The organism is Pedobacter rhodius, from assembly GCF_027213645.1.
GTDB lineage: Bacteria > Bacteroidota > Bacteroidia > Sphingobacteriales > Sphingobacteriaceae > Pedobacter > Pedobacter rhodius.
Genome location: NZ_JAPWGL010000002.1, coordinates 1 through 115,343, shown reverse-complemented (window position 1 = coordinate 115,343; position 115,343 = coordinate 1). Strand labels below are relative to the sequence as shown.

The following is a 115,343-nucleotide window of genomic DNA, read 5'->3' as shown; positions in this document are numbered from 1 at the left end:
AATTGTTTTTCTGTCGATTTCATATGCTTAAGTTTATTTAAATTAAAAATTTTTAAGGTTATTTTCAAAAATCAACAGCTATTCATTAAGTTATGGTGGTTTTAACTCCTGTGAATATACCGTAGCAAAATAGTGGTAAATCGACTATTTTAGATTAACGCGATTCATTTTATCCGCTTTTAATTTAAAATTTCCAATCCGGTATCAGGTAACACTTGCAGGCGTTCAGTTAATATCCGTAATTTGGTTTTTCAATTGCAAAAGTTAAAATCCTAATTCCGATGAAAACTAAATTATTCTCTTTTATTTTTGCCCTCGTATTTATTATTCAACTTTATGCAGCATCAGACGGCAACGTTCAACTGCGTAATTTTTCAAAGCCACTAATTGTATTAACACTTTTGGTCTGGCTTTATTTGAGCACAAACCTCAAAGGCCGGTTTCACAAACGCATGTTTACAGGTTTAATTTTTGCATTGGCGGGTGATGTTTTATTAATGTTGCAATCCGACCATCCGAGTTTTTTTATCTTCGGATTAATTGCTTTCCTGCTGTGCCATATATTTTACATTAGAGCATTTATCCTGGACCATAAATCGAATCCAGACCTTAAAAATCCTTTCTTTTTATGGGCCGTCGGCGGCTTGATGATCTTTTGTACAGGCTTATTTTTCTATCTTCAGCCATTCCTCGGCGCCATGCAGTTTGTGGTATTAATGTATGCCATTGTTATAACGTTTATGGCAATCATGGCCGTAAACCGATATGGAAAAGTAAATATTTTCAGTTACAAACTCATTTTATACGGCGCATTATTTTTTCTGTTATCTGATAGTGCTTTAGCTGTAAATAAATTTGCCCAACCATTTCAGCAAGCAGACGTATTGATTATGGCAACTTATATGGTGGCACAGTACTTAATTGTTTACGGAACGGTAGAAAGGAAGCTAGTGGTTACGAGAACGGAGATTTAGTTTTACCACTTAAGCGCCTAAGAACATGAATGATTTTTTTGGAAACAATGTTAGTGGTAATTGGTTATAGTTCCCGTAAGATAATAACTTCGCTTTAGTCTTTAAGCGCTAGTCTTTTTGCTTTTTCTCTTTATCCAAAACCGTAAAAACCTGTACCAGTCTTTCTCCATTTTCATCAACCAATGTTAATGTATGTTTTCCCGGCGCAGGACTAACAGCCAATTGATGATAGTTAGTAGTCGTAGCAACGTATTCATTATCAATATGCCAGTAAATTTTTGAGCTTTGATTTCGATGTGCCGCATTTAAAACAATTTTTCCCCTGGTTCCATCTAACTCTAAGGGAATATAAACAACAGCGCCATTTTTTGGATAGATCAATTCCATTACATTATTTCCTCCGGAATTATCACAGCCAGCCATAAAAGGAGGCAAGCTTTTGTAGTCGCTGTTTTTGATTTTGTAATAATATTCCATCGCTGGGGGCAATATGAACCAGGTTTTGTGCTGCATGTTGTTTACACTTTCGCATTGATCAGTTACCCGGTAATTACCGGTTCTATCCAAATGAATCAATTTATGGAAAGGGCAAACTACTGTTTTTTCACCCATAGCGGGAACCAGTTCATCCACAACATCCGGACAATTTTCGCCGGCTTTATAACCACTTTGTTTACAAACTTTAATCCTTTTAAGCTTTGTTGTTGGCGTTTCAAACCATTTCCCATTGGGCAGAAGTTTGAAAATGTCAAACAAAACAGGTGCAGCAGCTTCAATGCCAACCAATCCCGGCCGACCTTCACCATCAGCATTGCCAACCCAAACGCAAACCACATAATTAGCCGTTAAGCCAACAGCCCATGCATCGCGAAAACCAAAGCTTGTGCCGGTTTTCCAAGCCACGCGCTGCGATGATGAAAATTGTTCCCACAAGCCTTCATCACCCGGTCGCATCACTTCTTCCATTGCATTAAAAGTTGCCCAGATGGCGCCATGATCTAAAAATGAATTACGCTGATAATCTTTATTTTCTTTTTTTTCACCGGCATAATAAACTGCTTGTTTGTAATCGTCAGGATTGTATAAACCTTTATAGGTATTAAAGTGTTTTAGCGTTCTAACCATTCCCATATAGGTGTTGGCTAAATCCCACATGGTTACTTCGCTTCCGCCCAAAATAAGCGACAAACCATAGTGGTCGGCAGGTTGGTTTAAAGTTCCTATTCCTAGTTTTTTTAGTTTATCGTAAAAGCGTTCGTACTTGTATTGCTGCAGCATTTTCACTGCAGGTATGTTCAGCGAACGACTCAAAGCTTTATCAGCAGAAATTGCACCATCATAGCCTAAATCATAGTTTTGTGGCGAATAACCTGCAATCTGTGTCGGAATATCCGGAATCAAAGTATGTGGTAAAATAAAACCATCGTTCAGCATACTTGCATAAAGTAGTGGCTTTAGCGTACTTCCGGGACTTCGGGGTGCTTTAATCATATCAACATGGCTCTGTATATCTGCATTTTCCGGTTGGTAAATATTACCGACATAACTTACCACTTGTCCGGTTTCAGCATTCAAAACCAAAGCGGAGATGTTGTTAATATCGTTTGCCCTATACCGGTTATTGTACCGCCTTAAAATTGAATTGATTTTCAACTGGATATCTTCATTCAATGTAGACTTAATTCTGGTGGAATTAATTTGGAGATTTGTTCTTTCGGCTTTAAAACGATTCAACAAATGAGGCGCATTTTGTGGCAAGGGGAGTGGTTTTCCGGGAACCGGCTCTAGCTTTGATAAATTCGCTGTCGATTGGTTAATATATTGGAGCCTTACTAATTTATCCAACAAATCATTTCGCTTTTTAATTAACCGGCTTGAATTTTTTCCCGGACGAACTAATGACGGACTATTCGGAAGAACTGCCAAAGTTGCCATTTCACCCCACGATAATGTTTTTGCATCGCGCCCATAATAGCGCCAGCTTGCCGCCTCCAGGCCTACAACATTACTTCCGAAAGGTGCATTGGCAGCATACAAGCCAATAATTTCTTCTTTTGAGTACTTAAGTTCCAATCGCAAAGCCAAAATCACTTCCAGTAATTTTTGCCAGATGGTTCTGTCTTGTTTTCTTGATAGCCGAATAACCTGCATGGTTAAGGTACTCCCTCCGCTGACAATACTTTTAGCTTTAAAATTTTGCCGCATGGCCCGGCTCATGGCCAAAAGATCAATCCCGAAATGATTGTAAAACCGTTTATCTTCAAAAGCGATAATGCAATTTTTAAATTTTACGGGAACGGAATCTGCAACCGGAAATCGCCATTGTCCGTCGCTAGCAATGGCGGCGCTTAATAAATTTCCATTATTGGCCTCAATTACGTAGGAGGTGGGGGATTTGAAAAGTTTTGAAGGCAATGAAAAAAGAAAAGCCAAAAGCAAGACAATGCAAATGATGTCGGTAATTGGAAATGCTTTTGGTGTTTTGTTCATTGGTTTTATAACTATAAAACTCATAGGTTCTATTTTCTAATTCTAGTTTTTGCATTTCTCCGTACACGCCATGGTTCGTGTCTTCACGAACCATGGAGTTTACTCTTTGTATATTTCGTTTCGTGGGGACACGAACCGAGGCGATGAGCGCTTAATAAATTTCCATTATTGGCCTCAATTACGTAGGAGGTAGGGGATTTGAAAAGTTTTGAAGGCAATGAAAAAAGACAAGCCAAAAGCAAGACAATCCAAATGATGTCGGTAATTAGAAATGCTTTTGGTGTTTTGTTCATTGGTTTTATAACTGTAAACCTCATAGGTTTTTAAAGCCTATGAGGTTTGAAATTCTAAGTTTGGTTTAGTATTTCTCTAAGATGATTCAGCATTCTACTTCACCACCTGAACCCATTTGCCAGCTTGCGTTGCAGAAATATCATTGTTATACATCGCCTCGCATTGTACGGCCGATAGATAATATTTTCCAACATAAGATGCATTCAGCAATACCTTGTAAACCAAACTTTCATTCTCTCTGATGTTGAAATAAGTAAATACCCTGTCGTCTCTGATATCCTGATAAGTAAATGGTGATGATGCTAAAATACTTTGATTATCATTAACACGGGTATTGATAATTTCCCAGCCCGACGGGAAGATTTGTGTTAGTGCCATTTGTTCGTAATAACCCATTCTACCAGGGTTTTTAACGGTGACTTCAGCATAAAAATCAGTTCCTTGTTTGATTGTAGTTGGATCTAATGGCTTTCCATTCAAACGTTTATATGCGACATTCATATCTAAAACTTCAGGCCTATTCGGTAAGAAATTGTTCTGACCAGCAATTGGTTGCCCCTCCAAAACCAGGCGAACAAACAATGCATTATTACCATTATTGGTAACCGAAGCAGTACCACCTTTAAAGTTGACCGGAATGCTATTCAGATATTGATTTGAATTAACCGGAGCCGATTTTCCATCTAAAACATATTGGTATTGCAGCTTATTCGATGATTGATTAGAACCGCAGAATTTAGCAATTGCCAATAAACTGTAAGCCGTTGTTTGAGTGCTATACCAGGTATTTTCACCAAGTTTTGCAGCTAAAGGTTGCAATAAACTTGCGGCCTTCGCTTTCTGACCAAGTAGGGTAAGCGTTTCCAAAATCATAGCCTCATCGCGAACATCAGAACCGTAGGTGCCGCCTAATTGTTTGTAAGGTTGAATCGAAGTATCCAATCCCCTAATCATATTTTGTGCAACATTATTTTGTCCGGCAAGTTTGTATGCCGCTGCCAATCGCCATTTTGCCGCTACAGAAAGGTATTCAAAAGCTTTCAAACGATTCATGGCAGCCATTTCTGGTTTTTTGGCTAATGCAAGCATGTATAACCGGTAAGCTTGAGATAAATCGCCACCGTAGAAATTATTGCTATTTGGCGCCCAGTTAATTGCTTTTGTTTTTTGATACCGCAACAATTCATCCAGCAAGCCAACCGGTAGCGTATAGCCGGCGTTTTGTGCTTCAACTAAGAAATGGCCGGCATAATTACTTCCCCATTCATCAGAATTTGCTTCTCCGGGCCAATAGGATAGGCCTCCATCTGTCGTTTGGAAACCTTTCAGTCGGTTAATTCCGGCTTTAATGTTCGATTCAGTTTTCGCTTTCTGCTGTTCACTTAAAGGACTCAATCTATCCAGGTATAATTGAGGGAAAATGCCTGAAGTAGTTTGCTCAATACATCCGTGCGGATATTGAATTAAGTAGCTCAAACGTTTACCTAAATTAATTGCAGGTATTGAAGAAACTTCCAGGGCTCCGGAGTTTGTTCCCGTCATCCCGATAGGTTGATAATTTACAACCCATTTGGTATGTGGTTGAACGATAGCCGAAACGACATTGGTTACATAAGGATTCGGATTTCTGATGTCCATTTCCACATCATAAACTGTTTTTTCAGCACCGCTTTGCGCAATCACTTTTACTTTGGCAATGCCAACGGTATTTGGTGCCTTAACCTCAAAGTAAGCCATTTGCTCGCCCGTGTGCTTGTAGTAAAGTTGCTGTTTGTTTGTTCCCTGAACGATTAAATTACTGGCTTGAAGCTGGACAGAAACGTTTTTCAAATTGTTTTCTGTTGCAAAAACGGTAACCGGTAAAGTAAAGCTTTCGCCCGGACCAATAACCCTCGGCAGGGTTGCTAAAACCATCAAGGGTTTTTTAACCTGCACAGACTTTTCTGCAAACCCATAAGCAGCATCCTGCCCGGCAACAACCATCGCCCGGACAGCACCAATATATTGTGGTAATTTGAATTTATGGGTTTTGTTTTCGCCTTTGCCAATTGTATACGGACCCATAAATTTAACAACGGCCTGAAAACGATTTGCTTTTGCAGGATTTAAGTTTTTATTGATACTACCATCGCCACCAATACTTAGGATACGCTCTAAATTGCCACCCCAGGCACCTAAAACATAATCGAATAAATCCCAGGTTTTAACACCCAATCCCTCGCGGGCGTAAAACGCACTGTGTGGATCAGGGGTTTTGAAACGGGTTAAATCCAATAATCCCTCATCAACTAACGCGATGGTATAAGTCATGGCTTTGCCGTTTTGTTCGCCAACAGTAATGGTATTATCAGTTTCAGGCTTGATTTTATCCAACATTTTGATGGTTGGTTTCAAAATCGTTTGCGGGTCTTCAACCGAAATCGGAATTGCACCATACATTCTGATTGGTAAATCGTTAACGGTTTGTGCATGAGGCTGCAATAACGTAATGTTGGCGAAAACATTTGGCGCCATTTCTTTTTCAGCTTTGAATTTGTACTGCGTTTGTCCGGCTTTGGTATCGATCCAGAAAGTTTTTAAAACGTGACTTCCATTTTCAATTGAAATTAACGCCCGTCCGTCTTTTGCGGTTGGAATGGTTAAAGTAATATCTTCGCCAACGGTAAATTTTTCTTTGTTAGCTGTAAACGATAACATTGATGCCTCAGTAGGGTTAGTACTTTGCTCACGTTGCGCCCAACCCGGCCAATCTACATAAACGGATTTACCGGTGACATGACCGCCATTTAAGTCGCGAACCAGAATTAAATAGCGCCCCCATTCAGGTTCATTGATACGTAAATTCCAACTTCCTCTTCCGTTTGATAAATTAACCTGGTGCGTTTCGACCAATTTATTGTACTGGTTCTGTGTAAAGTTTGCATAAGTATATTGGTTATCCTGTTCCCACCACCAACGCCATTGCGTTTTGTAAACCTCAACCTGAACGGTTTTATTTCCGGCGATTAACTTTCCATCTGTATTTACATTTACAATCTCAATTTTATGGTCTTTTCCGGTAACGAGCATGCCGCTAAGTTTATCGCCTTTTTCCGGACGGATACCTAAATAACTTTTGTAAACGTGGTACGGGATACTTAAATTATCGATGCTGAAATTACCTCCCGGTTCGAAAACTTTTGTAGTAAAGTTTGCTCTTAAAACACCAGGAGCAGTATTGTTTTCATTTAATTTGGTGTTAATTTGAGCTGTTCCGGCTGCGTTTAATGTACCTTCAAAAATGGTTTTTACCTGCGATTCGAAATTCACAGTGGGGTTATCAAAACTGAAACCCTCAAAACCTTTAAACTTGGTTTCTGTAGTGTTGAGGTTTACATCAACCTTGGCTTTTAAATTCTGGGCCGGGGTACCGAAAAGCCATTTAGCCGTTAAAGTTGCGGCAGATGTACCTGTGCTTAAATAGGTTCTGCTGCCTACGTTGAAATCGATTTTCAATCGGTTTGGCATTACCGTTTCAATTTTCAAGGTTTTGGTAAAGGTTGCACCGCCGGCTTTTACTTTTGCCATCCAGTTTCCTGTAGGAGCAGTGCTTTCTGTCGCCGTTTTAAAAGTATAAAAACCATTTACAGGTTTGCCGTTAATCAATCTTTTATACAGCTGGCCTTTTGGATTATAGAATTCCATTGTAACAGGGTAATTAGCGGGCAGTTTTTTTAGCTTATCCTCTAAAATGAAAGAAACAAATAAGCTATCGCCTGGTCGCCAAACGCCACGCTCACCATAAATAAAGCCTTTTAAGCCACTTTGAACTACGTCGCCACCAACGTCGAAACGACTCAATGGTAACGAACTCCCATCATCTAATTTTAAATAACCACGTTCCGAACCATTCTTGGCAATCAGTAAAAACGGTTGACGCTTCAAATCGAACCTGGCAAATCCATCACCATCAGTTTTAGTCGTAAAAATGATTTGCTTCTGGTAATCCATCAGCTCCAGATTTACACCACCTAAAGGTTTTGCAGTCAATAAATCCGTAGCAATGATAAGCATACTATTGTCGTTACCGCGTTTTGCAACCAAACCGATATTCGAGGCGATTAAGTTTCTGCTTGCCCAGCGTTCGTTTGTATAAAACGATGGGGTACAAGGATTGTCTTTATCATTCCAACGGTAATTTTTTGGATAGAAATTGTTATAACGTTGCCAGAAATCGTCGTCTTCATCAATATTTTCGCCATACCCATCATACGCTCCATATTCCTCTGACTCTTCATCTTCATCAACACTTTCTTCGCCTGCTTTACAATTGTAAACGTTATATTCTTGCCTGAAAGCTATGGTTACCCGATACATTGCACCGGGTTCGGTACGAATCATTTTATCCAAATCTAAAGTGAAACGATTTTTTTTATGTAGATTTAATGTCTTATCCTCATCCAAACGTATTGTTTTTTGAAGAATAGGTTTGGCTACACGACGTAATTCTTTACCATCTTTATAACTGTTGGTTTGGAAAAACTGAGGGATATTATTTTCGTAAATTTTAATTACCGTAACATCAACAGCTTTTAAATTGATGGCCTCGAACGGTAAAACCAGCTTACCCGAGTTTGGTAAAATGGTTCCACCACCTGCAATTGTAACCGACGGAATTTTATCTTCAAAAACCAGATTAGCTGTTTTTCCTCCGTATAAGGTTTTGCCATTGATATTTTCGACGCCATTGTTTACGTTTAGAGCATAATTACCTTTCAATTCTTCAGCAGCATAAACTTTAACCTGACTAGCATCTATGGTGTAACGTAAATCGTTCAGGTTGCCAAGCGAAATCATTCCGGTTAAGTCCTGCCCAACGCCAATCGGTTCCGAAAACTGTACCAAAGCGTAATCTTCTTCGCCTTGAATGGCTTTCATATCCAGAATTTCGAACTTATTTAAAGCCGGAATCCGGATTTTTTCTTCACCCTTTTGGTTGGCATCAATTGCATCGCCATCCCAATCAATTTTTAAAGATTGGTCGGCACTTTTCTTTTTAATACTATCAATGGTGAATTTAGAACTGTTTTTGGCAGGGTCGTGCTGCCATTTTATTTTCAATTTCTGGTCGAAATCCAGTTCTATAATTTTCTCGATCTTAGAAATTTCTTCGGCGTCAGCGGTCGCAACTTCTCCGGTCAGCTTCATATAATCTAATGAAGTATTGTTTTGAGAAACCAAGCCGTTTTGCGAAAACATCACACCTGGCGTAATAACTTTAAATTCGAAATCAAAATCTTCCAACCCTTTCTCCGTAGCCGAAACTTCCGATAGTTTGAAAGTTGCCTCGTATGCTGCGCCTGGTTTCAGGTTTTCATCCGGACGAAATTCGACGGTTTGAGGATCTATCCAATAGGTTTTTCCGGAAACTGAAGGCGAAAAATCGAATAATTCGCGAGAATCTGCCTTGCCTAAATCCTGCATTCCGCTGGCAGCATTTGCTAAATGAATGCGGATAAAACTCTTTTTTGAGATGGTTCCGGAGGTATACGCTTCGATATATTTTGCATAGGCCTGATTATCCTCATTCGTTTTTTTCTTCCGGTTAAAATAAATAAAAACGATTGCTGCAATTGAAACCGCTAATAAGCCGATAAAAATAAATTTCTTTTTGGAGGATGACTGGTAGGTAGATGGTTGTTCCATTGTTGAAATTTTAATAGATATGTTTTCAAATTAGCTAAAATTCCTTTTAAAAGAAATTATGTTGAAAAATTAGAAATTGTGAAGATGATTTGAAATCGCTTAAGTTTGTTGAATACATTCGCCATTAGCAATAGTCATCATTTCGAACAAAGTTGAAAACACGATGCTCTGTAAAGTAAAATCTTTGAACCTATCTGATCATTAATGAGTTCGCCATTCCGCTACACTTCATATGATAGCTATCGGATCGAATTATAGTGCTTTCTGGAAATGAGTTTGTTCCTTTGCTTTGATTTAGATAAGTTTACAAACTCAACTCAATTTTCGACCAGATATGATTAAGAAACTAATAATTTTTTCGAGTCTGATTTTAATGACAAATATCTCTTTTGCACAAAAAACTGAAGTAGAAGATGCAGTAACTAAACTAACCAAACTGATGGTTTCGCCTGATAGTTCAGCTTTAGATAAAATTATCCTGAACAATTTAAGTTATGGACATTCGAGTGGGAAGATTCAAAACAAGCAGGAATTTATGCATTCATTATTATCGGGAGAATCTGATTTTGTAGATGTTAATCTAACAGACCAAACCGTGATCGTTCAGGGCAAAACAGCCTTAGTTCGTCATACTTTAAATGCCAAAACAAACGATAAAAATGTCCCTGGAAATGTAAAATTGTATATTCTACTCATCTGGAGTAAGGAAAAAGCGGGGTGGAAGTTACTTGGTAGACAGGCGGTTAAGGTGTTATAGAAATTTTTTTTACAATTTCGGAATTTGATTCCCAAATTGTAAATTTGTTTATGGTTGAAAGAATTGCAAAAAAAGAACTATTAGAATTAAAGCTGTTGCTGTAATTGGTCCTCGTCAATCCGGTAAAACAACACTAACAAAAAATGTTTTTCCAAATAAGCCATACGTTTCATTAGAAAATCCTGATACTCGTTTGTTTGCCAACGATGACCCTCGTGGATTTTTGAGTCAGTTTCCTAATGGGGCAATTTTAGATGAAGCGCAAAGAACCCCAAATCTTTTTTCCTATCTTCAACAAGCTCTTGATGAATCATCAACACCAGGAAAGTTTATTATAACTGGTTCGAATAATTTCTTGCTACAGGAAAGCATAGTTCAGAGCCTGGCAGGTAGAATAGGCTATATAAAACTTTTACCTTTTTCTGTTTCCGAATTAAAATCAGTTAATATCATTTCTAATGATATAAATGTGTTTCTAGTGAAAGGAGGGTATCCACCAATTTACGATCAAAATATTCCTCCATTTAAATGGCATCAAAATTACATCAATACATATTTAGAAAAAGATGTTAGGCAAATTAAAAATATTACCAATTTATCCTTATTTGAGCGATTTTTGAGATTATGTGCTGGCAGGGTTGGTCAGTTACTAAATATGAATAGCTTGGGAATTGAGGTGGGAGTAGACGGTAAAACTATTGCCTCCTGGATTGGTATTTTGGAAAGTAGTTTTGTTATTTACCTTTTAAAACCTCACCATCAAAATTTTAATAAGCGAATAGTTAAAATGCCTAAGCTATATTTTTATGATACTGGTTTGGTTGCTGCACTTTTAGGGATACAAAGTGAAATTCAGCTAGATACTCACCCGGTTAAAGGCAGTCTGTTTGAGAACATGATTGTTGTAGAAATGCTTAAAAGTAGATTTAATCTAGGTTTAAGTGATAATATTTTCTTTTGGCGAGATAATGTAGGCAATGAAATCGATATTTTGATTGATGATGCAGGACAACTTACACCAATTGAAATAAAAGCAGGTAAAACAATTAATAATGATTATTTTAAAGGAATAACTTTTTGGAATAAATTAACAAATAGTACTGGTGGCCAGATAATTTACGCAGGAAGTGAAAAACAATTAAGAAGTAATAATATTACTATATCTTCTTGGAATAATACAGATTTTTAACTTGATAAATCTTCAAAGACTTTATTTAATCATCACTCCAGGTCTGTTCACTAATGGTATTTTAATTAGGTTCGAATCGATAATGCTTTCCGGGAGGAAAATAAATTTCTTATCGTAAATGGTAGAACCAATGTAATAACTTAACCAATATTCGTTAGTTAAACCAAAAACTTCGGGGTCAATGGCTTCAACGCCTTTAAAATCATTCGCATTCATATCACCAATAAAATGCCTTAAGACAGAAGTTTTAACTTGCTTTCCATCTTTCTCGCCATAACCTTTCGAACTGATTAAAACATTGGTAAGCGGCTCGTTTTTTAAGTTAACAATGTAAACAGTCCAGTTTTTTACCTCCGGCGTTTCGCCCATTAGCACAACGGCCATGGCGATATCTTCAACTGTATTTTCTGGTAAATCTGCTTTCATTTGGACGATTAAGGATAAAGGAACAAAGATTAAAGACAATCAATCATTAGAGTTTAAACACTTAATCTTTGTTCAAAATTACTTCTTCTTCGCTATAGCCTTTTTAGCCGGCGCTTTTTTCTTCGCAGGTGCCTTTTTCTTTGTTTCAAAAGCGTTTGGTACTTGCTCTACGATCATTTTTTTAATCACGTCCAAATCAACCTCAGCCAATTCTTCAGCGGTATATTTTTGTTTTGTCGCTTCGTTATTTCTCAGTTTCAGCATCAATTTACCGAAACGGATGAACGGTCCCCAACGGCCATTTTCAATAGAAATTTTTTCTGCATCCCAGGTTTTAATGTATCGGTTAGCCTCTTTTTCAACTTTCTTACTAATTAAGGTTTCGATATCAGCCTGCGATAAATTATCAAAATCGTAGCCTTTAGCCGGGATATTGATAAACAAATCGTTCCATTTTATGAAGGGACCAAAACGACCTTTGCCTTTTGTTACACCTAAACCTTCGTAATAGGCGATAGGCGCATCAGCATCCATTTTTTCCTGTATAATTTGAACAGCTCTTTCATAAGTAACAGAAAGTGGTTCCTCGTTTTTAGGTAACGAAATAAAAGCCTCACCCCATTTCACATAAGGACCAAAACGGCCAACGCCAACCATCACCTCCTTGCCTTCAAAATCTGGCAGCTGCATGGGCAGCTTAAACAATTCCAGAGCTTCATCTAAGCTAATGGTGGCAACTGACTGATTACGCATCAAACTTGCATAACGCGGTTTTTCTTCCTCATCAAGCTCGCCGATTTGAACCAGCGGACCAAACTTTCCAACCTTGGTATAAACATTTTTCCCACTTACGGGGTCTAAGCCCAGTAAACGTTCGCCTGTTGCACGTTCGGCAGTTTCCAACGTGGTTTCAACTTCTGTATGGAAAGGGCTGTAAAAAGAGTGCAGCATTTTAGTCCACTCTTGTAAACCTTGCGCAATTTCATCAAATTCTTTCTCCACTTTGGCCGTGAAGTTAAAATCTACAATTCCTTTGAAGTGTTCAACTAAAAAATCATTTACAACCTCACCAATATCGGTAGGGAAGAGTTTTTGCTTTTCGGCACCTGTAATTTCAGATTTTGTATCTTTAGTTACTTTACCATCGGCTAAAGTGATGGCTGTAAATTTACGCGGTTTACCATCTCTATCTTCTTTAACAACATATCCACGATTTTGAACCGTAGAAATGGTTGGTGCATAAGTAGATGGACGACCAATGCCCAGTTCCTCTAATTTTTTAACTAAACTGGCTTCTGTATATCTTGCCGGCGGACGGGAATAACGTTCCGTTGCCTGCATTTCTTTTAAAAATAATTCCTGTCCTTTAGCTAAGGGAGGTAAAATTGAACCGCCTTCTTTTTCTTCGCTTTCTTCATCATCCGTAGATTCTAAATAAACTTTTAAGAAACCATCGAATTTTAAAACTTCGCCTTCAGCAACTAAATGTTCTTTTCTGGTTGATGCCGTAATATGAGCAGTTGTTTTCTCGAATAGGGCTTCGCTCATTTGCGAGGCAATGGATCGTTTCCAGATTAAATCATACAAACGTTTTTCTGAAATATCGCCATCAACAGTATGCCGGTCGAAATAAGTAGGGCGAATGGCCTCGTGCGCTTCCTGTGCACCTGCCGATTTCGTTTTATAAACCCTTGGTTGATGGTATTTATCGCCATAAGCCGATTTTATTTCAGCAGCAGCAGCATTAACAGCCGTTTCAGATAAATTTACGGAGTCTGTTCTCATGTAGGTAATCTTACCTGCCTCGTACAACCTTTGCGCCACCTGCATGGTTCTTGCCACCGAGAAGCCTAATTTTCTTGACGCTTCCTGTTGTAAAGTTGAAGTGGTGAAAGGTGCTGCCGGATTACGCTTTGCCGGTTTGGTTTCTAAACTTGAAATATCAAATTTAGCTGTAGCACAGTCCTGTAAATATTTTTCAGCATCTGCTTCGCTTTCGAAACGTTGTGGTAACTCGGCTTTAACAATTTCTTTTCCCTTACCGGTAGAAAACTGGGCAGTAATTTTATAAGCAGCAGCAGCATTAAAGTTTTGAACTTCTCTCTCTCTGTCGACAATTAAACGTACCGCAACGGATTGTACCCGGCCAGCAGAAAGCGATGGTTTTACTTTCTTCCATAATACAGGAGAAAGTTCAAAGCCCACTAATCTATCTAAAACACGACGAGCCTGTTGTGCATTAACCAAATTGTAATCAATACTCCTCGGACTATCAATTGCTTTTAATATTGCCGGTTTGGTGATTTCATGAAAAACGATACGCTTGGTTTTCTCCACTTTCAAGCCTAAAGTTTCGAATAAATGCCACGAAATGGCTTCTCCCTCACGGTCTTCATCGGACGCCAGCCATACCATTTCGGCTTCTTTAGCAAGTTTTTTCAATTCAGCTACAAGGGCTTTCTTATCTGCAGGAACTTCGTATGTCTGTGCAAAATCATTTGCGATATCAATCGCCATATCACCTTTAGCTAAATCCCGGATATGGCCGTAGCTCGATTTCACCAGGAAATCTTTACCTAAATAGCCTTCGATAGTTTTAGCTTTTGCGGGTGACTCGACGATTAATAAATTTTTGGCCATGAAATACGTTTTTGTGCAAATAAAGCTATAATTAAAGTATAAATCCAAACCCGGATAGAATTTTATAAGTTTTTTTATTAACTTTTCTGGAAGTTTGAATTTACAAAAGCCAATTATACGACTGAATTATAGTTAATTTATCACCGCATTTATTTTTTGCCAAAGCGCATTGTCGAAACCAGAAACCGCAAAGGATGGGTTTGCCGGATCAGATGCATTGCCCATTCTAACGACAACCATTTTTTTACTTGGTATGATGTATATCCGTTGATCTGATGCACCCATGGCCGCATACATATCAACTGGTGCATTTGGCACCAGGCTGCCTTGAAAGACAGTTTGACTCCCGGGTATCATATAAGTATTTTTACCATTTAACCACCATAAATAGCCATAAGAAGGATTAATGCTTTGTGAAGATTTTATACTTTCGGAAAAATAAGATTCGTTAATTATTTGCTCATTATTCCATTTTCCATTATTTAATGCGAGCAAACCAAATCTGGCCATACTACGTGTATTACTATTATAAATTTTGAATATGACGCCGTTATCCCAAAAACCATCCATACCTATTTTGTTTTTCAATTTGCTGTTAAAATAAGTTTCATAGTTTTGGTTACCGGCTGAAGCAACAACATCCATCAATTTTTGAAAAACATTGGCATAGGCCCATCGGGTTCCGGCATCAGCCACATAAGTTAATTTTGATTTCACCACCAAATCGCTGCTTTCATCCAGTCCTGATGTCATTGTCAGTAAATGTTTTACCGTGATTAAATTTTCTTTAGCTGCAGGTTCGCTGGTCCATCCTGAACCTAAATATTGAGATGCCGTATTGTTTATGTTCAGTAATCCCTCTTGTTGTGCTATGCCTGTTACTACAGAAGTTAATGTTTTGCCGGCACTATTCCATTGCCATGTTGTTGTGGGTGTATGTCCATCAAAATACTCTTCTAAAACAATTCTTCCATTTACAAGAATCATAAATGATTTGGAGTTTTTTTCTGTAAGAAATTTTTTTAAGTCTGTTACGGCATTCTGATTCCAGCCCAGAGCAGATATTGATTTCGTTTCCCATTCTCCGGAAGTGTTAGATGGAAAATACATCGTTTCGGCGGGAGCAGGATTCCATTTTTTACAGCCAATAACAGATAGCAATATAAATACCGGCAAAAGTTTTAGTTGTTTCATAATGTGTGAGTTTGGTTTTTTAATACGACAATGACTATTGTAGAAGGTTTAATGGCTAAACTTAATATATGGGTATTGCAGACGAAAGCCGGAAATAGCTAAAAAAACCAAAAGAATATCAAATTTGGAGTTACAACAGAAGAAGTTCAGAATCCGGTTTTAATATTAAACTATAAGTCTTAAAATTCCCTTACTTTTGTAGAAAAACAATTTCCTTTGAAAACCGAAATTTTTGCCGTTACACCGCCATTTACCCAGCTGAATACGCCATATCCGGCAACGGCATATATAAAAGGTTTTCTGAATACCAAAAATATATCGTCAATTCAGGCTGATTTAGGTATTGAAGTGATTTTAGAACTGTTTTCAAAAACGGGATTAAGAGATCTATTTCAAGTTGATAACCAAAAATCCAAAAGCGATAATGCCAAAAGAATTCTGGCTTTAAAAGATGAATATTTAAAAACAATTGATGCGGTAATTGCTTTTCTTCAAGGCAAAAACCCAACACTGGCTTTACAGATTTGTAGTGATGATTTTTTACCTCAGGCATCCCGTTTTGTGCAATTGGAGGAACTTGACTGGGCTTTCGGTGCAATGGGAACGCAGGATAAAGCTAAACATTTAGCCACACTTTACCTGGAAGATATTTCGGATTACATTGTAGAATGTATTGATGAAAACTTTGGCTTTAGCCGATATGCCGAACGTTTAGGCAGAAGTGCAAATTCTTTTGATGAATTGTACGGTGCCCTGCAAAAAGAACCTACCTATATTGATAATATCCTGATTTCAGTTTTAAAAGATAAGATAGAAACGATTCAACCCAAACTGTTTTTAATTTCAGTTCCTTTTCCGGGTAATTTATACAGTGCTTTTCGTTGTGCGCAATGGGTAAAAGCCAATTATCCTGGAATAAAAATTTCGATGGGTGGCGGCTTCCCGAATACTGAATTACGCTCGCTTTCTGATAAACGTGTTTTTGAGTTTTTCGATTTTATTACGTTGGATGACGGCGAATTACCAATTGAATTGCTGATTCAAAACATCAACGGAACTATTCCAGCAGAACTGCAAATGTATAAACGCACGTTTCTTTTAGAAAATGACGAAGTTGTTTATAAAAATGATTCATTCCGGAAAGATTATAAACAAGCTGATGTGGGTACGCCTGATTATGAAGGTTTACTGTTGGATAAATACATTTCGGTTATTGAAATTGTAAATCCGATGCACCGCATGTGGAGCGATGGCCGCTGGAACAAACTGACGATGGCGCATGGCTGTTACTGGGGTAAATGCACTTTCTGCGATATTTCTTTAGATTACATTAAGATTTACGAACCTGTTCAGGCAAAACAAATTGTAGATAGGATTGAGGATTTATATGCGAAAACCGGGCAAAATGGTTTTCACTTCGTAGATGAAGCCGCGCCGCCTGCATTGATGCGGGAAGTGGCTTTGGAAATCATCCGCAGAAAGTTAGCGGTAACCTGGTGGACAAATATTCGTTTCGAAAAAAGCTTTACTGCCGATTTGTGTTTGTTGCTGAAAGCATCCGGCTGCATTGCGGTTTCAGGTGGATTAGAAGTGGCATCCGATAGGTTATTAAAACTGATTGATAAGGGTGTCACGGTGGAGCAGGTGGCAAAAGTAACGCGAAATTTTACGGCTGCAGGAATCATGGTCCATGCGTATCTGATGTATGGTTATCCTACGCAAACAGTGCAGGAAACGGTTGATAGTTTGGAAATGGTTCGTCAATTATTCGAAGCTGGTGTCTTGCAATCCGGTTTCTGGCACCAGTTTGCCATGACGGCTCATAGTCCGGTCGGTATGTATCCTGAAAGATTTGGTGTCGTTAAAGAAACAGAAATCATCGGTACTTTCGCTAATAACGACATTAACTACATCGATAAAACGGGCATCGACCATAATAAATTCAGTTACGGATTAAAAAAATCGTTATTCAATTTCATGCATGGTATCTGTTTTGATTATGAATTGCAGGATTGGTTTGATTTTAAAATCCCAAAAACAAAAATTCCAACTGATTTTATTGAACGGGCTTTAAATGATGATGATAATTTTAATACTAAACCAACCGCAAAAGTGGTATGGATAGGCGGAAAGCCATCAGCTGAATATTTTACGAAGTCGAAAAAAGGAAATACCTGGGAAATGGCCTCACTAACCTTTAACGATAAACGGGAAAGTTTTACCATTCAAACCAATAAAAACGAAGGCGAGTGGTTGGTTTCCATTTTAGAGAAGATTCATATTTCGAATGATAAAGTTTACACTTTTGCGGAAGTTAAAGCAGATTTTGAAGCCAAAATGGAAAATTTCGAATTGTTCTGGTATTCAAAACCCATAAACACTTTAAGAGAATTTGGATTGTTGGTTTTGTAAAAATTACCATATAAGAAATATAAGGTTCATATAAGCTCAAAGTCTTATATTTTTTTAAATCCCTTATATGGTAAAAAATTAATTAGTCACAATGAGGAACCGTATAAGTCCAGGTTTCTGATTCGCCGTTTGGAACGATATAACCATTTCCCTTTGCATTTTCAAACCATAATTTACCTCGAAGTTTTTCTCTGGTTCCAACTTCATTCATTGTTGCGCTGTCATACAAACGGCCATTAATCATCACGTATTTAATCTTTTCCGAATTACGGATATCATCCAAAGGATTGGCATCCATAATTACTAAATCCGCTAATTTTCCAACTTCTAATGAACCAATTTCTTTATCCATTCCTAAATAATATGCACCATTTAAAGTGGCATTTCTGATGGCTTGCAATGGGGAAAAACCACCCTGAACAAACATCCAAAGCTCCCAATGTGCACCCAATCCCTGAATTTGGCCGTGAGCACCAAGATTTACTTTTGTACCACCATTGGCAATTTGTTTAGCTGCTTTTGCAATATCGATGTGGTTATAGTCGCTATATTCAGAAGTTGTTCTGCGTCGCGCCCTGGCATCTATTATTGAACGCGGCGTGTAGGTCATTAACTTTTCATTTTCCCAAACATTCGTTCTGTCGTACCAGTAATTTTCACCCCACTGACCGCCGTAAGCCACAATTAGGGTAGGCGTATAACCAACTGAAGTATTGTTCCACAGTGTGGTTACATCCTTATAAACCGGTAAAACGGGAATGCTATGCTCGATACCGGTATGGCCATCAATAACCATATTCATATTATGGAAAAATGTTGAACCACCCTCGGGCACAACTTCCATTTTTAATTGACGGGCAGCCTCTAAAATTTGCTGGCGTTGCTCTCTGCGTGGTTGATTGTAAGATTTAACAGAAAATGCACCAACGGCTTTTAACCTTTTCAAATTTGCCATTGCATCATCCAAACTATTGATAACGACTTTAAAATCGCCATCTGCGCCATATAAAATCGATCCTGTAGAATAAACCCTCGGACCAATCATTCGGCCCGCCTTAAGCATTTCACTCTGACTGAAAACCATTTCTGTATTGCTAGATGGGTCGTGAGCAGTAGTTACTCCGAAAGCCAGATTCGCCATATAACTCCAATCGCTTTGAGGGGAAATTCCATCAGGGCTGGTACGCAAATGTGCATGAACATCAACGATGCCCGGCATAATCGTTTTGCCGTTTACATCAATTACTTTTGCGTTTGCAGGTATGGTTACCGCATCAGCCTTTCCAATCGCTGTGATTTTATTTCCATCGGTTAAAATGGTACCGTTTTCGATCACTTCATCACCCTTCATTGAAATAATTCTTGCACCTTTCAAAGCCATGAGTCCGCTTGGTGCATCACTTTTTAAGGTCAGGTTAATGTCGATTGAGCCGGCTTGAGTTTTAGGTGTTGAACCATCGAAATTGAAAGCATTGTTCACATCGATAGTAAAATATTTTGGACCTAATGTCCAATGCAGGTTTTTACTGTCGGCGCTCCATTGCATATATGTTCCGCCCTCGGTGGTCACTTTTGCCACAGGAATTGCTTTATTTACCGCCGATGCATCCTGAGCGGTTCCAACATTTATCATCGGTGTGATGTACACATTAAAAAGTTCATTAAAGGCCAGCCATTTATTATCAGGACTAACCACAAACTGGTTCGCATATTGGGAAGTAAAGTGTGTTCTTTCGTTTGCGCCGTTTAAATCAATGCTTTTTAATGCTTTTTTGCCGTCGGCATAACTTTGGAAATAAATCCGGGTATCATTATTATTGAAAGATGGCTTTATTCCATTTTCAGAAACCAAAGTTTTTGAGCCTCCATTCGCCGGCATGATAAAAATTCCTGTTCCGCGACCATAATTGTAGCCTAAAACATCATTCCCGCTACCTTTTCTAAAAACAATTTTATCACCTTTAGTTGAATATTGTGGCGAATAATAAAAACCTTTTTCATCACTTAAAGTAATCGTTTTACCTGATTTTAAATCCGTTCTTTTTATCGCTCCGCGAAGTTCATCGCTCCAGGTTGTGTAAATCACAAACTTTCCATCGGGGCTGAAAGCCGGTTCGAATTCAAAATCCAATCCGCTCGTTAATCTTTCAGGTTTGCCATTTGGCAAGTCTTGTTTGTAAAGAAAACCTGCAGCATTGAAAACAATAGTTTTTTCATCAGGCGAGGTCGTTAATTGCCTTACCATTTTAGCTGAAAAATCATTGCTGAAAACCTGTTGTTCGAAATGTAAGGCTTGCTGAACCGTTTGAATGGTATTTGCCTGAAACGGAATGGTTGAAGTGATTAAATTTCCAATTTCTGTTTTTCTGATTTTTCCTTTGGCGTAAAACACCAAACTTTTACTGTCCGGCATCCATGCAAAATTTGGATAAACACCAAAAATTGCCCAGGTTTCCTGCTGGTCGTGCGACAAATCTTCGTTTACCGGCCATTCTTCGCCCGTTTTGATATTCTGGACGTACAGTGTCGACTTTAAACGAACGCGCTTCACAAAAGCGATTAAATTTCCATCAGGCGAAACCTGCGGACGACAAGCTCCGCCTTGTTCATTAATTAAGGTATTCAGTTTTCCTGTTGTTAAATCCAGCTGACGAATGGCATAAATTGTTCCATTCGGGTCTTTACTGTATTCAAAATTAGGCCCCGGACTAACATCTTCACTAAAGTAAAGATATCTTCCATCCGGCGAAACATTTGGTTCACCGGCATCTTGCTGGTCGTTTTTACGCTTGGTGAGCTGAACACCATCGCCACCATTTATATTATATAGCCACATTTCGCCCGCACCCAAAGAGCGCCCCGCTGTGAAGTGTTTACGTGCCACTATATATTCGCTGTTCGGCATCCAGGTTGCATTATTCAGTAACCTGAACGTTTCTTTCGTAATTTGTTTTTTACCCGATCCATCGCGATTCATTAGCCAGATGTTATCGCCGCCGCTTTTATCGCTGGTGTAAGAAATGTATTTTCCATTCGGGCTAAACCTGGGTTGAACATCGTAAGCAATACCTCCACTAATTAATTTTGCCTGACCACCCGAAATCGGCATCGTATAAATATCGCCGAGCAAATCGAAAACTATTTCCTGTCCATCAGGACTCACATCGAGGTTCATCCAGGTGCCTTCATCGGTATTTAACGTAAAATTTTTAATGGTACCCTGAAATTTTTCGACATCCCATTTCTTTTCCTGGGCATTTGAAGTAAAAAATAAAAGAGAAAGCGCTGAAAGAAAATAGAGTTGTTTCATCTAAATGTTGATTAATTGTGGCGCAATTTAGCAATATCAACAGCTTTTTTATAGTTTTGATACTGCCGATTTATGACAGCAATAGAGATTTTACAAAAATATTGGAGACACCAGGCTTTCCGTCCGCTACAGCAGGATATTATTGCTTCGGTTTTAGAGGGAAAAGATAGTCTGGCGCTTTTGCCAACAGGCGGCGGTAAATCAATTTGTTTTCAGGTCCCGGCCTTGGTTAAAGCGGGGATTTGCATCGTGGTTTCACCTTTAATTGCGCTGATGAAAGATCAGGTAGAAAACCTGAAATCGAAAGGTATTGAAGCGATAGCGATTTTCGCAGGCATGGGTAAACGTGAAATCGATATCCTGTTGGATAATTGCATTTACGGTAAAATCAAATTTCTTTATCTTTCTCCTGAACGTTTATTGTCTGATTTGGTTCGTGTTAGAATTTCTTATATGAACGTAAACCTAATCGCAGTTGATGAGGCGCATTGCATCTCGCAATGGGGTTACGATTTTCGTCCACCGTATTTACAGATTTCAAAACTCAGGGAAATTCTTCCTGATGTGCCGGTTTTAGCCTTAACGGCAACGGCGACAGAATTTGTTCGAAAGGATATTGTAGAGAAACTGGAACTGAAAGACCCGCAGGTTTTTGTTAAAAGTTTTGCCAGAGATAATTTAAGTTATGTCGTTTTCGGACAGGAAGATAAATATAAAAAGCTGATTGAGATTTGCAGAAATGTAAAAGGAACCGGTTTGGTTTATGTTCGCAATCGGAGGGAAACCGCTGAAGTTTCCAACTTCATCAATCGCAATCAAATAAAAGCAGACTTTTACCATGCAGGTTTAGAACGCGATGTTCGTTTTCAAAAGCAGGAAGACTGGAAATTGAATAAAACCCAAATTATGGTGGCCACAAATGCTTTTGGGATGGGGATAGATAAATCAGATGTACGCTTTGTCGTGCATTTAGATTTACCCGAAAGTTTAGAAGCTTATTACCAGGAAGCGGGCAGAGCGGGTCGTGATGAAAAGCGAAGTTATGCGGTTCTACTGGCCAATCAGTCTGATGTGCTGAATCTGGAATCCCGTTACATAGATACTTTTCCTTCGCCCGATGAAATCAGAAAAGTATATCATTATTTAGGCAATTACTTTCAGCTGGCTTTTGGAGCAGGAGAAGGTCTTACTTTTACTTTTGATATAGCTGATTTTTGTAAACGTTTTAATATTAGTGTTTTAAAAACCATTTCTGCTTTAAAGTTTTTAGAACACGATGGCTACATCACGTTATCTGAAAGCGTTTTTTTACCGTCGAGGTTGATGTTTATCGTGGGTCATGAAGATGTTTATCGTTTCCAGATTGAGAACAAAGCTTACGACGGTGTTATCAAAACCATTCTACGCTCCTACGGTGGTGCTTTTGATGGTTTCGTCAGGATTAATGAGTCTGATTTGGCAAAGAAACTAGGTTTGTCCTATAAAGACGTCGTTGCTTTGTTGAACAAATTGCAGTCGATAGAAATGCTTACTTACATTCAACAAACCGACCAGCCACAGTTACAATATACTCGACCGAGGGTGGATATGGATCACTTCGATTTAGATGTGAAATACCTGGAACTGAGAAAAGAAATTTTGATTAAGCAGGTTAATGCTGTTGTTGCTTATACGACCTCAAATAAATGCCGTAGCATTCAGTTACTGAATTATTTTGATGAGCACACAGCAACGAAATGTGGCGTTTGCGATGTTTGCCTGGCCGAAAAACGAGCCGAAAATGAAGTGCAGATGAACGATGAAATTGAATTTGAAATTCTTTCTTTACTTCAGCAACAGCCTCTAAGTTTAGATGATTTAGTAACCAACATCAAAATTGCTGCTGAAAATGAACGAATAGATGCTATTCGAGAATTATTAGATGCCGGTAAGATAAAAACTGACGGGAAGAAATACTACTTGTAGTTGGATGATGGAAGATGGTGTAAAGACCGTCTTAAATTATCAATAAAATGTTATTTTTGTAACAGTCACTATTGGCGAAGTTTAAAAAAATATAATCGCTTTGCACGCCCTCCCTTCCGGGGAGGGTTAGGGTGGAGCTAATCAGTGTAATCATCCGCGAAGCGAAAAAACCAAATGATAGAAAAAAATAACAAGAAGACCATTCGTTCCTGGGCTTTCTTCGATTGGGCAAATTCGGCCTATAACTTAGTCATTACATCAACTATTTTTCCGGTTTACTATGTTGCCATTACTACGACAAAGGAACATGGAGATGAAGTAACGTTTTTCGGTAAAACATTTATAAATACCGTTCTTTCTAATTATGCACTGGCATTTGCTTATTTGATAATGGTTGTGTTATTGCCAATATTATCGTCTTATGCCGATGCTAAAGGCAAAAAGAAGTTCTTTATGAAACTATTTACCTATATTGGTTCTTTCGCATGTATGGGCTTATTCTTTTTTAAGTTAGAAACTTTGGAAGCCGGAATTATTTGCTTTGTGTTAGCGGCAATGGGCTATGTAGGCGGCGTAATGTTTAACAATGCTTACCTGCCAATCATTGCTTCAACCGATAACCAGGATAGGGTAAGCGCTCAGGGTTTTTCTTACGGTTATGTTGGAAGTGTTATTTTACAGTTGATCTGTTTTGTATTTGTTTTAAAACCGGATCTTTTTGGCATTAAAGACCCATCGCTCCCTGCTCAAATATCATTTCTATTAGTTGGTCTCTGGTGGTTTTTATTCGCACAAATTCCTTTTAAGGTGTTACCAAAAGATGTTCCAAATGCAGCTGCTGTAGGTAAAGGTATTATCAAAAGCAGTTTCGGCGAATTTGTAAAAGTGTGGAACCAGTTAAAGCAAATGAAGTTTTTAAAAACCTATTTAATTGCGTTCTTTTTCTATTCGATGGGTGTACAAACCATTATGCTTGCAGCAGCGGGTTTTGGTGCGAAAGTTTTAAAATTAGAATCAGGCAGTTTAATTGCAGTTATCCTGATCATTCAGCTGGTTGCAATTTTAGGTGCATGGATGATGTCGCTTTTAGCCAAAAAAATGGGCAATATAAACGTTTTGATAATCGTTGTGTTGGTTTGGATAGCTTGTTGTATTTATGGCTATTCCATTGTTAATGCCTATCAATTTTATGCTTTAGCTGCAATTGTTGGTTTAATTATGGGCGGAATACAGTCGTTATCCCGCTCAACTTATTCCAAGCATATCCCTGAAAATACAATGGAGACCGCTTCCTTTTTTAGTTTTTACGATGCCACAGAGAAATTGGCAATCGTAATCGGTTTATTTAGCTTCGCATTCATAGAAGGACTGACACATAGCATGCGTCAATCCATTATTGCGCTGGCATCATTTTTTATAATCGGATTGGTGTTTTTAGTACTCTTGAAAAAAATCGAGCGTAAAGAAACCGTAAAATTGTAAGTTTGCACGCTAAAGAATATTTGTTGATGAAAGTAGAATTGTTTGTGCCCTGTTTTGTAGATCAATTATATCCCGAAACCGCTTTTAATACCTTAAGATTACTGGAAAAATCGGGATGCAAAGTAGAATACAACTCAAAACAAACTTGTTGTGGTCAGCCTGCATATAATGCGGGTTATTGGGATGAAGCGAAAGAAGTCGGCACGAAATTCCTAAATGATTTTACCGAGAATACTTATGTTGTTGCCCCATCGGCATCTTGTGTAGGCATGGTAAAAGGTGGTTTTAACGATTTATTTACCAATACTATTGTACATAATAAATGCCGCAGTTTGCAATCCAACATCTGGGAATTATCTGATTTTTTGGTTAACGTAGCAAAGAAAGATTACTTCGGAGCCGAGTTGGAGGGAAAAGCTGTTTATCACGACTCTTGCAGTGCACTGCGTGAATGTAAAATCAAAGACGAACCTCGTCAACTGCTATCAAAAGTTCATGGTTTAGAAATGCTCGAAATGCAAGATACCGACATGTGTTGCGGTTTTGGAGGAACCTTCGCTGTGAAATTCGATGCCATTTCATCAGCTATGGCCGAACAAAAAGTAAATAATGCTTTAGCTCAAAATGCAGATTATATCATTTCAACAGATTTATCCTGCCTTTTACATCTTCAAGGTTATATTGATAAAAATAAACTTCCGATTAAAACCATGCACATTGCAGATGTTTTATGCAATGGCTGGTTGGAAAGTACAGAATATTAACAAGATTATTACTTCTGATTTACAACTCTTTAACACTATTTAACAAGTTTATTGTTCTATGTGCAATACCTTTGTTAAACCTTTTTCAAGCTTTCGTATCTAAACAACAAAACACAGGACAATGAAACCATCATGGTTTACCAGATACTAATTTTAAAACAAAACCATGAGCGCTTCATCACCATTAAAAATCAAAATATAAACAGAATGAAAAAAATACTTTTCGCTTTACTGGGCGTTTTATCATTTGCATCAATGGCAAATGCACAAAAGAAAACTTCAGGAGCAATACAGTTTGAAACCACAATCGACCCAGCTGCAATGATGGCGGCGAGCGGTGTTAAAATTCCGGAACAAATGGCTGCAAGAATGCCATCGAGCAGTAAATCGAACTTTGAATTACTTTTTAACGCAACAAATGCGAGTTATATGCCTGTAGAAGATACAGAAGACAGTAATGGAGCTGGCGGTGGTGGCGGCGGAATGGGACGCATGATGAGGGGCTTTGGTGGTGCAGGTGGTAACAGAGAATATTATTACACATTTGCCGATAAAAAATTAGTAGAAGTTTTCGACTTAAGCGACACAACTTATATTATGCAAAGTGGCTTAAAATTAAATGCAACTGCAGGATTAGGTTTCGGCGGTGGTATGGGTAGAAATCAAAATCCAAATGATACGACTAAAGCAAAACCAGTTGCTCCGCCTAAAATTGAAGTTGTGAAGACAAATGCAACTAAACAAATTGCAGGTTTCACCTGCCATGAGGCCATTGTAAAATCAACCAGGTCTATGAAAATTTTAGATATGGACAGAGACGTTACTGAAGAAACGCACATTTGGTACACTACAGATTTAGGTTTCGATTTTTCACCTAACCCTAACATGTGGACAGAAGGTGCAGTTTTAGCCATTGAAGGAAGAGGTACCAATACTATTGCAAAAAGTATCGAATACAGAGGGGTTAGCACTAAAGATGTTACTGCACCTAAAAAAGCAACTCCAATTACTGAAGCGGAGTATAAATTAAAAATGGAAAATATGATGAAACGCTTCAGGGGTAACGGCAGACCAGGCGGTGCAGGTGGCGTTGTTGTAAGAGGCTTTGGGGGATAATTTAATTCCGATAGAAATATTTAAAGGCCTGCTCAGTAATGAGCGGGCTTTTTTGTGCTTTTAAATTTAGAACTAAATTGTGCTTATATTTTCCTAACAATCTCGAGACATAATTAATGCATATAGTTTAATTTATTTATTATTGGATAATCTAACAAAAAAGTATTGGCTAATTCAATGAATAAAGAAGAAGTTTTAAAAACTAAAGAACACTTTGCAATTTTAGATGGATTGCGTGGACTGGCAGCTGTAGCTGTTGTAATTTTTCATTTTATGGAAATTGCCATAACCGATTACAGCAAGAATTTCATCGCGCACGGGTATTTGGCGGTAGATTTTTTCTTCTGTCTTTCCGGTTTTGTAATTGCTTATGCCTATGACAGCCGGATTGAAAAAGTAGGTTTTTTGCAATTTATAAAACTCAGGCTTATACGATTGCATCCGTTAGTTATAATTGGATCTGTTTTGGGCTTGCTCACTTTTCTTTTCGATCCTTACAGCGATTTTTATTCAACCTATGGCTTTGGAAAAACGGCTTTGCTGTTTCTAACTTCTGCTTTCTTAATCCCTTATCCCATAATGCCGGAACGATTTTTCAATTTATTTAACTTAAATGCACCTGCATGGTCGCTATTCTGGGAATACATCGCAAATTTATTTTATGTTTTAGTGTTGTGTAAACTGGGCAGGAAGACTTTGCAAGGAATAACCCTGCTTGCTGTTATATTCATCTGTTACGTTGCGTTTAAATCGACTAATCTGAGTGGCGGATGGGGCGGGCCAAATTTCTGGGATGGTAGCGCAAGGGTTTTATATTCCTTTTTAGCAGGGATGCTTATTTATCGCTCTAACTGGATAATTAAAAACAGATTGGGTTTTATCGGGGTATCTGTTTTGTTGCTTTTAGCATTTTTAATTCCATTCAATGATAAGTATAACTGGTTAACAGAGCCGTTAATCGTATTGATCTATTTTCCTGTTCTGGTTGCTTTGGGTGCAGGCGCGACGCTTAAATCAGGCTTAGAGAAAATATGTAAATTTTCGGGTGAAATATCTTATCCGTTGTACATGACACACTATCCGTTTGTGTGGGTTTTTCTGACCTATGTTGCAGTAGTTAAACCGGAAATGTCGTTACTTAAAATCATTATACCCATTTCAGTTTGCCTTTTAATCGCATTCGCTTACCTGGTAATGGTTTTTGTGGATATTCCATTACGTAAATATTTGAAAGATAGATTTATAGCGAAGTCAACTGGATTTTAAATAAAAAAGAAATATTATTTAGTAGATAAATATAATTTACAAATCAGCTGAAACTTGCTTTACAGCTGAAAAAACAACATCTTTGCACAAAATAAAATCACTTTGTATGTGATTTGGAATTAACTTTTTTTTATAAACTACTTTAAAGTCCTCTATAGGGGGTTTAGGGTTAAAATCATAGTTGTAGATGATTAATATTACTTTACCTGACGGCTCCGTTCGTCAGTATGAAAAGGGCACTTCTGCCCATCAAATTGCATTGTCAATTTCTGAAGGTTTAGCAAGAAACGTATTAGCCGCCGAAGTAAATGGCCAGGTTTGGGATTCAACACGTCCAATCGAGGCTGATTCATCGGTTAAACTGTTAACCTGGAATGATGCTGAAGGTAAATCTACTTTCTGGCATTCATCCGCCCACTTAATGGCTGAAGCTTTGGAAGCACTTTATCCAGGTACAAAATTCGGCATTGGTCCGGCAATTGAAACCGGTTTTTATTATGATGTAGACTTTGGCGACAAAGAATTTTCATCTGATGACTTCAAAGCCATCGAAACTAAAATGATTGAGTTGGCTAAGCAGAAAGAAACTTTCACCCGTGAAAGTGTAAGCAAAGCTGATGCAATAAAATATTTTACTGAAAAAGGCGATGAGTACAAACTTGACTTAATTGATGGTTTGGAAGATGGAAAAATTACTTTCTACACGCAGGGCGCTTTTACTGATTTATGCCGTGGTCCGCACATCCCGAATACTGGTTTTGTTAAAGCCGTAAAATTGATGAATGTGGCTGGTGCGTACTGGCGTGGTGATGAAAGTAAAAAACAGTTAACGCGTATATATGGCGTAACTTTTCCAAAAGCAAGCGAGCTTACCGAGTATCTGGCGATGATTGAGGAAGCAAAAAAACGCGATCACAGAAAGTTAGGCAAAGAACTTGAATTATTCATGTTCTCAGAAAAAGTGGGCGCCGGCTTACCAATGTGGTTACCAAAAGGAACGGCGCTGCGTGAACGTTTGGTTAATTTTTTAACTAAAGCACAATCAAAATCGGGTTACGAGCAGGTGGTTACCCCTCATATCGGAAATAAGAATCTGTATGTTACTTCCGGTCACTGGGATAAATATGGTAAAGATTCATTTCAGCCGATAAAAACACCGCAGGAAGGAGAGGAGTTCTTTTTAAAACCAATGAACTGCCCGCATCACTGTGAAATGTACAAGTTCAAACCGCGCTCATACAAAGATTTACCTGTTCGTTTTGCCGAGTTTGGTACTGTATATCGTTATGAGCAAAGCGGTGAATTGCACGGTTTAACCCGTGTACGTGGTTTTACTCAGGATGATGCACACTTATTCTGCATGCCGGAACAAGTGAAAGATGAGTTTAAAAAAGTGATTGATTTGGTACTTTATGTATTTAAATCTTTGGGTTTCGAAAACTATACTGCACAGATTTCGTTAAGAGATCCGGACAATAAGTCGAAGTATATTGGTTCTGATGAAAACTGGAAGCTGGCAGAAAGTGCAATTGTAGAAGCTGCTGCAGAAAAAGGCTTAAATACGATTGTTGAATATGGCGAGGCCGCTTTCTATGGTCCTAAACTGGATTTTATGGTTAAGGATGCTTTAGGCAGAAGATGGCAGTTGGGAACCATTCAGGTAGATTATAATTTGCCGGAACGCTTTGAGTTGGAATACACAGGCAGTGACAATCTAAAACACCGACCGGTAATGATTCACCGTGCGCCTTTTGGTTCATTGGAAAGATTTGTTGCCGTTTTAATAGAACATTGTGCCGGAAACTTCCCTTTATGGTTAAGTCCGGAGCAATTTATAATTCTTCCTATTTCAGAAAAATATGAAGATTATGCAAAAAAAGTTTTAGATGAACTAAATAATTCCGATATTCGCGGGCTGATCGACTTTCGTGATGAGAAAATCGGTCGCAAAATCCGCGATGCGGAGGTTAAAAAAATCCCTTATATGCTCATCATTGGTGAGAAAGAAATGGCTGAAGGTAAAATTTCAATCCGTAAACATGGTGAGGGTGATTTAGGTGAAATGACGCTGGAGGAGTTCAGCGGCTTATTATTAAAAGAAATAACAGTTTAAATAAAAATTAATTTTATACAAATTTGGCATTAGGAAGACCAGGATTTAACAGGGGACCACGTCCGCCTTTTAAGAAAAAAGAAGCAGAACATAACATTAATCAGTACATTAAATCGCCTGAAGTGCGTTTGGCTGGCGATAATGTTGAACCGGGGATTTATCCTTTGGCTAAAGCTTTGGCACTTGCTGATGAACTGGAATTGGATTTGGTAGAGATTTCTCCAAATGCCGTACCGCCGGTTTGTAGAATTATTGATTACAGTAAGTTTGTTTACGAGCAGAAGAAAAAGCAAAAAGAAATTAAATCTAATGCTAAACAAACGGTAATTAAGGAGATTCGTTTCGGTCCTAATACCAACGACCACGATTTCCAGTTTAAATTGAAACATGCAGTAAGCTTTCTAGAGAATGGTGAGAAGGTTAGGGCTTATGTGCATTTTAAAGGTAGAGCAATTGTTTACAAAGAGCAGGGCGAAATTTTATTATTAAAATTTGCGCAGGCTTTGGAAGATGTAGGGAAAGTAGAGTTATTACCTAAATTAGAAGGTAAACGCATGTTCCTGACAGTTGCGCCTAAAGTAGCAAAAAAATAAAAATAGGTTTATAAATTAAAAAACAGGTTATGCCAAAAATGAAAACCAATTCCAGTGCTAAAAAGCGTTTTTCGCTTACTGGAACAGGTAAAATCAAAAGAAACAACGCATACAAAAGTCACATCTTAACAAAGATGAGTACTAAACGTAAACGTGCCCTTGGAAATGCAAGCATGGTAACAGATGCAGATATGGGTAACGTTAAACGTATGCTTTGTATCGGAAAGTAATTTATTAATTCACCAGGTATCAGGCTTTAAGTTTCCGGTTAAACGGAACGCCGCTTGCCAAAAAACAACAACAACATGCCACGTTCGGTAAACGCAGTAGCTTCGAGAAGAAGAAGAAAAAAAATCCTTAACCTTGCAAAAGGTTATTGGGGAGCAAGAAGTAAGGTTTATACTGTTGCTAAAAACACAGTAGAAAAAGGTTTGCAATATGCATACCGTGACCGTAAAGTTAAGAAAAGAGAATTCCGCGGATTATGGATCCAACGTATTAATGCTGGTGCTCGTCAGCACGGTATTTCTTACTCTCAATTAATCGGTAAACTTGCTTCAAAAGAAATCGGTTTGAACCGTAAAGTATTGGCTGATTTAGCAATGAATCACCCTGAAGCTTTTAAAGCTGTAATTGATGCAGTAAAATAGAAATTTTCGCTTCGGCGGCAATCATATTTTAAAAAAGTCACGATGCAAATCGTGACTTTTTTATTTTTTAATAATTCCTGATACTTTTTCCGGGCAATCGGAAATCTTAATGCGCTGTTAAATTATTTTTCAATCCACAGGATTAAAAATCCTGATTTAAGCAGCTTGGAAAAAATTTTCTGACCAACTTATTTATAGACCTAACTAAACTTAATGACCATGTCCAGCGAAAAAGAAATCATTGCTTTAGGATTCCCGCCTGCGCGAGAATGACGGACGAATCTAAACTGATCCCCGGTCTGTGTCCTCACAGACCGGAATTAACTTAAAGATTTAGGTAGGCGAGAAGGAATTACGAAGTAATATCAGCAATTTAAACCAGACAACAATTGTCGAATTGAAGTTATCATTTCCTATAATCCATTTTAAATTTACTTAAATCGGGCTTTTTGTTTTTCTTTCTTGATAGTTCAAACTCATAAATTGCCTTGCCCAAATTTTTCATAAAAGGATAACAAACCGTTTCATACTCGTATTTATTATCATTAAAAATTCCATCTTCATTGCTCTGAACCACCGCCGTTAAAAAATATTCAATTCCATTCTTAAAATCAATGAAATAAGAGTTATCAATTATATAGCCGTAACTGTCGCCGTACTTATTAAAAATTCTGATGTTCGGATCTAAATCTATGTTTTGTTCACGTCCATAATAAAGCATTTTAGCATAAGTTGGCCAGAATGCTTTAGCATCATATTTCGGATAATCACTTTCAGTCGGATATTTACTCATGTAAGTATAGATCAATTTAAAATCTTCAGGTGTTAAATTATACCGTTCCTTTGGAGCAAAAGCCTCCGGGAAAATTAGTTTTTGCATTAATTTTTGCTGATCATTAATGGCAAATGCATTTTTATTTTCCAGACTAAAAGGCTTGTTTATCAGTTTATCCGTACTATCCAAATAGCCTTTTCCCATTGTTGTATTCGTTAGGTTTAAAGTATATTCTTTAGGGTCGTATTTTGCAGGCTGGTCATAAACCAATTTATCACCATTATAAAATTTAATCGGGTTAGTATGTTTAGCGCATTCACCGGCATCGCCGATAGCTAAACGATTTAAAATTCTGCTGTTATTTAATCCGTTCTTTTTGAGTTTTTCATTTATCTCGGCACGGCCGATAAATTCAAATAAACGGTTAAAAGCATCATTATCACTGGTGAGCAATATCTTTTTGATATAATGCTCGATGGATGGCAATCCATTTTTGGCCGATGTATCTTTCGTAACTTTAGTTTGCCCTTTATAAGCACTATCGGTTATCATTGTGCTTTTTGATGTTAATCCACTGCTTTTTAAACGGTTAACTTTTTCTAATGCAAAAATTACAGCCGCAAGTTTTACCGTACTGGCCGGGTAGAAATAATGGTGTGGATTTAAGTTGTAACTGTAACTTTTAAACTTAGGTTTATTTTTTGCACCTCGATCTACCTGGGTGTATAAAATTTGTATTTGGTTTTTATCAGGATGATTTAAAACAGCATTAAATAACTCCGGCTTGGATTCCATTAACTTTTTAAGAAAGACGGTATCGATTTTTTGGGCGCTTGCTGATAAACTCATTGCAAAAAATGCGGATGTAATAAACAATTTCATAGTTCAGATTTGATATTTAAAGTTAGTCTTTTGTATTAAAAAAGCCATTTTCAATCATCCATTTTACATCTTACTTAATTTTACTACTTTTGCAGCGCTTTTGGTTTCCGGCTTTACACCCGGAATTAAAAGGGAATGCAGTGTAATTCTGCAACTGTCCCGCAGCTGTAAGCTCCATAACGGTATTTCAATCTAAAGCCACTGTTTTTAAAAAAACGGGAAGGCAGAAAACACCGGGAGTAAGTCAGAAGACCTGCCTTAGCGAATAATTTCATAGCTTTCGGGGATTGAAGCTAGGATTGAGGTACTTAACGTTTTTCGTATTTTCATTTCCTTTCCTAATCTGTTGGCTGTGAGCAAAACTCACAATCAAATGAACAAAAAAAGAATTTTAATTGCTGCAGGCCTGGGGTTTGCACAATTAACAGTTAGCCAGTTGGCTAACGCACAAGACAGTTTGCAATTAAAAGATGTTGTTATTACGGCAACAAAAAATGATCAGAAACAATCGCAAACCGGTAAAGTTGTTACCATCATCAGTAATGAAGTTCTAGAGAGAAGTCATGGAAAGTCACTTCCCGATTTAATCAGTGAACAGGCAGGAATTATTGTTGCAGGCTCCAGCAGTAATCCGGGCTTAAACAAATCAGTGTTTTTTCGAGGTGCAGGAAGCGCTTACGCAGTTGTTTTAATTGATGGCATTGTTCAAAATGATCCTTCAGGAAATGGCGGCGCTTTCGATTTAAGGTTACTGTCTATCGACCAGATTGACCACATCGAAATTTTAAGAGGCGGCCAGTCGACCATTTACGGCTCTGACGCTGTTGCCGGCGTAATTAATATCATTACCAAAAAGGGCGGACCTAAAGGCAACACAATTTATGGTGTTGCAAGTGCCGGCAGTTACGAAAGCTACAAAGGAACTATTGGTTTAAACGGTGGTGTTGAAGGTTTTACTTATAATGTGAACTATACTCAAAATAAGACTAATGGTATTTCTGAAGCGGCAAACCCTGTTGGCAATAATGCTGAATTTGACAAAGATGGCTTTAGAACAGGTGCTCTAAACGCAAATTTCGGCGTTAAATTAGACAAGCATTTCTCCGTAAACCCCTTTGTACGCTATTATTACGGAAATTATAGTTTTGATGGCGGTGCCTTTAAAGATGCCGGAAACTATTCAATTATAAAAAATGTTGCAGCTGGTACAAACTCAAAATATGAATTCGAGACCGGGAAAATTACCTTGAATTACAGTTACGAAAATACGTCTAATGATTCACATAGTTCTTTTCCAAGCTTTAGCCAGGGCAAAGTGAACCTAATCGATTTGTTTTATAATCAAAAATTAAATAACAAATTAGATTTACTGGTGGGTATTGATAACCGTGTAATGAAATTAACCGCTACAGGTTCAAATCCTAAAGCAAATATCTTCGCGGCTTATGGTTCATTATTTTTACACGATTTAAGTATATTTAACTTAGAAGTTGGTGGCCGTTACAATAAACACGAACAATACGGTGAAAACTATACCTATTCGATTACGCCAACCATTAATATAATTAAAGAAATTAAACTTTTCGGAACAGTTTCAACAGCATTCAAAGTGCCAACCTTGAATATGCTTTTCGGCCAGTTTGGGGCTAATTTAAATTTGAAACCAGAGAAATCACAGAATTATGAGGCCGGTGTTAATTTCAGTTTTGCTGATGATAAATTCTCATTACGTGTTGCCGGCTTCAAACGCGATTTAACTGACGCGATAATTTATGCTTACCCCGCAGGTTATGTAAATCAGGTAAGCCAGAAAACCAAAGGATTTGAGGTAGAGCCAGCTGTTAAGCTTGGTAAATTTAATTTTAACGGTTACTATGCGTATGTTGAAGGAAATGAATTCAACTTCGTAGATAACGCCATTGCCGATTACCTTTTCCGCAGACCAAAACATACTTTTGGTATAAATGCCGGTATACAAGCAACAAGTAATTTATTCGTAAGTGCAAATTACCGCTACTTCGGTAACCGTACAGATGGAAATTTCAGTACTTATACCGTTGATACTTTACCAGCCTATAAATTGCTTGGTGCCTATGTGGAATACGCTTTGTTTAATAAGCGCGTTAAACTATTCTTCGATGCAAAAAATATTTTGGATGAAAAATATAACGAGATTATTGGCTATAATAGCTTAGGTTTTAACTTTAATACGGGTGTTACTTTTAATATCCGTTAATAAAATTTAACTTTGTGTTATATGGAAGCATTGTTTAAGATTTAAAATATATTAAACACCAGCTCCTTACTTAATACTTGGTACTTGATATTCGATACTTAAATACTTGATAGGATAAAAATGGCTCATTTAAAATTCAACCCACGCACATTAGTTTTATTATTAATGATATTGGCGTTAACGGCTTTCCGATTGCTGGTTACATTCAATTCTGATGAACTGAAATTTGCCAATTTCTCGTCGATAGGAGCAGTTGCTTTATTTGGCGGTGCTTATTTTAAAGATAACTTAAAGGCTTTTTCATTTCCACTATTGAGTTTATTTTTGAGCGACTTTGTTTTATCGACTACCATTTTTAGCAAATACAGCAACGGCTTTTTATATGAAGGCTGGTATTGGGTTTATTTAGCGTTTGCTTTAATGGTTTTAGTAGGCAGAGTGATGCTGAAAAACATTAATATCGTTAATCTTTTAGCTTCAACGCTGGTTATTGTTTTAATCCACTGGATTGTAACTGATTTTCCGATTTGGTTTAAAAACCCTGCTTACACACAAGATTTAGCCGGTTTTTGGCTTGTTTTAGAAAAAGCAATACCATTCGAAATCAGGTTTTTAGAAGGAACAATAATTTATGGTGCTTTGCTTTTCGGTGCTTTTGAAATTTTAAAAGCAAAATATCCGGTGCTGAAACTGCAAACGCAGAAAATTTAATTTTTAAAATTATTAGATTAATCCTCTTTTGATTCATTTCAAAAGGGGATTTTTTTTATCTTTAAACTGATACGACAATTTAATACCTTAGGTATTAGAACCCATAAACATCATCCATTTTACATCATTACATTTTCCATTACATGAAAGTTGTCTCATTCTTACCTGCTGCTACCAAAATGATTTACGATATGGGCTTGCAGGAATACCTTTACGGCGTAACTTTCGAATGCCCTAAAGAGGCGGCTGAAATGCCTAAAATTGTCCGTTGTGTATTAGAAGGTAAAAATTATTCGAGCATTGAAATCGACAAAATTTTCTCTGCTTCGAAAGCACAGGGCAAAAGTTTGTATTGGGTTGATGATGAATTGCTGGAAAGTATATCGCCCGATATCGTATTTACTCAGGATGTTTGTGAGGTTTGTAATATAGATACCGTCTGTACTGAAACGGCTGTAATGAAATTAAGTAAACAACCAACGCTTGTGCCGTTATCCCCAAATAACCTACAGGATGTTTACGAATGTGCCATAACAATTGCCAGAGCGATGGGTAAGGAGGAAGTTGCTTTAAACTACCTGGCAATGCTTCAGCAGAAAACCGATTACATTCTTGATGAACTGAGAGCAAACAAAGCACCACTTAAACGCATTATGCTGATGGAATGGATTGAGCCAATATACAATTGCGGGCATTGGATTCCTTTTCAGATTGCAGCTGCCGGGGGCGTAGATATGCTTTCTAATCCGGCAGGGGATTCCATTGTTACCCAATGGGATAAAATTCTAAAATACAATCCTGAAGTGCTTGTAATTACCCCATGTGGATTTGATGTTGGCAGAAGCATAGAAGAAATGAGCTTGTTAACTTCAAAAAAAGGATGGGATAATTTGGAAGCAGTTAAAACAAATCAGGTTTACCTGGCAGATTTTGATATGTTTACCCAACCAAGTGTAGGTACTTTAGTTGATGGAATCGAATCTTTAGCTTGTATGCTTCATCCTGAAATTTTTAAAGCGGACGAAAGAATTAGCAAGAAATTTGTTAATTTTTCTAAAATTGGCATACTTAAATAATGAAGAAACTAGTTGTTTTAACCGGAGCCGGGATTAGCGCAGAAAGCGGACTAAAAACATTTCGGGATTCTGACGGGCTTTGGGAAGGTTATAATGTTTATGATGTAGCAACTCCCGAAGCCTGGGAAAGAAATCCCGGACTTGTACAGGAATTTTATAACGAAAGAAGGCGTCAGGTTATGGCAGCTAAACCAAATCGCGGTCACGAAATTCTTGCTGAGCTCGAAAAGGATTTCGATGTCGAAATCATCACGCAAAATATAGATGATTTACATGAAAGGGCGGGATCGACTAAGGTGACGCATCTTCATGGCATTATAACCAAATCACAGTCTGATAGAAAGTCCAGCTTAACGTATCCGGTAAATGGCACAGAAATTAAAATGGGCGATTTGTGCGAGTTAGGCTCGCAACTGAGACCGCATGTTGTCTGGTTTGGCGAATCTGTACCCATGATTGAAGTAGCGGTCAAAATTTGCAGCACAGCGGATATTTTTGTGCTGATTGGAACATCTTTAGCCGTTTATCCGGCAGCAGGATTGATAGATTTCATTCCATCAACTACTCCGAAATACATAATCGATCCTAAAATGCCGGATGTAAAACGATATAGGAATGTAATCAGTATCGAGAAAAATGCTGTGGCAGGCGTGGCGGAACTCCAGGAAATCTTGTTTAATGAGAAATAGAAAGATTTGCATTTTTAACTGGAGCGGAGGTAAAGACAGCACCCTGGCCCTTCACTATGCATTGCAGGATCCTTCAATCGAAATCAAATACTTGGTTACAACAGTTACTGAAAAGTACAATCGGGTTTCCATGCACGGTGTTCGGGAAGCTTTATTGATAAAACAAGCTGAAAGTATCGGCATTCCGCTACATCAAATCAGATTGCCGGAAATGCCTGATATGGAAACATATGATAATGTTATGCATCAGCATTTATCTGAATTTAAAGCAGAAGGCATAACCCATTCCATATTTGGCGATATTTTTCTTCAGGATTTACGTACGTACCGTGAAAACAAATTAGAAGACGCCGGTCTGGAAGCCTTATTTCCTTTGTGGAATAAAGACACCCTTAAACTGGTTAATGAATTTCTTGAACTGAACTATAAAACCATCATTGTTTGTGCGCAGCAAAATTTAAAAGCAATCTGCGGAAAAGTTATCAACAGTAAATTAATCAATAAGTTACCCCCCGAAATTGATCCTTGCGGCGAAAATGGTGAGTTTCATACCTTTGCCTTTGAAGGCCCGGTTTTTAAGCAAAATATAGTATTCCAAACAGGAGAGCTGGTTTTTCGGACTTATAATACACCAGCTAAAGATGATGATGACTCACAACCAGTTAGTGATAAAGTTCAGGAAACTGGCTTCTGGTATATCGATTTATATTAGCATTTCTAAATTTTCAAAACAATTTGGCATCATTTTTTCTTTAGTATCTGTAGTTAACTAAATCATTTAACACAAATGAAATTTCTGAGTGAGGTTAGGTAGCTGAGAAAGAGTAATCAAAAAATTAAAGTTATGAAAAAGATATTAGTCGTATTGGCTTTGAGTTCAGTAATGTTTGCTTGTAATAATAAAGCAAAAGAAGAAGCAGCACTTAAACAACAACAAGCCGAAAAAGAATTAGCTGTTAAAGCGGTTAAAGATAGTTTACGCTTAGATAGCTTTAAAAAAGCAGAACTTGTAAAAAAGGAGCAGGCAGAGGAAGCACAACGACAAGCCGAATTAGCAGCAGCCCGTAGAGCAGGTGCAAAATCTTCAAGATCTTATGCAAGCTCCGGTGGAAGTAGTTCAAGTTCGTATGGTGGTACACAACCAACCGCTAAGAAAAAAGGCTGGAGTGATGCCGCAAAAGGTACTGTAATTGGTGCAGCAGCTGGTGCAGTTGGCGGTGCCTTAATCGATAAGAAAAAAGGCCGTGGTGCAATTATCGGTGGTTTGGCCGGTGCTGGTGGCGGTTACTTAATCGGTAGAGGAGAAGACAGAAAATCAGGACGAGTTCAGCCTAAAAACTAATTAGTTCTTAATATATATTCAAGGCGGTCATTTTTAATGACCGCTTTTTTTGTGCTTGGAAAAAATCCTTATATATTCGTTCAAAAAATAAATGATGTCTGATAATAATACCGCAGAAACAGGCCAGATACAACATTTTGTAATGTTCTGGTTAAAACCTCAATTAACAAAAACGGAAATAGCCGACTTTACTCAATTTTTCGAGGCTTTGAAACCTATCAAATACATTAAAACGCTTAATTACGGTTTGGCTGCAAATACGCCGGTTCGTCCGGTAACAGATAACTCTTTTACTTATGCGTTGACAATTACTTTCGCAAGTCTTGAAGATCATAATGCTTACCAGGAAGATAAAGCACATTTAGATGCCGTAGAAAAATTTTCTAAAAACTGGTATAGGGTAGTTGTTCATGATATTGTGATTTCTTCTGTTAAAGGATAAAAAAATCATCAAAGTCGTGATTCGATAGCTATTGGATGCGAAGCTGATTCTTTATCGGCTGTGGCAATCTTTCATGAGTTAATTTATTTCCTTTCGCAAATGATTGCCTGCCTACCGTAAATGTCATTAAGTTGCGAATCGTGAGGTCAGTCTGAGGGATAATTTATCTCATAAAAATCAAAATAAATTTGGTTAATTAAGAAAATCGTCATTTCGATCCGATAGCTATCGGATGGAGCGCAGCGTAATGAAGAAATCTTTGAACCGGAAACAATTCCAAAGATTTTGCTTCTCAGAAACTTCAAGTTCTCCACTACAGTCGAATCCGATAGTTATCGGATGACGATTTGACAATGCTTAAATGGTAAACTGACGAAGATCTTTTTATAATCGATATCATATAATAGTTGCCCTTCAATCGACTTCGCTTATTGCAGGCTAACTCTGTATCATAACTATTTTTTGTTATCTACTAATTTAATGGTTATTTAATTCACGATAAGTTTCTGAAAACCAAACTAATTAAAACCTGTTAATTCTTCCAAATAATATGCTAAACGTCTAAACTTCCCATTTATTTGGCAAAAACGAGGTTCAAAATAATATTTTGTTGACTAATTTATTTTTCTTTATATCAGTTAGTTATGTATGTTATATTAAACTAAATTATTACATAAAGAGCATTTTAAGTACGTTAAATGCCTTTAAAATCAAAATAAAATTCGTAATTAGGCTTTTTAGTATTGATAATCAATCAGTTAAGAATACCATTTGTTAAAACTGGTGTCTTTTGTAGGCTGCAGTAAAATCTTTTCGCATTAATTTAAATCGTTCGATTACGGTGGCAATAAAATTTTCATCCAATATTTCGAATACATCATTAACACCTCCTCCACTCAGATCCAGCTCTGCTAATTTGTAACTCTGCTCAAAAGTACCCTGTTCAAATTTTACGATGTATTTTTGGTTCATGGAAAAGATTGATATTTTACACTTCGGGTGCGGAAGTTCTGCGATAACTCTCATTTATTTAATTTTAGTTGGATGATGGCTGTGTAAATAAATTTAAATAGTTGGATTTATACTAAGGATTGCCCATTTAAGCTTCCCTGGCTTTCAATTATTTCGAAACGTGCAAACAGTTCCTCCGAATACCATTTACGTTTTCTGGTGAGTTTAATGATGTCAGAATGGTCAACGGATTTGTAAGCATAGTTTTTCATGCTATCTAAGTCCTCCCAGATGGAAAAAGTAGCCTGATCAAGAAAAGGATTTTCACCAACGCCTGCTGACAAAATATAACCGTCTGCCTTTCTCATTTCTATCGCCGCTCTCTTGATATTGCTTTTAAATTCTTTTACCTTTTTAAAATGAATTGCCGCCCGGGTGATAACAGCAACACGTTTGTTTAACGATACTTCATTTTTATCTGCTATAAATGGTTGTTTACCTGACCATAAGCCATGTGAAGATAAAGGTTTAAGTAAAATCGTAAACTCTTCCATTCCAAAGAAACGAAACCATTTTATTGGGAAAGATTGCTTATAGAAATTATCACAATCTAATTTACTGTCCCATGTTGTTAGTATTGCCCAGTGCTTAAAATCGGGTCCTGAATCAACTTGAGCGTCCTTTCCACTTCCCATTAATTTCCAGAATCTGCATTGTTTGTTTAGCCATAATGGAAAACGCAGAACAGCCATACCTAAAAATGCAAAAGGAATAGTGCTGTTTCGAAACTTTGTTATGGTTAAAGCGACAATCATGCTGAATGTGGTTAATTCCGTCAAAACTAATGAAATTACTGTTATCATGTTTTCAAAATTTTGTCATTATAATTATGTATATCTTAAAATCCTTTAATCCTGCTTAACTTTGTTACTTACTGTAATCCTATTAATCTTAAAATACTTTAATCCTGGTCAACTATGGCAGAAGATTTAATCATAACCAGAAACACGTCTAAAGAAAATCAATACAAATCATTAATTCCACAAATAGAAGGATTATTGTATGGTGAAACTGATTTTGTGGCAAATATGGCGAATGTTTCAGCAGCATTAAAAGAACAGTTTAACTGGTTCTGGGTAGGTTTTTACCTTGTTAAAAATGATGAATTGGTTTTGGGGCCTTTCCAGGGACCGGTGGCCTGTACCAGAATAAAAAAAGGTAAGGGCGTTTGCGGTGCATCATGGGCGCAGTCGCAAACCTTAATCGTGCCCGATGTTGATGAATTTCCAGGTCATATTGCTTGTGCGTCTGCATCAAAATCTGAAATCGTATTACCGTTAATTAAAAATGGTGAAGTTATTGGAGTTTTAGATGTTGATAGTGAATTTTTAAGTCACTTTGATACAACAGACCAAATTTATTTAGAGCAAATTATATCAGTTTTATTAAATTAAAACATTAGATAAAAGAGTGAAATTATCTCCTGATTATTACCTCAATGAAGATGTCGTTGAACTTGCGAAAGATTTACTTGGTAAAGTCCTTTTTACTAAGATAGACGGCAAAATATCTGCAGGTATAATTGTAGAAACCGAAGCCTATTTTGGAATTAAGGATAAAGCTTCGCATGCGTATGGCGGTCGCCGTACAAATCGTACCGAAACCATGTATAGCCAGGGTGGTGTTGCATATGTTTACTTGTGTTATGGGATGCATGATCTTTTTAATGTGGTAAGTTCGGTAAAGGACGATCCTCATGCCGTTTTGATACGGGCAATAGAGCCGTTATTAGGTAAGGAGCTGATTGAAGAAAGGCGAAATATGCCAATTTCGAAAGCTGCGATTTCTTCAGGCCCGGGCTCTGCTGCAAAAGCGTTGGGTATCGATCGTTCTTTTAATGCGAAGGATTTATCTGCTGATGAAATCTGGATTGAAGATCATCAAATCCGTTACCAGGATGATGAAATTATCGCGAGTCCCCGTGTTGGGATTGCGTATGCCAAAGAACATGCTTTGCTGCCCTGGCGTTTTTTTGTGAAAGGCAATAAATACGTTAGTAAGCCAAATAAGGCTTAAGCAACTCAAACATTTCTATTGAAATCCTGTTTTTCTTACAAATACTTAATAAAATGAAAAACGAGAAAAATATAGCAATTCTAAAAGAGATGGCAGAAAGTGTAAGAACATGTATGTTTACCACTTTCTCAGCAAGTGAGGAATTCGGAAGCAGGCCAATGGGCACTGCAAAAATTGAAGATGACGGCAGTATCTGGTTTTATACAAACGAATACTCATTAAAATCTAAAGAAATTTCTAAAGACGATAACGTTCTTTTAGCCTATAGTGATCCATCAAAGAACACTTATTTAACGGTTAAAGGAAAGGCAGAATTGATTGATGATAAAGTTAGGAAGGAAGCTTATTTCTCTCCGTTTATTAAAGCCTGGTTCCCTGACGGAATCGAAGACCCAAGGTTAATTTTGATAAAAGTTACACCTGAAGAAGCCGAATATTGGGATGCTTCATCATTTAAAATTGTTGTGCTTTTCAGTATACTAAAGGCGGTTGTTACCGGCGAAACACCTGATTTAGGAAAACACGATACAATGAAGTTTTAAATAACATCACTTCTTTTTAAGAGCAGGTTTGGCAACAATACCTGCTTTTTTTGTTAATATTGAGGCGATGAATTTAGAAAACAATTTGGCATTTGCGAAAACGCAGGACGAAGCTGATGAATTGAAGGATTTTAGAAATCAATTCTTATTTCCAAAGCATAACAATAAAGAATTTATATACCTATGTGGTAACTCTTTAGGCTTGCAACCTAAAGTGGCAAAAGCAGTTTTAGGTAGTCAGTTAGACAACTGGGCTAATTATGCAGTTGAGGGTTGGTTTGATGGAGATCAGCCCTGGATGTTTTATCATAAAGAACTCAAAAAATTAATGGCGCCGATTGTTGGTGCATTTCCTTCAGAGGTTTGTCCGATGAATACCTTAACGGTGAACCTCCACTTATTGATGGTTAGCTTTTATCAGCCAAAAGGAAAGCGCTTCAAAATCATTATGGAGGGTGGTGCTTTTCCTTCCGACCAATATGCAATAGAAAGCCAGGTTAAATTTCACGGTTTCGACCCGAAAGAAGCGATCCTAGAGGTTTTTCCTCTTGAGGGCGAGGAAATCTTAAGAACTGAAGATATTATCGCTAAAATCGAAGAAAACGGTTCTGAAATTGCCTTGGTTCTATTTGGAGGGATTAATTATTACACTGGTCAGTGGTACGATATGGAAGCAATAACCAACGCTGGTCATTCAATTGGAGCAATTGTAGGATGGGACCTGGCACATGCCGCCGGAAATGTTCCTGTTAAGCTTCACGATTGGCAGGTGGATTTTGCATGCTGGTGCTCTTATAAATATCAAAACTCAGGTCCGGGAGGTATAAGTGGCATATTTGTTCATGAAAAACATTTCGGAAATACAGAACTGAATCGTTTCGCAGGCTGGTGGGGTTACCAGGAAAATAAGCGTTTTAAAATGGAAAAAGGTTTTATTCCGGAAGCAGGGGCAGATGGCTGGCAAATCAGTTGTACACAGGTAATGCCGATGGCTTTGTATCATGCATCGCTTCAGCTTTTTGAACAAGCGGGTTTCATAGAACCATTAAGAAATAAAAGTATAACTTTAACCAATTACCTGGAATTTATTATAAATGAGGTTAATATAAATTTAGGATTTGAGCAATATAAGATTATTACGCCTAAGGATGTTAAAGATAGGGGTGCTCAGCTCTCCATCATTGCCAAAGAGCAGGGAAAGCTTATTTTTGATGGTTTAGTTGAAAATCATGTGCTTGGCGATTGGCGCGAACCTGATGTGATTCGTTTAAGTCCGATACCGCTTTACAATTCATTTGAAGATATTTACAAAACCGGACAAATACTGCTTGAGGTAACCAGAAAAGTTTTAAACTAAAATTCGATGATTAACTATAACCCTAAAGATTGGTTCACATTCATATTTCATATCCATAAAGCAGATACATTCAGAAAACTGTGGCCGTTAATGATAAGTGTGTCAATTTATTCGGCTCTTGTCGCATTTTTGGAACTTAATATTTTTAAACTTTCTAAAAGTGATTATGTAAGTAATATTGGTTTGATGCATAGTTTGCTTGGCTTTGTGATTTCCATGCTTTTGGTATTCAGAACAAACACATCTTATGACAGGTGGTGGGATGGCCGTAAGCTTTTAGGTGCTTTAACAAATGTAAGTCGCAATTTTGCGATGAAAATCAAGGCTTTGAACTTACCCGATGATGATGTACGTTTCTTTGAATATGGGATTCCTAAATATGCTTTTGCATTAAAAGAACATCTGCGCGAGAAGCTTTACTTTGGTAAAAATAGTTTTTTAATCGAAGTAGAGGCCGGAAAACACATTCCTAATCAGATTGCCAGCAGTATGATTTCAAGGTTATACGCGCTTACTTCAAAAGGCCTGATTTCTAACGAGCAACTGATTGTTTTAACCAATGATGTAAATCAATTTACGGATATTTGCGGTGGATGTGAGCGAATTAAAAATACACCGATTCCATTTTCATATAGCGTATTTATCAAGAAATTTCTCTTTGTTTACGTGCTGACCATTCCGATAGGCTGGGTATTTAGTTTAGGCTATTACCTGGTGCTAATTGTTCCTTTTATCCTCTATGTATTAGCGAGTTTAGAGCTGATAGCTGAAGAAATAGAGAACCCGTTTGGGGAGGATGCGAATGATTTGCCGGTTGATCAGATTTGCGATAATATCGAAAAACATGTTGAAGAGATTTTAAGTAAATGATTAAAATTGCATGGCATCCCCTGTACGCTCATCCGCTTCCGGAAGGACATCGTTTTCCGATGTTAAAATATGAATTGATTCCGGAACAATTACTCCATGAGGGTATCATAGAACAGGAAAATTTATTTCAACCTGAGCCCGTGGATGAAGGTATCGTTCTGCTCACCCATAATAAAGATTATTGGGCACAATTGAGAAGTTTAACCTTACCTGCCAAAGAACAAAGAAGGATTGGTTTTCCGCTAAATGCAGAATTGATTGAACGTGAATTAAGGATTACGCAAGGCACTATCGACGGAACTCAGTTTGCCATGGATAATGGAATTGCCTTTAACGTCGCAGGAGGAACACATCACGCCGGAACGAACTGGGGCGAGGGGTTTTGTCTGTTGAATGACCAGTCAATTGCTGCTAATTATCTATTAAATAGAAAATTAAGTAAGCGTATCTTAATTATTGATTTAGATGTCCATCAGGGAAATGGGACAGCTGAAATTTTTCAAGACGAACCCCGGGTGTTTACGTTCTCTATGCACGGTGATAAGAATTTCCCGTTTAGAAAAGAACGATCTAATCTTGATGTACCACTACCTGACGGCGTTGAGGACGAAGAATATTTAACCTTATTAGAAAAAAATTTGAAGAAGGCTTTCGAGCGTTCCAAACCGGATTTTGTTTTTTATCTATCTGGTGTTGACGTGCTTGCAACAGATAAGCTAGGTAAAATTTCCTTAACTAAAACTGGCTGCAAAGAGCGGGATAATATTGTATTACAGGCTTGTAAGACGAAAAATATCCCGTTGCAGGTCAGTATGGGCGGAGGTTATTCCGCAGATATTAAAGATATTGTTGATGCGCATTGTAATACGTACCGGTTAGCTTTTAATTTATTTACTTAATCCAATATCCTTATCTTCGCCGCATGTTGGAGATAATTTATCAGGATGAATATTTAATCGCAATTAATAAGCCGCACGGTTTATTGGTTCATCAATCATCTATTGCCAGAGATGCCACAGAATTTGCACTACAGATGCTTCGTGATCAGGTAGGTAGGCACGTAAGTCCTGTACACCGTCTTGACAGAAAGACAAGCGGTATATTATTATTTGCTTTTGATAAGGAATCTGAAATCGCTATGCATCAACAATTTATGAATTCAGAAACTGGCAAAAAATACCTAGCCATTTTACGGGGTTTTACGCCTGATATAATGGATATTGATTATCCGTTGGCAAAGGAAAATGGTACGATGCAAGACGCTTTTACATCTTTTAGAACACTGCAAAAAGCAGAAATTAATGTGGCTTTTGGCAAGCATCCCACATCAAGATATTCCTTAGTTGAAGCGACACCCAAAACCGGAAGAATGCATCAGTTAAGAAGGCACTTCAGTCACATCCTTCATCCGATTATCGGCGACAGAACACATGGATGCAATAAGCAAAATAAATTATTTCTGGAACAATGGAATATGACAACGATGCTGTTGCACGCATCTGAATTAAGTTTTATTCACCCTAAAACCTCTCAAAGCATTCACCTTAAAGCAAATCTGCATACTGAATTCATAAGGGTAATGGATTTTATGAAAATGAAGCCTGTAGCACAATTTTTGTCTTGAAAATCTGTTTATAAATCATCTATGAATAAATACTTACGTTTAGCTTTACCAATTTTAGCGATTTTTGCCAGCAGTTGTTCTTCGGTTTATATGCCTAATGTTCCTAATACACCAATGCTTAGTAAACAAGGTGAGTTTAGTGGAGGCGGACATATCTCGCTTAAAGGAAACGCAAGTATTAACGGCGCATATGCCGTGTCTAATCATGTAGGAGTGCTTTTTAGTGGTTCAACGATGAGTAATGAAAGAAAAAGCAAAGATTTCGGACATAAGTTAATTGAGATTGGAGGCGGTTATTTCGATACATTTGGACCGGATAATAACAGGATTATAGAAATTTATGGTGGTGTTGGAAAGGGTTGGAGCGATATTACTTTCCGTGATTATAAAAATGATATCCTGGTCAGCAATGATGTTCAGGAAGTTGATTACAGAAAATCATTCTTACAAGTAAACTACAGTTCCAAACGTAAAAATAATTTACACCTTTTCGGAACCGATTTCCCGATAAATTACGGAACAGCGTTGAGAATCAGTCATGTTACAATGGATAGGTTCTTCATAAATAATGTAGTTCAGCCTAAAGAAGACAATATTTTCTTTGAACCAATTTTCTTTACCAGAATGGGATTGAGTAAAAATGTTCAGCTTCAGTATACGACAAGCAGCAATATTGGCCTAAAAAGCAGGAAATATATGTCTGCCGGGAACTCAATTTTTACCATTGGTGTTGTAGTGAATGTGGGGGGGAAATAGGGGTTGTTGCTCATGCATTACAGGCCGCAATCATTCTTGAATCTTATATCATTAAGTTTAGCCTGTGCTGATACGATAGCTATCGTATCAGCACAGGCTTCGTGGTCTATTAAAAGACTTTTTTTAAGGTCTTCATTTCTTCAACAGAAGCGTTGGATTATGCTATGGTATAAAATCTGCATACTGCAATCAAGAATTTTTTTTTACCGTAACATCATTAATTTACAGCAAGGAAGATTGTTTAATTGGCCGGAAAGCTTCTTAGAAATGATGGCCTATAATATTATTTCCTCTTCGACGCTACAAATACAAAAACACCCGCTACTAAAATTATCCCACCAGCATAAGGCGGCCAGTTCACGGATTTTTCTTTATCAGCCGATATTTGAATCGGACCGGCATCAACAATTTTTTCTTTTTTGGTATAAGTGAAGCCAGTCCAAACCAGCATTGCAATTCCAACAATGATTAATATTAGTCCTAAGGTCTTGTTCATGATTTTGTATATTGATTAAAATCTAAACAGCAGGAGTAACTTTATGTTTTATTCGTCAAAGAAATCGATTAAGCCACCGATAAAATATTCTTCTATTCCCTCTGTAAAATCCTTATAGTCTTCTTCAGGAATATTGGTTTGTTTAAACTCTAATGACGTTCCTTTTTTATCTTCGTGAAGCTTGATTGTAACAATTGATGGTTCAGCATCTTCGCCAAAATACCAATGTTGTACAATTTTTTTGTTGGTTTCAAATTCGATATTTTTGCCAACGATATCACCATCCCAAAAAGAAAATTCTGTTCCAGGTTTTTCTTCAAATTCTACCTCAGCGCCAGTCCAGAGTTTAATGCTGATGTCTTTTGTAAGTGCTAAATAAACTTCTTCGGGTGTGGCTGGTATGTAGGTGTATTTTTTATAATCCATTCTGTATCATGATTTTCAGGATTTAGGGATTCTCAGGATTATAGTTCATGAAAATAAAATCCAATAATTTTATATTTTTTATTATTAAGGATAAACTATTCATATTCAACAAAGATTTTAAGATAATATTTCAAGAAAATTCAATCGGTATTTAATTAATACTTTGAAAGCATTATCACCAAAATTCTTAAATCTTATTCAATCCTGATCTATACTTATTAATAGCAGGATTGTAAATCTTTTTAAATTGTAAACTTGTCGCCCTAAAATTAATTAATAATCCGATATTGAAATTATAAGCGACCACATAATTTTTGGCCTGAGCTAAATGGTGATTTTCTAAATTTACACAAGCTTTAAGTTCAACTGTCAACAATTTCTCAACAACAAAATCTGCTCTGCGTTTACCAACAATTAAACCATCATAAAAAATCTCCTGTTCTACTTCTCTTTTAAATTTTATTCCGGCTTTTTCTAATCAATAGCCAAGCATCGTTGATAGATAACTTCTTGAAAACCATTCCCCAAAATGTTATGAACTTTCATGGCGCAGCCATTTATCCGATAAGTTAAATCTTCAATATCCATTTTATCTAAATTAATGGAATGAAAAACGACAACAACAGGGACTCCGGATTTCAGGATTTAAGGCTTTTGAAGATGATAGTTTTAAAAATCTAGCCTGAAAATATTTTTACTATTATTAAACTACTAAATTATAAATTATTACTGTTTTTACTACTTGATATCAAGCCCTATCATGAACATCCTTAAATCTTTATAATCCTGCTCCTTATTTAAAAGCATTTAACCCTGTTACATCCATCCCGGTAATCAACAAATGAATATCGTGAGTGCCCTCATATGTGACAACAGATTCTAAGTTCATCATGTGGCGCATAATTGAGTATTCGCCTGTAATGCCCATTCCGCCAAGCATCTGGCGGGCATTTCTGGCTATATTCAATGCAATTTCAACACTATTTCTTTTTGCCATTGATATCTGTTCGGAGGTAGCCCGGTTCTCACTTTTGAGTACGCCTAAACGCCAAACCAAAAGCTGACCTTTGGTAATTTCTGTAACCATTTCGGCAAGTTTCTTCTGTTGTAATTGAAAGCCTCCGATTGGTTTTCCAAACTGGATTCTTTCTTTTGAGTAACGTAATGCTGTATCGTAACAATCCATCGCCGCACCTAAAGCACCCCAGGCAATTCCATAGCGGGCTTGGTTTAAACAACCTAAAGGACCTTTTAATCCGCTGATTTCCGGAAAAATATTTTCCTTTGGAATTTGAACATTATCAAAAACCAGTTCACCGGTGGCTGATGCCCGCAAACTCCATTTGTTATGTGTTTCAGGCGTAGAAAACCCATCCATTCCACGTTCAACAACCATTCCACGTATTTTCCCAGATTCATCTTTCGCCCAAACCACAGCAATATCTGCAAAAGGAGCATTGCTAATCCACATTTTGGCACCATTCAAAATATAATGTGAACCGGCGTCCTTAATATTGGTTACCATCCCGCCGGGATTTGAGCCATGGTCGGGTTCCGTTAAGCCAAAGCAACCCATCATTTCGCCGCTGGCTAACTTTGGTAAATATTTTTTGCGCTGGTCTTCACTCCCATAGACATAAATCGGGTACATAACCAATGAGCCCTGAACAGAGGCCGTTGAACGGATGCCCGAATCGCCGCGCTCAATTTCCTGCATTAAGATTCCATAAGCCGTATAATCCAATCCTGCGCCGCCATATTCTACCGGTATAGTTGGTCCGAAAGCGCCAATATCAGCCAAGCCTTTTATTAAATGTTTTGGAAATTCAGCTCTTTGAGCGTAGTCTTCAATAATCGGACTCACTTCTTTTTTAACCCATTCCCTCGCTGTTGAGCGAATTAACTTATGCTCATCGGTTAACAATTCATCTAATAAATAGTAATCTGGCGCCTCGTACAGGTCTTTTTTTACTGATTTGCTCATCTAATCGTATTATCTGGTTAAGAAATCGCGTTCATTTCAAAGGTAACAATTTACGACAAGGGGCATGATATTCGTGAATAAAAATTTAATTTTGCGGCATACAAAACAGACATGAGTCAATTCAAACAAACCGTAGCCTTAAAAGATGTAAAATGCTTTGCCTTGCACGGTTATTATCCAGAAGAGCAACTAATTGGAAATCATTTTGTTATTGATTTAGAAACAGTATTTACTCCTCAAAGCTTCGATGATGAACTTGCTCAAACCGTAAATTATGAAGATTTGAACACGATTATCCAACAGGAAATGAAAAATACACAAAAACTCTTAGAAACGGTTCTGAACAATATTATTTCAAAAGTCATCGAACTTTATCCTTTCGTGGAAACCGTAAATGTTAGTATGAAGAAATTAAATCCACCAATGCCAGGGCAAATCGGGCATTCATTTGTTAAATTATCCTATACACCAGCCAAGTAGAAATGAACTTCACCAAAATAAATTCAGAGATTTTAGCAGAAATTAAATCCGCTTTAGGCGAAGAAAAAGTGTTTACGGATACGGAAAGCTTAGCTAATTACAGTCATGATGAAACGGAAGATTTACATTACCAGCCTGAAGTTGTGGTTAAACCAACCTCGCCAGATGACATTTCGGCTTTAATGAAAATCTGTAATGCGCACAACGTTCCCGTTACCCCTCGTGGTGGTGGAACAGGTTTGAGCGGCGCAGCTTTGCCTATTTACGGCGGAATTTCATTATCTATGGAAAAATTCAAATCGATTATAGAAATAGATACGGAAAACCTTCAGGCAACTGTTGAACCTGGCGTAATTACAGAGGAATTTATTAACGCTGTTGCCGAAAAGGGACTGCTTTATCCGGTTGATCCAAGTAGCAAAGGTTCTTGTTTTATTGGCGGTAATGTGGCGCATGGTTCTGGCGGACCACGGGTTGTAAAATACGGAACCATTCGCGAATACATTTTAAATCTGGAAGTTGTTTTGCCAAATGGCGATATTATCTGGACGGGCGCCAATACTTTGAAATATGCATCTGGGTATAATTTAACACAGTTGATGATAGGCTCGGAAGGCACTTTGGGTGTCATTACAAAAATCGTAACCAAGCTCTTGCCAAAACCAAGTCAATCTGTTTTGATGATGGGTTCGTTTAGCACAAATGAAAATGCTTGTGCAGCTGTTTCAGCGATTTTTAGAGCAGGTGTAACACCGTCAGCACTGGAATTTATGGAGCGAAAAGGAGTGGAGTGGGTAATTAAATTCGATGACATAAAATTCGATTTAAAGGATGATGTTGCTGCCTTATTAATGATTGAATTTGATGGTGATGATTTGGACGACATCTTCAAAAACTGTGAAAAAACGAATATCGTTTTAGAAGAACACAATTGTACAGAAGTTTTATTCGCTGATACGGCATCGCAAAAGGAAGAGTTATGGCGTATGCGCCGCACGATGGCCGAATCCGTAAAATCCAATTCGGTTTATAAAGAAGAAGATACAGTTGTGCCTCGTGCGGCTCTACCTAAATTAATTAATGGAATTAAAGAGATTGGCTCTAAATATGGTTTTGAAAGTGTTTGTTATGGTCACGCAGGTGACGGAAATCTCCATGTAAATATTATCAAAGCCGGAATGAGTGATGAAGATTGGAAAGATAAGCTCAAATTTGGCATCGCTGAAATATTTGAACTCACAACTGCTTTGGGTGGAACTTTATCGGGAGAACATGGAATCGGTTTGGTTCAAAAAGAATTCATGCCAATTAAATATTCCGAAATACATTTGAACCTAATGCGGGGCATTAAAAATGTTTTCGACCCGAACGGGATTTTAAACCCAGGGAAGATAATGCCCAACCCCCCAACACCCTAAAGGGGAGTTGTCTTCATTTCGGTTATACGAGGTTTGGGAAAAAGGCTTTAGTAATCTCGCCTGCTTTCCCCCTTTGGGGGCTAGGGGGTTAACTGCTCAAAACCTAACATTTTTTGCTTTTCAGACTCCGGAATGGCTGTGGGTCTGTTTGTTGAGTAGTCAACAGCAATACAAACCGTTTTTCCTTTACTGCAAATTACTTCTTCACTTCCTTTTATTTTTACGATTTGATAGTCCAAATCAAAGCTGGTATTTCCTATTCTTGAAGTTTTTACATGAACCGCAATCTTATCATTCATTACAATAGGTAAAATATAATCCAATTCTGCATGGGCTATTACAATTCCTGTTTTCTTCCAATCCCATTTTATAATCTCTTCCCAATATTTAGTTCTGGCGATTTCTAAGTAGGTAAAGTATACTGAATTATTTACGTGTCCCATCATATCGAAATCTATAAAGCGCAAATGAATATTCGTTTTATAGTTGAATTTGTCTGAAAATTCCCGAATATCTGTCAATTTGTCTTTAGATTTAGAAATACTTTGCCATAATGTCTTAAAAATCATAAATATTTGGTTTGGTATATAAGTTGAATAAAGGTTAATATCAAATTAAAAAATAAAAAATTAGAGATATGACACTAGTAAATTTTAACAACAGAACCCGCAACACAGCTCCTTACTTTAACAATGTTTTTGATTCATTGTTTAGCGATGCAGTAACTAAAAACAAAATGGTTGATAAATCGCCGAACGTAAATATCTATGAAAACGAAACTGCTTATATTATAGAGTTGGCTGCGCCAGGTTTAAAGAAGGAAGATTTTCAAATCAACTTAAAAAAAGATACACTTTCTGTTTGGGCAGAAGTAAAAAAAGACGAAACCCAGGTAGCTAAAGATTTTACGCGTAAAGAATTTGATTACAGCTCATTTGCAAGGTCATTTAATTTACCTGATACTGCTGATGGCGATAAAATTACTGCTGAATATAAAGACGGTATTTTAAACATCAACATCAGTAAAAAAGACGATGCTAAATTACAACATAAAGAAATTGTGGTATCGTAATAAAAAATATTCTCGAAAGAGGGTTTTTCATAATAGTTTAGTTTTAGGAAAAGGTTATGAAGCTTGCAGCAGCTGAATAGTACGGTTAATTTGTCTGTTGGCTGCTGCAGGTTTCATAATAGTTTAAGTTTAGGTTTTATAAGGTTAGCATCGGATGATGCTAACCTTATTTTGTTTTGGTGAATCGGGGTGTCGAACTTTGGCACTTCAAACAATGAACCAATTTACGAGTAAACTAATGAACGATTTTCGTACTTTTGCGGCATGGCACGAGAAATTCTGGATACTAAACGTAAAGCACTAAAAATAAATCTTGACCCTAGAATTTACGGTACTTTTGCCGAGATTGGCGCAGGGCAGGAAGTTTCCCGAAACTTTTTTAATGCAGGTGCAGCATCCGGAACGGTTGCCAAAACCATGTCGGCATACGATATGACTTTTAGTGATGCCATTTACGGCGCAGAATCTAACGGTCGTTACGTTTCCCAGAACAGGCTTTTACAAATGCTCGACCATGAATTTGGTTTACTTAACGAGCGATTATCTGGTGAAAAATATGAAAGCAGAACATTTTTCGCTTTTGCCGATACCGTTACAACCTTAAATTACAAACGTACAAATGAACCTCATGGCTGGGTTGGCATTCGCTTTCAGCATGAGCCGGGTGGTTTTCCTAATGAAATATTTTTTCACGTTCGGTTACTCGATACTGATGTAAACATGCAACAACGTGTGTTGGGAATTATCGGCGTAAACTTACTCTATGCGGCATTTTACCATTATCAGGATCCAAAATTAATGGTTGAATCTTTAGCTGATAACCTGACTATCGGTTCAGTGGAAATTGATTTGATTTCCGTTAAAGGCCCGGCTTTTCCTGAAGTAGACAATATCTTGCTTAATCTTTATATGATTATGAAAGATTTTTCTGCAGCTGCAATTTTCGACGCAGATGCACATCCCCGTCAGGCAAAAGATTTATTATACAAAAAGGATATCATGATTTTGAGGACCAAATACGGCCAGAAATCATTACCTAACTTTAACTTATTCAACAAAGCAACTGACCAGTTTAAACGAACAAACAAAGTTGAGGACGGAAATCTTGCTGTAATGATTGAGGTTTTATTAACTAATGTTTTAACCGATGATCAGGAGACACCTGACGATATTGATTTAGAGACTGTAGCGAAACGTACTCAGGAAATGTGCGATACAGGAAACATTGTTATTGTTTCAAACTTTACCCGTCATAATCGCCTTGCAAAATACTTAGCCCGTTGCAAACCCAAAAGTGTTGGCCTGGCAACAAATATCAACAACCTGAAATTTGTATTCAATTCAACAAATTTTAAAGGCGAAAACTATTCCGGCCAGTTATTAAGTTATGTGAATGATATGTTTAACACGAACGTTCGATTATTTGCTTATCCATTCTTAGATAAGAAGACAAACGAAGTTATCACAACTTCAAACATGCCAGTTACACCAGAGGCAAAGCCACTGTTCGATTTTCTTTTAATAAATGGATATATAACTGATATTAAGGATTATAGTGAGGATGAAGTAAAGACTGTTTAGGGTTATTTATCGCCATAATGACCTAATGCTGAGATTACTGTAACAGTTACAATTTCATCTTCAATTTGATAAATCATCCTGTTTTTCCTGTTAATTTGCCTCGACCATAAACCCGAGAATTCATATTTTAATTCTTCGGGATTTCCTATTCCAGTTTCAGGATGTTCTGATAACTCGATAAAAATTTGATTAATTCGTTTTATTGATGTTTTGTCGCCAGATTTATATTGAAAGGCTAAATCTTTTTTAGCTTGTTTTTCAACCTCTACAAAATACTTTCCCATATATTACTTGGGTCTTTAATTCGGGTAACATTTCCTTTTTTAACCTCAGCAAGACTCTTTTTTATTTTCGCTACAAATTCTGGGTCATAAGGACTTTCATCTTCCTTTTGAAAAGAAACATTCAAAGCTTTCAATACAGCTTCTATGGCTGCTTCTTGTTTTTTATTTTTAGGATGTGCGATTATAGTCATGACTCTAATTTACACAAAAATACTTAATTATTTAATCAACTTTTCAATCACATCTTTATAGCTTTCGCTGACAGGCAACTCTTTATCATTAACAAAGACTGCGTTTTTGCGGATTGAAGTGATTTTCTCCGTATTTACAATAAATGATTTGTGGATGCGCTCAAAGTTTTGGGGTAATTCTTCTTCCATGGCTTTCATACCCATTCGCACAACTGCTGCCTTCGGGCTAGTACTCAGGTGAATCTGAATATAGTCTTTTAAGCCTTCAACGTAGGTGATTTCAGAAAAGTTTATTTTCATCAAGCTGTAACCAACATTTACAAACATGTATGGCTGTTTTGGCGAATTGACCTGTAATGCAGATTGCTTTAGCTCGTATAAATCTTTAGCCTTGTTGCAGGCTTTCATAAAGCGGTCGATCGATACAGGTTTCACCAAATAATCGACCACATCTAATGCAAAACCGTCTAATGCATACTGTTTATAAGCCGTAACAATGATAACCATTGGTTTTTTAACCAGACTTTGAATGAATTGTAATCCTGTAATGCCAGGCATTTGGATGTCGATAAAAATTAAGTCTATCGATTGTTCCTGCATCATTTTATTTGCCATAAAAGCGTCGTCGCAACTGGCTACCAATTCTAAAAATGGAATTCTGCTAATATTATCAGCCAGTAATTGCAATGCTAAAGGCTCATCATCAATGGCTAAACATTTTATCATGTCGTTAATTTTAGAGTTAAGCTTACATCGAACCAACCTTCATTTTTATCGATAACTAATTGATGGTTATTGCGATAAAGCAAATTTAATCTTCTGCTCACGTTTGCCAGGCCAATGCCCGATGCTGCATCTTTAACTTCATTTTCATCAGGATTGAATTTATTTTTTACAATGAAAGTCAGTTTTTCATCTTTAGTTTTCAAATCCACAAAAATCTGCGGATTTTCAATCATTCCAACGCCGTGTTTAAAAGCATTTTCGATGAATGGAATCAGCAGCATCGGTTCAATTTCATCAAATTCACTATCCAACTCAATATTGGTTTCTATAGCTACTTTTATGCCAAACCGTTGCTTTTGTAAGTCTATATAAGCCTGAAGATATTCAGTTTCAGTTTTAATGGATACTTTTTCTTCGTCGGTTTCGTAAAGCATGTACTGCATCAAACCTGAAAGTTTCATCACCGTTGGTTCTAATTCATTGCTTTTCAGGCGAACAAGTGCAACAATATTATTCAATACATTAAAAATAAAATGAGGACTAATTTGTGAACGTAAAAACGAAAGTTCGGTTTTCATATTTTCCTGCTCGCGTTGCAATATTCTTTTTTCTTCGCTTATTCTATCTGATATCATTGTAAAAGCTGTGCTTGCCGCTATGGTAAGCAGAAAAGTTGGCGTGTTGAACCAAAGTGTTCTGCCTAAATTAAAATCTAAATCAGGCAATAGCGCGTGGAATAATAAGGAATGAATAGTTATGGCTGAAAGCAAACTTGTGAAGAAAAACAAACTATAAAGCAGGTATTTCTTTTTATAGAAAAATGACGGAATTAAAACTTGACTATTGAAATAAAAAATTGCTATCCAATAAAAATAACTGATGAAATTTAACCTTAAAAATTGAGTTTCCTCAAAATTTGTAAGCAAGCGGGGAGGACGACTTCTGTTTACATTAATGATATAAGGCAACGTGATTAAAACTACCCAAACCAATACATGGAATACGATTTTTGCCCACTTTTTAGAAAAGTTAACTGTCATTATTTTCTGTTTTGCACTTTGCATCGCTAAGTTATTATTTATTATGTTTTTAACAATATGTCGTCACATTGCTCCGATAACGATAGGATTGATTTCAGCAGCTCGCATAATGAAAACGGCATAATCCAAATAAACATGTTACTCGTATCTCAATGCATCAATTGGGTCTAAATTTGATGCTTTCTTAGCCGGGTAATAACCGAAGAAAACACCTGTAACGGCACATACAATAAAGGATATAACGATTGAGGATTCGGAGATTAAAACCGGCCAGTTTAAGAAGTAAGAAATAAGGTAAGCAGAACTTACACCCAAAATCACACCGATAACACCGCCCGTGATACTGATTAAGATCGCCTCTATTAAAAATTGCATTAAAACATCTTGTCCACGGGCCCCGATTGACATGCGCAAACCTATTTCCCTGGTGCGCTCAGTAACCGAAACGTACATAATATTCATAATTCCAATACCACCAATAAATAGTGAAATACCTGCAATAGCAGTTAACAAAACCGTTAACATACTACTTGTTGCGCTTATGGTACTGATTAATTCGGCTTGTGTACGTACCTGAAAATCATCACTTTCAGCTGGCGTTAAACGGTGACTCTCTCTAACGGCTGCAGAAATTTCTGTAGTTGCAGCATCACTTGTCGCCTCTGATGTAGCCGAGGCATAAATACTCTGCAAGTAATTGGTTGCAGTGATTCTTTTCTGAACAGTTGTGTAAGGTGCCACAACAATATCATCCTGATCTTGTCCAAAATTACTTTGCCCTTTAGGTTCCAAAACTCCGATAACCTGGAATGGAATGCTTTTAAATCGGATAATTTGCCCGATTGGATTACTTCCGTCAGGAAATAAGTTATCAATAACCGTTTGCCCTAAAATACAAACCTTGGCAAAACTTTTAACATCCCTTTCTGAAAACAGAATACCATCTTTAAGTTTTAACTGGCGGATATTCAAATAATCCGGACTAACACCCGTAATGGTTGTCGGCCAGTTGTAAGCACCTTTTATAGCTTGTCCGCTGGTAGAAACGACAGGCGACAGGCCGTTTATGTTTTTAGACTGCAGTTTTTCAATGGCTGTAATGTCTTCCATTTTTAAGGTCTGAATGCTGCTTCCCTGCAAACGAACGCCACCAGGTTCGTTGCTTTGTGGCATAATGGTAATTGTGTTCGAACCCATTCCGGAAAGCGAAGAACGAATGCTTTGTTTTGAGCCTTCTCCGATTGCCATCATCGCAATAACAGCGGCAACGCCGATGATGATACCTAACATAGTTAGAAAAGAACGTAGTTTATTTCGTTGGAGGGCTAAAAATGCAAGCCTTAGTAAATTAGTAATGGCCATGATTTCCTTAATTAATAATCATCCGATTCAGGCAAACTGGCCAGAGCCTCTTTTGCTGAACGTTGATTCGTGTTAATACTATCCTTTTGGATTTTTCCATCCCTTAACATAATGGTTCGGGTGCTAAAAGCCGCGATATCAGGCTCATGAGTTACGAAAACAATCGTTTTTCCCTCAGCATTTAACTCTTGCATTAGCGCCATAATCTCGTAAGATGTTCTGGTATCCAGGTTTCCCGTAGCCTCATCAGCTAAAATCATCACCGGGTGATTAACCAGAGCCCTTGCAATCGCCACACGTTGCTGCTGGCCACCTGAAAGTTGACTAGGCGTGTGGTCGAAACGCTCTGCAAGCTTTACAGATTCCAGTGATTTTATCGCCCTGTCTTTCCTTTCATCTGCAGAAATTGTTTTGTTATAGAATAGGGGCAGCTCTACATTTTCTAAAGCCGATGTTCTGGGTAAAAGGTTATACGCCTGAAATACAAAACCGATTTTTGTGTTTCTTAAACCCGCAAGTTCATCTCTGCTCAAATGCTTAACATCAACACCATCCAGGTAATAACTGCCGTCAGTCGGTTTATCCAAACAGCCTAAAATATTCAGTAAAGTGGTTTTACCCGAACCGCTACTACCCATAATGGTCACAAACTCACCAGCTTTAATATCGAAAGTAATGCCTTTCAATGCCCGAACAGTTTGGTCGCCCATTACAAATTCACGTTTTAAATCCTGTATGTCTAATATTTTCTGTTCCATTATTTCCTGTTATTTCTGCCTGGGCGTTTTGGCATAAACGGACTAGACTGACCCTGACTTGCCGCCGCAGATTTACCCATCGCCTGTGAACCTGTAACCACGATATCAGTTTTTGCCAATCCTTCTAAAACCTCTACATGTGTATTGTCGTTAATGCCAGTTTTAATCTTTTTCTGAACCAGCTCATTGGCGCTTTTTTGAACCCAAACATAAGCTTCGTTGGCGCCGGCTGGTTTCTTATCAGGATTAACCCAAGTCATTTTGTATTTAGCGTTCAATGTAGAATCAGGGCTATATTTGATTGCTTTCGCCGGAACTAACAATGCATTATTAACCTCTTTCGTAAAGATGGTAATGTTAGCCGTCATGCCAGGCTTTAGTTTGCTATCATCATTGGCAGTTTTAATGATGGTTTTATAAGTCACAACGTTCGATGAAATAGATGGACTCAACCTGATTTCCTGAATGGTGCCTTTAAAAGTATCATCCAAATAAGCATCAACCGTAAAAGTTGCCCGTTCACCTTTTGTAATGTTGCCTACATCAGCCTCATCTACTGATGCTTCGACCTGCATTTTTGTTAAATCTTTTGCAATGCTGAAAATGGTTGGTGTACTAAAACTTGCCGCAACCGTTGTACCCTCACTTACACTTCTGGAAAGCACTGTTCCATCAATCGGCGAGTAAATGCTCGCTAAAGAAAGGTTCTTTTGTGCCGAGGCCAGTTGTGCTTTAATACTGTTTACCGAAGCTTTCGCCGAATTATAAGTGTAAAGCGCATTGTCGTAATCAGCTTTGCTAACCGCTCCAACTTTATATAAATTGCTCTGGCGACTAAAGTTACCTTGCTGATAAATTAATGCACTTTGCGCACTCACCAGGTTGGCCTGGTATTGGTTAACAGATGCCTCGAACAATGTTTTATCCAATTCGGCCAATAACTGACCTTTTTTAACTTTTGAATTGAAATCTGCATATAAGGTTTTAATCGTTCCCGATACTTGTGTACCAACCGCAACAGTATCAACCGGTTGAACTTTTCCGGTCGCTGTTACATTTTCAGATATGTAACCTGTTGTTGGCTTTTCGGTTTCGAGCACGATAACCTGCTCTTTTTTGCGCAAGGCGAAATACCAAATCGCGAATACTGCTATTGCAACGCCGATGATAATAAATATGGTTTTCTTCTTCATGATTTGAATATTAAATTAATTTGGACATAGCCAATACGATGTATGTTAATTGGTTATAGGAACGCCTGTATAAAAATTATAGATTTTAGTATATAAACTTGCTGTATATTTCGCCTGAACAAAAGCTTGCAAAGCCTGCACATATAAATTCTTTTGCTGCAGGTTCTCTACGATGTTATTTGTTCCCTCTTTTAAGGCTGCATTCGAAATCCTGAGCGCCTCGCTGGTATATGTAAATTGTTCTTGAGCAGCCGCATATTGGCTGTTTGCGTTTTGTACATTGATGTATGCCTTCTCTACATTTTGTGTAAGCGTTGTTTTGGTGTCTAACAGAGATAGCCGGGCTTGTTCGATGTTAATATTTGCTTTGGCGACGTTAGTCTTTGTTACACGTCTATCAAAAATTGGAATTGATAAGGTTAAACCAAGGTTTTGGTAGAAACTATTGTTTAATTGATAGGTATAACTTCCCGGGCTATTGTTGCTATAACCCGTGTAAAGCGAACCACCTAAACTTAAACTTGGCCTCAATGTAGATTTGGCCTTTTGTAGTTCGGTAGCCTGAAGCTGAATATTCAGTTCACCACTTTTAACCTCCGGACGGGTTCTGAGCGCTTTATCTTGCGCCGATGCCAGATTGTCCAATACCTGTGGTGTTTGAACAGTATCTGTAGCGCTTACTTCAAAAGCCTCGGAAGTCGGAATTTGCAGTAATTGTTTTAATGTTAAGATATTCTGCTGCAGGGTGTTTTGAGCGGTAACTAATGTATATTTGTCGTTCGCATAAGTCGCTTGTAATTGCAAAAGGTCTTTCTTGGCTATGGTACCAAACTTAAATTGCTGTTCAGCCTGTTTCACTTGAGCTTCACTTGTTGTAAGCAAATCTTTTAAATATGTAATATTCTCTCTCGCCAGTAAAATGTTCAGATACGCCTGTGTTATCGAAATGGTGATGTCGTTTTTTGCAGCTTCAACCGAGAGATTCGCCGTTTGCAACGTCAATTCTTTGGCTTTAATGTCGTTTTTTAAATAGCTGCCATTGTATAGTGTTACATCAGAACTTAAACCAAAGCCACTTGTATTTTGTAAACCGGATTTATAGTTAGTTAAAGCTTGAGATACATTTCCGGTTAAATTCGGAAGGACAGCTGATTTAGATGCGATTAAATTTTGTTCAGCGGTTTGTGAACTAAGTTTTAACGTATTGATACTGATGTTTTTTTCTTTTGCATACTCAATGGCTGTTTTCAAATCCCAAACTTTCGGAACTTCCTGCGCCTTTGTTGCGTATGTAGCAACAAGCAAAATGAGTGCAATGAAATATTTAGTGTATTTGCTCATGGCGAATAAAATTTGTGTCTTTTCTTAGCTGTGGTACACAAAAATATATCCGCACATTTCATTTAACTATGAATTGAGACGAATGGGAAGAATGTTGAGATGAAAACCCGGAAGTTTTAGATAATTTATAAAAATTAAAATATTGCTGATGTAGTTTTCGGCAGAACAATTCTACCATATAATACATATAGAAACATGTAAGCTAAAATGTTCTTATATTTTTATGTGGTAAAATAAAAAGAAATTAAACACTTCTAAGTAAAGAACCGCTTTGGTTTACATCTAAAACATGATTTACACCACACTTTAAAGCGAAATTATTCCTTTGATGGCCAACAGGAAAATCGAATGCAATAGGGTAGTTGTATTCCGAAACCTTCTCCAGAACAATTTCGTAAATAGTTTTCCCAAATTCTTCACCTGCATCATCAGGCTTAACTTTGAAACCGCCAACGATTAAGCCTTTCAGGTTTTTTAATTTTCCGCTACGTTTCAAATTCCAAAGCATCCTGTCGATGCTGTAAAGATATTCGCTTGTATCTTCTATGAAGAGAATTTTATTTTTCGTGTCTAAATCAGAATTACTTCCGGCCAGGGTTTCAATGATGCTCAAATTACCACCAACTAAAATTCCGTCTACTTTTCCTGCTCGATTAAATGGATTAATGGGTCCTGCATAATCCATTTGTTCACCGGTTAGCGCATTTTTAATTGATAAAATGGTTTCCATCTGAATTTGTTCAGCTTTTGCCCAATCATCAGGAAAACTATTACACATCTTCGAATGAACCGATGCGATACCATAATTTTTGGCCAGATGACAATGTAAAACAGTAATATCACTAAAGCCTATAATCCATTTTGGTTTGCTTTTAAAAGCCGAAAAATCCAGTTTGTCAATTATCCGTACAAAACCATATCCACCACGGGCGCACATAATGGCTTTAATATTCGGATCATCCAGCATTTGCTGAAAGTCGGTTAATCTTTCTTCGTCCGTTCCGCCATAGGTAAAATCGCGTTTCCCAATGGTTTCACCAATTTTGATATTGAAACCCCAGCTTTGCATTTGCAAAACAGATGGTTGAATCTGATCCAGGGTAATGTATCCCGCCGGACTGGTTATTCCAATTGCATCGCCTTGCCTTAAATATGGGGGAATTTTAAAAGATGAACTTTCATTTTCTTCTGTATTGGCTAAAGTTTTAAATGCAGGAAGTACGCTTGCAGCAGCAATAAAGGAAGAAAGGAAATGTTTTCTGTTCATCTAAATGATGGGTGTTTATTCGTCTGGCTAATATATGATTTAAAAATTTCGCATAAAAGAAAAGGGATTTATATCCATAAATCCCTTTTTTAAACCAAACAAATTAATCTGTAAAAGATTAGTATAATGTGAATTATATAGATAACCGATAAGTAAATGAAATGTTTTGAGATTTGAAAAAAAATATTTTAGACTATTTGTCATTCTGAGTGTAGCGAAGAATCTGTTCATCAATTGAACGGAAGCGGAATAATGTAATAGCCCTAATAAAATATTAAATAGGTGCTGTGTTTCAACGGTTAGGGATTCTTCACTATGCTCAGAATAACAGCAAAAGTGAAGGCTATCCATCGCGGATAGCCTTTGCTAACAACAAAACAAATATAAGATAACCAAATCTTGCCTGATTTTGAGCAAAATCAGGTTTAAAGTGCTATGAGGTACACTTAGCGGCCTGGTAATGGATTCGAACCAATATATAAAAGTTTATGAAACTTCAACCTCCCAATCGGTCAACCGGCCGGATTTGTCAAACAGGCTTTAACGCTAAAAAATCTTTTAATTCTATGACCTCATCCTGATTTAGCTTGTCTTCACCCTCAGTCTTTTTACGATCAGCTTCTCCTATTTTTATAGGATGAGCAAGATTAGGATAATCATTTATTGCCGGATATTGAAAATAGATTGACATGATCTCTGCGTTTAATTGTATAACATATTTTTAGTTAATGATTAATGTTCAGCAAATATATAAATAAGTATATAATATCTATAGATTTAGTAGTGTTTAAATTGAAAAATAACATAACTATTTTATATTCAATTATTTAATTTTAATTCGTACCGTTATTTTTAACTAAATTTATACCTCATATGGTTAAATATGATTAAAAATGGCTTCGGTTTTTCATTTGAAATGGCTAATGTCACGTTTAAAGTATATAAGAATTAGGGAAGTTCATATACAGGCGTAAATTCAATTTCCGAAAAGCTAATTATTTTGAAGATATTTGCATTTTAAATATTAAAATAAGAAGTGTGTCATTAGAAAAATTAAAACTTAGTAAACCACTTGTAGCAGCCATGACTGATGCAGGATTTTTAACTCCAAAAGAAATCCAGGCCAGAACGATGTCGCGAATTTTAGGTGGTCAGGATGTTATAGCGGTAGGACCGGAGGGCTCGGGAAAAACAACAACTTACGTTTTAGCTACGCTAATGAAGCTAAAATATGCTTTTGAAGAGGCACCACGTGCTTTAATTTTAGTTCCCGATGCCGAACATGTTGACCATGTTATTGAACAGTTTAAGCTATTAAACCGCAACAGTACTTTCAGGATTTTAGGGATTGACAGCCGTGGTGCAGTTGAAACACAGATGAACGAGATTACCGATGGTTGTGATATCATTGTAGCCGTTCCGGATCGGGCTCGTGCCTTATACCTGAAACTCGCTTTAAATACCAACAAAATTCAGCTGTTTATTGTAGATAATGCTGAATTAATTGTTAAAAAAGGCCTGCAATTACCGGTTGTAGAATTAGCAAATAGTGCTTATAAATCGCAGCATGTTGTATTTACAGAGGTTTTGCATGAGAAACTGAACCATATGATTTCGCCGTTTATGAAAGATTCCAGTTCCATAATAGAAGTGGATGATATTGGCGAAAAACAAGCGGAGGTTTATCCGCAAATGCTTTATCAGGTTCCGAATTTCAGGACTAAGCTAAATCTCCTGACGTTATTATTGGATGATGCCGAATTTTTTGATAAGGTTGTTGTTTTTGTAAATACGAGATTGACCGCTCAAACCGTTTATAAAAATTTTAACCATTCTAAAGAAGGTGAAATCAGTATTTACCGTTCTCTGTTTTTTGATGATAAGGGCTACGATGATATCGAGGATTTCAAAGAAAATCCAGACGCACGGGTTTTAATTGTTGCCAATGAAAATTTGGGTGATTTAGATATTCAGGGAATTCCATTTATTCTCCATTTAGAATTACCAGAACAAAAAGAAACTTTAATTCAGCGTATCGTTAAAAATGGTAATGATGAAGTTGTTGCCATTACTTTTTCTACAGATATCGAACTGATTGAGGTTAAGAAAATAGAGCAGGCGATAGGGCAACGCATGGATGTGATGGAACTGCCTGAAGATTTGAAAGTTGTTGATGCTAATTCTAAACCCAGGAAAAAAAAGAAAGAGGAGGAAGAAGATGCATCTGAACGCGGTGCGGCTTTTCATGAAAAGAAAGCAAGTAATTTAAAGAACTATAACTACAGCGCCGGTACCAAAGCAAAAATGACCTACAAAAATAAAAAAGGATTGTCTTAACATATACAGTTCGTTATGCTGATTCGATAGCTACCGGATAATGAATGGAATAAGATAACAAAAAAGCTCCTGACTTTCATCAGGAGCTTTTCTATTTCCTTTTACTATCGACTAGTATAATGTAAATTCTACACGACGGTTTTGTTGACGACCGGCTGCAGTTTTGTTGGTTGCAATTGGTTGGTCAGGTCCGTAACCAGTTGCTTCAACTCTTGATGCGTTCACACCCTGAGATACTAAATAAGCTTTTACGGATTCAGCTCTGTCTTTCGATAAGCGTAAGTTCAACTCTCTGCCACCTGTATTATCTGTATGGCCGGCTAATTTTAAGCTGAAGTTTTTCTCTACTAAAAGGTTAGCAACCCTGTTTAAAGTAGCATAAGATTTAGCACGGATAGTTGATTTACCTAAATCAAACTCTAAGTTAGAAATTGCATCTTTAACAACTTTACGATCTTCTTCAGTAATTAATCTTGTTTCCTTAATCACTTCACGTTGAACTTTGATAGGACAGCCAGAACCATCTACAACTGTACCAGATACTGTTCCCGGGCATTTATCAAATTTATTTGCAACACCATCGCTATCATCATCACCTAAATCTTTTGCATATTGTGCTCTGTCGTTAGCCGCATTTTCTTCTGCAGTTGATAATGCTTTTCTCAATTCCGCACTTTCTTCAGCACTTTGTTTACGTAAATCAGCTATAGCGCTGTAATTTTGCAATTGTGAATTTTCTTTGTTTCCTAAAGCAAATTCTAAACCTGCGTGAGCATAAGAAAATCTGCTTTCGTTGTAAGCACCTTTAACAGTTGGAGATGATTTGATGAAGTTGATATCGTAACCTAAATCGATGTTGATGCCTTTAGCTACACCGAATTTAAATCCGACACCTGTTGGGATATACCAGCCTTCTCTGTCTGAAAAAACCTGCGTATTTCCAACCTGCGAATCAGACGACATATAACCGGCACCTGCTTTTACATATGGAATTAAAACTGCGTTTTCAGTATTTAAACTGAAGTTAGCAATGTTTAAAACAGCTGTTAACGACCCCGACCAGTTGATGCTATTTTTTTGTTCAATAGTACTGGTTGCATTTAATGTTTTAATCTCGCCGCGTAAAAAGTCAGCTTGTAAACCTAAGGCCGGTAAAATTTGCTTTTTAATAAAAGCACCATAACCTATACTTCTAAATTCATCAGCTTTAACACTTCCGCCGCCCAGGAAAGTATTTTGGCTAAGGATACCTCCGTGAGCACCGATGCTCCATGTTCTTAATGATTGCTTTCCAAATCTACCCGATGTAGTTGGTGTTTCTTGTGCAAATAATTGTGATGATAGGCCTAATAAGGCAATCAACATTGTTGATTTTGTAATTCTCGAATTCATTTTTTTTCTATTTGTAAATTTCAATCTTAAACAGCTTTTAAGTCATACTGTTTTGAGTCGAGTAAGAAAAAATCCTGCCAAAGGAGCGATCTGGCAGGCAAATATCAAGTAATCAATGAATTATAAGGGTTAAAAATATTTCAAAAATGTTACATAAAAGAAAAAAAATATCTAAAAAGTGTACTGTTTACAGTACAAAATAGCTTTGAATTTTATAAAATAAAATTATTTTACAGACGGATTTTTCTTGTTATTTAATAACATTTCTATAGCTTTTTCCACTCTGTTTAATCTGGTTTTTTCCTGCTTGGCAGTAAGAATCCATAATACATATTCTTTCTTATGGGAATAAGCTAAACCGTTAAAATATTGAAGTGCTACCGGATATTCGTGTAAACCTTTAGCCAAATCTTCCGGTAATTTAACGATTTTATTTTCGACATCAATGTAGTCTGCAAATTCATTATGCCTGATGTGATCATTTCTCAAGCCTGAAGGCTTAATATCATTGATAAATTTGAGTCTTAAAGCTGTCCAGATTTCATTTACGGCCGCAGACGCGCAAGGATTTAACCCATATACAGCTAACTCCTGCCAGGAACTCATCATATCTAAATCAGAATAAACTTTAGATGATTTTTTGGGCATAAAAACCCAGAAAATTGTTTTCGGATTTAGTTTATTTAAATGGTTTCGGATTTGACTGTCGAGTTGTTCTTTTAATGTAGAAAACGTAATTAATACATCAAATGAAGAATCATCACCATATTTTATAGTCATATCAGCCGGTATTTCACCAAAAATAGCTGCCGCATTTTCAGGCGCATCAACAACTTTGACAGTAAATCCAGGTTTTATTTGTAACTTCTTTAAGAGAAGGTTATCCATTTAAAAAATTAATTAAAGCTTCAGTTTAGCAAAGAAATCCCAAAGCACAATACCTGCGGAAATTACAATGTTGAATGAATGCTTAGTGCCGAATTGTGGAATTTCTATACATTCATCTATTTTGCCCATTACTTCTTCACTTACACCATCAACCTCATTTCCAAATATTAAAGCATACTTTTTAGCCGGGTCTGGTTTAAAAATATTTAACATAACACTTTTTTCTGCCTGTTCAATCGCTACAATTTCATAACCCGATTCCCTTAAATCTTCAATAGCTTTAACCGTATTGCCGTAATGAATCCAATCTACAGACTGGGTAGCGCCCAGTGCAGTTTTTTCTATCTCCCGATGTGGTGGTTGTGCGGTAATCCCGCACAAAATAACTTTTTCAAGTGCAAATCCGTCGGCAGTTCTGAATACCGAACCCACATTGTGCATACTTCTGACATTGTCTAAAACAACTACAACAGGCAGCTTTTCCTGCGCTTTAAATTCTTCAATATCAGGACGATTTAATTCATCTAATTTTAATTTTCTCATTGTATTGGTTAGCCACAGATTACCAGATTTTAAACATAAATAAATCTGCAAATCCGTGGCTAATATTTTCTATAAATTAATTAATTTTTGTAAGCCCAAATTACCGGATTTTAAATTAAATGAATCTGCAAATCTGTAGCTAAATATTTTTTATAACCTAACCGGACCGTTGCCAATTTCACTTACATAAATTTCTGCGGAGTAACCAATTCTTTCTACATAATAATCGGTAAGGCCCTTGGCAAAATCTTCTTCGAAACCTTTTTTCAGTAAGGCAATGGCACAACCGCCAAATCCTGCACCTGTCATTCGGGCACCAATAACATGCTCATAGCCTGAGCAAAAATCTACAACGGTATCCAGTTCTTTCCCGCTTACCTCATACAATTCTTTTAAAGATTGATGCGAAGCATACATCAGCCTGCCAAATTCTTCCAATGCACCTGAATTTAAGGCTTTTGCAGCTAAATGCACACGATCATTTTCTTTAACAACATGCGTTGCACGATTTAAAACAGTTTCATCTTTTATCAGATGATTATGCAACGCGAATTTTTCTGCAGTAAGCTCGCATAGATTATTTAATTTAATTTCTTCGTTCAGAAGTGTTAGAGCTGTCTGGCATTCCTGAACCCTTTCATTGTATTTAGAATCTGCCAGTTCCCGGGGTTTTTTGGTATTGATAATGGCAAGTACATAATTACCTAAATTTACGTCAACCATCTTATATTTCAATGATTCGCAATCTAAAACAATCGCTTTATCCTGTTCCCCAAAGGCAACGGCAAACTGATCCATTATACCCGAATTTAATCCGATAAAATCATTCTCCACCCGTTTTGCAATTTTTACTAAATCCAGCTTATCATAACCTAAGTTAAAATAGTGATTCAAGGCAAAAGCAGTTGCGATTTCTATAGAAGCAGAAGACGAGAGCCCTGAACCAATCGGAATATTTCCATAATAAAGAAAATCCAGTCCTGTAATTTCCTTCCCGTCTTTGATAAATTCGTTTATTACACCGATAGGATAATTTGCCCAAAGACTTCCGTTTTTTTCATGGATTTTATTGCTTTCAACCTCTGTTTGCGCATCAAAATTTAAGCTTTTAAATCGAAATTTATGATCAGCATTTGGTGCAATTGCAATCCAGGTTCCTAAAGTAATGGCACATGGCATAACTAAACCGCCATTATAATCGATGTGTTCGCCGATCAGATTAACCCGGCCTGGTGTAAAGTATACTGCATCAGCATTTTTATGATATTGCCCGGCAAATTTTTCCTCAAGTTTTAGCTTCATTTGGTTGAAAATATTTAAATAATGGTATGTTTGTTTTCAAAACAAAAGCCCTAAGTTACAATTTATGAGCGTTCAGCAAACACCTACAGGAAAAATTATTAATGGCGAAGAAGTTATTGCCATAGAACTTACTAATCGTAAAGGTACTTATGTAGAAATATTTAATTATGGCGCTATAATTAATAAATTCATTGTAAAAAACAGCCATGGAGCACCACAGGATATCGTATTGGGATTTGATAATGTGGAGCAATATTTCCATGAAGACTATTTAAAAAATAACCCGCACGTTGGTGCTGTAATTGGCCGTTATGCCAACCGGATAAAAGATGGCCGGTTCAGTATTGACGGAGAACAGTATCAATTGGTTAAAAATACGGGTACAGACTGTCTGCACGGCGGAGATATTGGTTTTGATAAAAAAGTTTGGGATATTGTAGAAGTCGGAACAGGCGAACAATCTTTTGTAATGCTTGAGTATGAGAGTGTAGATGGCGAAGAAGGCTTTCCCGGTAATTTAATTATTGGGTTAACCTTCGAGCTAACTGAAAATGATGAACTTATACTGAGCTATGAAGCCGAAACAGATAAAGCTACAGCCATCAATTTAACGCATCATGGTTATTTTAATTTAGCGCCGAACGGGGGAAAAATTGGCAAACATAAACAACAAATTTTTGCTTCTGATTACCTGGAACAAGATGAAAATTATTGTGTAACCGGAAAATTAATTCCGTTAGAAAATACACCTTTAGATTTTACAATAGCCAAAGAAATATCCAGGGATTGGAATCCGGAGGAGGGTTACGATCAAACCTTTGTTTTAGACAAAATATATGGAGACTTATCGCTGGCTTCTAAAACATTTGAAGAAGAAAGCGGTTTAACTTTAAGTGTATACACAACCGAACCTGTGGCACATTTATATACTTCGAAATATCTGAGCGTAAAAAATGGCAAGGGTGGAAGGGATTATGGTGCATATGAAGCATTTTGCATTGAAACACAGCATCATCCGAACGCGGTAAATATTGAAGAATTCCCATCAACAATTTTGCGTCCTGAAGATTTATATACGCAAACAACAATCTATAAAGTATCACTAAATAAATAATTATGTTTAACATAGAGGAAATTAAGGCAGCGGAATTGAATATTAAAACAGGGGCAGACTTTCCTCAGTTTATTAAAGTGATTAAGGGTTTAGGAATTGTCAGGAATGATGTTTACGTCGCTAATGGCTTATCGGTTTATTTTGACAGTGAAGATTATTCCGCACAGGTAAATCCAGATGGATATCCTGAATTAGTAATCAGTGATGAACCTTCTTCTGAAAAATTAAATCACGCTTTAAAAAATCATCAAAAAGGAGAAACAGATTATTTTACCTTTTGCAAGCAGGCTGCTGATGCAGGTGTTGAGAAATGGGTAATTGATTTAGAAGAAATGACCTGTACCTATTTAGATGCAGAACAAAACGAATTGGTAAAAGAAAATATTCCCAAGGTGTAAACTTTATTATGGAAAAGTCAGGACTTTTCCATAACATCGCTTAAATTCTTTCTAAAACCAACTTTATTGCCTGCTCTACAATTTTATCTGGTTCATTACTAAATTCGAATTTTACCCTACTGGCCAGAATGGCATTTATAGATAATGCATTATGGCCTAAAACCTTTGCCAAAGCATATATTCCGGCAGTTTCCATTTCTAAATTTGTAATTCGATTCTGATTACTTTTAAAACTATTTATCAGTCCGATGAAATTTGGAACTGCGTTTTTAGCACGAACCTGTCTGCCCTGAGGTGCGTAAAACCCGGGAGCAGTTATCGTAATTCCTTTAGCCATATCTTTACCGATTGTATTTAACAGGTTATCAGCCGCTGCTGTTAAATATGGATTGATATTTTTCAAATGACCAAAATGACTTTTTATGTCATCAAGCAGGCTTCGTTCATCGCCGGATAAATCATGAATATAATAATTCATTAATGCATCCATGCCTAAACCGAAAGATGAAGCCAGAATGGTTCCCATCGGAATATCAGGCTGTACTGCGCCCGAAGTGCCTATGCGGATGATATTAAGTGAGGTAAGGTCTTTTTTGATAGTTCTTGTTTCAAAATCGATGTTTACAAGCGCGTCCAGTTCATTAAAAACAATATCAATATTATCGGTACCAATACCTGTTGAAAGTACAGTAACACGCTTTTTACCAACCAAACCAGTATGCGTTATAAACTCCCGCTTACCTTTTTTAAACTCAATGTTATCGAAATATTTACTCACTTCGCCAACACGGTCCGGGTCGCCGACCGTGATGACCGTATCCGCCACATCGCCGGGTAAAAGATTTAAATGATAAACACTTCCGTCAGGATTGATAATTAAATCGCTTTCTGCTATTTTCATAATGGTTTGTTAAGTCGTTTGAAGGTATTTCAATTTCAGCCCCTCAATTTTATCAAACTTAGTTAAAACCTGATTCAATTGTGCTTTTCTCACTTCGAATTTTAATACACAATTAACGTTGAAACGCTGTTCAATTACATCTAATTGTTCTTCCTTTACCAACTTCATTACATCGTTCATTTGCAGGTATTCGAAATGAACTTCATAAATATCATTCACGGTCTTAGAAACAATAGCTGATGCTTTAATTGCTTCGATAGCAGCACTCTTATACGCATTAATTAAACCCGGAACACCTAATAAAGTTCCGCCAAAATATCGAACAACTACAATTAATATATTTGTTAAGTCGTCTGATAAAAGACAATTTAAAATCGGCCTGCCAGCCGTTCCGGATGGTTCTCCGTCATCATTAACCCTGAAAACAGATCTGTCTGGTGTTAGCCGGTAAGCATAACAAAAATGTCGCGCTTTATTGTGTTCAGTCCTTAAATTTATCAGGATTGGCTTTACTTCTTCTTCAGACCGGATAGGATAGGCGTATGCAATAAACTTGCTTCCTTTGTCTCGAAAAACGCCGTCAGAATTGCCTGAAATTGTTTTATAAGAATCATCAAACAGCATTCAGTTGAGATAAGGTGATTAAGATAACGGCGCAAATGGCCAGCACAATTCCGATATAGTTGAGTTGAGATAATTTTTCTTTAAAAACAACAATTCCTATTAATGTACCAGCAATAATAACGCCCAGGTTCATTGCTGTGAAAACGGTTGACGGGTTAGCGGAAAATGCCCTATGGGCTTTTAAATAGAATAAAATATTACCAAAATTGAACAACCCCAGGATTAACCCACAACCTATATTAACCAGTTGAATTTTCGTTTTCCTGCCGACAACCATTATCGTTACAATTATTAAAGAAACCAGAAATGCAAGACAGAAAACGACAAACAGCGATGTTGTATAGGGCAGTTCTTTATAAAGTGCGATTTGTTTAAAAAGTACATCGATTACGCCGAAACCTATGAAAACCATAATCGGGTAAATCCAGTTGTTAGATTTTGATTTATGTTCGGTTTTTCGAAAAAAAGTTAAAATTATAGCTAGAAAACCCACTGCAATCCCGATAAACTTTAACTGATTAAAATCTTCCTTAAAAATAAAGTACGCAGCTAAAATTGGTATAAAAAGTGAAAGACGCTGCGCAATATCCGTTTTAACAATCCCCAGATTTTTTACTGAAGCCGCGAGAAATAAAAATATCACTGGCAATAAAACAGCCAATGCTATATAAATTGGCCACGGTGCAGAAGGATTTAAAAGGCTTACATCGGGCTTAAAAAACAGAAAACAAAGTATTAAAGCCGTTAAGTAATTAATACTTACGGCCTGTATTATACTAATCTGATATCTTTTGGCGAGCTTAAGCAACACGGCTACCGTCACACTACAAAATATACTTAAAATGATGTATATCATTTAAATTGTTTGGTTTATATAAATTGAAAGTTTATCCGTTCCAACTTGAATTGCTTCAGTTAAATTACCATTTATAACCGGAGAAGGAACACCCTCGGTCCAGCTATTTTCTGATGTAAAAATACGCGCTTCGTCCCACAGATTTGCATTTAAAAATTGCTTTATGATATTTGCTCCGCCTTCTATAATTACAGATTGAATATCCATAAGATACAATTGAAAAGCAATTTTTTGAGGAAGATAGAATTGCATATCTTCCATTTGGATATAATGGATGTTGTCTTTCACATCAGTTTTTAGCGCATTAAAAATAATGGTTTTGGCTTCTTGATTAAAAATATGATTACTTTGTGGAACCTGCAGGTTTTTATCAATAACGAGGCGAACAGGATTTTTACCTGGCCATTCCCGGGATGTTAATTGAGGGTTATCCATAATTGCAGTTTGCTTACCAACTAAAATCGCATCCTCTTCGGTACGCCACCTGTGTGCCATACGTTTTGCCAAACCTCCGCTAATCCATTTCTGGTGCCCATCAATTGTTGCAAAATAGCCATTTGCCGTTTGCGCCCATTTTAAAATAATAAATGGTCGTTGTTTTTGGATTCGGGTAAAAAAGCGTCGGTTAAAATGTTTACACTCTTCATCCAAAATACCACTTATTACCGCTATGCCTGCATTTTTTAGCTTTTCAATCCCTTTACCGTCAACACCAGAAAAAGGATCGCGATTGCCAATAACCACTTTTTTAAGCTGATGCTTAACAAACAAATCAGCACAGGGCGGTGTTTTTCCGAAATGTGCACAAGGCTCTAAATTTACGTAAGCTGTTGCTTTCCTGAGCATACTCTCAGCCGCTGAACCGTATTTTTCGAAAACGGATTTCACTGCATTTGGTTCTGCATGTGCTTCACCAAACTTTTGATGATACCCTTCTCCGATGATTACGCCGTCGACAACAATTACACAACCGACCATAGGATTCGGACTTACATTTCCTATCGAAGTAGCCGCTAATTCTAAACAACGCTTAATGTAAAATTCATCGCTCATTAACACAAAAGTAGTTAAATTATGACAAGGATGAAGACACGATTTATTACTTTTGCGACCAATGAACATTAAAGCGTTAGAACAGGAATACTTACAAAATTTAAATGAATTTTACGATGCTGATGAGGCAAAAGCAATATTTAATCTATCAGTTACCAGTATCTTAAAAATAACCCAAAGTAAATTACTCACGCAAAAAAATAAGGCTTTATCAGTCGAAGAGTTAAATGCACTTACCGAAGTTTTAAATCATTTAAAAACCGGAAAACCTATTCAGCAGGTATTAGGCGAAACTGTTTTTTATGGTTTAACTTTTAAGATAAATGAACATGTACTAATTCCCCGTCCTGAAACGGAAGAGCTTGTCGACTGGATATTAAGGGAAGTTAAGAATCTAAAAAAATCTTTTTTGGATGTTGGCACTGGCTCCGGGTGTATTCCTGTAACGGTAAAAAAGCATTTACCAAACCTCGATGTTTCTGCACTCGATATTTCTGCAAATGCATTAAAAGTAGCTGAAGCAAATGCAAAATTTAATAAAACGGAAATCAATTTTATCGAAGCCGATATTTTAAACTATCCGGATAATAAAAAATATGATGTAATAGTAAGTAATCCGCCTTACATTCGTCAACTTGAGAAAGCAGATATGCATAAAAATGTTCTGGCTTATGAACCGCATGCTGCATTATTTGTAAGCGATGAAAATCCGCTTATTTTTTATGATGCAATTTCTGATTTTGCCTTAAAAAATTTAAATCCAAACGGTTATTTATTTTTCGAAATCAATGAATATTTATGGGCTGAAACACTTCAGATATTAATAGATAAGCGATTTAAAAACATTGAGTTAAAGAAGGATATGCAAGGAAAAGACCGGATGATATTGGCAAGGACAAATCCCTAAGACCGGGGGTGAAATTGTGTAACAACTTCCTGCAAATAATCCCTGTCGAGGTGGGTATAAATTTCTGTCGTCGTGATGCTCGAATGGCCAAGCATTTCCTGAACAGCGCGTAGATCTGCGCCACCTTCTATTAAATGTGTTGCAAAAGAATGGCGTAACGTATGCGGACTAATGGTTTTGTTTATTCCCGCGTGAACGGCTAAATTTTTTATCAGGTTAAAAATTGAAATCCTGGATAATTTTGCGCCAAACCGATTTAGAAATATAAAGTCTTCATTTCCCTTTTTTATCTGTTGATGAACCCTGACTTGTGTTAGATAAATATCAATAAACTTTACAGCAACACCCCCGATTGGTATAAGTCGTTCTTTGTTACCCTTACCAATCACTTTGACAAATTCTATTTGCGGGTAAAAATTTGAAATTTTCAATTCGGTTAATTCTGTAACCCTCAAACCACAACCATACAAAACTTCAATAATTGCTTTATTCCGCATGCCCTCGGGTTTTGATGCGTCAATGGCGTCTATTAAGCTATTTATTTCATGAATATTTAGCGTATCCGGTAATTTCCTGACAAGTTTTGGTGCCTCAATTAATGCCATCGGATCATTTTGAATAATATCTTCAAGCATCAGGTAAGAAAAAAAAGCCTTTAAGCCTGATATAACCCTGGCTTGCGTGCTACCCAACATGCCAAGATTATGCAGCCAACTAATAAATAATTTAATGTCTGAAATCGTAATTTCATTTAAATTTGGTTCAGAATTAACTGATTGATAATATTGGCTCAATTTATCAATATCGTTCAGGTAAGCGTCAACAGAATTATCTGAAAGCGATCGTTCGAGTTTAAGGTAAGCTTTAAATCCTTTGATATATGATTGCCAAACCATGTTTTTATTTATTTTTTTTTATAACATTGCAACATTACAACATTACAACATTTAGCAGGATAAAATCAACATGAAAGTACAAATTATTAATGGTCCGAATTTAAATCTTTTAGGTGTAAGGGAACCGTCAATTTATGGCAATACCAGTATAGAAGACTATATTAAGGAACTCAAAAACATTTATACTATTGTCGAAATTGATTATTTTCAAAGTAATGTTGAAGGCGAGATTATTAACAAACTGCACGAAGTTGGTTTCAGCTACGATGGAATTATATTAAATGCCGGCGGCTATACGCATACATCTGTCGCGATTGCAGACGCAATTGCCGCGATTAAAACACCTGTTGTAGAGGTTCATATTTCAAATATTTACGCCCGTGAAGAATACAGGCATATTTCTTTAACCGGTAAAAACTGTAAGGGTGTATTAACGGGTTTCGGCATAAATGGTTATCGCCTCGCTCTAGAAAGTTTATTAATTAATTCTTAAATATATATGTTAAAAAAAACGCTCTTAATCTTCCTGATTACATTTTCCATTTATGTTAACGCTCAAACAACCACTCAGCAAAGAACCCAGCCAACTTTAGATGAAAATACGATTGTAAGGGGAGAAGATGGTATGGTTTACCCTTATAAGCTATGGAAAGCCTATTTACAAACGGGAAAATATTCTTTGAAAAGCAGGAATACTAAAATGGAGGATGGCCGGCCTGAATTTGTAATCTTCGAACTTACAGAAGCCCAGCGCAATACCATGATGGAAAAAATGCCTAAACCAAGGCCTAGCGAAGCGTTTAAGGAAGGTGAACACTTTAATGGATTTAAAACCTCAGATATAAACGGAAATAAATTTGATTTAAAAAATACTACGGGAAAGGTTGTTGTTCTGAATTTTTGGTTCATAAACTGTCCGCCATGTAAGTCGGAAATACCCGATTTGAATGAGCTTGTTAATCGTTATAGGGATAATAAAGATGTAATATTCCTGGCGATAGCTTTAGATGATCGATATGAAATCAAAGATTTTCTGAAAACGATACCTTTCAATTATAATATTGTTGATAACGGAAGATTTCTTTCTGATAAATTTAACGTAAAATCTTACCCCACTCATGTTGTGATAGATAAAACCGGCACCATAAAATTCAGTACCGTGGGACTCGCGGTAAATACAATTGCATGGGTGAAAAAATCTATCGATGAGTCTTTGGCCGCAAACTAAAGATTTGAAAATGACTTGATTTTCCTAATAAAAAAAGCCCAAACCACGCTGTTTTTGTAAACACCTTTGTGTTCAGCATATGGTTTTTGATATTGTTTTCTTTTTCTTGATGTTTTAGTTAAGTCCTTAATAAAATGCCAGTGGCCTTTGGTAACTGCCATTGTAAATTTAGGCTTCCCGGATAATAAGAAATGCCACCAGGCAATAAAATCAATGCACATTCGTATGGCTATCCTGAAAATTGCATCACCGGCAGGCAGGTTTTTCTGCATAATAATCAGGTTATTCCTGAAATTTAAATACGTTTTAAAAGGATTTTCTGTCTGCAAAGTTCCGCCGCCAACGTGGTAAACTTCCGATTCAGGACAATAAACTACTTTATAATTTAAATTTTTTAATCTCCAGCACAGGTCAATCTCTTCCATGTGTGCAAAAAGATCGGCATCCAATCCACCTGTTTCTTTCCAGTACTTGCTTTTTATAAAAAAGGCTGCACCACTGGCCCAAAAAATTTCTTCAGTTGTATTATATTGGCCGCTATCCATTTCATAAACATTAAATAAACGTCCGCGGCAGAAAGGGTAGGCGTATATATCTAAAAATCCACCTGCAGCACCGGCGTATTCAAACTGATTTTTATTTAATTGCCATTTGATTTTAGGTTGTGCAGCCGCGATATTATCATCACTTTGCATTAAATCGATAACAGGCTGTATCCAGTCTGGGGTAACTTCAACATCCGAATTTAAAAGAACAAAGTACTCCGCGTCAACACGTTCTAAAATTTTATTATAGCCACCGGCAAAACCATAATTTGAATCATTTTTTAAAACCTTAACTGTTGGAAAATTTGATTCAATAAAGGCGATAGAATCATCTGTTGAAGCATTGTCGCCAACGATAATTTGTAAATTATCATATTCGGAAAGCAAAACTCCGGGTAAAAATTGCTCAAGAAATGCTTTTCCGTTCCAGTTTAAAATTACAACCGCTACTGATGGATTCATGTATGTTATTCAGGTTTAAATTTCCACCGTTTATGGCTCCAAAGCCAATATTGAGGTTTATCTTTTATAATGTTTTCTAAAAAATGAAAGTGTAAATTGGTAATTTCTCCGTCAACTGTTTTCGACGGATCTAAACACATTGGTAAAACCTCAACATCGTAATAACCCATTTTTACCGGCGTAACCTTAAAATAATAAATTGCTCGGTTGGTGGATTTGGCAATTTTTTCTACCCCTAAAAGTGCTGCTGTAGGCTGGTTCAGGAAATTTAAAAAATATTTACTTTCCTCCCTTACAGGGGATTGATCGCTGGCGAAGCACAATAAACTCGGCTCATTCTTATATGTTGCCATGCAACGTAAAGTCTGCCGCATTGCAACAAAAACATTCCCGAATTTCGTGCGAAGCTTATCAAACCAGGCTTCGAAGATTCTATTATTTATGGGTTTATAGATTACAATTGTCTTACCTGAAAGGTTTAAGCCTAAAGCTAAAGTCCCTAACTCCCAGTTCCCATAATGACCGGTACATGCCAAAATACTTTCACCTTTTTGGAAACGATTTTCGATTTGCTCCAAACCTGTAAATCTGACGCGTTTTAAAGTTTCAGCTTTCGAAATGGTGGCTAATTCGATGATTTCGAAGATTAATTCAGCCAGATATTTGAAATATTTTTTTTCAATACTCAGAATTTCCTTAACAGATTTCTCAGGAAAAGCATTTGTTAAATTCGTCCTGACAACCTTTTTTCTGTATCGGATTACATAATAAAGCAAGTAATACAATAATCTGGAAAAAATGAACAAAATACGAAGAGGCAGCAGCGATATCAGATATAAAAAAAATACGCCAACATGAGTAATCCCTCTTTTAATCATTAATTTTGAAAAGTTTGAACTGCAAACATATATTTTCAAATGCAAAATACCGCTATACTTCCATTATTTTATCTTCCCCCTGTAAGCTACTTTAGTAAAATACAAGAACTTAACCCCGATTTTTTATTAGAAAAATACGAACATTTTCCTAAGCAAACCTATCGAAACCGGGCAAGTATTTATTCCCCAAACGGAAAATTGGATATAACCGTTCCTGTGGTCAGGGGTTCAAAAATGCGTACACCCCTAAAAGACGTGAAAATCAGTTACGATTTTAACTGGCAGCGTTTACACTGGATGAGCCTTGAAAGCTGCTATAGGAGTTCAGCCTATTTTGAATTTTACGAAGATGATTTAGCACCGTTTTACAATAAGAAATTTGATTTTTTATTTGATTATAACTTTGAACTTTTAGAATGGCTGACCAGGAAGCTGAAACTAAATATCAACTATAAATTTACAACAGCCTATACTGATGATTTAGATACCGCATTTAACTACCGAGAAATGATGAGTCCAAAAAAAACTGATGATTCTATAAACAATAAGCCATATTATCAGGTTTTTGAAGATAAGCATCAATTTATTTCTAATTTGAGCATTGTTGACTTATTATTTAATCAAGGTCCGCAGGCCCGGTTATACCTTTAAAAATGGCAAAAAATAAACCTCGTAACCGTCATAAACATTATAAAGTTCCCGAACCAGGTACAAGTCCGGGTTTATATTCTATTGATGAAAATGCTTTAAAACCTAAAATTACCTTTCATACTTATAACGATAAAACTTATAAGAAAGAGGAGCTGGAAAATATTAACGATATAGACAAACTAACAGAGAATAAGGATTTTTACTATTGGTTTGATATTAAGGGTTTAGGCGACCCGGATATTTTTGAAACATTATATTCAAAACTAAACATCAGTAAACTGGTGCTTGAAGACATTACAAGCTCATACCAGCGACCAAAACTTGATGAATACGATAACGATAAATATGTTTTTGCAGTAAGCAGGCATTTATTTTTAAGTAAGGATAATGATTTGTGCAATGAGCAAATTTCATTTATATTAACTTCAAAGTGTTTAATTACTTTTCAGGAAGACTACCAGGATTGCTTTAACCCGGTAAGAAAAAGACTGGAGGTTGGCAAAGGAAATATCCGTATTGGTGGATCAAGTTATCTGATGTATGCCATCATGGACGTTATCGTAGATAATTACTTTACATTGTTAAACCATTGGGGTGAAGAGCTCGATTCAATTGAAGATCGCTTATTTGATAATCCGGACAAGCGAATTATGTACGACACGCAGGCAATTAAGCGTTCATTAATTACCATCAGAAAAGTGACCTGGCCCGAGCGTGATAAATTAAATGATATTTTAAGAAGCGACAGCGATTTAATTACCGATGTAACCCGAACCTACATTAAAGATGCATATGATCATTGTATACAGATTATCGATTTCATAGAATCGTTAAAAGAAATTGCCTCAGCCAATATCGACATGAACTTGTCCATTATCAGCAATAGGATGAATGAAATTATGAAGGTTTTAACCATTATATCCTCCATATTTATTCCGTTAACCTTTATTGCAGGAATTTACGGAATGAATTTCAGCAGGGAAGACCCGGCAACGGGAAAAATTTTAAGAGATAACATGCCTGAATTATATGCTGAACATGGCTATTTATATACCTGGCTGGTGATGTTGGTTATTGCAATAATCCAGGTAATTTACTTTTGGCGAAGGGGTTGGTTTAAATAGATTCTTTTAATGCCATCTACCTTCATTTTAAATTAAACTTATAATGTTAAATCGATGTAGATTCCCTATTTTAGGGGCTTAAGCATTATGCAATCATCATTCGAAATAGATAAAAGCGATGTACTAAAGGTTAAAAACGCAATTTTAGCCGGCGATGAAACTTTAAAAATAGTTTTAGAGGATTATCATGCTTCAGAAATCGCTATTTTATTCGAACGTTTAGACAAAGCAGCGCAACAGCATATTATTAATTTACTGCCTGCAGAAATTGCGTCGGAAATTATTTCTGAAATGGATGAAGAATCCCATCCGGAAGATTTACTTTTCCAGCTTCATCCCGATAAGAGAACAGAAATTGTTGAAGAACTTGATTACGACGATGCAACAGACATTATTTCTCAGCTTGAAGACCATGAGCAGAAAGAAATCCTGGAAGATCTTAATGAAGAGGATGCATCAAATATCCGTAACCTATTAACCTACGACGAGAAAACAGCAGGTGGTTTAATGAATACAGATTTAATCTGTGTAAACATTAACCTGACGAAAAAAGATGCAATAGATGAAATTATTCGTCAAAGCGAAGAAATGGAAGAGTTCTACACCATTTATGTGGTTGATGATAAGGAAATCTTCAAAGGAATTGTTTCATTAAAGGATATTATAAAAGCCAAACATAACGCACAGATTACTGAATTAGTAAAAGTTGATGCCGTTTACGTTCATCCTGATACCGACCAGGAAGAAGTTGCTAACTTAATTTCTCAATACAATTTAACGAGTATTCCGGTTATTGATGAGCATCAGAAATTACTTGGTCGCGTAACATTTGATGATGTAATTGATGTTATGGAAGCCGAAAGCACAGAAGATATCTTAAAAATATCAGGTGTATCAGAAGATGAAGAGTTAAGTGGTAACTGGGCGGAAGCGGTTAAATCGCGTTTGCCCTGGCTGATTATAAATCTAGGCACAGCTTTCCTGGCATCGTCCGTTGTTCGTTATTTCGACCCTACAATTAAATTAATTCCTTCTCTTGCAGCTTACATGACGATTATAGCCGGAATGGGCGGGAATGCCGCTACACAAGCCTTGGCCGTTACAGTGAGGCGTATCTCACTTTATGATTTAACAGACAAGCAAGCTTACAGAACGGTGTTGAAAGAGTTTACTGTTGGTTTAATCAATGGTGCAGCGAACGGCCTAATTGTATTTATTTTTGCTTTTTTTTTCGATGGAAACCCGATGCTCGGTTTAGTTATCTTCCTGGCAATGACGGGTAATCTAGTTATAGCAGGTATCACCGGAGCCGGAATTCCATTGATTTTAAAACGTGTTGGCATCGATCCTGCCATTGCATCATCTATAATTATTACTACTTTTACCGATGTTTTTGGCTTCCTTTTAATTTTAGGTTTGGCCAGTAAACTTTTACTATAATAATCAGGACTTGGTTGATTTGAGGATTTTTAAATTACGCTATTTTGTATGTGTTACCCTTGAAAACTTAAATTAACCGCCTGAAAAATTAAGAATATTATGTTAATCCTTAAATCCAAAAAATCCTGATCCCACGATGCAAACAACAAGACACGATTGGAGTAAAGAAGAAATATTAGAAATTTACAACAGACCATTTTTAGATTTGGTTTATGAAGCGGCAACCATACACCGGGCAAATAAAGATTACAATGAAGTTCAGGTAAGTTCATTAATCTCGATTAAAACCGGTGGCTGTGCCGAGGATTGTTCTTATTGCCCTCAAGCTGCCCGTTACCACACCGATTTGCAAGTACAGCCATTGATGCAGTTAGGCCAGGTAGTTAGTGCTGCCGTAAAAGCAAAAGAGGGTGGTGCATCTCGTCTGTGTATGGGTGCTGCATGGCGCGAAGTGCGTGATAACCGCGATTTTGACCGCGTTATTGAAATGGTTAAGGCCGTAAACGACATGGACATGGAGGTTTGCTGTACTCTGGGTATGCTTACTGAAAATCAGGCACAACGGTTAGCTGATGCCGGTTTATATGCTTATAACCACAATATTGATACTTCAGAAGATGATTATAAACGCATCATTTCCACACGAACTTATGACGATAGGTTAAATACAATTAAAAACGTTCGTAAGGCTAAGTTAACGGTATGTAGTGGTGGTATCATCGGTTTGGGAGAAACAGTTGAAGACAGGGTTTCCATGTTGCAAACTTTATCTAATATGGAAAAACACCCTGAATCTGTTCCGGTTAATGCACTGGTTCCGGTAAAAGGTACACCATTGGCCGATCAACCACGTGTACCAATATGGGATATGGTTAGAATGATTGCTACAGCTCGCATTGTAATGCCAAATTCTGTCGTACGCTTATCAGCAGGCAGAAATGAAATGAGTACACTCGAACAGGCATTTTGCTTTATGGCAGGAGCAAGTTCTATTTTTGCAGGAGATAAATTATTGACGACACCAAATCCTGCTTTTGTTGATGATATGGCTATGTTTGAGTTGTTAGGGTTAAAAACCCGCGAAGCATTTAAAAATGGAAGACCCGCAAATACAAAAATAGAGCAGGTAGAAATTGCTTAAATCAAGTAAAATTCATAAAAAAAGCGGATATAAAAATCCGCTTTTTTATTTTATTCAGAGTTATAAATTAAATCGCCGTAATTCGGACTTCAATATTACCTCTGGTAGCTTTTGAATAAGGACAAGCTTTATGCGCTTTTTCTGCGAGCGTTTGAGCCTCCTCGTGAGAAATGCCCGGAATATGTACATCTAAATCTGCCGAAAGTACAAATGCATTACCATCTTTATTGAAAGAAACCAACACATTAACATTCGCCTCGCTAACATCTACACCTTCTCTTTCGGCTATTGAACCTAATGCACCCAGATAACACGGACCCCACGCAGCTGCAAACAATTGCTCCGGATTTGTGGCACCACCTTGTCCACCCAGTTCCTTTGGCCTTTTTAACTCAAATTCTAATTGTCCATCGCTCGATTTTATATGACCATCTCTTCCTCCGGTAGCTGTAACTTCAGCTGTATATAACTTTTCCATAATATTTTATTAATTAATTATACTTAACAACAACAGGTTATCATTGTTTCGATCAGTATTTATAAATCATTAATATCCTGGATCAACCATATTTCGTGTAAAAAAATAAAATACAGTCTACATTAATGTAATACGATAAAAACTAAAAAAAAAGTCATAACAATTTTAAAAACAGACGATTATATTAATTATTTGATTTTGGTTTCCAGCAAAATATCTGGTTAAGTAATTTTCGTGTAAAATAAGGCCATTTTATTTAAGATACCTGTTCTTAAATATACTAAAACGATATTTTTACACTGAACTATTTAAAAATCGCTCCCTAATTGATTAATAAAATATTTTTTGTGCTGGTTATGGTATGCATTGCCATGACATCAAATTTAAAGGCCCAGCTTTGTCCTGAAAATATCGGTTTTGAAAATGGAAATTTTCAAAACTGGAAGCTATATGCCGGGTCAATCAACACTTCGGGTGTAGTTATTAACGAAGTTGCATTACCTGTTTCCGGCAGGCATACCATACAAACTGATAAAACTGCAGTCGATCCTTTTGGTAAGTTTCCGGTAGTTCTAAAAAATAGTGGCAGTTATACCGTAAAGCTTGGTAATAGCGGGACAGGAAATCAGGCAGAAGGGGTTTCATACCTGATAAATATACCTGCTAATCGCAATGAATTTACATTGACTTATCAGTATGCCGTAGTTTTTGAAGATCCTAATCATGCAGTAGTGGAACAGCCAAGATTTATTGCGAGGGTTAAAGATTTAGAAACAGGTAATTATATTCCATGTGCTTCTTTTCAATACATTGCAACCTCAACCCTTCCCGGTTTTAAAAAATCCTCTTCTAGCAGCACAGTAATTTATAAAGAATGGACACCGGTAACTATAAATTTATCTGGATATCAGGGAAAACAATTATTACTTGAATTTATTACGGGTGATTGTACACTAGGTGGGCATTTTGGGTATGCTTATGTTGATGTAAATAATTTATGTGGCGACTTAATTCTCGGCAATACTTACTGTAAAAGTTCAGAAGAACTTAATGTTAACGGTCCAAGCGGTTTCCAGACTTACACTTGGTACAATGGCGACAGAAGTATTAAATATGGAACAGGGCAAGGCGTAAAAATTAAACCAACACCTCCAGACGGAACCAAAATTATTTTAGACCTGGTACCTTTTACCGGCTTTGGTTGCCCAAGTACCTTAACCGCTATTGTTCAAAGTGTAGATTATCAACTGCAGCTTTTACCCAAAAATACCGTTTGTCAGGGTAGTTCAATAGATTTAATTTCAGATGATTATGTGTTAAACAGAAATGCAGACTTCAGCTATTTTGCATTCGAGGATAAAGATTTAACAATTCCTGTAAAAAATCCAGTTGTAATAAATGAAAAGAAAACTTATTACATCATGGCGACTAATTACAAGGGTTGTGAAAGTGTAGCGAGTGTTGATATTTCACTTTTTGATGTAGCTAACATTACGCTTAAAAATCCTGATCAGGTTTGTTATACAGAAACTGTAGATATTACAAAGAATGAAATTTATGTTGGGGATTTAAAAGATATTATAAGAACATATTTTACAGATGCTGCGGCAACCAAGCCTTTATCAAATCCTGGTAGAATAAATTTAAGCGGCAGGTATTATGTAAAACTCACTAACAATTTAGGCTGCAGTAAAATACTCCCTGTTGATGTTGTTGTAAATCCAAAACCCATATTAAAAATTATCAATCCTGCGGGCGTTTGTTTTCCATCAACAGTTAATATAGCTGCATTACATAATTTTGCTGGAAGTGATAATGATTTAAAGTATGCTTTTTATTATGATGCAGGCTTAACCCAACCTGTTTCCGACCCTGAAAGGATTGATAAATCCGGAACTTATTACATCAAAGCAATTAATTCATTAGGATGTGTTGTAAGCGATAAGATTAACGTGACAATTTACGAATTACCTGTTTTGATTTTAAAAGATCCTTCAGCAGTATGCTATCCTGCAACTGTGGATATTACAAACCAGGCAATATATCTGGGAACAACTGCCGGTGTTAACTATTCGTTCTACACAGATAGCAATTTGACTAATAAGCTCATTCATCCCGACCAGGTTGCAGCAAGCGGAGCCTATTATGTGAAAATTACCAATCAAAACGGATGTTCTGTATTTGATAAAATCAATGTTACAATAAACCCTTTGCCTGTAATCGTTTTAAATACGCCTAAACCAATTTTTGATTACGACTACATCGATTTAACATCAACAGATATTGTGAAAGGAAGTAAAGGTTATGTCAAAAAGTATTATTATACAGATGCTACTTTAACCAAAAGCGTTTCTGATCCAACAAAAATAAATAAGGCCGGCGTATATTATATCTCACTGGAAAGCGACAAAGGATGTTCTATAACATCATCAATTGAATTAAATATTTTGCCTGCTCCACAAATTATCGTTCCAACAGCATTTACCCCACAGAAATTAACTAATAACTATTTATATCCGTTTTTTACCAGTATTAAGCAGCTAACGAGTTTTAAGGTTTTTAACAAATGGGGCATTTTAGTGTACGAAACAAATACAATGACATCTTCAGGCTGGGATGGTCTGTTTAAAACTAAAATGCAACCTATGGAGACGTTTTCATGGTTTGCTGAAGGTATTGATGTATTAGGCGGAAAATACCAAGCAAAAGGTAAAACTATATTAATATTGTAATGATTAAATCAAGACTGATAGTATTGTTTTTCTTCTTAACTACGTTTGGTTTCGCACAAGACCCTAAATTTTCACAATATTTTGCTGCACCACTCACTTTAAACCCGGCTTATACAGGTTTCTTCGATGGCGAATACAGAGTAGCACTAAATACCCGGCAGCAATGGGGAAATCTTGGTGATCCGTATAACACATATAGTGTATCCGGTGATTTAAAACTGATTCAGGATGAAAATTTTACGAATAGTGTATTTAGCATTGGTTTAAGTGGTTTATTCGATGAATCATTTAATAAAGCGCTGAAGTCGCAATACATAAGTGCAAGTGCGTCATATTATCAGTATCTTGATGTTTATCATCGCTTTAAATTTGGTTTGGCACCTCAGATTTCTTATGTGTCCAGATTTTTAGATTACAACAAATTAACTTTTGCATCTCAATACAACGGGAATGGTTTTGATACTTCATTACCAAATTATCTGGACTTACAAAATGATAAAACTTCTTATTTTGATTTAAACATAGGTGCAAATTTTTCAGCAAGTTTTAACAGGTTAAGTGTAGTTGCTGGTTATGCCCAATATCACTTAACCAGACCCGTAGAAACTTTAATCGGAACCAATCGTGAGGTATTGCCATCTCGCAAAACTGTAAATTTTGGAATGCTTTACCTGGTTAGCGATTATGTTGATTTAAACTTTACTGGTATTTATAATGTTCAGGGGGCTAATAAAGATCAGTTAGCAGGTGTTGTTTTAGGTTTCAAACCCAATGAACAGACCAAAATAAAATTAAACGCCGGCTTGTGGCATAAATTTAACGAATCATCTTTTTATCCCTATTTAGGCTTAACCTTGGGCGACATAAGTACCGGGATAAATTACACCGTTTACGGCAATAAAGTTTTGAGTTCTACACCACGTACTTATGAATTATCATTAATCTATCGTCATAATAATTTTAAGGGATTTAAAGTTCCTTGCCCTAAATTTTAATATATGAAAACGTCCATTCTCTTGTTTTTCTTTTTAGTGTTAACCAAGCTGTCGTTCGGCCAGCAATTAAAACAAAATATAGATTATCAATATTACCGTGACGATAAAAACTATTACGCTTTTGAGCTTTTCAAAAATCAATCCTCGAATGATGATAATTTAATGCTCAATTTTACATCAAATGTTGAATTTAAAAAAATAGACAAAATCTATATTCAAGCAGGTACAGAAGAAGTTAAAGTAAAATTTAAAGTCAGGGCGGAGGTTGTGTCGTCCGATAATCCGGCGTTTAGATTTTATCCGGTTGTTTTCAGCCTTAAAGATTTAACTCATAAAGAAATTGATTGTGAGGCGAAAATTAATTTTAAAATGGACAATGGGATGATTTACACTTTGCCATTTAACATCTGTAACCTTAAGCTGCAATTAGCCCAAAACTAGATTTTAATTTTAAGCGATAGCTTGTATAAGTCATAAACTACTTTTTGAATTAAATCAAATTGTTCCGGAACCAAATCTTCTCCTGATTTAATCTGTAAAGAATTATCATTTAATCTTATCAGCGGAACGTTTTCAACAGTATTCAGCCCTTTTTCCAGATTATTAATGGAAGTATCAAATAAATAAATAGTATTATTTGCGATTGGTTTTAAAGCGTCAAAATTTTCAAAGTGGAAATCATGCTCCTTATTATAAAGTGACAGCGTAGCAATATAGGATGAGGTGAGGTGGTTTAAAGCCGTAAACTGATGAACTTCTTTAATAAACAGCTGTTTACTTTTCGGCTCAGAAAACATTCTTTGAAATAAAGAGGCCAGGTTTGCTGTACTTACGTAAACTTCTTTACGGGCGAGTTTGTACGCTGTTCTATCATAATTCTTTTCAAAATACAGCTTTACAACCTGTTCAAAATAGGCTTTGTTTGCCTGTAAAATATTTATCATCGCCTCTTTAAGTTTTTCATGCTCCCAGGTTGGGAATAAAGAATAACTTGCTAAAAGTGCAATTCCAGAACCAATAAAGGTATCGTAGATTCTTTCCCTTGCCAAAGCCAGAGAACCCATACCCAAGAAGTCAAATAAAATTAATATGTATGGTGTCATAAACAATACGCTTACCACATAGTTTTTCCTTTGAAAACTGTAACAGCCAATCATGCAAATCAGCAATATGGCGAATAAAGTATTTCTGTCATGCACATAACTCAAAACACCCATTCCAATAAACGCACCAACTGTAGTTCCGATAAGCCGCTGATAATTTCGTTCTTTAGTTAAACTGAAACCAGGTTTCGAAATCACCAGGATGGTTAATAGTATCCAGTAACTATGGGAAAAATTTAAGAGTTGCGAAACCACAAAACCCAATACCATTACCACGGTTACACGTAAAGAATGCCTGAAAGTTGATGAGCTGTAGGTGAGGTTTTCGGTAAAAAGTTTAAAATCGAATTTTTGCCTGGTAATAAATTTCTCCGTATCTACTTCCGCTTTGCGGATATCTTTACTATTCCTGAGTTTAAAATAACTGTTTATCGTTTTCACCCTGCCAAGAATATTTTCGATGTTTACTTCAATATTTTTTAAAGCAATAATCCCTAATGTGCTGAATTGCTGTTTATCATTATTTTTCTCAAAATTATTTATTTTGATTTTTAACCGTTCAATCTCAATAAGCAATCGTTTGGATAAGACCGGACTTCCGCCACTTTTTAATGCAAAAGCAATATCATCAAGGGCATAAGAAATCCTTTTAATAGCCATTTCATAATCAGGCAATATATTTGCCGCATCAAATTGTTCGTGAAGCTGTTTGTAATTGTAGTAGGTAGACATTACCTGCTCAAATAAGTCGACCATATCTACAAAAACCAGCATTAAAAATCTGCCTTCCGGCGTAGAGTCTCTTATAATTTCACGCGTGCGAAATAACAGTTCCCGTACGGCATCCTGCTTTTCGTGAACAGAAACCTGTAGTTGAAGTAAATCGGCATACGTTTTATCATAATTATTGTTCCGGTGATAAAATTTAGCCTTTTCACGAAGAAATTCCGCAACCTCTATAATTGAATCACTTAAAGACTGCTGAACCAAACGGAAAGGACGTAAGCGGTAAACAAAATAACTCAAACCAGTATACCATAAACTACCTGCCAGAATCATCAGCGAATGAATAATTACCTCTTGCCACGGACGTATATCATCGATACTTAAAACCATAATCAATAGGGTAGCGGTACCAATGGAAGCGGCCCTGATTCCGTAAATGTAAAACATAGAAAATACGAAACTGGATGCCGCCAATAAAACGCCGATAAAATAATGACTTTTATTGGTCAGTCCGGTTAGTATAGAAAAGAGAAATATCAGGCCTGTAGTAACCAGCATTGCATTTCTTCTGTGAACCATTGGACCGGGGCTATCCACCACACTAACACATAATGCACCAAGAGAAAGTGTCATGCCGTATTTAAGCATGCCATAGTGTGCAAATATTAAAGACGGTAAAAGAACACCTATGGTAATGCGCAAGCCATCTGCAAAGTAGGTACTAAGTAAAAAATCCTGAACATTTCTAACGGGTTGTCTGATTTGCATGCTTACAAAAATAACATAATTAAGAATGTTTTTTATGGTGTGTTTTTATTTAACTTTTTTAAAGATTTTAGTGTTTTAAGCAGAATTTAAATTTCTATTTTCTTAAAAACTTTAAGTAATTGTTTATAAGTCGATTAAAGTGAATTGTTAATAACCCGAAACAACATCGGTTAAAACAGTAATAAGGCCTTATTAACTAAAATAACGTGTTGATAAGACTGATTTTCAGGTTAATAACTTTGTTTATAAAAACCATCACTTTTCTATTGACAGGAATGCTTTTACGGCCGATATTAGATGATATCAAATACGGAGTAATTGAAAGTCTGACGAGAAATTCAAAAGAGAGACGGAACCGAAAGGGAAAGTTTTTCGAATTATCTTAAAAAGAATATGATTGTTTCTTAAACGGGTTAAACCAATCAAGAATATGAATGTTGCAATCGAAAGATTAAGACATCAGAAAAATCAGAAGGCTTAAGCAGACATTATTGAAAATAGTTTTGTTTTACGGAGCATCGCTATTGGAGATAATTTCTAAACGATTTACAAAAGTTGCAAAACCAAGTAAAAACGAAGAAATTCAATTTACAGATTTATTAGATGCCTTAATATTAATTACGGTTATTATTAAGGTTAAAACGGGGAACTGAATCGAAAGAAGAAGGGCCCCGTTTTTATTTTAAGCCATTTATAAACGGCAAGTGTACAAATAGCTCGCTACGGAAACACTGATTTTACAAAAAAATTCTGCCGTCAATCTACGTTAATTACCGAAATCAACGGGTGCATTAAATAATATGCCATGGAAACAATGATCATCACAGAATATATTTGAACATATCATCTATCTGCGTTAATCCCCGGAATCTGCGGGAAAATTAAATAATATGCCACGGGCACACTGATTTTACAGAAAATTTTTAAATTATATCATCCATCTGCGCTAACCCGCAGGCATGTAAAATAAACGCATAATATTTACCTGCATCATTTTAGTAAAGAAATATTAAATTTACAAAATGGCTAAAAAAGATAAACCCGTCTCCAATTCGTCAAAAAAGATTTTCGTTTTAGATACTTCAGTTATTTTATATGATCATGATGCAATAAACAACTTCCACGAGCATGATGTAGCCATCCCGATTCAGGTATTAGAGGAACTTGATAACTTTAAGAGCGGAAACGATACCCGAAATTTTGAGGCCAGAAGTTTTATCAGATTAATAGATACCACTTCAAAACAAAAGTTGATTAGTGATTGGGTAGCCTTAACAACGCCAAATTCGGGCAAGTTTAAAGTTGTTTTAAACGAAAAACCTTTAAAAACAGATGCCGAAGAAATTTATGGAAAAGGTAAAACCGACCATAAAATTTTAAATGCTGCATTAAGCTTAAAAGAAGAAAATCCCGGTAAAAAAGTTGTTCTGGTTTCGAAAGATATATGCCTTCGACTAAAAGCAAAAGCACTTAATTTAAATGCAGAAGACTATGAAACAGGTAAAATAAAAAATGTTGATGAACTTTATGCCGGTAAAACAGAATTGCTGAACTTTTCTGAAACTGTTATAGATGAGGTTAAAAAAGAAAAATTTCTGGATACGGCGGCTATTGAACTACCCGCAAAAGAAGGAAACCATTTTTACATCCTGAAGAACAAACGAAAAACAGCCAACGTATTTTACAATCACAGTTTAAAAACCATTACTTCTGTTTCTACAGAGGCGATTTTCAAAATAAAACCTAAAAATATTGAACAGGCCTTTGCTATAAATGCCTTGTTAAACCCCGATGTAAAATTAGTAAGCATACAGGGGAATGCCGGTACAGGGAAAACACTCTTAGCGTTAGCAAGTGCTTTAGAACAGCGCAGAGATTTCAGGCAGATTTATATAACCAGGCCAATTGTTTCTTTAAGTAATAAGGATATCGGTTTCTTACCCGGTGATGCAAAATCAAAAACCGACCCTTTTATGGCGCCCATTTGGGATAATCTCCGGTTTATTAAAGAGCAGTTTAATGGCGACGATAAAATGTCAGCAAAAATTGATGAGTTAATCACAACAGAAAAAATTGCGATTGCACCTTTAGCCTTTATCAGAGGAAGAACCTTAACAAAGATTTTTTTTATCATCGATGAGGCACAAAACCTTACCCCACACGAAGTAAAAACGATTATTTCGAGGGCAGGTGAGCATACGAAAATTGTCTTCACGGGTGATATTTACCAAATTGATACGCCTTATTTAGATGCCGAAAGCAATGGTTTATCGTATTTGATAGAACATGCTAAAAATCACCCGCTTTATGCACACATCACCCTGCAAAAAGGCGAGAGGAGTGAGCTGGCCAATCTGGCTAATGCTTTACTCTAATGGTACTTCCTCAATGCCCTGATGGCAATAAACAAACCTATCAAAGTTAAAAATGCACTCAAAATAAAAGGTGCACCGGGAAAGTAAAGTGGTGTTCCATCCTGAATAAAATAAACAAAAATATGGCTGGCCAGAAAAGGGCCGATAATGGCAGCCAGGCTTTGTAAACTGGTTGTTATGCCCTGAATTTCTCCCTGTGCATTTTCCGGTACCTGATTGGAAATAATACTCTGCATGGCTGGTCCGCCGATACCCGCTAAGCAATACGGAATGATAAAAAGCATCATCATTAATCCATTTGCCGCAAATGCAAAACAAACAAAGCCAATTATATAAAGCATCAATCCGAAATAAATTGCTTTCCGATTCCCAATTTTAGGAATAATTACCCGGATTAATCCACCTTGTACCAATGCAATCATTAATCCAACAACACCTAAAGAATAGCCAATCATTGTAGAATCCCATTTAAACTTTTCAATAACATAATACGACCAGTTTGATTGTACGGAATGGCTGGCTACATATAACAACAGGAGGGTGGCTAACAAACCCAGTATTGCCGGGTATTTCGATGCATTTATAAAAGAGCCAATCGGATTTGCCCGTTTCCATGAAAAATTTCTCCGGTTTGCCTTTGATAAGGATTCAGGAAGAATGAAATAGCCATAAAGCCAGTTTACGAGAGCTAAACCTGCCGATATCATAAATGGAACCCTTAGCCCAAAATTACTGAATAAGCCACCTATAACAGGACCTAGAATAAATCCGACACCAAAAGCGGCACCCACCATACCAAAATTCTGGGCTTTCTTTTCAGGTTCAGAAATATCGGCAATATAAGCCATAGCCGTTGTAAAACTCGCACCGGTAATCCCGGCAATAATTCTTCCGATAAATAACCAGAAAATGGTTGGTGCAAAAGAAAGAAAAATATAGTCTATGCCCAATCCGAATAAAGAAAAAAGCAAGATAGGCCTTCTGCCATATTTATCACTTAATCCACCCATTATAGGCGAGAAGATAAATTGAGCTAATGCAAAAGCGACCATTAAATAACCGCCATAATCTGCCGCCACACTAACACTTCCACCGGTAAATTCCTGAATCAATTTTGGTAAAACAGGTATTATGATTCCGAAACCTGTAAAATCTATCAGGAGGGTTATCATAATAAATATCATTGCTGATTTTTTTTCTTTTGCCATCAGGTATATCGGATTATACGCAAAAATAGAATTTTAATTTTAGGGTTTTACAGAATTTAAATAATCTTATCACGCAGATTTACGCTGAATTAAAAATAACCTGGTTAGTTTTTTTTGATAAATAAAATCCATTTTTTTAACCTCAGGTTTTATAACCTGTAAATCTGCGGCGATTAAAATTGACCGGATGAAAACCAAAGAAAAGTCGCTTGGTCTTTAAATTGAAAAACTAATTAAACACCGCTGTAAGAACCTAAAAAAAATGTGACATCAGAAATCCCTTATTAAAGCTCAAAACTTTTCCACAATGCCTTATTTCGGCATAATTTTGCTAAATTCGCAAGGTTATAATAATACCTTTTTTAAATATCGTTTTTGATAACGAGAATAATAATTTATGGCAGAAGATTTAGAAAATCAGCAAAACGACAAAATCATTCAAATAAATATCGAGGAGCAGATGAAATCGGCCTACATTGACTATTCAATGTCGGTGATTGTATCAAGAGCGCTACCTGACGTACGTGATGGCTTAAAACCGGTACACCGCCGTGTTTTATATGGTATGCTAGGATTGGGTGTTACCAGTGGTAAGCCGTATAAAAAATCAGCCCGTATTGTGGGTGAGGTTTTAGGTAAGTACCACCCACATGGTGATGCATCAGTATATTTCACCATGGTTCGTATGGCTCAGGATTGGAGCTTACGTTATCCAATGGTAGATGGGCAAGGAAACTTCGGACACATTGATGGTGATTCGCCTGCGGCAATGCGTTATACAGAGGCCAGATTTAGTAAACTGGCTGAAGAAATGGTCGCCGATATCAATAAAGACACGGTAGATTTTCAGTTAAATTTTGATGATACCGAGCAAGAGCCAACTGTTCTGCCTGCAAAAATCCCTAACCTTTTAGTAAACGGTTCATCGGGTATTGCAGTAGGTATGGCAACCAATATGGCGCCACATAATTTAACAGAAGTTATTGATGGCGTTGTAAATTATATAGACAACAAGGATATTACCATTGAGGAACTGATGAAGTTTGTAAAGGCTCCTGATTTTCCAACCGGTGGTATCATCTATGGTTATGCCGGTGTTAAAGAGGCTTTCGAAACCGGTCGCGGACGTATCGTAATGCGTGCAAAGGCAGAAATCGAAAACTTAAAAGATCGGGAGGTTATTATTGTAACCGAAATTCCTTACCAGGTTAACAAAGCACAAATGATTGAGCGTACTGCTGAATTGGTTGGCGAGAAAAAACTGGAAGGTATCTCAAACATTAAAGATGAATCGAATAAAGACGGTATTCGTATCGTTTACGAAATTAAGCGTGATGCCAACGCATCTATCGTACTAAATAACCTGTATAAGTATACTGCGTTACAAACTTCCTTCAGTGTAAATAACATTGCATTGGTAAAAGGCCGTCCGCAAATGTTAAATCTGAAAGATTTAATTGTACATTTTGTAGATCACCGCCATGATGTCATTGTCCGTCGTACCAAATACGAGTTATCCGAAGCAGAAAAACGTGCCCATATTTTAGAAGGTTATTTAATCGCTTTAGACCATCTGGATGAAGTAATTAAGTTAATCCGTGCATCTGAAACACCGGAAGAAGCGCGTCTAGGCTTAATGGAAAAATTCGGCTTGAGCGATCTTCAGGCCCGTGCAATTCTGGATATGACGCTTCGTCGTTTAACAGGACTGGAGCGCGATAAGATTAAAGAAGAATATGCGGAATTGATGAAAACCATCGAATATTTGAAATCTATCTTAGCGGATGAAGGTTTGCGTATGCAGATCATTAAAGATGAGCTGGCGGAAATCCAGCAAAAATTTGGTGATGAACGCAGAACAACCATCGTTCACTCTGCCGAAGACATGAGTATGGAAGATTTCATTGATGATGAAGAAGTTGTAATCACCATATCACATGAAGGTTATGTAAAACGTACACCTGCAACGGAGTTCAGGGCTCAAGGCAGAGGCGGAAAAGGTTCTAAAGGAAGCAATTCTAGAAATGAAGATTTCATCGAACATATGCTGGTTGCAACCAACCACAATTATATGCTGTTCTTTACCGAAGCCGGAAGGTGTTTTTGGTTAAGGGTTTATGAAATCCCTGAAGGCACCCGCACGAGTAAAGGAAGAGCCATCCAAAACATTATAAATATTCCGAAAGAAGAAAAAATTAAAGCTTACATCAAAGTTAAAAACCTTAAGGATCAGGAATATTTAGAGAATAACTTTATCATCATGTGTACTAAACAAGGTACAATAAAGAAGACATCTCTTGAGGCCTATTCCCGTCCACGTGTAAATGGCATCAACGCCATAAACATTAATGAAGGCGATGTATTATTAGAAGCATGTTTAACCAACGGACAAAGTGAAATTGTTATGGCACTGCGTTCCGGAAGAGCAATTCGCTTCAACGAAAGCACAGTTCGCCCGATGGGTAGAACAGCAACTGGTGTGCGTGGCGTAAGGCTTGCACATGATAAAGATGAGGTTGTTGGCATGATTGCTGTAAACAATCCGGAAGTTACGGTGTTAGTTGTATCAGAAAAAGGATATGGAAAACGTACCGATATAGAGGATTACCGTGTTACAAACCGGGGAGGTAAGGGCGTAAAGACAATTAATGTTACCGAAAAAACAGGACAATTAGTTTCCATTAAAGACGTTACGGATAGCGAAGATTTAATGATTATTAATCGTTCAGGTATTGTAATCAGAATACCTGTATCCGCATTAAGGGTAATGGGACGTGCAACACAAGGGGTACGTTTAATATCTTTAAAAGGTGATGACGAAATTGCATCGGTAACGAAAATAGACCACGAGGAGGATGAAGAAGAGACCGTTGATTTAGAAAGTGTTGTGGTAGTTGACGGGGAAGAAATAGAAGCTGATCCGACTGCAGAGGCTGATGATACTGATACTGAAGAAGAAGGTGAATCAGATAACGAAACTGAAGACGAAAATTAATCCAATAAATAAGAATAGAATAATAATTTTATGAAAAGAGTAGTTCTAAGTATAATTTTAGCAGGTGTAGTAAGCTTTGCATTTGCTCAGAAAAGCGAAGTAGCAGAGGCAAAAAAGGCATGGGGCATATTCCAGATTACGGGACAAAGTGCGTCTATACCATTGGCAAAGAAATTAGAAACGTTATCAGCAGCATTAGCCCATACAGATAAAGCAATTGCAGATGAAAAATCGAAAGTTATGCCTGAAGCATGGTCTTACAGGGCATTGTTTTCATCAGCTATAGCGCTTGTTGATACAGCTAATGCACAAAATGCGGATGCAAATTTAAAAATTGCAACAGAAGCGGTTGCGCAGGCAAAAACTTTAGATACCAAAGGTGCAGAAAAAGAAAACATTGCACTTGCAGAAACAAATATCTCGAATGCAGTTAGAAATGCAGGTGTTGTTGCTTATAACAAAAAGGATTATAAAACTGCTTACAGCAAATTTGTTCAGGCTACAGTAATCAACCCTGCTGATACCGCAATGTATCTGAACGCCGGTATTGCAGCAAGAACATTAGGCGATTATCCAAATACAGTTCAACAATTCAAGAAAGTAATTTCTTTAAATTCGCCTCAATCTAAAGATTTGTATGCAGAGATTATTGATATTACTTTAAAACAGCAAAAAGATACAACTGCGGGTTTGGCTTTAATTAAAGAGGCTTCGGCAAAATTCCCTGAAGAGCCAAGTTTTATCAAAACCGAAACTCAAATTTATATTGATAAAGGTGATGGCGCTAAATCAGAGCAAATGCTTAATACATTAGCTGCTAAAGAGCCGAATAATGCAACTTATCAGGTTTTACTAGGTAATATTTATTTTTCTCAGGCTTTAAAACTTCAGAATGATCGTAATAAAATTGATGGTAAAAAAGTTAAAGAATTTAATGAAGTTACCGCTAAAATGAATGGTTTACTTGACAAATCTGTACCTTATTACAAAAAAGCATTAGATATTGATGCTAAAAATGCAGGTGCTTTAGAAACACTGAAAACCATCTACGCGTTCAAAAACGACACCAAAAATTACGATGAAATTAAAAAACGTTTAGATGCTTTGCCTAAACAATAAGTAATCGAATTAAAAAAAAGAGCCCTGAAATTTTCGGGGCTCTTTTTTTTATGTTTATTTTTACTAAATCATATTATAATACCATGCGAAGCTTGTTCAAATTTTTAGTTACTTTCTTAATTACGCTATCTCTTAATTCATATGCTCAAAAGAGCCAGATGTTAATTGCCCGTAATGCGGTTGGTAAACTACAGGCATCTTTCGCAGGTAAGGAAGATTCGAAAAAACAATTAGGGATTATAGCTGAAGGCCTTAAATCTATTGAATCGGCCGAAAAAGATAATAAAACCAAAAACTGGCCTGAAACCTGGGCAATTAAATCCTATTTAACTTCCTACGCCGCAATTATTGAAACTGATGCAACAGCATCTTTTAAGTATTTTGATACCGCCGTTGTTGCCATAAAAAGAGCGAAGAGTTTAGATAAATATGAGGATCCTTCCGGGCTAATTAAAGCTTCAGAGCATAATATTTTAATAAAAAAACAGGAGCGGGGCAATCTTGCTTATTTCAATAACGATTTTAAAGAAGCGCTTGATGATTTAAAGGAAGTTAGCGATAATTTTCCGGCAGATTCTACTTTAGCCTTGAATACGGCAATTTGTGCACAAAATGTACAGCAGTACGACGAATCTTTAAAATATTTTAAGAGGGCGAAAGAAGATAGCATCCGCAATCCTGCGGTATTTCAGAAAATGGCACAATTGTATATCGCTAAATCTGATAACGCAAACGCAATTAAAACATTAGAAGATGGATTGGCTCTAAATGCCTATAACCATACGCTTACTAATGATTATATAAATCTTTTGTTGGATACCGAAAATTACAGCAAAGCCGAAGGACTGATAGAAAACAATTTAAAAGTAGAAAAAGGAAATAAATTATTATTCTTTCTTTACGGCTATTTACAGCAAGTTGGCGGTAACAATTCTACAGCAATTTTGGCTTACAACAAAGCTTTATTAACCGACCAGAATTACTTTGATGCGCTATATCAGCTTGGCCTGGCTTATGTAAATACAGCAAATGAAACGTTGAAAAAATCTGAGGCAGATAAAAACACCCAGTACAGCTCGTTAATTAACCGTGCTCAGTTTGCATTGTTGCGTGCAAATGAAATTAATCCTAACGACAAGCAAACTGTTCAATTGCTTATCGAAATTTACGCCCGTAAAAATGCGAAGGATAAAGTGCAGGATTTAAAAAGGAAATTGCAGGAACTTTAGTTGGGGAAAGTAGTTTGAAGAAAATACAACTTAACATAATATTAATTATAAGACAAAATAGTTATGTTATCTCTACACACAATTTAAACCAAATAAAGCGCTGTTATGCGTGTAAAGTCTAAAACAAATTGTGATTAACATTCAGATAGCATCTTAAGGCTTCGAAGAATATATTTTAACGGTTAATTAATCCTTATCAGCGCACGCTGCACAAATACCGCTTGCGATTAAATTTAGGTTTTCAACCTTAAATCCGGCAGGCACCTTAAATGCCGGGATTTGAACATTAGCTAAACAATAAACTTTTTTGCAGTTATTGCAGTTAAAATGAACATGTTCGTCGTGATGCTCATTTGCATTGCAATTGCCTGAACATATTGCGTAATTTGCGGTACCATGATTATCTAAAACTTTATGGATAATTCCTTTTTCTTCAAACGCCTTTAAAACACGATAAAGCGTTACCCGGTCAACCTCCGTCCCCATCACCTGTTCCAGATATGGCTGAGAAGTAGCAGAATCACGGTTGCTTAAAATATCCAGAACCTGTAATCTTGGCCCCGTTCTTTTTAGTCCGTTCTTTATCAATAATTTTTCAAAATGATTTGAATTATCCGTCATGGTAAAACAAAAATAAGCAATTAATTATGAGTTTGAGCTTTAACACCTATCACAACCACGGGCTTAGTCATATGCCCTTTATGTAATTCCAAGCCATTATTTACATCATGTTTACATCCCGGGTTTACCATTGAAATAAAAATTAAGAATAATGTGAAGGCAAGTTTATAGTGCTTAGTCATAAGAATTTACTTAATGTTTATGATTGGTTGAGCAAGATTTTAAAAGTCTCAGGTTTATCAAATGTGCCAGTGCAATTGTAAAACCTCCAAATGGAATTAAAATCGGCTCAAGAAAATCAATATTCAAAAAATGTCCCATTACGATTAAGGCAAACCCGGTAACGAATAGAGAAATCGGCAGAATGTTATAATGCGTTTTTTTAAAGGAAGCGGTTAAAGACCATATTCCAAGAATCAATGAAATTACTATCATAAAAATTTCCATCCATTCATTTGCCAGAAAACCTAATCCCCAGATTGGCAATATTGTAATTAAGAATGGTATAGCAGCACAATGTATGGCACATAAAGTTGAAGCCGTTATACCTACCCTGTCGAGGTTAATGTGGTACCGAAGTATTTTCATAGACTATTTTAGACAACAAATATAAATGCAATATAGTTGCATTTAAAAATTTAGTCTATATATTTGCAACTTAATTGCATTAAAATGATAAAGAAATTACCGGTAACTGTATTAAGTGGTTTTCTGGGCGCTGGAAAAACCACACTATTAAATGCCATACTAAAAAATAAGCAGGATTTGAAAGTAGCAGTAATTGTGAACGATATGAGCGAAATTAATATTGATGCTACCTTAGTCATGAATCAAAATACACTCTCAAAAACTGATGAAAAACTGGTTGAAATGAGTAATGGCTGTATTTGCTGTACTTTAAGAGAAGATTTAATTCTGGAAGTGGAAAAACTCGCCAAAGAGAATCGTTTCGATTATTTGATTATTGAAAGCACAGGTATCTCTGAACCGCTCCCTATAGCGCAAACCTTTTCATTTGTAAGTGAAGAATCAGGCGTAGACCTTAGCCGTTTTAGTCAGATAGATACCATGGTTACGGTTATTGATGCATTTAACTTTTACAAAGATTTTGGTTCTGCTGATAGATTAATTGACAGAGCAATGGTTGATGACACCAGTGATAAGCGAACTATTGTGAATCTATTAGTCGACCAAATTGAATTTGCTAATGTAATTCTGCTGAATAAAACAGATTTGGTGAGCCAAGAAGATTTAAAAGTGTTAAAGTCGCTGATTCGGAAGTTAAATCCTTATGCCAAAATACACAATACACTTTTTGGTGAAATAAATCCATCCTTAATTTTAAATACCGGGCTTTTTGATTTTGAATCTGCGTCTGAAAGTGCCGGCTGGAAAAAGGAATTAGAAGAAATTCACATCCCTGAAACAGAAGAATATGGCATTAGTTCAACAGTTTTTTGCTCAACGAAACCTTTCCACCCGGAAAGATTATGGAGATATATTAATCAGGAATTTCCACAAACAATTATCAGGTCTAAAGGTATATTTCACTTAGCGGCTATGCGTGAAAAGGCAATTCTATTTTCACAAGCCGGAGGCTCATTAAGAATCGATTACGCAGGTGTTTGGTGGGCAAGTATGGATGAAAATGAAAGAAAAAATTATGTAGATTATCTTGAAAATGAAACAGAAATAAAAAAGAACTGGGATAAAGAATTTGGTGATCGAAAGAATGAATTGGTGTTTATTGGTCAGGAAATGAATGCTGAAGAACTTAAAGCAGATTTAGAGCGGTGTTTGTTAACGGACTTAGAAATTAATAAATATTTTTTGGGAATTAAATTCGTTAATCCGTTTGAAAACGTTTTATAATTTTTCGATGCTTAACTGAGTTGTAAAACGAACCATTAGGCTTTTTATTTGTTAAAGATTTGTATGTATGATAATTTTTCCTTTGAAGATGCTACCGCTTTACAACTAGCTTTGGCAAAACAGTTAAAATTTCAGCAACTCGAAAATATCTCAACCATAGCAGGTGCAGATATCTCTTTCAATAAAAACAGTACAACAATGTTTGCCGGAATCGTGATACTTAGTTATCCGGAAATGATTCTCAAAGCATATGCATTGGAAACCTTTGAAACTTCATTTCCCTATAAAGCGGGCTTTTTGGGTTTTAAAGAAGTACCTGCATTACTCAAAGCCTGGGATTTAATCCCGGAAAAACCTGATGTTTTGGTTTTGGATGGAAACGGAATTTTACATCCGAGACGCATGGGTGTTGCTTCCCACTTTGGCATTTTAGCAAATCAACCTGCAATCGGATGTGCAAAAAGCATACTGCACGGAGAAAATCACATCCCTGAGAATGTAAGATACAGTACGTCTGCAATCACAAGCCATGGCGAAACAATAGGTTATGCATTGAGAACAAAAATCAATTGTGCACCAGTTTATGTTTCTGCCGGTCATTTGATTACGCAAGAACAAAGTTTGGCAATAATGAAAAAGTGTATCGGAAATTATAGAATCCCTGAGCCGACCAGATTAACTCATGATGTAGTCAACGATTTTAGAACCGGAAAATTAAAGGCTGGTTATCATCTCGTCAATCAACCCTTAACGTTATTTTAATTTACCAACTTAAATATATATGTTTAACTGAATAATTCTTCTAAGCCTGATAGTTTAAGGTGGTAAATACTAAATCCAGTTAATTCCCTTTTTAAGGAATTGTTGAGTTTTAAATTCTTCAGAACCTATTTCAGGCTGAACATTATAACCCCAGTTTGCCTGTGGTGGTAAACTCATTAAAATAGATTCAATCCGGCCATTGGTTTCGAGTCCGAATTTTGTTCCTGAATCGTAAACCAGGTTAAATTCCACATAACGGCTACGGCGCTGGAATTGCCATTCTTTTTGTATTTCGGTAAACTCTTTATCACGATTTCTATCGATTAATTCGGTATAAATTGGCAAAAAGGTTTCACCAATATTAGCTGAAAAATCCAGAATATCTGTCCAGCTTAAATTTGTATTTTCGGGTTTTAACCTGTCATAAAAAATACCGCCGATACCGCGTGTTTCTTCGCGATGCTTAATATAAAAATAGTCGTCAGCATGGGCTTTAAATTTTGAATAAAAATCTACGTTAAAATCGTCACAAGCCTTTTTTAGTTTGTGGTGAAAAAAGCGGGCATCATTTTCAAAAACATAATGCGGTGTTAAATCTATTCCACCACCAAACCAACGCGTTTCATCATTAAGTTCAAAATAACGAATGTTCATGTGAATTATTGGTACCAGCGGGTGGTTTGGATGGATTACAATAGAAACACCAGTTGCAAAAAAATCTTCTTCGCTAACATTGAAAGCCTTTTTTACGGCTTCGGGCAACTTACCATGAACGGCTGAAAAATTAACACCGCCTTTTTCGATTATGGCACCTTTTTGCATAATCCGCGTACGTCCGCCTCCCCCGCCGTTTCTTTCCCAAAGTTCTTCTTCAAATTTCCCTTTACCATCCGCAATTTCCAATCCTTCACAAATTTTATCCTGTATTTGCTTATAACGTTCGGCTATTTCTTCTTTAAACATGGCGATGTAATTATATACGAAGCAAATTTAAGGGTATTAAAACAGCTATAATGATTTATGTTTAGATAGTACATTTTATTGACACTGTCGGAAACCCGAAAAGCGACTTAGTGGATTTATTCTTCCAGATAATTTAAATCCTTATTAAAACTTTCTTTTAACTGGCTTAAGCCAAAAAGTGCAATAAGGGTCAGCAAAATCATAACGATATAACCCGCGGGAATTAAACCATATTTTTGAGCAAAAAATTCAAATATAAATGTAATTGGAATCAATGCACCACGAACAAAATTTGGCGCAGTTGTCGTTACTGTTGCACGAATATTGGTTCCAAATTGTTCTGATGCAATGGTGACGAATGTTGCCCAATAGCCGACAGAAAAACCCATAAACAGACAAATCCAGATAAAAGAACTGCTATTGAGGCCAAAACTCGTTAAGTAAACGATAACACTAATTACAGATAACAAGTGGAAAATAAAGACCGTTTTTCTTCTCGATTTTAAAACCTGAGACAACAGTCCTGTTACAACATCGCCAATGGCGATACCAAAATAGGTAAACATAATACCTGTTCCTGCTTTTAAGGGTTCTGCGGCACCCAATGCCTTTCCAAACTCTGGTGCTAACGTTACTAAAATGCCCACAACAAACCACAGCGGAATACCAATTAAAATGCAATACAAATATTTCAGAAAACGCTTTCTATCATTAAAAAGCATAAAAATATTCCCTTTTGAAACTTCTGTTTTGGCAGCATGTTTAAACATTCCCGATTCGAAAGTACCAACCCGAAGTAAAAGCAAAACCAAGCCCATTCCCCCACCAACAAAATAAGAAGTTTGCCAGGTATATTTCGATGCCACTGTAGCCGCAACGGCAGCACCTAAAAGACCGATTGCACCAACAATCATAGTTCCATAACCACGTTTTTCCTTATCCATGGTTTCGGCGACCAGGGTAATTCCTGCGCCAAGTTCACCGGCAAGGCCAATGCCTGCAATAAACCTGATTATAGCATAACTGTTTACGGATGTAACAAAACCATTTGCGATGTTGGCCAAAGAATATAAAAGTATTGAACCAAAAAGAACTTTAATCCGGCCAAGTTTATCTCCTAAAATACCCCAGATAATTCCGCCTAACAACAGGCCGAACATTTGCGAATTAATAATAAGGAAACCATCAGTGCGCATGTTATCTGCGGAAACACCGATTTCAGTTAAGCTTTGTACGCGTACAACAGAAAATAAAACTAAATCGTAAATGTCTACAAAATAGCCTAATGCGGCTACAATAACTAAGAAAATAACATTACGGTTGTTTGCCTTTGATTGAGGATCCATTTTGATTATTTGGTTTAAATGCCTGAAAATACAAATAAGTCCAAATATTTAGAGCCTGTTTAAATTTTTATTATGAAAATGTTTACCGCTTATTTTTGAGTGAGACAAAGCAAATGTTGCAGATATAAATAACCTATCTCAAAATATTTAACGATGCTTCAGCCGACCTGCGAAGCGAGCTTGAAGACCATTGAAACCATAAAAGCTGCTAAAAAAAAGAAGCACAAACAAATTATCAGATAAATTTTAAACAGGCTCTTAAACAGCGATTAAAAAATAAAAGCCACTCATTATTTGAGTGGCTTTTATTAACCTACATTGGAGGCATTTTTTTTGTCGTGTCGGGCGGCGTTGTTGTTTTCGAAGTATCCGGTGGCGTTGTTGTTTTAGTCGTGTCTGCCGGAGTTGTCATTGTTGTTGAATCCGCTGTTGTGCTGTCTGTTGAACCAGCCATGTTTTTTGACGAATTGCATGCTGACGTGGCAACCATTAATGTGCCAGCGAAAGCAAGACTTAAGATTATTTTTTTCATAGTTTTTTTATTGTTATCTGTAGTCTTAACAACCTTTTAATGATTTGGTTTTAAATTTCTGGTCTAAAACAACTAAAATATTATATAATTAACAGATTAACAGTTTATTACAAAAGTTATTTACGATAAAATTGAATTTATAAGACCATTTCAGATAGATTACACCGGCATAAATAAAGTCACTATTCTGTCAAAAATGTTTTAAAAATCCAGATTATTAAGATTGCGAAGCAAATAACTATTGTAAACTTGTATAATTCCAATTAACTGAAATATTATCAAAACATCATTCGTAAAACTTTAAAAGACGGTAAAACTTTCTGATATTAGTAAATATGATTATTTCTCAAAATACCCTTAAATGGGTAATGCGCCTTTACCCACCCTTATTTTTTCAGCGCATTTGGGTTCAGAAATTTGAAAATGAGTTTAGAAGCTGTACGGTTAAACTTAGCAAAAGCTTTTTAAACAAAAATTACAATGGCTCTATTTTTGGTGGTACCATATATGCCGCAACAGATCCATTTTATGCATTGTTGTTTGATCAGTTGATGCAGAGAAGGGGCTTTAAGGTTCGGGTTTGGCTGAAAAGTGCCTCAATACAATATTTAAAACCAGGTCGCTCCAATTTATATTTTACCATTAAAGTTACCGACGAAATGATTGCGGAGGCCGAAGAGGCCTTAAAAACTATCGGAAAGTTTGTTAAAGCCTATCCGATGGAAATTACCGATAAAAATGGCGAACTGTGTGCTACTGTGATGAACGAAGTTTACATCCGAAACTTACATCAGGGCGAAACGCCGAGAGTTGCTTATTAATATATTGTTATGCCGAGTATTAAAAGTTTGATTTTGCAGGGCGAAGGTGTTAGGCTCGATTTTAAAAAAACCATTACCAATACCGAAAAAATTGCTAAAAGCCTTGTTGCTTTTGCAAATAATAAAGGAGGTAAACTGCTGATTGGCGTAGCTGACGATGGTACAATTAAAGGTGTAAAATCTGAAGAGGAAGAAAAATATATGATTCTTACTTCGGCACATCAGTTTTGCAAACCAGCCATTGAACCTTATTTTGAAGAAATTTACGTTGATGATAAATTGATTCTCGTGGTAAATATCCCTGAAAGTGATACTAAACCACACTATGCGCTGGATGATCAAAAAAAATGGTGGGCCTACATCCGAATTGATGACAAAAGCGTTCTGGCTAGCAAGATAATTGTTGAAGTTTTAAAAAACGACCATAAAAACAAAGGCGTACTCATCTCCTACTCGGATAATGAAAAAAAACTTTTAAAATATCTCGATGAAAATGAACGGATAACACTTAAAGAATTGAGTAAGTTGCTGCGTTGTTCTTATCGGAAGGCTCAAAAAATACTGGTTAACTTAATTTTAACCAATGTAATCAGAACCCATACCTCAGAGCGGGAAGAATATTTTACTGCGGTGAAATAAGAATGGTCGTTGTTGCTGAGGCACGAAGCTAGTCTATCGCAGAGAGGCAATCTAAACATAGTAGTCAGGTATAACTCAAAACATTAATATTGTTTCGTGTCGCGCAATGACATTCTCGAGAAGTCGTCATTGCGAAGCTGATTCTTCAACGGCTGTGGCAATCTTTCTGCGAGGAATTATACCGGCCTAGTATAAATTTATGAAAAAATGCTGAAATAAATCGGATAACTATCGGGGCATTATAATGAATGCTTATAATTAACTTTCCGTTAACTATCTTTTTTGACGTTTAAAAAGCGGACCTTTGCAAGCTTATGCTATCTAAAATTTACGCTAAATATAGACCTTATTATAAAGAAAATCTTCATCTGGCATTGCCGATTGTAGGTTCTCAGGTCGGGCATACGCTGGTTCATATGGCGGATAGCATCATTGTCGGACACTTTACGGATACCACCCAGCTTGCCGCTGTTTCGCTGGTAAACAGCATTTTCATATTAATTATGGTTATCGGACTGGGTATTTCCTACAGTTTAACGCCACTGATTGCGCAAGAAAACGGGCGCCAAAATTATGAAGAATGCGGAAGACTTTTATCAAATAGCCTGATTATTAATATTTTGGTTGGCGTATTCCTTTACATGCTGGTTCATTTTGGCGTATTGGTGGTTATCGACCACTTAAACCAAACACCGGCCGTTGTTTACTATGCTAAACCATATTTGGGTTTACTTTCCGTTTCGATTATTCCGTTATTAATTTTTCAAACCTTTAAACAATTTGCCGAAGGTTTAGGATTTACAAAACAGGCTATGTTTGTTTCCATCTGGGGAAATCTACTGAATATTACATTGGGGATTATTTTCGTGAAAGGGATGTTTGGCATTAAATCTATGGGTGTTAGTGGTGTTGGATGGAGTACCCTTATCGACAGACTTCTAATGGCTGCTGTTATGGCCATTTATGTTTTACGTGCTCAGCATTTCAAAAAATACCTTGTTAATTTCAAAGCGACATTTATCGATAAAATAAGGGCGATTAAAATTATTAAAATCGGTGCCCCGGTTGCGATGCAGTATTCTTTCGAAATTAGTGCTTTTAGTGGTGCTGCTGTTCTTATCGGTACAATTGGTGCTATTGAGCAGGCAGCGCATCAAATTGCGATTAGCTTAGCTGCGATGACGTATATGATTGCAAGCGGCGTAGCCTCTGCAGCAACCATTAAGACCGGAAACAATTTTGGGAAAAATAATTTTGATGATTTACGTAAATCAGCCATCGCCAGTTATCACGTTATTTTATTATTCATGAGTTGTACGGCAATTATATTTATTTTGGCACATCATATCATGCCATTTATCTACACGGATGATTTAAAAGTAGTGCCGATTGCAGCTCAATTATTAATTATAGCCGGCTTTTTTCAATTGTTTGACGGAACACAGGTTGTTGGATTAGGCGTACTCAGAGGTCTTGGTGATGTAAATATACCGACCTTTATTACTTTTCTGGCCTATTGGGTTGTTGGAATCCCGGTTGGATATATATTGGGTTTCCAATTTGGATTAGGTGTAAATGGAATTTGGTATGGCCTGACTTTCGGATTGTTAACAGCATCCATCCTTCTGTTTTTAAGGTTTCAGAATAAAACAAAGGCGCTTAATCTGAAGATTACAAACAAGAATTGCAAACCGTCGGCTAAAACCAGGGAAGACAAATATTAAAAGGTATTTAGGTAGCATTGTACTACGTGGCACGAAGCAATCTTTGTAGCAGAACAAACCGCTTCGTGCCTTGCAATGATGAGGCTGATCAGAATATCTCGTTACTATAAACTGACCTTATTGCATCTCTTAAATTATATTTCGAAGCCATTACTTCTCCATAAGCGCCAGCACTGCGAATTGCAAAAACATCACCTCTGAAAGATTCGGGTTGTTCTACCTCTTTCCCAAAACAATCGGTGCTTTCGCAAATTGGACCAACAATATCATATTTTATCACTTCCGAGTTCGGACTTCCGACTTCGGACCTTTGCGTTAAATTCTCAATTTTATGATAAGCCTGGTACAAAGCCGGACGCATTAACTCCGTCATACCGGCATCCAGAACAACAAAGTTTTTTTTCTTTCCGTTTTTGATATACAAGGCTTTGGTAATTAGCGAGGCAGATTGTCCTACCAACGCTCTTCCCAACTCAAAATGAACTTCCTGATTCGGTTTAATCTCCAGAAAATCTTTAAATATTTTAAAATAAGATTTAAAGTCAGGTATTTGATTATCAGGATTATAATAGTCGATACCTAAACCCCCACCTACGTTTAAAACCTCAACCGTAAAGCCTTTATCTTCAAACCAGTTACAAAATTCGTTTACGCGAATGCAAAGGTTTTTGTAAACATCTAAATTGGTAATTTGAGAGCCAATATGAAAATGAATGCCGATAAATTTCAGGCTTTTAGTTGCTTTTAAGGTTTCAGCACATTCCGGTAAATCCCATGAATTGATGCCAAACTTATTTTCATCTAAACCTGTAGTTATGTTATGATGCGTGTGTGCATCAACATTTGGATTGATACGAATAGCCACTTGCGCAACCTTACCTTTTGCGCCTGCAAGCGCATTTAAAACTTCAAGTTCCTGAATAGATTCTACATTAAAGCAGAAAATATCCAAATCTAAAGCCTCATTTATTTCTTTATCAGATTTACCAACACCGGCAAAAACAATTTTTTTGTTATCGAAACCAACTTCTACAGCTCTTCTTACCTCTCCAGCGCTTACACAATCTGCACCGAAACCGATTTGTTTAATTTGCTCAAGTAAAACCGGGTTGAAGTTTGCCTTTAATGCGTAATGGATATGAAACTGGTACGGCGCAGCAGCCTCGGCACAAGTGCTTAAGGTTTTCTGTAATAAATCCGTATCGTAATAGTAAAAAGGTGTTTCTATATTGTTAAACTTTGATATATCTTTATCGGCGAACATGTTCAAATTCCTTATTATAATTTTAATTTTATTCTTTGGGCTGATTTATTTGGGTAACTACCTCGATTTAAAGCATGGAAGAATTACCCAAAAACAATACAATGGAAAAATCCGGTTTTTTATCGTGTTGCTCCTGATTGTATTATTCCTTTTATTTATTAAAAAATGAAGCTAATAGCAGCCATATTTATTGTTCTTATCATCTCTTTAGGATTATTTAATTCCTATAAGAAACACAGGAACGGATTATTACCATCAAGCTTTCTGGCTTTTCACGTCCTTATCGGATTGCTGGTCGTAACAGGTGCTTTTTATCTTCTATTCGAATAATCGGTTGTGCAGACTTCTTAAAGCTTCCGTTTTATATTCGCTCAAAATCAAAAGGGAAACGTTGTAGTTGCTTCCACCATAAGAAATCATACGGATAGGAATGTGTTTTAATCCTTCTAAAACCCGGCTAGCGAAACCATGTTTTTCCGAACCAAAATCGCCAACAACACAAACAATACTATGGTCGGTATCTACTTCAACGGTTCCGAAACTTTCCAATTCCTCAATAATTTTTGGCAAATGCGCCGTTTCATCAATGGTTAAAGAAACAGCAACCTCTGATGTCGTAATCATGTCGATTGGTGTTTTATAACGCTCAAATACTTCAAATACACGACGTAAGAAACCATAAGCCAGCAACATACGGCTCGATTGAATACGAATTGCAGTGATGCCATCTTTTGCAGCGATAGATTTAATTTTACCTCTTTCGCTATCATGCGTAATTAAAGTTCCTGCTGCAGATGGCTCCATCGTATTTAATAACCGAACCGGAATCTTATATTTCTGTGCCGGAAAAACCGATTGAGGATGCAAAATCTTAGCGCCGAAATAAGCCAGCTCTGCCGCCTCATCAAAAGATAATTGTGCGATTGGTTTAGTACCTTTTACAATACGAGGGTCGTTATTATGCATGCCGTCAATATCCGTCCAGATTTGAACTTCTTCGGCTAAAATTGCAGCACCCAGCAATGATGCCGTATAATCACTTCCGCCACGACGTAAATTATCTACCTCACCGAAACTATTGCGGCAAATAAATCCTTGCGTAATGAAGAGTTTATTCCCTTTATTAGCCTCTAATAAAGGTTTTAAATGCTTAGTTGTGAATGGAATATCAGGTTCATTATCTTCATCTGTTTTCATGAAATCTAAAGCTGGAAGCAGAACTGATTCTACACCGATAGATTTCAAATAAATGTGATATAAGGTTGTAGATAATAATTCGCCTTGCGCTAAAACAACTTTTTCTTCAATTGACGTAAAAATATCATTGGTTAAAACCGCTAAAAAGCTGAAATGATAATCTATAACTTCGTTACCCATCTCCCGAAAATCAGCAGCTGGCAAAAGTTCAATTACAAAATCCTTATATTTTTGATACAAATTCTCAACACACTCGCTGCCCTTTTTCTTATCTCCAGCTAAAAAATAATTAGAAATTTCTACTAAACTATTTGTAGTACCAGACACGGCTGATAAAACAACAATTTGCTCTTCATTTGGATTAATGATATCCAACAGTTTCGTCATGCGCTCGGGACTACCAACGGAAGTACCCCCAAATTTTAATATCTTCATTTTTGTACTGGAATATGTAATTTTCTTTATTATTGTATCGGGGCGTGAAATTAAGCAAAAGCAGCTTAAAAGCAACATCCTCAACAAAATAAAATTTGGAAGAATTGAAATATTTCAATTCCAACCAAACTTCATTGAATGAAATTTGTTCAACACCAGATATTAAATTAAAAATAAAGCTCAATGCAATCAATTGACCAATCGACCCAAGCCACAATTAATCAGTGGTTAAGCGGAAATTACGACGAAAAAACGAAGTCAGAAATTCAAACTCTTGTAGATAATAACTCGACCACAGAACTTACAGATGCTTTTTACAAAAGCTTAGAGTTTGGTACGGGTGGTTTACGCGGCATTATGGGTGCAGGCTCTAATCGTATAAATAAATACACTATTGGTACGGCAACTCAGGGTTTGGCAAACTATCTGAATAATAAATATCCTGGCGAAAAAATTAGTGTAGCAATTGCGCATGATAGCAGAAATAATTCTGATTATTTTGCAGGGATTACAGCTGATGTTTTCTCGGCAAACGGTATTCATGTTTACTTTTTCGAGGCGTTAAGACCAACCCCTGAATTATCTTTCGCCGTTCGTCATTTCGGCTGTAAAAGTGGTGTAATGTTAACGGCATCGCACAATCCGAAAGAATATAATGGTTACAAGGCTTACGGTGCAGATGGCGGTCAGTTTACTTCTCCTGATGATAAATTAGTTATAGATGAAGTAAATAAAATTAAAAGTATTGATGAAGTTAAGTTTGACAGAGTTGATGCGAATGTTGAATTAATCGGCGAAGCAGTAGATAAACTCTATTTAGACGGCATAACAGCACTTTCAATTTCTCCTGATGCGATTAAAAGACAACACGATTTAAAAATAGTGTACTCTCCTATCCACGGAACAGGAATTACTTTAGTACCAAAAGCTTTGGCGCAATTTGGTTTCACAAACGTAACGGTTGTTGAAGAGCAAAGTAAACCCGATGGAAATTTCCCAACAGTAGTTTATCCAAATCCGGAGGAAAAAGAGGCTTTAACTTTAGCCATGAATAAAGCTAAAGAAATTGATGCTGATTTAGTTTTGGCGACTGACCCCGATGCTGACCGTGTTGGTATTGCCGTTAAGGATAATGATGGCGAATGGGTATTACTGAACGGTAACCAAACGGGAAGTCTGTTAATTAATTACCTGTTAACGGCCTGGCAGGAAAGTGGTAAACTAGATGGCAATCAGTTTATTGTGAAAACAATTGTTACTTCAAACCTGATTGAAGAAATCGCGAAGAAAAAAGATGTTACTTATTACAATACCTTAACAGGATTTAAATATATCGGTCAGTTAATGACTGAATTAGAGGGTAAAAAGTATTTTATTGGTGGTGGTGAGGAAAGTTATGGTTACCTAATCGGCGATTTGGTTCGCGATAAGGATGCTGTGGTTTCTGCAGCTTTTATTTCTGAAATGACCGCTTACTATAAAGATAAAGGCGCGAGTTTGTACAACGCTTTATTGGATATGTATGTTGAATATGGCTTGTATAAAGAAGATTTAGTATCCCTTACCAAGAAAGGCAAAACGGGCGCCGAAGAAATCAAAGCCATGATGGAAAAATTCAGAAATAATCCACCTGCGAGCTTAGGCGGTTCTAAAGTTTCTGTATTGAAAGATTATGAATTGAGCCAGGAGACTGATTTAGCTACCGGAAAAGTAACAAAACTGGATTACCCAACTTCCGACGTTTTACAATTTATTACTGAAGATGGAAGTATCGTTTCTGCTCGTCCGAGTGGTACGGAGCCAAAAATTAAATTTTATTGCAGCGTGAATGCGCCATTGGCTGATAAAAAAGATTTCGAAAAAGTGAATGGAGAATTAGGGGATAAAATTAAAGCTGTTATGGCTGATTTGCAGGCTTAGGTTTTAACCGCAGATTTGCAGATTAAATAATGTAAAAAATCCAGATGCCATAAGATGCGTCTGGATTTTTTGTTTAATCTATTATGGCTGAAATATTTTGTTTTGAAATATAAATTATAGCTGGCTGTGATTTTTCATAATTCAAATACTTTCCAGTAATTTTATCGTGAATAGCACTCGTGGCAGAAACATATAGTCTTCCCTTTTCATCAAGAGTAAGATTAGTGATTTGATTATCAAAAGGTAAAGTTAAAATCTTGGAATTGCCGTTTCTGATTATTTGAATAGTATTTTTTAAAACATAATTAGCATTTAAATTACCATCAATTGGTTCCAAATTTTCCTTTAACTTAATGGTTATTTGATTGTTTAGATGAACTGTAGCATACTCTTTTATTCTGTTTAACGAAGTTGCTCCTTGGTAAAGTGATTTCCAACTTGTACCATTATCTAAACTGAAATATTGTGAAAATGATGCATAAATTTGGCCCGATTGATTTTTCATCGACTTATAACCCAACGTAAAAATACTATCTTGTTTAACTATAAACCCATAAAATGGTTGATTGCTCATCTTCTTATTCACCCAAGTTTTCCCCTTATCTGTGGTTTGGTAAATTGCATGTAATGTGGATACAGTTAAGGTGTCATCCACATTTCCATAAACAGCATGAGCTTCTTGTTCTTTGGCAATTTCAATTCTCATCCAATTTGGATTACTAAAGGTTGTTACTTCGTCGACAGGAGTTTTGTCTTTACTGCAAGAGGAAAGCACCGCTAAAAGCACCATAAGTTTAAATAATTTCATGTTTTTCATTTTAGTGTATTTGCAAGATAATAAATTGTATTACAAAATTAAAGCTGTAATGGCCGATTTGCAGGCATAGGTTTTATTATTTCAACCAAAGACTTACATGATTAACACAGATGAATAAATTCATCTGTGTTTTTTTTAACAAAGATTATCTGTGAAATCTGTGGCTAATTTATTCTATTGCTTTTTTTACTTTGCTGCAACCAATTTCTTTAATACTTTTGCAGCAAATACCATGTTCAAAAAAATCCTGATATACCTTTTAGTGTTTTGCTCGGTTTCAAACGGGGCGATGCAACTATTGGTTTATTCTGGATACAAAATGAATAAGGAATACATTACAAGTGTGTTTTGTGTTAACAAGGAACATCCCGAATTACATTGTGATGGACAATGTTTCTTAGCTAAAAAATTGAAAGACTTAGATAGCAAGAACAAACAAGTTCAGGAAAATTTAAAAAGAGTTGCAGAGGCTGAACCAAAATTTCAGTCTATAGCAATCAATCATCAAATTCCATACTTCATTATTAAATCAGAAAGTGGTTACATTGAAAAGCCTCTTAAAGACCTTTCTGTTTCTATTTTTCATCCACCGAAAACGGTTTAAATAAATTTTATTTTAGTTCATTACTCTGATCCGATAGCTCCTATGTTTACAATTATTAATTTAGTGAATATAAAGTGAAAAGGATTGAGAGTAGACCGATGGCTAAATAACTCATGAAGTATATTGACCGATAGATACTACCTCTTTCCT

Annotated in this window: 105 protein-coding genes and 1 riboswitch (1 of these 106 running past the window's edge); of the genes, 57 read left to right on the top strand and 48 right to left on the bottom strand. The window is 36.6% G+C overall.

The annotated features are described in order from the left end of the window. Window positions 1-23, bottom strand: the start of a protein-coding gene (locus O0931_RS06020; RefSeq protein ID WP_269414659.1) for a nuclear transport factor 2 family protein. It extends 331 nt beyond the left edge of the window; 23 of the gene's 354 nt are visible here — the first part of the coding sequence; its start codon is at window positions 21-23; its stop codon lies beyond the left edge, outside the window. A gap of 258 nt (window positions 24-281) precedes the next feature. Here O0931_RS06020 and O0931_RS06015 point away from each other — a divergent pair, with 258 nt between their 5' ends. Further along, entirely contained in the window at window positions 282-974 is a 693-nt protein-coding gene (locus O0931_RS06015; protein ID WP_269414658.1) for a lysoplasmalogenase, read from the top strand. Between the two features lie 108 nt (window positions 975-1,082). On the opposite strand, the gene pbpC is transcribed toward O0931_RS06015, so the two are convergent. Both pbpC and O0931_RS06005 read right to left on the bottom strand, forming a co-directional pair. Continuing rightward, a complete protein-coding gene (gene pbpC, locus O0931_RS06010) occupies window positions 1,083-3,488 on the bottom strand; it encodes a penicillin-binding protein 1C (protein ID WP_269414657.1) in 2,406 nt (801 codons plus the stop codon). A gap of 363 nt (window positions 3,489-3,851) precedes the next feature. Further along, on the bottom strand, window positions 3,852-9,443 hold the full coding sequence (locus tag O0931_RS06005; protein WP_269414656.1) for an MG2 domain-containing protein: 5,592 nt from the start codon (window positions 9,441-9,443) through the stop codon (window positions 3,852-3,854). A 334-nt stretch (window positions 9,444-9,777) separates the two neighbouring features. On the opposite strand from O0931_RS06005, the gene O0931_RS06000 reads away from it, so the two are divergent. After that, the gene (locus O0931_RS06000) at window positions 9,778-10,200 is read left to right on the top strand and encodes a nuclear transport factor 2 family protein (protein WP_269414655.1); all 423 of its coding nucleotides are present in this window, start codon (window positions 9,778-9,780) and stop codon (window positions 10,198-10,200) included. A gap of 79 nt (window positions 10,201-10,279) precedes the next feature. Beyond that, window positions 10,280-11,389 (top strand): ATP-binding protein, encoded by a 1,110-nt coding sequence (locus O0931_RS05995; protein ID WP_331283621.1) that lies wholly within the window; start codon window positions 10,280-10,282, stop codon window positions 11,387-11,389. A gap of 21 nt (window positions 11,390-11,410) precedes the next feature. Here the strand turns inward: O0931_RS05995 and O0931_RS05990 are convergent, their stop codons facing one another. The 3 genes from O0931_RS05990 to O0931_RS05980 form a co-directional block, all read right to left on the bottom strand. Then, complete coding sequence (locus O0931_RS05990; RefSeq protein WP_269414654.1) at window positions 11,411-11,815, bottom strand: hypothetical protein; 405 nt, start codon at window positions 11,813-11,815, stop codon at window positions 11,411-11,413. A gap of 78 nt (window positions 11,816-11,893) precedes the next feature. Next, a complete protein-coding gene (gene topA, locus O0931_RS05985) occupies window positions 11,894-14,455 on the bottom strand; it encodes a type I DNA topoisomerase (RefSeq protein WP_269414653.1) in 2,562 nt (853 codons plus the stop codon). A gap of 132 nt (window positions 14,456-14,587) precedes the next feature. Next, on the bottom strand, window positions 14,588-15,649 hold the full coding sequence (locus O0931_RS05980) for a serine hydrolase domain-containing protein (RefSeq protein ID WP_269414652.1): 1,062 nt from the start codon (window positions 15,647-15,649) through the stop codon (window positions 14,588-14,590). 216 nt (window positions 15,650-15,865) lie between these two features. On the opposite strand from O0931_RS05980, the gene O0931_RS05975 reads away from it, so the two are divergent. Then, window positions 15,866-18,061 carry a B12-binding domain-containing radical SAM protein gene (locus O0931_RS05975; RefSeq protein WP_269414651.1) on the top strand — a complete coding sequence of 732 codons (2,196 nt, stop codon included), beginning with the start codon at window positions 15,866-15,868 and terminating at the stop codon, window positions 18,059-18,061. 82 nt (window positions 18,062-18,143) lie between these two features. On the opposite strand, the gene O0931_RS05970 is transcribed toward O0931_RS05975, so the two are convergent. Continuing rightward, the gene (locus tag O0931_RS05970; protein WP_269414650.1) at window positions 18,144-21,371 is read right to left on the bottom strand and encodes an amidohydrolase family protein; all 3,228 of its coding nucleotides are present in this window, start codon (window positions 21,369-21,371) and stop codon (window positions 18,144-18,146) included. 72 nt (window positions 21,372-21,443) lie between these two features. Here O0931_RS05970 and O0931_RS05965 point away from each other — a divergent pair, with 72 nt between their 5' ends. The 9 genes from O0931_RS05965 (at window position 21,444) to rplT (ending at window position 31,320) form a co-directional block, all read left to right on the top strand. Continuing rightward, window positions 21,444-23,336, top strand: a complete 1,893-nt coding sequence (locus O0931_RS05965) for a RecQ family ATP-dependent DNA helicase (RefSeq protein ID WP_269414649.1) — start codon at window positions 21,444-21,446, stop codon at window positions 23,334-23,336. 174 nt (window positions 23,337-23,510) lie between these two features. Beyond that, window positions 23,511-24,818, top strand: coding sequence for an MFS transporter (locus O0931_RS05960; RefSeq protein ID WP_269414648.1), 1,308 nt, complete (start codon window positions 23,511-23,513; stop codon window positions 24,816-24,818). Between the two features lie 26 nt (window positions 24,819-24,844). Further along, window positions 24,845-25,582 carry a (Fe-S)-binding protein gene (locus O0931_RS05955; RefSeq protein ID WP_269415429.1) on the top strand — a complete coding sequence of 246 codons (738 nt, stop codon included), beginning with the start codon at window positions 24,845-24,847 and terminating at the stop codon, window positions 25,580-25,582. A gap of 207 nt (window positions 25,583-25,789) precedes the next feature. Next, window positions 25,790-26,698 (top strand): hypothetical protein, encoded by a 909-nt coding sequence (locus tag O0931_RS05950; protein WP_269414647.1) that lies wholly within the window; start codon window positions 25,790-25,792, stop codon window positions 26,696-26,698. A 177-nt stretch (window positions 26,699-26,875) separates the two neighbouring features. Then, window positions 26,876-27,964, top strand: coding sequence for an acyltransferase family protein (locus O0931_RS05945; RefSeq protein ID WP_269414646.1), 1,089 nt, complete (start codon window positions 26,876-26,878; stop codon window positions 27,962-27,964). A 187-nt stretch (window positions 27,965-28,151) separates the two neighbouring features. After that, complete coding sequence (gene thrS, locus O0931_RS05940) at window positions 28,152-30,077, top strand: threonine--tRNA ligase (RefSeq protein WP_269414645.1); 1,926 nt, start codon at window positions 28,152-28,154, stop codon at window positions 30,075-30,077. 23 nt (window positions 30,078-30,100) lie between these two features. Beyond that, window positions 30,101-30,670, top strand: a complete 570-nt coding sequence (gene infC, locus O0931_RS05935; protein WP_056872808.1) for a translation initiation factor IF-3 — start codon at window positions 30,101-30,103, stop codon at window positions 30,668-30,670. A gap of 29 nt (window positions 30,671-30,699) precedes the next feature. Beyond that, window positions 30,700-30,900 (top strand): 50S ribosomal protein L35, encoded by a 201-nt coding sequence (rpmI, locus tag O0931_RS05930; protein ID WP_056095711.1) that lies wholly within the window; start codon window positions 30,700-30,702, stop codon window positions 30,898-30,900. Between the two features lie 75 nt (window positions 30,901-30,975). Then, window positions 30,976-31,320: a 50S ribosomal protein L20 gene (rplT, locus tag O0931_RS05925; RefSeq protein WP_025144714.1), complete on the top strand. Its 345-nt coding sequence runs from the start codon at window positions 30,976-30,978 to the stop codon at window positions 31,318-31,320. A 406-nt stretch (window positions 31,321-31,726) separates the two neighbouring features. On the opposite strand, the gene O0931_RS05920 is transcribed toward rplT, so the two are convergent. Then, the gene (locus O0931_RS05920; protein WP_269414644.1) at window positions 31,727-32,977 is read right to left on the bottom strand and encodes a serine hydrolase; all 1,251 of its coding nucleotides are present in this window, start codon (window positions 32,975-32,977) and stop codon (window positions 31,727-31,729) included. Window positions 32,978-33,061: 84 nt separating this feature from the next. After that, window positions 33,062-33,252: riboswitch (cobalamin riboswitch) on the top strand. Between the two features lie 98 nt (window positions 33,253-33,350). On the opposite strand from O0931_RS05920, the gene O0931_RS05915 reads away from it, so the two are divergent. The 7 genes from O0931_RS05915 to O0931_RS05885 all read left to right on the top strand — a co-directional run bounded on the left by O0931_RS05915 (window position 33,351) and on the right by O0931_RS05885 (window position 39,473). Continuing rightward, a complete protein-coding gene (locus O0931_RS05915; RefSeq protein WP_269414643.1) occupies window positions 33,351-35,213 on the top strand; it encodes a TonB-dependent receptor plug domain-containing protein in 1,863 nt (620 codons plus the stop codon). Window positions 35,214-35,333: 120 nt separating this feature from the next. After that, on the top strand, window positions 35,334-35,924 hold the full coding sequence (locus O0931_RS05910) for a DUF6580 family putative transport protein (protein WP_269414642.1): 591 nt from the start codon (window positions 35,334-35,336) through the stop codon (window positions 35,922-35,924). A gap of 143 nt (window positions 35,925-36,067) precedes the next feature. Further along, window positions 36,068-37,000 carry an ABC transporter substrate-binding protein gene (locus O0931_RS05905; protein WP_269414641.1) on the top strand — a complete coding sequence of 311 codons (933 nt, stop codon included), beginning with the start codon at window positions 36,068-36,070 and terminating at the stop codon, window positions 36,998-37,000. After that, window positions 37,000-37,689, top strand: a complete 690-nt coding sequence (locus O0931_RS05900) for an SIR2 family NAD-dependent protein deacylase (protein ID WP_269414640.1) — start codon at window positions 37,000-37,002, stop codon at window positions 37,687-37,689. Before O0931_RS05905 ends, O0931_RS05900 begins: the two co-directional genes overlap by 1 nt. Continuing rightward, the gene (locus O0931_RS05895; protein WP_269414639.1) at window positions 37,679-38,401 is read left to right on the top strand and encodes a Dph6-related ATP pyrophosphatase; all 723 of its coding nucleotides are present in this window, start codon (window positions 37,679-37,681) and stop codon (window positions 38,399-38,401) included. Before O0931_RS05900 ends, O0931_RS05895 begins: the two co-directional genes overlap by 11 nt. Before the next feature lie 132 nt (window positions 38,402-38,533). Beyond that, complete coding sequence (locus O0931_RS05890) at window positions 38,534-39,031, top strand: YMGG-like glycine zipper-containing protein (RefSeq protein ID WP_269414638.1); 498 nt, start codon at window positions 38,534-38,536, stop codon at window positions 39,029-39,031. A gap of 91 nt (window positions 39,032-39,122) precedes the next feature. After that, complete coding sequence (locus O0931_RS05885; RefSeq protein ID WP_269414637.1) at window positions 39,123-39,473, top strand: Dabb family protein; 351 nt, start codon at window positions 39,123-39,125, stop codon at window positions 39,471-39,473. A gap of 774 nt (window positions 39,474-40,247) precedes the next feature. Here the strand turns inward: O0931_RS05885 and O0931_RS05880 are convergent. Continuing rightward, a complete protein-coding gene (locus O0931_RS05880; RefSeq protein WP_269414636.1) occupies window positions 40,248-40,499 on the bottom strand; it encodes a hypothetical protein in 252 nt (83 codons plus the stop codon). Window positions 40,500-40,552: 53 nt separating this feature from the next. Beyond that, on the bottom strand, window positions 40,553-41,287 hold the full coding sequence (locus tag O0931_RS05875; protein WP_269414635.1) for a DUF3291 domain-containing protein: 735 nt from the start codon (window positions 41,285-41,287) through the stop codon (window positions 40,553-40,555). Window positions 41,288-41,401: 114 nt separating this feature from the next. Here O0931_RS05875 and O0931_RS05870 point away from each other — a divergent pair, with 114 nt between their 5' ends. The 8 genes from O0931_RS05870 to O0931_RS05835 all read left to right on the top strand — a co-directional run bounded on the left by O0931_RS05870 (window position 41,402) and on the right by O0931_RS05835 (window position 47,649). Continuing rightward, window positions 41,402-41,878, top strand: coding sequence for a GAF domain-containing protein (locus tag O0931_RS05870; protein WP_269414634.1), 477 nt, complete (start codon window positions 41,402-41,404; stop codon window positions 41,876-41,878). Window positions 41,879-41,894: 16 nt separating this feature from the next. Then, entirely contained in the window at window positions 41,895-42,500 is a 606-nt protein-coding gene (locus O0931_RS05865) for a DNA-3-methyladenine glycosylase (protein ID WP_269414633.1), read from the top strand. Window positions 42,501-42,553: 53 nt separating this feature from the next. Next, entirely contained in the window at window positions 42,554-43,042 is a 489-nt protein-coding gene (locus O0931_RS05860; RefSeq protein WP_269414632.1) for a pyridoxamine 5'-phosphate oxidase family protein, read from the top strand. 67 nt (window positions 43,043-43,109) lie between these two features. Then, window positions 43,110-44,399: a kynureninase gene (kynU, locus tag O0931_RS05855; protein WP_269414631.1), complete on the top strand. Its 1,290-nt coding sequence runs from the start codon at window positions 43,110-43,112 to the stop codon at window positions 44,397-44,399. A gap of 6 nt (window positions 44,400-44,405) precedes the next feature. After that, window positions 44,406-45,269: a bestrophin family protein gene (locus O0931_RS05850; protein WP_269414630.1), complete on the top strand. Its 864-nt coding sequence runs from the start codon at window positions 44,406-44,408 to the stop codon at window positions 45,267-45,269. Beyond that, window positions 45,266-46,168 (top strand): histone deacetylase family protein, encoded by a 903-nt coding sequence (locus O0931_RS05845; protein WP_269414629.1) that lies wholly within the window; start codon window positions 45,266-45,268, stop codon window positions 46,166-46,168. Before O0931_RS05850 ends, O0931_RS05845 begins: the two co-directional genes overlap by 4 nt. Before the next feature lie 23 nt (window positions 46,169-46,191). Next, window positions 46,192-46,893 carry a pseudouridine synthase gene (locus O0931_RS05840; protein WP_269414628.1) on the top strand — a complete coding sequence of 234 codons (702 nt, stop codon included), beginning with the start codon at window positions 46,192-46,194 and terminating at the stop codon, window positions 46,891-46,893. Between the two features lie 21 nt (window positions 46,894-46,914). Continuing rightward, on the top strand, window positions 46,915-47,649 hold the full coding sequence (locus tag O0931_RS05835) for a hypothetical protein (protein ID WP_269414627.1): 735 nt from the start codon (window positions 46,915-46,917) through the stop codon (window positions 47,647-47,649). Between the two features lie 283 nt (window positions 47,650-47,932). Here the strand turns inward: O0931_RS05835 and O0931_RS05830 are convergent, their stop codons facing one another. The 5 genes from O0931_RS05830 to O0931_RS05810 all read right to left on the bottom strand — a co-directional run bounded on the left by O0931_RS05830 (window position 47,933) and on the right by O0931_RS05810 (window position 50,555). Then, entirely contained in the window at window positions 47,933-48,145 is a 213-nt protein-coding gene (locus tag O0931_RS05830) for a hypothetical protein (protein ID WP_269414626.1), read from the bottom strand. A gap of 48 nt (window positions 48,146-48,193) precedes the next feature. Continuing rightward, window positions 48,194-48,571 (bottom strand): SRPBCC domain-containing protein, encoded by a 378-nt coding sequence (locus tag O0931_RS05825; RefSeq protein ID WP_269414625.1) that lies wholly within the window; start codon window positions 48,569-48,571, stop codon window positions 48,194-48,196. Between the two features lie 187 nt (window positions 48,572-48,758). Further along, window positions 48,759-49,004 (bottom strand): GxxExxY protein, encoded by a 246-nt coding sequence (locus tag O0931_RS05820; RefSeq protein WP_331283620.1) that lies wholly within the window; start codon window positions 49,002-49,004, stop codon window positions 48,759-48,761. 41 nt (window positions 49,005-49,045) lie between these two features. Further along, the gene (locus O0931_RS05815) at window positions 49,046-49,117 is read right to left on the bottom strand and encodes a GxxExxY protein (RefSeq protein WP_269415427.1); all 72 of its coding nucleotides are present in this window, start codon (window positions 49,115-49,117) and stop codon (window positions 49,046-49,048) included. A gap of 247 nt (window positions 49,118-49,364) precedes the next feature. Beyond that, the gene (locus O0931_RS05810; protein WP_269414624.1) at window positions 49,365-50,555 is read right to left on the bottom strand and encodes an acyl-CoA dehydrogenase family protein; all 1,191 of its coding nucleotides are present in this window, start codon (window positions 50,553-50,555) and stop codon (window positions 49,365-49,367) included. Between the two features lie 111 nt (window positions 50,556-50,666). Here O0931_RS05810 and folB point away from each other — a divergent pair, with 111 nt between their 5' ends. Further along, a complete protein-coding gene (folB, locus tag O0931_RS05805) occupies window positions 50,667-51,035 on the top strand; it encodes a dihydroneopterin aldolase (RefSeq protein ID WP_269414623.1) in 369 nt (122 codons plus the stop codon). Window positions 51,036-51,037: 2 nt separating this feature from the next. Next, window positions 51,038-52,453: an FAD-binding oxidoreductase gene (locus O0931_RS05800; protein ID WP_269414622.1), complete on the top strand. Its 1,416-nt coding sequence runs from the start codon at window positions 51,038-51,040 to the stop codon at window positions 52,451-52,453. A gap of 80 nt (window positions 52,454-52,533) precedes the next feature. Here the strand turns inward: O0931_RS05800 and O0931_RS05795 are convergent, their stop codons facing one another. Beyond that, on the bottom strand, window positions 52,534-53,022 hold the full coding sequence (locus O0931_RS05795) for an acyl-CoA thioesterase (protein ID WP_269414621.1): 489 nt from the start codon (window positions 53,020-53,022) through the stop codon (window positions 52,534-52,536). Between the two features lie 68 nt (window positions 53,023-53,090). Between O0931_RS05795 and O0931_RS05790 the strand changes: the two genes are divergently transcribed. Both O0931_RS05790 and O0931_RS05785 read left to right on the top strand, forming a co-directional pair. Beyond that, window positions 53,091-53,525 (top strand): Hsp20/alpha crystallin family protein, encoded by a 435-nt coding sequence (locus O0931_RS05790; RefSeq protein WP_269414620.1) that lies wholly within the window; start codon window positions 53,091-53,093, stop codon window positions 53,523-53,525. A 264-nt stretch (window positions 53,526-53,789) separates the two neighbouring features. Further along, window positions 53,790-55,106: a nicotinamide mononucleotide adenylyltransferase gene (locus O0931_RS05785; RefSeq protein WP_269414619.1), complete on the top strand. Its 1,317-nt coding sequence runs from the start codon at window positions 53,790-53,792 to the stop codon at window positions 55,104-55,106. Window positions 55,107-55,108: 2 nt separating this feature from the next. Here the strand turns inward: O0931_RS05785 and O0931_RS05780 are convergent, their stop codons facing one another. The 10 genes from O0931_RS05780 to O0931_RS05735 all read right to left on the bottom strand — a co-directional run bounded on the left by O0931_RS05780 (window position 55,109) and on the right by O0931_RS05735 (window position 63,959). Next, on the bottom strand, window positions 55,109-55,390 hold the full coding sequence (locus tag O0931_RS05780; protein WP_269414618.1) for a Txe/YoeB family addiction module toxin: 282 nt from the start codon (window positions 55,388-55,390) through the stop codon (window positions 55,109-55,111). Beyond that, entirely contained in the window at window positions 55,372-55,581 is a 210-nt protein-coding gene (locus O0931_RS05775) for a DUF2683 family protein (RefSeq protein ID WP_269414617.1), read from the bottom strand. Before O0931_RS05775 ends, O0931_RS05780 begins: the two co-directional genes overlap by 19 nt. Window positions 55,582-55,608: 27 nt before the next feature. Next, window positions 55,609-56,307 (bottom strand): LytR/AlgR family response regulator transcription factor, encoded by a 699-nt coding sequence (locus O0931_RS05770; protein ID WP_269414616.1) that lies wholly within the window; start codon window positions 56,305-56,307, stop codon window positions 55,609-55,611. Continuing rightward, window positions 56,304-57,347, bottom strand: a complete 1,044-nt coding sequence (locus O0931_RS05765) for a sensor histidine kinase (RefSeq protein ID WP_269414615.1) — start codon at window positions 57,345-57,347, stop codon at window positions 56,304-56,306. Before O0931_RS05765 ends, O0931_RS05770 begins: the two co-directional genes overlap by 4 nt. 138 nt (window positions 57,348-57,485) lie before the next feature. Continuing rightward, a complete protein-coding gene (locus O0931_RS05760; protein WP_269414614.1) occupies window positions 57,486-58,709 on the bottom strand; it encodes an ABC transporter permease in 1,224 nt (407 codons plus the stop codon). A gap of 11 nt (window positions 58,710-58,720) precedes the next feature. Next, window positions 58,721-59,467, bottom strand: a complete 747-nt coding sequence (locus tag O0931_RS05755; protein WP_269414613.1) for an ABC transporter ATP-binding protein — start codon at window positions 59,465-59,467, stop codon at window positions 58,721-58,723. Continuing rightward, on the bottom strand, window positions 59,467-60,660 hold the full coding sequence (locus tag O0931_RS05750) for an efflux RND transporter periplasmic adaptor subunit (protein WP_269414612.1): 1,194 nt from the start codon (window positions 60,658-60,660) through the stop codon (window positions 59,467-59,469). The genes O0931_RS05755 and O0931_RS05750 overlap by 1 nt, the downstream gene beginning before the upstream one ends. A 45-nt stretch (window positions 60,661-60,705) precedes the next feature. Continuing rightward, on the bottom strand, window positions 60,706-62,001 hold the full coding sequence (locus O0931_RS05745) for a TolC family protein (protein ID WP_269414611.1): 1,296 nt from the start codon (window positions 61,999-62,001) through the stop codon (window positions 60,706-60,708). A 244-nt stretch (window positions 62,002-62,245) separates the two neighbouring features. Continuing rightward, the gene (locus O0931_RS05740) at window positions 62,246-63,268 is read right to left on the bottom strand and encodes a S66 peptidase family protein (protein WP_269414610.1); all 1,023 of its coding nucleotides are present in this window, start codon (window positions 63,266-63,268) and stop codon (window positions 62,246-62,248) included. A 529-nt stretch (window positions 63,269-63,797) separates the two neighbouring features. After that, entirely contained in the window at window positions 63,798-63,959 is a 162-nt protein-coding gene (locus O0931_RS05735) for a hypothetical protein (RefSeq protein WP_269414609.1), read from the bottom strand. A gap of 347 nt (window positions 63,960-64,306) precedes the next feature. Here O0931_RS05735 and O0931_RS05730 point away from each other — a divergent pair, with 347 nt between their 5' ends. Beyond that, a complete protein-coding gene (locus O0931_RS05730; protein WP_269414608.1) occupies window positions 64,307-65,605 on the top strand; it encodes a DEAD/DEAH box helicase in 1,299 nt (432 codons plus the stop codon). A gap of 111 nt (window positions 65,606-65,716) precedes the next feature. Here O0931_RS05730 and O0931_RS05725 read toward each other — a convergent pair whose 3' ends face one another. The 4 genes from O0931_RS05725 to O0931_RS05710 form a co-directional block, all read right to left on the bottom strand. Further along, window positions 65,717-66,997 (bottom strand): OmpA family protein, encoded by a 1,281-nt coding sequence (locus tag O0931_RS05725; RefSeq protein WP_269414607.1) that lies wholly within the window; start codon window positions 66,995-66,997, stop codon window positions 65,717-65,719. A 225-nt stretch (window positions 66,998-67,222) separates the two neighbouring features. After that, entirely contained in the window at window positions 67,223-67,885 is a 663-nt protein-coding gene (locus O0931_RS05720) for a YdeI/OmpD-associated family protein (RefSeq protein WP_269414606.1), read from the bottom strand. A 12-nt stretch (window positions 67,886-67,897) separates the two neighbouring features. Then, window positions 67,898-68,428 (bottom strand): RNA methyltransferase, encoded by a 531-nt coding sequence (locus O0931_RS05715; RefSeq protein WP_269414605.1) that lies wholly within the window; start codon window positions 68,426-68,428, stop codon window positions 67,898-67,900. 150 nt (window positions 68,429-68,578) lie between these two features. Next, on the bottom strand, window positions 68,579-69,730 hold the full coding sequence (locus tag O0931_RS05710) for a galactokinase (protein ID WP_269414604.1): 1,152 nt from the start codon (window positions 69,728-69,730) through the stop codon (window positions 68,579-68,581). A gap of 64 nt (window positions 69,731-69,794) precedes the next feature. Here O0931_RS05710 and O0931_RS05705 point away from each other — a divergent pair, with 64 nt between their 5' ends. Both O0931_RS05705 and O0931_RS05700 read left to right on the top strand, forming a co-directional pair. Then, a complete protein-coding gene (locus O0931_RS05705) occupies window positions 69,795-70,844 on the top strand; it encodes an aldose epimerase family protein (RefSeq protein ID WP_269414603.1) in 1,050 nt (349 codons plus the stop codon). A 2-nt stretch (window positions 70,845-70,846) separates the two neighbouring features. Further along, window positions 70,847-71,242 carry a DUF1398 domain-containing protein gene (locus O0931_RS05700; RefSeq protein WP_269414602.1) on the top strand — a complete coding sequence of 132 codons (396 nt, stop codon included), beginning with the start codon at window positions 70,847-70,849 and terminating at the stop codon, window positions 71,240-71,242. Window positions 71,243-71,282: 40 nt separating this feature from the next. Here the strand turns inward: O0931_RS05700 and O0931_RS05695 are convergent, their stop codons facing one another. Genes O0931_RS05695 through ribD form a run of 4 tightly spaced genes read right to left on the bottom strand, consistent with a single transcriptional unit; the run spans window position 71,283 to window position 74,676 of the window. After that, complete coding sequence (locus O0931_RS05695) at window positions 71,283-72,143, bottom strand: nucleoside phosphorylase (RefSeq protein ID WP_269414601.1); 861 nt, start codon at window positions 72,141-72,143, stop codon at window positions 71,283-71,285. A gap of 9 nt (window positions 72,144-72,152) precedes the next feature. Then, window positions 72,153-72,767, bottom strand: a complete 615-nt coding sequence (locus tag O0931_RS05690; RefSeq protein ID WP_269414600.1) for an IMPACT family protein — start codon at window positions 72,765-72,767, stop codon at window positions 72,153-72,155. Then, window positions 72,757-73,623 (bottom strand): DMT family transporter, encoded by an 867-nt coding sequence (locus O0931_RS05685; RefSeq protein WP_269414599.1) that lies wholly within the window; start codon window positions 73,621-73,623, stop codon window positions 72,757-72,759. The genes O0931_RS05690 and O0931_RS05685 overlap by 11 nt, the downstream gene beginning before the upstream one ends. Further along, window positions 73,624-74,676 carry a bifunctional diaminohydroxyphosphoribosylaminopyrimidine deaminase/5-amino-6-(5-phosphoribosylamino)uracil reductase RibD gene (ribD, locus tag O0931_RS05680; protein WP_269414598.1) on the bottom strand — a complete coding sequence of 351 codons (1,053 nt, stop codon included), beginning with the start codon at window positions 74,674-74,676 and terminating at the stop codon, window positions 73,624-73,626. Between the two features lie 61 nt (window positions 74,677-74,737). On the opposite strand from ribD, the gene prmC reads away from it, so the two are divergent. After that, on the top strand, window positions 74,738-75,583 hold the full coding sequence (gene prmC / locus O0931_RS05675) for a peptide chain release factor N(5)-glutamine methyltransferase (RefSeq protein WP_269414597.1): 846 nt from the start codon (window positions 74,738-74,740) through the stop codon (window positions 75,581-75,583). Here prmC and xerD read toward each other — a convergent pair. Next, entirely contained in the window at window positions 75,580-76,479 is a 900-nt protein-coding gene (gene xerD, locus O0931_RS05670; protein WP_269414596.1) for a site-specific tyrosine recombinase XerD, read from the bottom strand. The genes prmC and xerD overlap by 4 nt on opposite strands. Window positions 76,480-76,549: 70 nt before the next feature. Here xerD and aroQ point away from each other — a divergent pair, with 70 nt between their 5' ends. Both aroQ and O0931_RS05660 read left to right on the top strand, forming a co-directional pair. Continuing rightward, the gene (gene aroQ / locus O0931_RS05665; protein ID WP_269414595.1) at window positions 76,550-76,972 is read left to right on the top strand and encodes a type II 3-dehydroquinate dehydratase; all 423 of its coding nucleotides are present in this window, start codon (window positions 76,550-76,552) and stop codon (window positions 76,970-76,972) included. A 6-nt stretch (window positions 76,973-76,978) separates the two neighbouring features. Beyond that, entirely contained in the window at window positions 76,979-77,707 is a 729-nt protein-coding gene (locus tag O0931_RS05660) for a TlpA family protein disulfide reductase (RefSeq protein WP_269414594.1), read from the top strand. On the opposite strand, the gene O0931_RS05655 is transcribed toward O0931_RS05660, so the two are convergent. Beyond that, window positions 77,704-78,714, bottom strand: a complete 1,011-nt coding sequence (locus O0931_RS05655; protein WP_269414593.1) for a glycosyltransferase family 2 protein — start codon at window positions 78,712-78,714, stop codon at window positions 77,704-77,706. The genes O0931_RS05660 and O0931_RS05655 overlap by 4 nt on opposite strands. Before the next feature lie 5 nt (window positions 78,715-78,719). Then, a complete protein-coding gene (locus tag O0931_RS05650; RefSeq protein WP_269414592.1) occupies window positions 78,720-79,592 on the bottom strand; it encodes a lysophospholipid acyltransferase family protein in 873 nt (290 codons plus the stop codon). A 39-nt stretch (window positions 79,593-79,631) separates the two neighbouring features. Here O0931_RS05650 and O0931_RS05645 point away from each other — a divergent pair, with 39 nt between their 5' ends. From O0931_RS05645 to bioB, 4 genes are all read left to right on the top strand, one after another. Further along, window positions 79,632-80,243, top strand: a complete 612-nt coding sequence (locus tag O0931_RS05645; protein WP_269414591.1) for a WbqC family protein — start codon at window positions 79,632-79,634, stop codon at window positions 80,241-80,243. A gap of 2 nt (window positions 80,244-80,245) precedes the next feature. After that, window positions 80,246-81,367 (top strand): magnesium/cobalt transporter CorA, encoded by a 1,122-nt coding sequence (corA, locus tag O0931_RS05640; protein ID WP_269414590.1) that lies wholly within the window; start codon window positions 80,246-80,248, stop codon window positions 81,365-81,367. Between the two features lie 87 nt (window positions 81,368-81,454). Continuing rightward, a complete protein-coding gene (gene mgtE / locus O0931_RS05635) occupies window positions 81,455-82,807 on the top strand; it encodes a magnesium transporter (protein WP_269414589.1) in 1,353 nt (450 codons plus the stop codon). Window positions 82,808-82,943: 136 nt separating this feature from the next. Beyond that, the gene (gene bioB, locus O0931_RS05630) at window positions 82,944-83,948 is read left to right on the top strand and encodes a biotin synthase BioB (protein WP_269414588.1); all 1,005 of its coding nucleotides are present in this window, start codon (window positions 82,944-82,946) and stop codon (window positions 83,946-83,948) included. A gap of 67 nt (window positions 83,949-84,015) precedes the next feature. On the opposite strand, the gene O0931_RS05625 is transcribed toward bioB, so the two are convergent. After that, the gene (locus tag O0931_RS05625; protein WP_269414587.1) at window positions 84,016-84,426 is read right to left on the bottom strand and encodes an organic hydroperoxide resistance protein; all 411 of its coding nucleotides are present in this window, start codon (window positions 84,424-84,426) and stop codon (window positions 84,016-84,018) included. 326 nt (window positions 84,427-84,752) lie between these two features. On the opposite strand from O0931_RS05625, the gene O0931_RS05620 reads away from it, so the two are divergent. From O0931_RS05620 to O0931_RS05610, 3 genes are read left to right on the top strand one after another with little or no spacing between them, the layout of a single operon-like run. After that, on the top strand, window positions 84,753-87,158 hold the full coding sequence (locus O0931_RS05620) for a T9SS type B sorting domain-containing protein (protein WP_269414586.1): 2,406 nt from the start codon (window positions 84,753-84,755) through the stop codon (window positions 87,156-87,158). Then, window positions 87,158-88,153: a PorP/SprF family type IX secretion system membrane protein gene (locus tag O0931_RS05615; RefSeq protein ID WP_269414585.1), complete on the top strand. Its 996-nt coding sequence runs from the start codon at window positions 87,158-87,160 to the stop codon at window positions 88,151-88,153. Before O0931_RS05620 ends, O0931_RS05615 begins: the two co-directional genes overlap by 1 nt. Window positions 88,154-88,156: 3 nt before the next feature. Beyond that, window positions 88,157-88,594, top strand: coding sequence for a hypothetical protein (locus O0931_RS05610; RefSeq protein ID WP_269414584.1), 438 nt, complete (start codon window positions 88,157-88,159; stop codon window positions 88,592-88,594). On the opposite strand, the gene O0931_RS05605 is transcribed toward O0931_RS05610, so the two are convergent. Next, window positions 88,591-90,750 (bottom strand): FUSC family protein, encoded by a 2,160-nt coding sequence (locus O0931_RS05605; RefSeq protein ID WP_269414583.1) that lies wholly within the window; start codon window positions 90,748-90,750, stop codon window positions 88,591-88,593. The genes O0931_RS05610 and O0931_RS05605 overlap by 4 nt on opposite strands. Before the next feature lie 1,022 nt (window positions 90,751-91,772). Here O0931_RS05605 and O0931_RS05600 point away from each other — a divergent pair. Continuing rightward, window positions 91,773-93,125: a PhoH family protein gene (locus tag O0931_RS05600; RefSeq protein ID WP_269414582.1), complete on the top strand. Its 1,353-nt coding sequence runs from the start codon at window positions 91,773-91,775 to the stop codon at window positions 93,123-93,125. Here O0931_RS05600 and O0931_RS05595 read toward each other — a convergent pair. Continuing rightward, window positions 93,122-94,333 carry a TCR/Tet family MFS transporter gene (locus O0931_RS05595; RefSeq protein WP_269414581.1) on the bottom strand — a complete coding sequence of 404 codons (1,212 nt, stop codon included), beginning with the start codon at window positions 94,331-94,333 and terminating at the stop codon, window positions 93,122-93,124. The genes O0931_RS05600 and O0931_RS05595 overlap by 4 nt on opposite strands. A 397-nt stretch (window positions 94,334-94,730) precedes the next feature. On the opposite strand from O0931_RS05595, the gene gyrA reads away from it, so the two are divergent. The 3 genes from gyrA to O0931_RS05580 all read left to right on the top strand — a co-directional run bounded on the left by gyrA (window position 94,731) and on the right by O0931_RS05580 (window position 99,676). After that, window positions 94,731-97,328: a DNA gyrase subunit A gene (gene gyrA / locus O0931_RS05590; RefSeq protein ID WP_269414580.1), complete on the top strand. Its 2,598-nt coding sequence runs from the start codon at window positions 94,731-94,733 to the stop codon at window positions 97,326-97,328. A 30-nt stretch (window positions 97,329-97,358) separates the two neighbouring features. Next, on the top strand, window positions 97,359-98,447 hold the full coding sequence (locus tag O0931_RS05585) for a tetratricopeptide repeat protein (RefSeq protein WP_269414579.1): 1,089 nt from the start codon (window positions 97,359-97,361) through the stop codon (window positions 98,445-98,447). A 92-nt stretch (window positions 98,448-98,539) separates the two neighbouring features. Further along, on the top strand, window positions 98,540-99,676 hold the full coding sequence (locus O0931_RS05580; RefSeq protein ID WP_269414578.1) for a tetratricopeptide repeat protein: 1,137 nt from the start codon (window positions 98,540-98,542) through the stop codon (window positions 99,674-99,676). A gap of 186 nt (window positions 99,677-99,862) precedes the next feature. Here the strand turns inward: O0931_RS05580 and O0931_RS05575 are convergent, their stop codons facing one another. Further along, window positions 99,863-100,297, bottom strand: coding sequence for a Fur family transcriptional regulator (locus O0931_RS05575; protein WP_269414577.1), 435 nt, complete (start codon window positions 100,295-100,297; stop codon window positions 99,863-99,865). A 192-nt stretch (window positions 100,298-100,489) separates the two neighbouring features. Continuing rightward, window positions 100,490-100,885 carry a MerC domain-containing protein gene (locus tag O0931_RS05570; protein WP_269414576.1) on the bottom strand — a complete coding sequence of 132 codons (396 nt, stop codon included), beginning with the start codon at window positions 100,883-100,885 and terminating at the stop codon, window positions 100,490-100,492. A gap of 84 nt (window positions 100,886-100,969) precedes the next feature. Here O0931_RS05570 and O0931_RS05565 point away from each other — a divergent pair, with 84 nt between their 5' ends. Continuing rightward, window positions 100,970-102,169 (top strand): GTP-binding protein, encoded by a 1,200-nt coding sequence (locus O0931_RS05565; RefSeq protein ID WP_269414575.1) that lies wholly within the window; start codon window positions 100,970-100,972, stop codon window positions 102,167-102,169. A 63-nt stretch (window positions 102,170-102,232) separates the two neighbouring features. Then, on the top strand, window positions 102,233-102,931 hold the full coding sequence (locus O0931_RS05560) for an endonuclease V (RefSeq protein WP_269414574.1): 699 nt from the start codon (window positions 102,233-102,235) through the stop codon (window positions 102,929-102,931). Between the two features lie 69 nt (window positions 102,932-103,000). Here the strand turns inward: O0931_RS05560 and hemF are convergent, their stop codons facing one another. From hemF to O0931_RS05545, 3 genes are all read right to left on the bottom strand, one after another. Further along, window positions 103,001-103,894: an oxygen-dependent coproporphyrinogen oxidase gene (gene hemF, locus O0931_RS05555; RefSeq protein WP_269414573.1), complete on the bottom strand. Its 894-nt coding sequence runs from the start codon at window positions 103,892-103,894 to the stop codon at window positions 103,001-103,003. A gap of 116 nt (window positions 103,895-104,010) precedes the next feature. Next, window positions 104,011-105,240 carry an MFS transporter gene (locus tag O0931_RS05550; protein ID WP_269414572.1) on the bottom strand — a complete coding sequence of 410 codons (1,230 nt, stop codon included), beginning with the start codon at window positions 105,238-105,240 and terminating at the stop codon, window positions 104,011-104,013. Between the two features lie 313 nt (window positions 105,241-105,553). Next, a complete protein-coding gene (locus O0931_RS05545; protein ID WP_269414571.1) occupies window positions 105,554-105,772 on the bottom strand; it encodes a coproporphyrinogen III oxidase in 219 nt (72 codons plus the stop codon). Window positions 105,773-106,107: 335 nt separating this feature from the next. Here O0931_RS05545 and O0931_RS05540 point away from each other — a divergent pair, with 335 nt between their 5' ends. From O0931_RS05540 to O0931_RS05530, 3 genes are all read left to right on the top strand, one after another. Beyond that, window positions 106,108-106,593 (top strand): DUF4442 domain-containing protein, encoded by a 486-nt coding sequence (locus tag O0931_RS05540; protein ID WP_269414570.1) that lies wholly within the window; start codon window positions 106,108-106,110, stop codon window positions 106,591-106,593. 9 nt (window positions 106,594-106,602) lie between these two features. Next, the gene (locus tag O0931_RS05535; protein ID WP_269414569.1) at window positions 106,603-107,232 is read left to right on the top strand and encodes an AlbA family DNA-binding domain-containing protein; all 630 of its coding nucleotides are present in this window, start codon (window positions 106,603-106,605) and stop codon (window positions 107,230-107,232) included. A 314-nt stretch (window positions 107,233-107,546) separates the two neighbouring features. Then, a complete protein-coding gene (locus O0931_RS05530; protein ID WP_269414568.1) occupies window positions 107,547-108,956 on the top strand; it encodes an MATE family efflux transporter in 1,410 nt (469 codons plus the stop codon). An 88-nt stretch (window positions 108,957-109,044) separates the two neighbouring features. Here the strand turns inward: O0931_RS05530 and lysA are convergent, their stop codons facing one another. Next, window positions 109,045-110,220 (bottom strand): diaminopimelate decarboxylase, encoded by a 1,176-nt coding sequence (lysA, locus tag O0931_RS05525; RefSeq protein WP_269414567.1) that lies wholly within the window; start codon window positions 110,218-110,220, stop codon window positions 109,045-109,047. 165 nt (window positions 110,221-110,385) lie between these two features. Here lysA and O0931_RS05520 point away from each other — a divergent pair, with 165 nt between their 5' ends. Continuing rightward, window positions 110,386-110,550 carry a hypothetical protein gene (locus O0931_RS05520; RefSeq protein ID WP_269414566.1) on the top strand — a complete coding sequence of 55 codons (165 nt, stop codon included), beginning with the start codon at window positions 110,386-110,388 and terminating at the stop codon, window positions 110,548-110,550. Here O0931_RS05520 and O0931_RS05515 read toward each other — a convergent pair. After that, window positions 110,539-111,852 (bottom strand): aspartate kinase, encoded by a 1,314-nt coding sequence (locus O0931_RS05515; RefSeq protein ID WP_269414565.1) that lies wholly within the window; start codon window positions 111,850-111,852, stop codon window positions 110,539-110,541. The two genes, O0931_RS05520 and O0931_RS05515, sit on opposite strands and share 12 nt — an antisense overlap. A 183-nt stretch (window positions 111,853-112,035) precedes the next feature. On the opposite strand from O0931_RS05515, the gene O0931_RS05510 reads away from it, so the two are divergent. Then, the gene (locus tag O0931_RS05510; RefSeq protein ID WP_269414564.1) at window positions 112,036-113,772 is read left to right on the top strand and encodes a phospho-sugar mutase; all 1,737 of its coding nucleotides are present in this window, start codon (window positions 112,036-112,038) and stop codon (window positions 113,770-113,772) included. A 73-nt stretch (window positions 113,773-113,845) separates the two neighbouring features. On the opposite strand, the gene O0931_RS05505 is transcribed toward O0931_RS05510, so the two are convergent. Next, entirely contained in the window at window positions 113,846-114,580 is a 735-nt protein-coding gene (locus tag O0931_RS05505) for a beta propeller repeat protein (protein WP_269414563.1), read from the bottom strand. Window positions 114,581-114,821: 241 nt separating this feature from the next. On the opposite strand from O0931_RS05505, the gene O0931_RS05500 reads away from it, so the two are divergent. Further along, window positions 114,822-115,193, top strand: coding sequence for a hypothetical protein (locus O0931_RS05500; RefSeq protein WP_269414562.1), 372 nt, complete (start codon window positions 114,822-114,824; stop codon window positions 115,191-115,193). Window positions 115,194-115,343 lie beyond the last annotated feature (150 nt).

What these genes read in the sequence shown, in the direction of transcription:
- prmC (WP_269414597.1), top strand. Translation starts at nt 74,738, where the DNA reads ATGAACATTAAAGCGTTAGAACAGGAATACTTACAAAATTTAAATGAA.
- thrS (WP_269414645.1), top strand. Translation starts at nt 28,152, where the DNA reads ATGATTAATATTACTTTACCTGACGGCTCCGTTCGTCAGTATGAAAAG.
- O0931_RS05575 (WP_269414577.1), bottom strand. Translation starts at nt 100,297, where the DNA reads ATGACGGATAATTCAAATCATTTTGAAAAATTATTGATAAAGAACGGA.
- O0931_RS05745 (WP_269414611.1), bottom strand. Translation starts at nt 62,001, where the DNA reads ATGAGCAAATACACTAAATATTTCATTGCACTCATTTTGCTTGTTGCT.
- O0931_RS05885 (WP_269414637.1), top strand. Translation starts at nt 39,123, where the DNA reads ATGATGTCTGATAATAATACCGCAGAAACAGGCCAGATACAACATTTT.
- hemF (WP_269414573.1), bottom strand. Translation starts at nt 103,894, where the DNA reads ATGTTTAAAGAAGAAATAGCCGAACGTTATAAGCAAATACAGGATAAA.
- O0931_RS05645 (WP_269414591.1), top strand. Translation starts at nt 79,632, where the DNA reads ATGCAAAATACCGCTATACTTCCATTATTTTATCTTCCCCCTGTAAGC.
- O0931_RS05775 (WP_269414617.1), bottom strand. Translation starts at nt 55,581, where the DNA reads ATGACTATAATCGCACATCCTAAAAATAAAAAACAAGAAGCAGCCATA.
- O0931_RS05650 (WP_269414592.1), bottom strand. Translation starts at nt 79,592, where the DNA reads ATGATTAAAAGAGGGATTACTCATGTTGGCGTATTTTTTTTATATCTG.
- O0931_RS05830 (WP_269414626.1), bottom strand. Translation starts at nt 48,145, where the DNA reads ATGAACAAGACCTTAGGACTAATATTAATCATTGTTGGAATTGCAATG.
- O0931_RS05980 (WP_269414652.1), bottom strand. Translation starts at nt 15,649, where the DNA reads ATGAAACAACTAAAACTTTTGCCGGTATTTATATTGCTATCTGTTATT.
- rpmI (WP_056095711.1), top strand. Translation starts at nt 30,700, where the DNA reads ATGCCAAAAATGAAAACCAATTCCAGTGCTAAAAAGCGTTTTTCGCTT.
- O0931_RS05870 (WP_269414634.1), top strand. Translation starts at nt 41,402, where the DNA reads ATGGCAGAAGATTTAATCATAACCAGAAACACGTCTAAAGAAAATCAA.
- O0931_RS05840 (WP_269414628.1), top strand. Translation starts at nt 46,192, where the DNA reads ATGTTGGAGATAATTTATCAGGATGAATATTTAATCGCAATTAATAAG.
- gyrA (WP_269414580.1), top strand. Translation starts at nt 94,731, where the DNA reads ATGGCAGAAGATTTAGAAAATCAGCAAAACGACAAAATCATTCAAATA.
- O0931_RS05845 (WP_269414629.1), top strand. Translation starts at nt 45,266, where the DNA reads ATGATTAAAATTGCATGGCATCCCCTGTACGCTCATCCGCTTCCGGAA.
- O0931_RS05905 (WP_269414641.1), top strand. Translation starts at nt 36,068, where the DNA reads ATGAAAGTTGTCTCATTCTTACCTGCTGCTACCAAAATGATTTACGAT.
- O0931_RS05850 (WP_269414630.1), top strand. Translation starts at nt 44,406, where the DNA reads ATGATTAACTATAACCCTAAAGATTGGTTCACATTCATATTTCATATC.
- O0931_RS06005 (WP_269414656.1), bottom strand. Translation starts at nt 9,443, where the DNA reads ATGGAACAACCATCTACCTACCAGTCATCCTCCAAAAAGAAATTTATT.
- O0931_RS05615 (WP_269414585.1), top strand. Translation starts at nt 87,158, where the DNA reads ATGATTAAATCAAGACTGATAGTATTGTTTTTCTTCTTAACTACGTTT.
- O0931_RS05800 (WP_269414622.1), top strand. Translation starts at nt 51,038, where the DNA reads ATGAACTTCACCAAAATAAATTCAGAGATTTTAGCAGAAATTAAATCC.
- lysA (WP_269414567.1), bottom strand. Translation starts at nt 110,220, where the DNA reads ATGTTCGCCGATAAAGATATATCAAAGTTTAACAATATAGAAACACCT.
- O0931_RS05695 (WP_269414601.1), bottom strand. Translation starts at nt 72,143, where the DNA reads ATGAAAATAGCAGAAAGCGATTTAATTATCAATCCTGACGGAAGTGTT.
- topA (WP_269414653.1), bottom strand. Translation starts at nt 14,455, where the DNA reads ATGGCCAAAAATTTATTAATCGTCGAGTCACCCGCAAAAGCTAAAACT.
- O0931_RS05970 (WP_269414650.1), bottom strand. Translation starts at nt 21,371, where the DNA reads ATGAAACAACTCTATTTTCTTTCAGCGCTTTCTCTTTTATTTTTTACT.
- O0931_RS05875 (WP_269414635.1), bottom strand. Translation starts at nt 41,287, where the DNA reads ATGATAACAGTAATTTCATTAGTTTTGACGGAATTAACCACATTCAGC.
- O0931_RS05725 (WP_269414607.1), bottom strand. Translation starts at nt 66,997, where the DNA reads ATGAATTCGAGAATTACAAAATCAACAATGTTGATTGCCTTATTAGGC.
- O0931_RS05570 (WP_269414576.1), bottom strand. Translation starts at nt 100,885, where the DNA reads ATGAAAATACTTCGGTACCACATTAACCTCGACAGGGTAGGTATAACG.
- O0931_RS05700 (WP_269414602.1), top strand. Translation starts at nt 70,847, where the DNA reads ATGTTTAACATAGAGGAAATTAAGGCAGCGGAATTGAATATTAAAACA.
- pbpC (WP_269414657.1), bottom strand. Translation starts at nt 3,488, where the DNA reads ATGAGTTTTATAGTTATAAAACCAATGAACAAAACACCAAAAGCATTT.
- O0931_RS05710 (WP_269414604.1), bottom strand. Translation starts at nt 69,730, where the DNA reads ATGAAGCTAAAACTTGAGGAAAAATTTGCCGGGCAATATCATAAAAAT.
- O0931_RS05835 (WP_269414627.1), top strand. Translation starts at nt 46,915, where the DNA reads ATGAATAAATACTTACGTTTAGCTTTACCAATTTTAGCGATTTTTGCC.
- O0931_RS05605 (WP_269414583.1), bottom strand. Translation starts at nt 90,750, where the DNA reads ATGCAAATCAGACAACCCGTTAGAAATGTTCAGGATTTTTTACTTAGT.
- O0931_RS05960 (WP_269414648.1), top strand. Translation starts at nt 23,511, where the DNA reads ATGATAGAAAAAAATAACAAGAAGACCATTCGTTCCTGGGCTTTCTTC.
- O0931_RS05505 (WP_269414563.1), bottom strand. Translation starts at nt 114,580, where the DNA reads ATGAAATTATTTAAACTTATGGTGCTTTTAGCGGTGCTTTCCTCTTGC.
- O0931_RS05705 (WP_269414603.1), top strand. Translation starts at nt 69,795, where the DNA reads ATGAGCGTTCAGCAAACACCTACAGGAAAAATTATTAATGGCGAAGAA.
- ribD (WP_269414598.1), bottom strand. Translation starts at nt 74,676, where the DNA reads ATGAGCGATGAATTTTACATTAAGCGTTGTTTAGAATTAGCGGCTACT.
- O0931_RS05810 (WP_269414624.1), bottom strand. Translation starts at nt 50,555, where the DNA reads ATGAGCAAATCAGTAAAAAAAGACCTGTACGAGGCGCCAGATTACTAT.
- O0931_RS05785 (WP_269414619.1), top strand. Translation starts at nt 53,790, where the DNA reads ATGGCACGAGAAATTCTGGATACTAAACGTAAAGCACTAAAAATAAAT.
- O0931_RS05515 (WP_269414565.1), bottom strand. Translation starts at nt 111,852, where the DNA reads ATGAAGATATTAAAATTTGGGGGTACTTCCGTTGGTAGTCCCGAGCGC.
- O0931_RS05990 (WP_269414654.1), bottom strand. Translation starts at nt 11,815, where the DNA reads ATGAAAGCAGATTTACCAGAAAATACAGTTGAAGATATCGCCATGGCC.
- O0931_RS05550 (WP_269414572.1), bottom strand. Translation starts at nt 105,240, where the DNA reads ATGGATCCTCAATCAAAGGCAAACAACCGTAATGTTATTTTCTTAGTT.
- O0931_RS05600 (WP_269414582.1), top strand. Translation starts at nt 91,773, where the DNA reads ATGGCTAAAAAAGATAAACCCGTCTCCAATTCGTCAAAAAAGATTTTC.
- O0931_RS05880 (WP_269414636.1), bottom strand. Translation starts at nt 40,499, where the DNA reads ATGAGAGTTATCGCAGAACTTCCGCACCCGAAGTGTAAAATATCAATC.
- O0931_RS05715 (WP_269414605.1), bottom strand. Translation starts at nt 68,428, where the DNA reads ATGAGAAAATTAAAATTAGATGAATTAAATCGTCCTGATATTGAAGAA.
- O0931_RS05890 (WP_269414638.1), top strand. Translation starts at nt 38,534, where the DNA reads ATGAAAAAGATATTAGTCGTATTGGCTTTGAGTTCAGTAATGTTTGCT.
- O0931_RS05945 (WP_269414646.1), top strand. Translation starts at nt 26,876, where the DNA reads ATGAATAAAGAAGAAGTTTTAAAAACTAAAGAACACTTTGCAATTTTA.
- O0931_RS05920 (WP_269414644.1), bottom strand. Translation starts at nt 32,977, where the DNA reads ATGAAATTGTTTATTACATCCGCATTTTTTGCAATGAGTTTATCAGCA.
- O0931_RS05965 (WP_269414649.1), top strand. Translation starts at nt 21,444, where the DNA reads ATGACAGCAATAGAGATTTTACAAAAATATTGGAGACACCAGGCTTTC.
- rplT (WP_025144714.1), top strand. Translation starts at nt 30,976, where the DNA reads ATGCCACGTTCGGTAAACGCAGTAGCTTCGAGAAGAAGAAGAAAAAAA.
- O0931_RS05895 (WP_269414639.1), top strand. Translation starts at nt 37,679, where the DNA reads ATGAGAAATAGAAAGATTTGCATTTTTAACTGGAGCGGAGGTAAAGAC.
- O0931_RS05790 (WP_269414620.1), top strand. Translation starts at nt 53,091, where the DNA reads ATGACACTAGTAAATTTTAACAACAGAACCCGCAACACAGCTCCTTAC.
- O0931_RS05690 (WP_269414600.1), bottom strand. Translation starts at nt 72,767, where the DNA reads ATGCTGTTTGATGATTCTTATAAAACAATTTCAGGCAATTCTGACGGC.
- kynU (WP_269414631.1), top strand. Translation starts at nt 43,110, where the DNA reads ATGAATTTAGAAAACAATTTGGCATTTGCGAAAACGCAGGACGAAGCT.
- O0931_RS05780 (WP_269414618.1), bottom strand. Translation starts at nt 55,390, where the DNA reads ATGGGAAAGTATTTTGTAGAGGTTGAAAAACAAGCTAAAAAAGATTTA.
- O0931_RS05955 (WP_269415429.1), top strand. Translation starts at nt 24,845, where the DNA reads ATGAAAGTAGAATTGTTTGTGCCCTGTTTTGTAGATCAATTATATCCC.
- xerD (WP_269414596.1), bottom strand. Translation starts at nt 76,479, where the DNA reads ATGGTTTGGCAATCATATATCAAAGGATTTAAAGCTTACCTTAAACTC.
- O0931_RS05545 (WP_269414571.1), bottom strand. Translation starts at nt 105,772, where the DNA reads ATGAAAAAAATAATCTTAAGTCTTGCTTTCGCTGGCACATTAATGGTT.
- O0931_RS05540 (WP_269414570.1), top strand. Translation starts at nt 106,108, where the DNA reads ATGATTATTTCTCAAAATACCCTTAAATGGGTAATGCGCCTTTACCCA.
- O0931_RS05765 (WP_269414615.1), bottom strand. Translation starts at nt 57,347, where the DNA reads ATGACAGTTAACTTTTCTAAAAAGTGGGCAAAAATCGTATTCCATGTA.
- O0931_RS05625 (WP_269414587.1), bottom strand. Translation starts at nt 84,426, where the DNA reads ATGGAAAAGTTATATACAGCTGAAGTTACAGCTACCGGAGGAAGAGAT.
- O0931_RS05740 (WP_269414610.1), bottom strand. Translation starts at nt 63,268, where the DNA reads ATGAACAGAAAACATTTCCTTTCTTCCTTTATTGCTGCTGCAAGCGTA.
- O0931_RS05795 (WP_269414621.1), bottom strand. Translation starts at nt 53,022, where the DNA reads ATGATTTTTAAGACATTATGGCAAAGTATTTCTAAATCTAAAGACAAA.
- O0931_RS05530 (WP_269414568.1), top strand. Translation starts at nt 107,547, where the DNA reads ATGCTATCTAAAATTTACGCTAAATATAGACCTTATTATAAAGAAAAT.
- O0931_RS05655 (WP_269414593.1), bottom strand. Translation starts at nt 78,714, where the DNA reads ATGAATCCATCAGTAGCGGTTGTAATTTTAAACTGGAACGGAAAAGCA.
- corA (WP_269414590.1), top strand. Translation starts at nt 80,246, where the DNA reads ATGGCAAAAAATAAACCTCGTAACCGTCATAAACATTATAAAGTTCCC.
- O0931_RS05860 (WP_269414632.1), top strand. Translation starts at nt 42,554, where the DNA reads ATGAAAAACGAGAAAAATATAGCAATTCTAAAAGAGATGGCAGAAAGT.
- O0931_RS05565 (WP_269414575.1), top strand. Translation starts at nt 100,970, where the DNA reads ATGATAAAGAAATTACCGGTAACTGTATTAAGTGGTTTTCTGGGCGCT.
- O0931_RS05735 (WP_269414609.1), bottom strand. Translation starts at nt 63,959, where the DNA reads ATGTCAATCTATTTTCAATATCCGGCAATAAATGATTATCCTAATCTT.
- O0931_RS05755 (WP_269414613.1), bottom strand. Translation starts at nt 59,467, where the DNA reads ATGGAACAGAAAATATTAGACATACAGGATTTAAAACGTGAATTTGTA.
- O0931_RS05720 (WP_269414606.1), bottom strand. Translation starts at nt 67,885, where the DNA reads ATGGATAACCTTCTCTTAAAGAAGTTACAAATAAAACCTGGATTTACT.
- O0931_RS05520 (WP_269414566.1), top strand. Translation starts at nt 110,386, where the DNA reads ATGAAGCTAATAGCAGCCATATTTATTGTTCTTATCATCTCTTTAGGA.
- O0931_RS05950 (WP_269414647.1), top strand. Translation starts at nt 25,790, where the DNA reads ATGAAAAAAATACTTTTCGCTTTACTGGGCGTTTTATCATTTGCATCA.
- O0931_RS06015 (WP_269414658.1), top strand. Translation starts at nt 282, where the DNA reads ATGAAAACTAAATTATTCTCTTTTATTTTTGCCCTCGTATTTATTATT.
- O0931_RS06000 (WP_269414655.1), top strand. Translation starts at nt 9,778, where the DNA reads ATGATTAAGAAACTAATAATTTTTTCGAGTCTGATTTTAATGACAAAT.
- O0931_RS05535 (WP_269414569.1), top strand. Translation starts at nt 106,603, where the DNA reads ATGCCGAGTATTAAAAGTTTGATTTTGCAGGGCGAAGGTGTTAGGCTC.
- O0931_RS05900 (WP_269414640.1), top strand. Translation starts at nt 37,000, where the DNA reads ATGAAGAAACTAGTTGTTTTAACCGGAGCCGGGATTAGCGCAGAAAGC.
- O0931_RS05760 (WP_269414614.1), bottom strand. Translation starts at nt 58,709, where the DNA reads ATGGCCATTACTAATTTACTAAGGCTTGCATTTTTAGCCCTCCAACGA.
- O0931_RS05510 (WP_269414564.1), top strand. Translation starts at nt 112,036, where the DNA reads ATGCAATCAATTGACCAATCGACCCAAGCCACAATTAATCAGTGGTTA.
- O0931_RS05500 (WP_269414562.1), top strand. Translation starts at nt 114,822, where the DNA reads ATGTTCAAAAAAATCCTGATATACCTTTTAGTGTTTTGCTCGGTTTCA.
- O0931_RS05770 (WP_269414616.1), bottom strand. Translation starts at nt 56,307, where the DNA reads ATGATAAAATGTTTAGCCATTGATGATGAGCCTTTAGCATTGCAATTA.
- O0931_RS05660 (WP_269414594.1), top strand. Translation starts at nt 76,979, where the DNA reads ATGTTAAAAAAAACGCTCTTAATCTTCCTGATTACATTTTCCATTTAT.
- O0931_RS05685 (WP_269414599.1), bottom strand. Translation starts at nt 73,623, where the DNA reads ATGATATACATCATTTTAAGTATATTTTGTAGTGTGACGGTAGCCGTG.
- O0931_RS05585 (WP_269414579.1), top strand. Translation starts at nt 97,359, where the DNA reads ATGAAAAGAGTAGTTCTAAGTATAATTTTAGCAGGTGTAGTAAGCTTT.
- O0931_RS05825 (WP_269414625.1), bottom strand. Translation starts at nt 48,571, where the DNA reads ATGGATTATAAAAAATACACCTACATACCAGCCACACCCGAAGAAGTT.
- O0931_RS05560 (WP_269414574.1), top strand. Translation starts at nt 102,233, where the DNA reads ATGTATGATAATTTTTCCTTTGAAGATGCTACCGCTTTACAACTAGCT.
- O0931_RS05595 (WP_269414581.1), bottom strand. Translation starts at nt 94,333, where the DNA reads ATGGCAAAAGAAAAAAAATCAGCAATGATATTTATTATGATAACCCTC.
- O0931_RS05910 (WP_269414642.1), top strand. Translation starts at nt 35,334, where the DNA reads ATGGCTCATTTAAAATTCAACCCACGCACATTAGTTTTATTATTAATG.
- mgtE (WP_269414589.1), top strand. Translation starts at nt 81,455, where the DNA reads ATGCAATCATCATTCGAAATAGATAAAAGCGATGTACTAAAGGTTAAA.
- O0931_RS05610 (WP_269414584.1), top strand. Translation starts at nt 88,157, where the DNA reads ATGAAAACGTCCATTCTCTTGTTTTTCTTTTTAGTGTTAACCAAGCTG.
- aroQ (WP_269414595.1), top strand. Translation starts at nt 76,550, where the DNA reads ATGAAAGTACAAATTATTAATGGTCCGAATTTAAATCTTTTAGGTGTA.
- O0931_RS05750 (WP_269414612.1), bottom strand. Translation starts at nt 60,660, where the DNA reads ATGAAGAAGAAAACCATATTTATTATCATCGGCGTTGCAATAGCAGTA.
- folB (WP_269414623.1), top strand. Translation starts at nt 50,667, where the DNA reads ATGAGTCAATTCAAACAAACCGTAGCCTTAAAAGATGTAAAATGCTTT.
- bioB (WP_269414588.1), top strand. Translation starts at nt 82,944, where the DNA reads ATGCAAACAACAAGACACGATTGGAGTAAAGAAGAAATATTAGAAATT.
- O0931_RS05915 (WP_269414643.1), top strand. Translation starts at nt 33,351, where the DNA reads ATGAACAAAAAAAGAATTTTAATTGCTGCAGGCCTGGGGTTTGCACAA.